We start from the raw sequence: 91,779 nt of genomic DNA on the forward strand, positions 1-91,779 counted from the left end.
CGGGACTTGGGCCAGTTGACGACCTTGCCGCCGGGTACCCAGCGGGAGCCGAGGACGAGGTCGGCGGTGCGCAGGGCGGTGAGCAGGCGGGGGAGTTCCTCGGGCTGGTGGGATCCGTCGGCGTCCATCTCGACGAGGACGTCGTAGCCGTTGTCGATGCCCCAGCGGAAGCCGGCGAGGTAGGCGGCGCCGAGGCCTTCCTTGCCCTTGCGGTGCAGGACGCGGACGTGGCCGTCCTCGGCGGCGAGCTTGTCGGCGAGATCGCCGGTGCCGTCGGGGCTGTTGTCGTCGGCGACCAGTACGTGGACCTCGGGGACCGCGGTGCGGACCCGGGAGACGATCCGCTCGATGTTCTCGGCCTCGTTGTAGGTCGGGATGATCACCAGCACCTGGCCGAGATCGGCGAAGGTGCTCTCCTCAGGGGCAGTCACGTCAGAGCCTTTCGAGGCGTCGGCGCCGGTGCGGGGCGCACGTCGGCGCGGCTGCGGACACGGGGTGCGGGTGCGGGGCGGGCACGGGAGCGGGGCCTCACCGGCGCACCAGCAGCGCCACGGTCAGCCCCGGCACGTGCCGCACCTCGGACGGGGTGTACGCCGCCCGCAGCGCCCCGGCCTGCCCGGCCGGGAGCCGCTGGTACGGATCGTCACCCGTGCCGATGCTAACGACCCACACCCGGCGCTCGTCACCCATGCAGGCCGCGGGCACCCGGCACTCCACCGGATACAGGTCGTGCGCGACGACCGGACTCTCCCGGAGGAACATCTCCCGCGGCCGTACGGCGTCCGGCAGGTAGTAGTCCAGCGCGGGCCCGACCATCATCCAGCTCAGGTCGCCGCCGGCCGCGACCAGGCCGTCCCCGGGCGCGTAGCCGGCCGCCACCAGCTCCGCGGCGCCCCGGTAGTCGGTGTCGGTGTGCGAGGCCGTCGTCCGGAGGGACCGCTGCACGTCCATCCCCAGCGCCGCCGGTGCCACCACCGCCGCCAGGGCCAGCGGCACCGCCGCGACCGCCGGCACCCGGGCCCGGCGCAGCAGCGCACCCAGCACGCCGATGCCGCCTCCCGCCAGCGCCGCACCCGCGGGCAGCGTGAAGAGCAGGTAGCGCGGCAGGAAGTACGCGGTCGAGCCGGCCCGCGACACCACCCACACCGCCACCACGGGCAGCGCGGCCATCCCCAGCAGCAGCACCGCCGGCCCGCGGAACGGCCGCCACAGCAGGGCCAGCGCCGCCAGCGCGAGGAACGCGTACAGCACCTGGTACGAGCCGAACAGCTCCTGCCAGACGAACCGCAGCTCCCGCCCGGTGGGCGCGGTCAGCCAGGACAGCTGCCGCCCCCGCTGCAGCCGGCCCAGCACCACCACCGGCAGCGTCGGCACCACCCCGGCCACCACCGCCACCGGCCACTGCCGGAGCACCCGCCGGGAGCCCGGCCTGCGGGCCGCGGCCAGTACCAGCGGCAGCTGGCCCACCAGGCAGCCGAGCGACACCAGGTGGAACGTGCCCGCCACGGCCGTGCACACCGCGTACCCCGCCCACCGCCCCACGCCGGGCCGCTCCAGCGCCCGCAGCAGGCACCAGGCGGCCGCCGCGACCGCGCACGTCACGACCGCGTACGCCCGCGCCTCCTGCGCGTACCGGGAGACCTGCGGCACGGTCGCCAGCAGCAGCCCCGCGCCGAGCCCGGCCGTGCGCGAGCCGAACATCCGCTCGGCCGTCAGCGCGGTGAAGGCGGCGGCGCCCGCCATCGCCAGGGCGGAGGGGAACCGGAGCACCCCGGGTGCGTCGCCGAACACGCCCGTCCAGCCGTGCAGGAGCAGGTAGGAGGCGCCGTTGCTGGCGTCGACGTTGCCCAGTATCCCCACCAGCCCGCCGAGGGAGCGGCCGGAGGCGCTCCAGCTCGACACCTCGTCGCGCCACAGCTCGGGAACGCCGATCCCCACCAGGCAGACGACCAGGGTGACGACAGAGGGAACCAGCCAGACCGCATATTGTCGTACGATCCGCACTTAACCACTCATAATCTGTCGAACCAGACATTCGGGTGCGGCCAGAATACCGACCCGGACCCCACCCGCGGGCCCGGACCGGCCTGACCGCCCGTCACCCCCCGACACCCGCGCTCCCTGCGCCGGGCACGATCCCCGCCCGCCGAATCCGCTAGTCTGTCTGCCGTCGGCCGATCACACCTGCCCCGGCGCAGGTGCCTCGACAGACCCCCGCCTCAGTAGCTCAGGGGATAGAGCACGGCTCTCCTAAAGCCGGTGTCGCAGGTTCGAATCCTGCCTGGGGCACAACGCCGCCCGCGGCGATGCACGTGGAAGGGCCGGCTTGCGAGGGATGAACCCCGGGAGTCGGCCCTTCGCCGTCGGCCGGGTCGGTAGGCGGTGGGCCCGGCCGTGCCGTACCCGTGCCAGAGGGCCATGGAGTCGGCGCCCTGGTCTTCCGCTGCCACCGGAGAGCGGGACCGGGCAACCGTCCGACGAGTCGACCGCGGTCGACCCGTCTCACTCCGGACGAGGTCGCCGCGCGCATGGGCGAGGTCAACGCCGTGCGCGCGCATGCTGGACGCGCTCCGCGACGAGGAAGCCCCGAGCATCCGAACCCGCGACGGCCGGCAGCGGCTCGGTGACCAGGCCGCAGGCCGACGTCATAATTCTGAACTCCTGTCGTCAAGCCTTGCCGAGACGCTGCCCCTGCGCCATGCACCGGCGAGGAGGGGGAGTTGGTTGGGGAGAGGCTGTTACGAGTTTCGCTACTTCATCAAGGCCCGCCGCCGCTCCTGTCTTCGCCCCGCGACGGCGGCGGCCGGCCGCGCCACGGGGGTGGACGGCAGGACCGCCCCGCCGAGCAGGCAATGACGGTCAGAACCATGGGGCTCTGCCCCAAAGCCCGGCCCTCCTCGGAGGGGACCTGGGGCAGGCGTATGGGTGCAGCCCCGTCGGGGTGATCGTGGTCGGGTCGCGGGCGGCCCCCTCCTCGACCGGCCACCCAAGGGCGTGCCTGGAACCTCCAGGGCCGCCAAGACCAAGCGCAAGCGTCACCCGGCGAGCCTTGGCGGCCCCTGGAGAACCCGGGTGCGGCGAAGCTGCCCGATCGAGGAGGGAACCACCCGCTCGGCCCGAGCTGTGGCCGCAAGCCGGCCAAAGCCACGCGATACGGTGCCCGCATGGCAACGCCCGAAGACCGAGTCGAGAGCCGGGAAGATCTCGCGGCATTCATCCGTGGTCTCCACTCCGAGTACCTCGAACGGGGCCCCGAGTGGGAGAACGCGACCCTCGATCGCTTTCTGGAGGCCCTTGCTGGCTGGGTCGAGGATTCGCCCGGCTGGTACCGCAACTTCAAACGCGAGATGCCCGCCGACGGCGACTGGAGCTTCTTCGCCCGCGCTCTTCAAGCGGCCACCGTCTACGAGTGAGCTGACGGCAACTTGGCCGCCGCACCAGATGAGCACCAGATCGGGCGGTCAGTCGCGGCGAGTAGCGGGGAAGGGCGAGCACACGAAGAGGGCTTGCAGCTGGTGTTCGCCCAGCTCAGGGGCTAGTTCGTGGCGGGGGGACTGCTGATTCCCAAGCTTAGGGCTCTCCTGGTCTCCTCGACCTGCATCGATCAGACTCCGCCCCCGCGTGAAGTGGTGATCACCAGCAGGGCCTTGCCCGGGCCAGCCGCGAGAGCTGATCATTTCCGGGATGAGACCCGAGGTACAGACCTTCACGGCAGATGGCCCTCTTCCCGACTGGAACTCCACCGAGGAGGAGATCGACAGGCGTTGCGAGCAGCTCCAAGCCATCTCCCGACCCGTGACGGCTGAAGAGGCAGAGGCGCTGGCCGCATGCTTCGGTCCGGACGACTGCTACGGCGTCGCGTGGACCCTGCTGCACCTCATCGAGACGAGCCCCAGGCCGATGCCAGTGATACCCCCACCTGGACCGGATGCCAGCGACTGGCACCACACCTTGTGGGGGCGGTGGGGTAACGCAGACGACGAGTAGGCCCGGGGCCGTCTCTGGGCCGCATGAAGTCGACCAGGGCCAACCAATGTTGACAACCGGCGGCGGAAAACGGGCTGGTCAGCGGGTCGGGGGAGTGTCTCCGCTGGCCAGCCCGTCGCTCGATCAGAACTTGTTCTTATGGCGAGACGAGTCGCATGGTGGGTTTATAGCCTCCTACGAGGCGAGCTCGGCCCAAGAGGAGGTCAGCCATGTATGCAGCGGTACGGCGATACGAGGGAGTGACCGATCCTGCTGAGGCGGGACGCCGAGTGAAGGAGGGCTTCCTACCACTCATCCAGAAGGTCCCCGGATTCGTGGCTTACTACTGGGTCGCCGCTGGGGATGGGGTTATGGTCTCGACCAGCGTCTTTGAAGACCAGGCTGGGGCCGTGGAGTCGATCAAAAGGGCTGCAGACTTCGTGCGTGAGAATCTCGCATCACTGCTCCCTAACCCTCCCCAGGTCACGGCCGGCGAGGTTGTCGCGTTCGGGTAGTAATGGTCGGCTGCGGGGCTGAGTGCCTGACCGCGCTACTACCTCGGTGAACAATCGAGGGCCGTTCCCCGCCTGCCCTTGCCGGTCAGCCCCTGCGCTCCCCGACGGCAGGTTGGTGCATGAGTTGCGTCGGGACGAAGAGGCCACCGCACCACGGGCTGTACCGTCGATCCACTGGTGGTTAGACCCCGGGCCCGGCTCGAACGGGTCTGGTCCCCTCCACAGCGGGCCGGAGCTGTGGGTCGCAGTCGCCTCCTGCCTGGGGCATAACGCCGCCCGCGGCGATGCACGTGGAAAGGGCCGGCTCGCGAGGGGGGAACCTCGGGGGCCGGCCCTTCGGGGTCGGGGTCAGCCGGTGTAGTAGCCGGTGATGTCGGCTATCAGGTCGACGGTGCCGTAGCGGTTGTAGAACGACACCTTGCCGTTCTTCACGGGGACGACCACGAGGTTGGGGACGACCTGGCCGGGGGTGAAGTTCAGGTTGGACGCGTTCGGCCGCTCGGTGTCTGCGGGGAAGACCGTCACGAATCCACCGGCGGTGGGCTTCACCGCGGTGACGTTGAGGACGACCGCGGTGACGCCGGTGGTCGGCAGGCCGGCCCGGCCGGCCACGGTGAGGGTCATGGTGCTGTTGTCGCCCAGGCGGGCGGCCTTGCCGCCGGCGGTGCCCGTGCCGTACCGGGTGTCCATCAGGCGGCTGGGGCCGGTGCTGGTGAACTTCCCGGTGCCGGTGGGGGCGTAGTAGCCGGTGACGTCGGCTATCAGGTCGACGGTGCCGTAGCGGTTGTAGAAGGAGACCTTGCCGTCGGATATCGGGACGATCACCTGGTTGGGGACGGTCTGCCCGGAACGGAAGTTGAGGTTCGACACCGCGGGCGGGGTGCTGCCGTAGGGGAAGGCCGTGACGAAACTGTCTGCGGTGGGGCGGGTGGCCGTCACGTTCATCACCACGCCGGTGGCGTCCGCCGGGACGTCGGCCAGGGTCAGGGTGAGAACCCCGCCCTGGCCCACCGGGGCGAGTGCGGCGCCGGTGCCGTAGCGGGTGTCGAGCAGCCGGACCGGCGTCATGGTGGTCAGGTCCGACCCGCCGGTGGGGGCGTAGTAGCCGGCGACGTCCGCGAGCAGGTCGACGCTGCCGTACCGGTTGTAGAGGTCGACCCGGCCGTTGACGACGGGCACCACGACGAGGTTGGGGACGATCTGTCCGGCGGTGAAGTTGAGGTTGGACGCGTTCGGCCGGGGCTGGCCGTCCGGGTACACGGTGACGAAGCTGTCGGTGGTCGGTGCGACCGCGGTCACGTTGAGGATCACCGCGGTGGCGCCCGCCGGGACGCCGGTGCTGCCGCCGGTGACCTGGAGGGGCAGCGTGCCGCCCTGTCCGACCTTCGCCTTGGGGGCGCCGATGGCCAGCCGGGTGTCCAGCAGGCGCTTCGGCGGGACCGGGGTGTAGCCGCCCGGTGCCGGCGTGGTCGCGGTGACGACGTCGACGTCGGTCGACTTCAGGAACGCCAGGCGGTGGTTGTACCGGATCGGGTAGTACGTGTCGCTGCCGACCACGAGGGTGCGGTCGTCCGGTGCGTCACCGTTGATGTTCTGCGCGTAGTAGTAGTCACCGGCCACCGGTTGCGGGCTGCTCGCGAGGTACGCCTGACCGGCCGGGACGGTGGCGGTGTACGGCGTCGGCTCGATGTTCGTCGTGTCGATCGCCGGGTGGGATCCGTACGCGGCGAGTTCGGGGTACGGCCGCCCGTACACGGGGATCGACGACGTGCCGGCCCGGGGCACCAGGACGGTCTGGCCGGTGCGGTTGTCGGCGGCGGCGCTCTGGCCGTTCGGGTTGTGGAACCAGCCCTTCACGCTGCCGTACCAGACGGCCGTCCAGTCGCCCTGCTGGTCGGCGACGACGTAGCTGGTGCCGGCGACCGCCTTGGCCTTCCAGCTGGCGGCCTGCGTGGTGCCGCCGCCGACGAGGGCGGCGGTGCTGCTCGGCGCGGTGCGCAGGTAGACGAAGTTCTCCGGGCGGGCGGAGGTGCCGTCCACCGGCGGCGTGTTGGTGGAGTCGAAGGCGGGGGCGATGGTGACCTTGCCGCCGACCAGGATCGGACCGCCGGTGCTGGCCCGGACGGGGGCGCCGATCAGGTCCATGTAGTGGTTCCAGTCCCAGAACGTGCCCGGATCCCAGTGCATGCCCGCGATGTCGCTCTGGCGCGGGCCCGGCACGTCGTCGTGCCCGATGATGTGCTGGCGGTCCAGCGGCACCCCGAACCGGTCGGCCAGGTAGCGGGTCAGCGAGGCGGACGACTGGTAGAGCTGCTCGGAGTACCAGGTCGCGTTGTTCGCCGGGAACGCGTAGCCCTCGTGCTCGATGCCGATGCTGTGCATGTTGACGGACTTGTTGCCGGCGTGCCAGGCGACGTTCCTGGTGTTGACCAGCTGGGTCACGTGGCCGTCCGACGACCGGACGATGTAGTGGGCGCTGGCCTGGGTCGACGCCTTCTGGAAGGTGGCGATCGAGCCGTCGAAGCCGCCCTCGGTGTCGTGGATGACGATGTAGTCGATCTTCTGGCCGTCGGACGGACGGTCCGCGATCGTGTAGTTGCCGAAGGAGGTCGGGTCCGCGGCGTTCTGCAGGACGTACGCGGCGGGCCTGAAGTCGCAGCCCAGACCGGCCGGGCACTCCACCGGGCCCGGCGTGTCCGCGGCGAGGACGCTGCCGGACGCCTGCACGCCGGTGAACGAGGCCTGCAGAGCGGTCCGGGCGCCGGCGGTGGTGCCGCGGGACGCGGCAGCCCCGCTGCCGGCCGCACCCTGTGCGGTGGTGGCCGTGGTCGTGGTCCTGGCGCCCTTGGTGGTCCTGGCGCCCTTCTTCCCCGACCCGCCCGGCCGTCCGGCGGTCGGCACCGGCGCGGCCACCGGAACGCTGGTCTGGCCGTCGGCCGAGCTCAGCCGCAGGGCGGCGGTGTCGCCCGCCGTGACGGCCGGCGCGGCGGCGAGCGTGACGAGCTGGCCGTCCGTGGTGACCCGGACGGCACCCACGTGCACGGTGCCCAGCACGCGGTCGGCGAAGTCGCTGCCTCCCTTGTCGGCCGCCGACTCGCTGAAGCGGGCCACGGCCGCGTACCAGTCGTCCGGGTCGTCCGACAGCGGCTTCCCCGCCTCCCGCTGGTACTTCACCAGCAGGGCCGCCGCGCCGCGGATGCTCTGCGCCGGGTCGGTCCTCAGCCGGGCCGCCGGCTCGTCGATCAGCTTGGCGGCCTTGTCCAGGGTGTGCAGCGCCGGGCCGTCCTCGACCTCCACCGGGGGCGCGTCGGCCCGCACCGGGGAACCGTCGCCGCGGCCGTCGGCCTCCGGGCCGGGGCCGGCGTCGATGGCCTTCGCCACGGCGGCCGGGTCGACCTGCGTCAGGCCCATCACGTTGTAGTTGCCGGTCGTGCTCGGCTCGCCGTGATGGGACTCCCACCGGCTCTGCTGGTACGACAGCGCCAGCAGGATGCTCTGCGGCACCTTGAACTCGGCCGCCGCCGACGCGAACCGGTGCTGCAGGACGTCGGGCCCCGACACCGGGTCGGGGGTGGTGTCGGCGCCGGCGAACAGCGCGAAGCCGGTGGCGGACGCGACCACCGCCGCGGTGATCGCCAGAGGAATCCGCAGACGGCGGGTGCGGCGGTGCGCGGCACCCGCGGCACCGCTCGCAGCTCTGTGTGTGGGGCTCAACGGAGTCGCGGACCTTTCGTGTCCGAACCGGCCGTGGGGGCCGGACCCATGCGGAGCCGACTGGTGGGGGGCGGGGCCGTGCGGCGGGAGCGCCTGGTTGCACAGAGGGCGACGAGAAGTTAGCACCCGATGGAGCGTCCGTCGCGCACCGGGGGGGGGTGTCGCGGGGCGCCTGACCTGCGGAGCTGCGGCGCGCAGTGCGCGTCGGCGGGTGCGCGGTGCGCGGTGCGCGGTGCGTGGTGACGGGGCGCGGGCGCGGCCGCATGCGGCGTGGCGGGCGCGGGCCGACGCGGGGGCGAACGTCCACCGCCCGGTCCACCGCCGTTGGTGCGGCGGTGGACCGGGCGGGTGGACGGACGGCGGGCGGACGGCGGACGGACTACCGGCGGTGCTTGCCGTTCCCGGGGACGGCGGGCTCCGGGTACGGGATGCGCAGCCTGCGGGCGAGGGGCGCCACGGCGTCACCGGCACCGAGCGGGCGCGCCAGCGCGAACAGCGACAGCAGGATGGCGAACGCTCCGACGGCCAGGCCCGCGACGTCGCCCGGCAGGCCGTCGCCGACCGCCGCACTCACGCGGGCGGCGGCCCAGACGGCAGCCGCCGCGCCGGGGAGGCAGGCGGCGGCGATCGCCAGGTGCAGGGCGATGACGGAGCCGCCGTTCAGGCCGCTGCGCTGCTTGCCGCGGCGCAGGCCGAGGTCCACGGTGGCGTCCGGTGCGGCGGCGGACCCCGCAGCGGCCTCCGCGCCGGTCACGGGCCTGCGCAGCCGCCGGCCGAGGGCCCAGCCGGTCAGGCCGACGCCGATCAGGCAGGCGATGCTCTGCGCACCGGCCATGCCGATGATGATCCAGCGCGGGCCCAGCAGCCAGTACGCGACGGCGGACAGCCCGGAGTTCGTCGTGGTGGAGACCACCGTCAGCCAGAACGGGGTCCGCGCGTCACCCATGGCGTAGAAGCCGCGGGCGAGGGCGTACTGCGCGCAGAAGGCCGGCAGGCCGATGGCGAAGGCGATGAGCGCCTGGGCGATCACCCAGGAGTCCGCGGAGGTGACCTTGCCGTGCCCGTAGGCGATGGCGGCGATCTGCGGGGCCAGGGCGATGAACAGCATCGTCGCGGTGACGATCATCGCCGCGGACGAGCGCAGCATGCCGGAGAGGTCGCCGCCGATCTTCGACAGGTCGCCGTTGGTCGCGGCCCGCGCCATGCCGGGCAGGAGCGCGGTCACCAGGGAGATGGTGATGACGCCCTGCGGCACCACGAACAGCTGGTAGGCGCTGGTGTACGCGAAGTTGCCGAGGCCCACCGTGAGTCCCGCGGCCTTGGCCCTGCCCTGGGCGCCGGTGGTCAGCTGGCTGATGACGGCGAACGAGATCTGGGTGACCACGACCAGCATCAGCGCCCAGGTCGCCGCCTTGATCGGCTTGGTGAGGCCCGCACCGCGCCAGTCGAAGCGCGGACGCCAGCGGAACCCGGAGGACCGCAGCGAGGGCAGCAGGCCCAGGGCCTGGACGACGATGCCGAGGGTGCTGCCGAGGCCGAGCAGCATCGTCTGGCCGGAGGTCATCTGTTCGGCGTCGTCCGCGTTGTTGCCGATGGCGATGTAGAGGCCGAACACGGCGATCGCCACGACGTTGTTCAGCACCGGGGTCCACATCATCGCGCCGAACCGGTCGCGGGAGTTGAGCACCTGGCCGAGCAGCGTGAAGACGCCGTAGAAGAAGATCTGCGGCAGACAGAAGCGGGCGAAGGCGATGGTGAGGTCGCGCTGCGCGCCGTGGAAGTGCGAGTAGAGGTCGACGATGGTCGGCGCCAGCACCCAGGCGCCGATGGTCAGGACGACCAGGATGACGCCGCACAGCGTGAGCAGGCGGTCGGTGTACGCGACGCCGCCGTCCTTGTGGGTCTGCGCGGCGTGGACCAGCTCCGGCACGAAGACCGAGGCGAGCACGCCGCCCAGCAGCATCATGTAGACGACGTTGGGCAGCGAGTTGGCCACGTTGAAGGCGTCACCGAGCGCGGCGGAGCCGAGCGCGGCAGCGATCATCGCGCTGCGGATGAAGCCGAGGGCGCGCGAGGAGAGCGTGCCGAGCGCCATGATCAGGCCGTTGCGCCCGACGGACGAGGACTGCTTGCCGGGCTCGCCGCTGCCTTCGCCCTGTCGCTGGCTCGGCAGCGTGGCCGGCCCCTGCGGGGCGCCCGAAGGCTGCGGGGCGTACAGCGGCTGCGGCGGCAGACCGGGGTGGCCCGCGTCACCCGGGCCCGACTGCGGGGGCTGGGCCGGGATCGGGCGCAGGGCCATCGTCGGCGGGTCGCCGTACGCGTACGAGTCGGGGGACTCGCCCGCGGTGTGCATGGTCATCTGACCCCCGTCGCTCGGTTCCTGGGCGGTGGTGCTGCAGGGCCTCCGCACAGGTGCACCCAGCCGGAGCAGTCTGCCAAACCGTGGCACTCCCTGGGGAGTCCGGTGTTCCGGGCGGCAGCCCTGCGTTCACGGAGGATATCGGGGGCGCGGGGGGCCCGGTGACGCGAAGGGTGATGGAATATTCCGGTATGTCCGCTTAAGTGGCTTGGGTGGGCGGTCCGTTCGGGTTGGCTGCTCCTCGTCCGATTCCCCGCCGCGACTGGGAGAACGCACGATCGTGTGACCTTTATCACTGACTGTCGGCTGTGGCGGTCGTGGACGTGGGGTCCCGCGGGGGCCCCGCCCCTCGCTCCGGAGGTCGGGCGGTGCTCGTGGCCAGGCGTGATGGCCGGGCTCGACGGGTGAGGGGTGGCGCGGGTGCGGTGGCTGCCGCGGTTGTGCGGCGTTCGCCGGAAGGAGTGGGGCCGCCCGTGCGTTGTTCCGGCGAGGGGTGTGTGCGGATGTCCCCCCGGCTGCCCCTGGCTGCCCCTGGCTACCCCTAGGCCGCCTCCCCCGGTGGCGCCGCAGCGTGTGCGGACGGTGACGGGCTGCTGACCGGGCCGGAGAAATTTCGCAGGATACTGCACGGCAGGGCGAAATCTGAGCGACTTGGGAATGTTGTCGCTTTTCTGTGCGTTGGATCGTTACGTGTGAGCCTCCAGCGGGCCCGCACATCTGTGAGCAGCGCAGGCCCGCGCGGTTGGCGCCGCCGTATCCGGCAATCAGCAAGGGAGCAAGCATGGCCACTCGTGCCGTCGTTCGCGACAGGGCCGACCGGACTCGCTCGGCCCGGCCGACCAACCTTGAGGCAGACCGCGATCTCGTCGGCATGTACCTCGACGAGATCGCCAGGACGCCACTGCTCGACGCCGCCGAGGAGGTGCAGCTCTCGCTCCGGATCGAGGCCGGCGTGTACGCGCAGCACCTGCTGGACGCGGGCCCGCTGCCCGAAGGGGTGACGGCTGCGGAGCTGAAGGCGATAGCCGAGGACGCGGAGCGGGCCAAGGACGTGTTCATCAGGTCCAACCTGCGTCTGGTGGTCGCGGTGGCCCGCCGGTACCCGCGCAGCGGGCTGCCCCTCCTCGACCTGATCCAGGAGGGCAATGCGGGCCTGGTGCGCGCGGTCGAGAAGTTCGACTACGCGAAGGGCTTCAAGTTCTCCACGTACGCGACCTGGTGGATCCGCCAGGCGATCACCCGTTCCATCGCCGACCAGTCCCGCACGATCCGGCTGCCCGTCCACCTCGTGGAGGAGCTCGGGCGGATCCGCCGGGTGCAGCGGGAGAAGTCGAAGGAACTGGGCCGTGAGGCCGCCCCCTCCGAGATCGCGGCCGAGCTCGACACCACGGAGGCGCGGATCAAGGACGTCCTGGACTGGGCCCGCGACCCGGTGAGCCTCAACATGGCGGTCGACGACGAGGGCGAGACCCAGTTCGGCGACCTGGTGGAGGACACCGGCGCGGTCTCCCCGGAGGACGCCGTCATGGTGATGCTCCGCCGTGAGGAGCTGGACGACCTCATCGGCCGGCTGGACGACCGGACGGCATCGATCATCCGCTCGCGGTACGGCATGGAGGACGGCCGGGAGCGCACGCTGACCGAGGTCGGCAAGCAGCACGGACTGACCCGTGAGCGGATCCGGCAGATCGAGAAGCACGCGCTGGCGGAGCTCAAGAAGATCGCCGACCACGCGGGCTTCGAGGCCGCCTGACCTCCGCCCGATGGGGGCCGGCCGTAGAGGCCGGCGGTAGGGGCGCCGTGCCCCTGCGGTCCGGAGCCTGCGGCCCGGTGCGCGTCGGCCGGGTGCGCGTAGGCGGGTCGGGTCGTGGGCCGGGCCGACCCTAGGCTGGGGGAGGAAGCATCGACGGAGGAGAGAGAGCCGGAGGCGGGTCGTATGGCCGAACAGAACAGCGACCGGGGTGCGGAAGAGGCGAAGCCTGCGGCGGCTGCCCTGCGGTTCGGGGATCCGCTGGACCGCCAGAGCAGTGACGACACCGACCACGGCTGGGGCGAGCGCCCCGGCGGCGAGGGGCGCGAACGCGGGCTGGACTGGTACCTCAGCCAGCGGCCCCCGCACCACGGGGGGTAGTGCTCCGCGGGGCCGCGCCGCCGGATCTGCGGGCAGCACGACCGGGCGGGGCGCCGGGGCGGAACGTCCGGGTGGAACGCCCGCAGGTCGGGGTTGCGCCTGCGGGCCGCGCCGGTGTCAGCCCTGGCGGACCAGGGCGTCGCGGATCTCGGTGAGCAGGGCGACCTCCTGGGCCTCGGCCGCCAGCGCCTCCTGCTGGGGAGTTCTGCGCTTGGCCATGTAGTGCAGCATCGGCAGCACGAAGACGAAGTAGACGACCGCCGCGGTGATGACGAACTGCAGCAGGGCGCTGAGCACCTCGCCCCAGAGGATGTAGATGCCGGACGACACCGTGCCGTCGGCGGCGAGCGTGCAGGGCCCCTTGAGGCAGGACCGGTAGGACGCGAGATCCCCCGTGCCGAACAGGCCGACGACCGGGTTGATGACGCCCTTCACGAACGCGTTGATGACATTCGTGAATGCCGCGCCGATGACGACGGCGATCGCCAGGTCGATGATGTTCCCGCGGAACAGGAATTCCTTGAAGCCTTTCATTCCGCAACAACACCACATCGCCTCGGCCGTCACGGAATGCGGCGCGCCGGGGCAGGCCGGTCGATCGGTGGGCCTGGTGTCACCGGGTGGGGGGCGCGGTGCCCGCGCAGCGCGGGGCCGGGACCGGTTCGGCGGTGACCGCGGAGGTGGCGGCCGGCGGGGGCGGGCCGGGGCGCAGGGGCCCCGCGGCGAGCGCGGTGGCGGCGGCGACCAGTCCGGCGGCGAGGACGCCGGGGCGGTGGCGTACGGCCTGCTGCAGGCGGTGCCGCCCTCCGGAGCCGCGCCGGACGGGCGGGAAGTCGGGCACCGCACGCCGGGGCGGTACGGAAAGCGGGAGCGGGGGAACGGGGCAGGTGGTCACGGTGTCCGCCTCGGTCGGTGGTGTGCGGGACCGGTCGGCCCGCGGACCCCAGAATCCGACGGAATGCCGTTCACCTGCAGCGCCCGCTGCATTCCTGTGGACAACTCGGGGGTGTGGAAAACTCTCCTCCCCCGAAAGGAGTAGTACGACGGCTCCACCGGGCCCTGCCGCGGCGTCCGGGCGCGCTAAAAGCCGGGGGCGCGCGAAAGGCCCAGCGGCACGCAGAAAAGACCGGTGGCACGCGAAAAGCCCGGCGCCGCACCGATCGGGTCGGTGGGGCCGGGCTTCGCAGGCCGTGCGTCAGCCGGCCGAGGCCGCCGACGAGGACTTCGAGCCGGTCGAGGACGACCCCGACGAGCCCGAGCCCGAGCTGGAACCGGACGAACCGGAGCCCGACGAGCCCGACGAGCCGGAGGACGCCGAACCCGCGGAGGCGGTGGAGGGCGTCGAGGACGCCGTTCCCGAGCCCACCGCGCTGCTGGAGGAGGAACGGCTGTCGGTGCGGTAGAAGCCGGAGCCCTTGAACACGACACCCACGGCCGAGAAGACCTTGCGGAGCTTTCCCTGGCATGCGGGGCACGTGGTCAGTGCCTCGTCGGTGAACTTCTGCACCGCCTCCAGGCCGTTGCCGCACTCGGTGCACTGGTACTGGTACGTGGGCACTTGTCTTCCTCCTGGCACTCTCGCCTGATGAGTGCTAACGATCGTCCATGATGCGGCATTCCGCTGGAACAGTCCAGCGATGCCGGATGTGAGATGGCTCCATCCGGGTCGGTCCCGGGTGTCAGCCTTGGGCGGCACCTGCTCCGACCAGCTGCGGAGCGGTCGCTTCGGGGGCGAACCGCGCCGCGCCGGACGCCCGTGCGACGGTGCGTCCCGGCGCCGCCGGCGGGACGAGCAGCCGGCGCAGGGTGACCAGGGCGACCAGCCCGAGTCCGGCGCCGGCGACCGGCACCAGGAAGCCCGCGGACGGGCCGCCGGTGTCGATGAGCTGTCCGGCGACGGTCGAACCGGCGGCGAGGCCGAGTCCGATGGCGCCGGTGAGCCAGGTGAAGGCCTCGGTCTTGGCGCCGTCGCCGACGAGCGTCTCGACCAGGGTGTAGCCGGTGATCAGCGTCGGTGCGATGGCGAGGCCGCAGAACAGCCCCGCGACGGTGAGCGAGGTGAGGCCGGGCATGGCCCAGAGGGTCGAGCAGCCGAGCACCAGCAGCGCGTAGCTGCCGAGCATCCGCTGCCGGGCGGAGCGCCGCCAGGCGACGAGGCCGTACAGCACCCCGGCGAGCATCGAGCCGGCGGCGAAGACGCCGTAGACGGTGCCGGCGGCGCCGGCCCGGCCGGCGGACTCCGCGAAGGCGGTGATGGAGACCTGGAGGGCGCCGAAGACCGTGCCGACGCCGAGGAACGAGCCGGCCAGCAGCCGGACGCCGGGGGAGGCGAGGGCGGACCCGCGCCGGCCGTCCGCGGTGTGCGGGTGCCGGACGGGCGCGGTGCGCCGCTGTGCGGCGAAGGCGAGGCCGCCGGCGACGGTCAGGACGGCCTCGGTGACGAGCCCGGCGGCCGGGGTGACGCCGGTCGCGAGGGCGGTGGCGAGCACCGGGCCGACCACGAAGGTGAACTCGTCGGTCACGGACTCGAAGGCGAACGCCGTGTTGAGCGTGGCGGGGGAGTCGGAGAGCCGGGCCACCCAGCGGGCCCGCACCATCGCGCCGATCTGCGGCACGGAGGCGCCGGCCGGGGCGGCGGCGGCGAAGAGCGCCCACACCGGGGCGTGGCCGAGGGCGAGCGCGATCAGGGCGCCGACCGACAGGGCGTGCACGGCGAGGCTGGGGAGCAGGACGGACGCCTGCCCGTAGCGGTCGGCGAGCCGGCCGGTCTGCGGGCCGACCAGGGCCTGGGCGACGGCCGAGACGGCGGCGACGGCGCCCGCGGTGCCGTACGAGCCGTGGGTGTCGAGGACGAGCAGCACGATGCCCAGGCTGAGCATCGCGTAGGGGAGCCGGGCGGCGAAGGCGGGGACGAGGAACGTCCGGGCGCCGGGGGTGCGGAGCAGTGTCGCGTAGCCGACGCGGGTGGGGGCCGCGGGCGCGGGCTCCCCGGACGCCGGTGCGGGCGTTCCGGGGGCACGGGTGTCGTCGACCGTTCGGCGGGCCGTCACGGTCGGTCCTTCCTGCTGCCTGGTAGCGCCCCGGGGCATGGGTGGACCCCGACGGCGCCGAGAGTCGTCCTCTCGCGCGTCGACCGGGGTTGATACCGGGTCCGGCCGGGCCCCGCAACGGTGCGGGTGACGGCGTGCGGCAGGGTGCTGCGGACCGCGGCCGCCGAGCGGTCGCGCCAACTCTGCATCAGACAGATGTTGCGGGTTGGTGGGTACGGATGACCCGTACCGTTCGATTGTACGGCAGGAGGCCGTTGCGGAGCTGGGGATGCAAGGAGCGTCACAGTCCACGTGGCGCTGCCGACCGGGGCGGCGGGCGGGGGTCAGCGTCCGCGCAGCCAGCCGGCGAGCTTGCCGCCGCGGTCGACGGCGCGCAGCCGGCGCTCGGCGGCCTCGCTGACCTCTTCGGTGGTGACCACGAGGAGCTCGTCGGAGGCCCGCAGGATGGTGGTGCGCTCGGGGACGAAGCTGCTGCCGTCGCGGACGACCAGGGTGACGGCGGCCCCCTTGGGCAGCCGCAGCTCGCCGACCTCGACGCCCGACATCCGGGAGTCGGGGGACAGCGAGACGGAGAGCAGGTGGCCGTGCAGCTTCTCCAGCGGCGCGGCCTCGATGCCGAGGTCCTGGCCCATGTCGCCCTCGCCGATCCGCAGGCCGCGGGCGACCAGCGGCAGGGTCGGGCCCTGGAGCAGGGTGAACACCACGACGAGGACGAAGACGATGTTGAAGACCTCCTGGGCGCGCGGTGCGGCGGCCACCATCGGGATGGTGGCGAGCACGATGGGCACCGCGCCGCGGAGCCCGGCCCAGCTGAGCAGGGCCTGCTCGCGCCAGGGCAGCCGGAAGGGGGTCAGCGAGACCAGGACGGAGGCCGGGCGGGCGAGGAACACCAGCACCGCGCCGCTGACCAGCGCGGGGACTATCGCGGAGCCCATGGCGGCGGGCGTCACGAGCAGGCCGAGCACGACGAACATGCCGATCTGGCCGATCCAGGCGAGGCCGTCGGCGAAGCCGCGGACGGCCGGGCCGTGCGGGAGCTTGGAGTTCCCGAGGACCAGGGCGGCCGTGTAGACGGCGAGGAAGCCGGAGCCGTGCAGCAGCGAGGCGCCCGCGTACGCGAGGACGGTCAGCGCGAGCACCGCGATGGGGTACAGGCCGGAGGAGGGCAGGGCGACGTGCTTGATGCCGTACGCGCCGAGCCGGCCGACCGCGTAGCCGACCGCGGCGCCGATGGCGAGCTCGCCGAGGATCGTGCCGAGCAGGACGTACCAGGGGTCGAGCGGGCCGGTGGTCGCGAAGGCGACGACCAGGATGACCACCGGCGCGTCGTTGAAGCCGGACTCCGCCTCCAGGAGGCCGGTGAGCCGGCGCGGCAGCGGCACCGTCCGCAGGACGGAGAAGACGGCCGCCGCGTCGGTGGAGGAGACGATCGCGCCGAGCAGCAGGGATGTCCGCCAGTCCAGCCCGACCAGCCAGTGCGCGCCGCCCGCGGTGACGAAGACGCTCACGGCGACGCCGACCGTGGCGAGCACGACGGCGGCGGGCATGACCGGCCTGATGGCCTGCCAGCTGGTCTTGAGGCCGCCCTCGGCGAGGATCACGACGAGCGCCGCGTAGCCGAGCACCTGGGTGAGCTCGGCGTTGTTGAAGACCACGCCGAGGCCGTCCTGGCCGAGCGCGACGCCGATGCCGAGGTAGATCAGCAGGCTCGGGAGCCCGGACCGGGAGGAGATGCGCACGGCGACCACCGCGACCAGAAGGATCACGGAGAATTCGAGCAGGAACGTGTTCAGGCGGTCGACGGTCACGCAGGGGCACCCCGGGGGCGGAAGCGGCTGATGAGTCGTTACTCAATCTAACATTTTGCCTGATCTTTAACAGGCCGGATCGGCCTTCCCCGGGGGTCACCCGGCCGGGGTATCGTCCCTGTGATCCAACCGTGGGCGTCCCCGGTGCACGTCCGCCACCTGAGCCGCCTTAATGTGGTGACCTGTCACGGCCGCCATCACCCCGCCAAGGACCCAGATGCCCCGCTCGAAGAAGTTCCGGCGCGCCCGTCTGATCGTGATCGTGCTGGCCGTGCTGCTGATCGCCGGGCTGGGCGGTGGCGGCTACTGGGCTGTCCACACCGTGCGTTCCTCCTTCCCCGACGTCACCGGCACCGTCCGGGTCGCCGGGATGAGCAAGCCGGTCGACGTGAAGCGCGACGCCAACGGCATCCCGCAGCTCTACGCGGACACCTCCGAGGACCTCTTCCGCGCCCAGGGCTACGTGCAGGCGCAGGACCGTTTCTGGGAGATGGACGTCCGGCGCCACATCACGGCCGGCCGCCTCTCCGAGATGTTCGGCTCCGGACAGGTCGAGACGGACGCCTTCCTGCGCACCATGGGCTGGCGCCAGGTCGCGCAGCAGGAGTACGACACCGTGCTCGCGCCCGACACCAAGAAGTACCTGCAGGCCTACACGGACGGCGTGAACGCCTGGCTGTCCGAGCACCCGGGCGGTGCGGGCGCCTCGCTGGAGTACGCGCTGCTGGGCACCGTGAACGGCGACTACGAGCCCGAGAAGTGGAACCCGGTCGACTCCGTGGCCTGGCTGAAGGCCATGGCCTGGAACCTCTCCGGCAACCTCCAGGAGGAGATCGACCGCTCCCTGCTGGCGCAGAACTTCCCGCAGGACGAGATCGACCAGCTCTACCCGGAGTACCCGTACGAGCGCAACGGCACCATCGTGAAGGGCGGCACCGTCGCGAACGGCCGGTACAAGCCCGCCGGCGACGCCGCCGGCACGGCCGCCGCCACCGCGCAGGGCCGGGCCACCACGCAGGCGCTGCTCAAGGGCATCGCCGACAACATGGCCGCGATGCCGCAGCTCCTCGGCCCGCAGGGCCAGGGCATCGGCTCGAACTCCTGGGTCGTCTCCGGCAGCCACACCACCACCGGCAAGCCCCTGCTCGCCAACGACCCGCACCTCGGCCCCGGCCTGCCGTCCGTCTGGTACCAGATGGGCCTGCACTGCCGCACCGTCGGCGCCGCCTGCGGCTACGACACCGCGGGCTTCACCTTCGCCGGGACGCCCGGTGTGGTCATCGGCCACAACCAGCACATCTCCTGGGGCTTCACCAACCTCGGCGCCGACGTCACCGACCTCTACCTGGAGAAGGTCACCGGCCCGGACACCTACCTCCGCGACGGCAAGGAGGTGAAGTTCGAGACGCGCAAGGAGGTCATCAAGGTCGCCGGCGGTCCGGACCGCACCATCACCGTCCGCACCACCGCCAACGGCCCGCTGATCTCCGACCAGTCCTCCGAGCAGCAGAACGTCGGCACGTACGCGCCCGCCGGCAACGCCGCCCCCGACCGCGCCAGCGGCTACGGCGTCGCCCTGCAGTGGACGGCCCTCACCCCGGGCACCACCATGGACGCCGTCTTCGAGCTCGACGCCGCCGCCGACTGGGAGGGCTTCCGCAAGGCCGCCGCCGACTTCGCCGTCCCCGCGCAGAACCTCATCTACGCCGACACCGAAGGCAACATCGGCTACCAGGCCCCGGGCGTCATCCCCGTCCGCGCCAAGGGCGACGGCCGCTACCCCGCCCCCGGCTGGGACTCCGCCTACGACTGGGAGCCGAAGCCGATCGCCTTCGCGGCGCTGCCCTACGCGTACAACCCGGAGGCCGGCTACATCGTCACCGCCAACCAGGCCGTGGTCGACAAGAGCTACCCCTACAGCCTCACCACCGACTGGGAGTACGGCACCCGCGCCAAGGAGATCACCGACCAGATCGAGGGCAAGCTCAAGAACGGCGGCAAGATCTCCCCGGACGACATGCAGGCCATGCAGCTCGACAACACCAGCGTCATGGCCAAGACCCTCGTCCCGCTGCTGCTCAAGGTGAAGATCAGCGACCCGTACGTCCGCGAGGCCCAGGACCTGCTCAAGGACTGGAACTACCACCAGGACGCCGACTCGGCCGCCGCCGCCTACTACAACGGCGTCTGGCGGGCCCTGCTCACCCTCGCCTTCGGCCAGAAGCTGCCCGCCTCGCTGCGCGCCGAGGGCGACTGCCTGCTCGTCCGCCAGAAGCGCGACTCCACGCTCCCCGACGACGCGCTGAACGGCACCCCGCAGGCCGTCACCGAGTGCGGCACCCGCGAGCCCTCGCAGGCGCAGCCCGACGGCGGCGACCGCTGGATGGAGGTGGTGCGCACCCAGCTCGCCACCCCGAACAGCCCGTGGTGGGACTACATCGACTCCGACCACCTGCCGCAGCACGGCCTGAACAACCTGCTCGCCCAGGCGATGAAGAGCGCCCGCCAGGACCTCACGGCCTACCTCGGCAAGTCGATCTCGACCTGGAGCTGGGGCCGCCTGCACACCCTGACGCTCAAGGAGTCGACGCTCGGCAGCGACGACTCGTCGATCGCCTCCGGCTTCGTGCACCGGCTGCTCAACCGGGGCCCGTACCGGCTCTCCGGCGGCAGCGCCGCGGTCAACGCCGCGGGCTGGACCGCCGCCGCCGGCTACCAGGTCGACTGGGTGCCCTCGATGCGCATGGTCGTCGACCTCAGCGACTTCGACGCCTCGCACTGGATCAACGTCGGCGGCGCCTCCGGCCACGCCTTCCACACCAACTACAACGACCAGACCGAGCTGTGGGCCGAGGGCCGGCTCCTGCCCTGGTCCTACTCCGCGGACGCCGTCACCAAGAACACCAGGAACACGATGACGCTCACCGCCGGCTGATCCGCACCACCGCGGACGGGGTGACCGCCGCGTCGACCGGAAGGTCGTGCGGCTCGGCGGGCACCTCGTCCAGCAGTTCCTCCTCGTACAGCAGCGTCGCCAGCAGCGGCCGCACCCCGGCCGCGGCCAGCCGGGCCAGCACCCGGTCGTAGCTGCCGCCGCCGCGGCCCAGCCGGAGCCCGCGCCGGTCGACCGCGAGGCCCGGCAGCAGGACCAGCCGCGCGTCGCAGACCGCCTCCGGACCCAGCCGCGGCCCGGTCGGCTCCAGCAGCCCCCGGCCGGCCGGCGCCAGCGCCTCCCGGCCCGCGTACGCCGCCCAGTCGAGGTCGTTGTCGGGCAGCAGCACGGGCAGCAGCACCCGCACCCCGCGCGCCGCCAGCACGTCCAGCAGCGGGCCCGTCCCCGGCTCCCCGCCGACCGACACGTACGCCGCCACCGTCCAGCCCGGCGAGGCCAGCCCGGCGGCCCGGACGGCCAGCTCCCCGGCCGCCGCCGCCCGCCGACCGGGTGACAGTGCGCGCCGACTCTCCAGCAGGCGTGACCTCAGGGCCGCCTTGTCGTTGTGCAATGGATTGGCAGTCAACGGATCCCCCTGTTCGGCACCGGTCGGTCGGTGCCCAGAGCCTGACACGCGGAAGGCACCCCATGTCCACCCCGCTCCTCGTCCAGGCGCTCGCCGCGCTGAGCGTCCCCGCCGCCGCCGGCACCGGGCTGCTCGGCCTGCGGCTGCGCCGCAGCGCCGCCCGGGCCGCCGGACGCGAGGCCGCGCTGCAGGGCGAGGTCGCCGGGCTCCGCCGGGAACGGGACGAACTGCAGCGCACCGCATCCTGCGACCCCCTCACCGGCGTGTGGAACTACCGCCACCTGCAGATCACCCTCGACAAGGAGATCGAGCGCGCCCGCCGCGCCGAGGCCGCCGACGAACGCCGCCCGCTCGCCCTGCTGATGCTGGAGATCGCCGGCTTCGAGGCCGTCGTCGCCGAACGCGGCCGCAGCCGGGCCGGGGCCGTCCTGCGCGACCTCGCCCAGCGCCTCGCCGTCGAGATCCGCCGCTCCGACACCCTCGGACGCTACGGCGGCGAGGAATTCCTCGTGCTCCTGCCCGACACCGGTGCCGAAGGCGCCGAACAGGTCGCCGAACGCCTCTGCTGGGCCGTCCGCCGGCACCGGCTGCTCGACAGCCCCGACAGCGGCCGGACGGCCTCCGGCACCTGCCCGGACACCGACGCGTCCGTCCGCGGCAACGGCCTGACCGCCGCCATCGGCATCGCCGTCCTCCCCCGCGACGGCACCCACGCCGCCCTGCTGCTCCGCGCCGCCGACCGCGCCCTCGCCGAGGCCCGCCGCGCGGGCGGCGACTGCTGGCGGGGCGCACCCGTCGACCCGGTGCCCGGCTCCTCGGCAGGGCCGTCCGCCCGGCCGGGCCGCCGCACCCCCGCCGACGCGCTCGGCGGCCTCGCCGAGCACCGGGCCGCAGGCCCTGCGGAAGGACCTGCGGAGGCGGGACGAAAGCCCGGTAGTGTGTCCGCTTGTGTCGGCGAGGCAACCCTCACCTCCGTCGGCCGCGCCCGCACCGCGGCCGCCTCGCGGGTGGCCCGGGACGGGATCTAAGCCCGGCTTCACCTCGCTCTCAGAGGGCGCCAACCCGCCTTAGTAAGGTCGACGCATGACGAAGACGCACGCCCGCACCCCCGTCACCAAGGCCGTCGTGCCCGCTGCCGGGCTGGGAACACGCTTCCTGCCCGCGACCAAGGCGACTCCCAAGGAGATGCTGCCCGTCGTCGACAAGCCGGCCATCCAGTACGTCGTGGAGGAGGCCGCCGCCGCGGGCCTGTCCGACATACTGATGGTCACCGGCCGCAACAAGCGGGCGCTGGAGGACCACTTCGACCGGGCGTACGAGCTCGAGGAGCTGCTCACCCGCAAGGGCGACCACGACCGGCTCCGCCGCGTCCAGGAGTCCGTGCAGCTCGCCAACATGCACTACGTCCGCCAGGGCGACCCCAAGGGTCTCGGCCACGCCGTCCTCGTCGCCGAACAGCACATCGCGGGCCAGCCGTTCGCCGTGCTCCTCGGCGACGACCTCATCGACCCGCGCGACCCGCTGCTCTCCCGCATGATCGAGGTCCAGCAGGAGCTCGGCGGCTCCGTCGTCGCCCTCATGGAGGTCGACCCCGCGCAGATCCACCTCTACGGCTGCGCCGCCGTCAAGCCCAACGGCCTCGGCGACGACGTCTTCCGGATCAGCGACCTCGTCGAGAAGCCCGACACCGCCGACGCCCCGTCGAACTACGCGGTGATCGGCCGCTACATCCTCGACCCCGCCGTCTTCGAGGTGCTCCGCAAGACCGAGCCGGGCCGCGGCGGCGAGATCCAGCTGACCGACGCCCTGCGCGAGCTCGCCACCCGCGGCGACGACGACGGCGGCCCCGTCCACGGCGTGCTCTTCAAGGGCCGCCGCTACGACACCGGCGACCGCGCCGACTACCTTCGCGCTATCGTCCGACTGGCGTGCGAGCGCGACGACCTCGGCCCCGAGTTCCGGAGCTGGCTCCGCACGTTCGTCACCACCGAGATGCAGAGCTGACCACCACGAAGGCGAGTGAGGCGATGACCGCGGGCCCCGTGCAGAGCAGCGACGACCCCTGCTGCGAGGACGCCGGGGCCCCGGCACCGTCCGGGGCCGCCCCGCGGCCGCCCCGCATGTGGACCGTCGACGAGCACCGCGACGACGTGCTGTCCGGCATCGTCCCGCTGCCCCCGGCCGACCTGCCCCTCCTCGACGCCCAGGGCTGCGTGCTCGCCGAGGACGCCGTCGCCGCGACCGACCTGCCGCCCTTCGACAACAGCTCGATGGACGGCTACGCCCTCCGCTCCGGCGACCTGCCGGACGACACCGCGGACGGCAGCCCCGCCGCCCTCGCCGTGGTCGGCGACATCGCCGCCGGCGCCGGCGAACTCCCCGAGGTCGGGGCCGGGCAGGCCGCCCGCATCATGACCGGCGCCCCCGTGCCGCCCGGCGCCGACGCCGTCGCACCCGTCGAGTGGACCGACGGCGGCACCGGCACCGGCCGGCCCGCCGACGCCATGACCGCCACCGCGGCCGACGAACGGGTCCTCGTCCTCCGCCCGGTCACGGCGGGCGCCCACATCCGGCGGCGCGGCAGCGACATCGCCGCCGGCACCACCGTGCTGACCGCCGGCACCGTCCTCGGTCCCGCCCAGATCGGCCTGCTCGCCGCCATCGGCCGCGGCACCGCCAGGGTCCGCCCCCGGCCGCGCGTCGCCGTGCTCTCCACCGGCAGCGAACTCGTGCAGCCCGGCGAGCCCGTCGGCCCCGGCCGGATCCCCGACTCCAACAGCTTCGCCCTCGCCGCCGCGGCCCGCGCCGCGGGCGCCGACGCGATCCGTGTCGGCGGGGTTCCCGACGACGCGGACGTGCTGCGGGCCGTCCTGGCCGAGCAGCTCGGCGCCGCCGACCTCGTCGTCACCAGCGGCGGCGTCAGCGTCGGCGCGTACGACGTCGTCAAGGAGGTGTTCGACGGCTACGGCGGCGTCGACTTCCGGCGGCTGCGGATGCAGCCCGGCAAGCCGCAGGGCTTCGGCCGGATCGGCGACGGCCCCGGCATCCCGCTGCTCGCCCTGCCCGGCAACCCGGTCAGCGCCTACATCTCCTTCGAGCTGTTCGTCCGCCCGGTCATCCGCACCATGCTCGGCGCCCCCGACGTGCACCGGCCCGTCGTCCGCGCCGTCTGCACCGAGGCCCTGCGCTCACCCGCCGGCCGCCGGCAGTTCCTGCGCGGCCGGTACGCCCCGGACGGCACCGTCACGCCCGTCGGCGGAGCCGGATCGCACCTGGTCGGCGCCCTCGCCCTGGCCGACTGCCTCATCACCGTGCCCGAGGACACCACCGCCCTGCCCGCCGGCAGCGCCGTGGACGTGGTCCTTCTCACGGACTGACCGGGCAGGCGCTGTACGGTAGCGCGGTATTCGACCCGCGCCTCTGGAGCACACCCGTGACCGAGACACCCCCCGGCGACCGCCTCACCCACGTCGACGACACCGGCGCCGCCCGCATGGTCGACGTCTCCGAGAAGGCCGCCACCGTGCGCACCGCCGTCGCCGCCGGACGGGTGCGGGTCGCCCCGCGCGTCGTCGAGCTGCTGCGCGGCGACGGCGTGCCCAAGGGCGACGCGCTCGCCGTGGCCCGGATCGCCGGGATCATGGGCGCCAAGAAGACCCCCGAGCTGATCCCGCTCTGCCACCCGATCGCGATCTCCGGCGTCAAGGTCGACCTCGCCGTCACCGACGACGCCGTGGAGATCACCGCCACCGTGCGGACCGCCGACCGCACCGGCGTCGAGATGGAGGCCCTGACGGCGGTCGCCGTCGCCGGCCTCACCGTCATCGACATGGTCAAGGCCGTCGACAAGGCCGCCGCCATCGAGGACGTCCGGGTGCTGACCAAGACCGGCGGCAAGAGCGGCGACTGGACGCGGGGCGAATGATGCGCGCACTGGCCGTCACGGTCTCCAACCGGGCCTCCGCCGGCGTCTACGCGGACAAGGGCGGCCCGCTGCTCGTCGAGGGCCTGCGGGCGATGGGCTTCGACGTCGACGGCCCCCGCGTCGTCCCGGACGGCGAGCCCGTAGAGATGGCGCTGCGCGAGGCCGTCGCCGCCGGCTACGACGTCGTCCTCACCACCGGCGGCACCGGAATCTCCCCGATGGACCTCACCCCCGAGATGACCGCCCGCGTGCTCGACCGCGAGATCCCCGGCATCCCCGAGGCCGTCCGCGCGTACGGCCGCGACAAGGTGCCCACCTCGGCGCTCTCCCGCGGCCTCGCCGGCCTCGCCGGGCACACCCTGATCGTCAACCTGCCCGGCTCCACCGGTGGTGTCCGCGACGGGCTCGCCGTGCTCGCCCCGCTGCTCCCGCACGCCGTCGACCAGCTCCGGGGCGGCGACCACCCCCGCCCCGGCGCGGCCCCCGCGTCCGGCGCCGCCACGGCCGCCGCTGCCCGGGACGCCGCTCCCGCGTCCGGCGCTCCCACGGCCGACCCCTCGTCCCGGAGCGAGCCCTGAACGCCGGCTGGCCGGTCGAGCTGACCGAGGGCGACGTCACCCTGCGTCCGATCCGGGCCCGCGACCAACGGGACTGGCAGGAGGTCAGCCGCCGGAACCGCGACTGGCTGCGCCGCTGGGAGGCCACCGTGCCCCCCGTGCCGGCCGGCCACGGCGTGGCCCGGCCGAGCTACCGGCAGATGGTCCGCTACCTGCGGGGCGAGGCCGCCGCGGGCCGGATGCTGCCCTTCGTCGTGCTGCACCGCGGCCGGCTGGTGGGCCAGCTGACCGTGGGCGGCATCACGTGGGGCTCGATGTGCTCCGCCAACGTCGGCTACTGGATCGACGAGGAGGTCGCCGGCCACGGCATCATGCCCACGGCCGTCGCCCTCTCCGTCGACCACTGCTTCTCGACGCTCGGCCTGCACCGGATCGAGGTCTGCATTCGCCCCGAGAACCGGCCGAGCCGACGGGTGGTCGAGAAACTCGGCTTCCGCGAGGAGGGAATCCGCCCGCGCTATCTCCACATCGACGGCGACTGGCGCGACCACCTGGTCTACGCACTGACCGCCGAGGAGGTGCCGGAGGGCATGATGCCGCGGTGGCGCTCCGTCAGGAGCACGGGCTCCGGCCGTAATTGAATATATGTTCGAAATAGATATCGATATGGCATCGGCGGGCGCGCCGACCGGTGCAAACACCGGCAAATTAGTCGGAGAATCAGCTTGATCACACGACACGCCGTGCCAAATTGCTGCCGGGCCCAACCGTGCCCCCGTACCGTGTGAATCGTGAGCAGTAGCGGCCTTATCTACGCGGTCATCGTGGGAGCCTGGGCCGCCTATCTGGTGCCGATGTGGCTCCGCAGGCAGGACGAGCTCAACGAGTCGCGTCCGACGGAACGCTTCAGTACCGCGATCCGCCTGCTGGCCGGCCGGTCGGCACTGGAGCGGCGGGCGTCCAAGTCCCTCGCTGACGACACGACGGACGGCGGACCCGCCGCCGACGCGGTCTCCGGCGCGCCCGGGGACACCCCGGCGCCCGGCGACGCCGCGCCGGGCGGTGCGCCCGCGCCCGGCCCGGCGGCCCCCGCCGACCCGGCGCCGGGGCAGCTCCGGAAGCCCGCGCCCGCCGCGGCGGAACACGACGCCGCAGCCCGGGACGCCGCAGCCCGGGATGCCGACGCGCCCGCGCACCCGGACGACCGCCACCAGCCCCGGCCCGCGCCCGAGCGGCCCACGCCCGAGCGGCGTGCCCGCCTGCTGGCCCGGCGCCGCCGCATGGTCACCGCCCTCTTCCTCGCCTTCGCGCTGGGGGCCGTGGTCGCGGCCGTCGCCGGCATCGCCTTCATCTGGGTGCCGACCGTCCCCGCCCTTCTCCTCACCCTCTACATCGGCCACCTGCGCCGCCTGGAGCGCCAGCGGTACGAGGTCAAGCTCGACCGCGTCCGCGCCGCCCAGGCCGCGGAGCGGCTGCGCGCCCGCGAGCGCGACCGCCGCGCCCCGGTCCCCGCCGACCCGGAGCCCGCCGCCGCCCCGCACGGCGCGGGCCCCGCCGCCGACCGCCCCGCCCGGACCCACCTCCGCCTCGCGGCGTCCGGCTCCGCCCCCGCGGAGGCCCGCGGCGAGGTTCGCGCGTCCGGTCCCGCCGCCACGGCGGCGTCCGCCCTCGCGGAGACCACCGACCACGAGGAGTGGGTCGACGGTATGCGCGAACGCGGACCCGCCGGCGCCGACTCCTGGGAGCCGGTGCCCGTCCCGCTGCCCACCTACGTCACCGCCCCGGTCGCCCCCCGGGTGACCCGCGGCCTCGACCTCGCCGGGCCCGGCGTCCGCGACTCCGGCCGGCCGGCCGAGAGCCGCCGCACCCCCCTGTTCGACCAGTACGCGGAGTCCGCCCCGCCCGCCGCCGCCGCCTCCGCCGCCGACCTGGCGAGCCGCCCCCGGGCCGCCAACGAGTGACCGCCGGCACCCGGCCCGCACCGCCCGGTGCCCCGCCCCCGGCCGGCCCGGCGGCGGGGCGCCGCGCGTCCCGACAATGGTCACGACCTGGTCCGCAGAAGTGATAGAGTTCCTTCTCGTTGGGGCTGTGGCGCAGTCCGGTAGCGCACCTCGTTCGCATCGAGGGGGTCAGGGGTTCGAATCCCCTCAGCTCCACCCAACATCAGAGGCCCTTCCGGGATTGTCCGGAAGGGCCTCTGAGCGTTCGTGCAGCAGTGAAGTGCGGCAACTGCTCCGGCTGCTCGGTCGCTTCGGCGGTGATGTGCCGGCCGGGCTTCTCCGGCGGCCACCGGTTCTCCCCGGACGGTACGTGCACAAAGGTCTCCGCGGCGGACGCGGTCGTGCAGCAGCTGACGCCGGGTCCGGCCGACCCCGAGCTTCGGCCGTCGGCGCCTCCGCGCCGCGGTCGACCGAGTCCCGCTGCGGGCCCGGCGCGGCATGTCCGCCGCGCACGGGTCACGGGCCGTCAGCGCCGGTCCACCGGCGGAGCTTCTCCGGGTTGCGGACCGCCCAGATGCGGGAGACGCGGCCGCCGGCGAGGTCGAACGCCGCCACGGTCACGGTGGTGCCGGCGTGCTGGGCGACCAGGCCGGGCCGGCCGTTGACCGTCCGCTCCAGGAGGGTCAGCCCCGGGGCCCTGTCGGCGATGTGGACCACGTACTGGGCGATCCGGACGCTGCCCTCGACCGGGCGCAGGACGGCGCCGACCAGCCCGCCGCCGTCGGCGGTCATCGTGGCGTCCGGGTCGAGGAGGCCGACGAGCGCCCTGATGTCCCTGGCCTCCCAGGCCTCCTTGAAACGCCGCACCAGAACGGCCTGCCCCACCGCCTGGGCCGCCTGGGCGGACGGGGCCGCCGGGGCCTGCGCGGCGCGAAGGCGCCGGCGGCCCGAGGACGCCAGCTGCCGGCAGGCCGTCGGCGCCCGCCCGACGATCCCGGCGATCTCGGCGAAGGGGTACCGGAAGACGTCGTGCAGGACGAACGCCACGCGTTCGGCCGGCGTCATCGACTCCAGGACGACGAGGAAGGCCATGCTCACCGACTCGTCCAGGGTGATCAGGTCGGCCGGGTCGGCCCTGCCGCCGCCCGTCGACCCGCTGATCCACTCCGCACGGTCGGGCAGCGGCTCGGGTATCCACGGGCCGACGTACCGTTCGCGCCGGACCCGGGCCGAACCGAGCACGTCCAGGCAGATGCGGCCGGCCACCGTCGTCAGCCAGGCGCCGGGCGACGCGATGGCCTCCTGCTGCTGCGGCGACATCGCGTACCACCGGGCGTAGGCCTCCTGCACGGCGTCCTCGGCCTCGGCCGGTGACCCGAGCAGCCGGTAGGCGACATCGATCAGCTGCCGCCGTTCGCCGACGACGGCGCTCGGGTGCTGTTCGTGCCGTTCGCGCGTCGGCCCGGACGGGGTGCTCATGGTGGCGTCCGCTCCCTGGTCCTTCTCGTCCGTTCCCGTTCCCGCCGCGTCGGCGGGGCACTGCACCGGACTGCGCGGCGGTGCCCCGCCTCACATGTCGAGGGCCTGCGTCGTCGGTCCAGCGAGAGAGTACCGATCCACCGCCGCAAGGCAGAAGAGGGGACACCATGACCACCCGGACGACCGCAGCACACCGCGGCCCCGGCTTCCTGCAGGTCGCGATAGCCCTGCAGACCTCGGCCGTCTTCTTCCAGGCGGTCACCGCCGGGCTGCTGCTGTCCACGTCGTACGGCGAGGTACTGCACAGCGTCGGAGCGCGCGTGATGTACGCCGCCTCGATGCTGTACGTGCTCGCAGCGGTCCTCTCGTGGCGGCCGGGCGGCGGAACGGCCCGCCCGATCCTCTACGCCTCCGGCTTCCTCGCGCTCGCCTCGGTGCAGGTGGTGCTGGGCGTCGCGCACGTACCGGCGTTCCACGTGCCCCTGGGCGTGCTGATGTTCGGCCTGAGCGTGCTGGCGCTGGGTCAGGTGCTGTCCGCCCGCCCGTCGGGGCGCTCCGGCGCCCGGCCGTAGCCCCGCGGACCGGGGAGCGGCCGCGCACGCCGCAGGGCGCCGTCCCGTGCGGGTGGCGCCCTGCGGTGCGGGCCGGTGCGGGCCGGCGTCAGGCGACGGCGGCCTCCGTCGCGGCGGTCACGGCGAAGCCGTGGTCCTGCTCGGGTGCGCCGCCGCCGATGCCGAGTGCCCCGACCAGCCGTCCGTCGCGGTGCAGCGGGATGCCGCCGGCGATGAAGAGCAGCGGCCTGTCCAGCGCGGTGGGCAGGGTGTGGAACGGGCCGCCGGGGAGGACGGCCTCGGCCAGGTCGGCGGTCGGGGTGTCGAGCTGGAGGGCGGTGTACGCCTTGCGGGTGCTCGTCTCGCCGGCGATCAGCACGGCCCGGTCGTCGCGGCGGAAGGCCAGCAGGTGGCCGCCGGCGTCCAGCACGGTGGCGGAGATGCGGACGCCCTGGGCGGCGGCGGCACGGTGGGCGGCGGCGACGAGTCGGTCGGCGTCGGCGGTGGTGAGGGTGCTCACGGGGTGGCTCCTGAACGGTGGTGCGGTCGGTCGGGTCGGTCGGGTCGGTCGGTCGGGTCGGTCGGTCCGGTGGATGCGGGCCGGCGGGCCCGGGTCGGCGGGGTGCGGCCGGGGTCAGTGGTGGCCGGGGTCAGTGGTGGACGGGGACGCGGGGCGCTGCGGAGGTCGCGGGGGCGGTGGCCGGGGTGGCGCGGCGCTCCAGGGCGGCGGAGACGACGGCGAGCGCGAGGGCGCCCGCGGCCATCGCCGCACCGACCCAGCTCGGCGCGGTGGCGCCGAAGCCGGCGGCGAGGACGGCTCCGCCGAGCCAGGCGGCGAGGGCGTTGCCGAGGTTGAAGGCGCCGATGTTGACGGCGGAGGCCAGGGTCGGGGCGTCGCCGGTCTGGTCGAGGACGCGCTTCTGCAGCGGGGGCACGGTCGCGAAGCCGAGGGCGCCGATCAGCGGGACGGTGATCGCGGCGAGCACCTTGTCGTGCGCGGTGAAGGCGAACAGGCCGAGGACGACGGCGAGCGCGCCGAGGGTGGTGAACAGCAGCGGCATCAGCCGCCGGTCCGCGTACCGGCCTCCGAGCAGGTTGCCGGCGACCATGCCGAGGCCGAACAGCACCAGCAGCCAGGTCACGGACGACTCGGCGTAGCCGGCCGCGTCGGTCATCATCGGCGCGATGTAGGTGATCGCGGCGAAGACGCCGCCGAAGCCGAGCACGGTCATCAGCATCGCCAGCACGACCTGGACGTTGCGGAAGGCGGCCAGTTCGCGCCGGATCCCGGCCCGGGCGGGGGTGCCCGTGCGGTGGTCGGCGGGGACGAGTGCGGCGATGCCGGCCAGGCCGAGCACGCCGAGGGCGGCGACGAGCACGAAGGTGACCCGCCAGCCGATCTGCTGGCCGACGAGGGTGCCGAGCGGCACGCCGACGACGTTGGCGACGGTGAGGCCGGTGAACATCATCGCGATGGCGCCCGCCTTCTTCTGCGGTGCGACGAGGTCGGCGGCGACGATCGAGCCGATGCCGAAGAAGGCGCCGTGCGCGAGCGAGGCGATGATGCGCCCGGCGAGCACGAGCTCGAAGGTGGGGGCCAGGGCGGTCACCAGGTTGCCGGCGACGAAGAGGCCCATCAGCAGCATCAGCATGCGCTTGCGGGTGAAGCGGGTGCCGAGGACGGCGAGGACGGGGGCTCCGACGACCACGCCGAGGGCGTAGCCGGTGGTGAGCAGGCCGGCGGTGGGGATGGTGATGTTGAAGTCCTGGGCCACCTGGGGCAGCAGCCCCATGATCACGAATTCGGTCGTGCCGATGCCGAAGGCGCCGATGGCGAGCGCCAGGAGTGCGAGAGGCATGGATGGGCCTTCCCGGTTGTTGCGTGGAGGTGTTACCGCCGTCGACATTAATTGCAGACGCCGATAGTTGCAAACGCCTGATATCGCGGAGCCGGACTATCCTGGGAGCACACCCCAGCGAAGGAGCAGGTGGTCATCCCATGACACGACCCGAACCGGTCCTTGCCCACGGCTGGTGCGCACTCTCCGCCCTGCACGGGCGGATCGAGGCGCACATCGAGCGGGCCCTCCAGGCCGCCCACGAGCTCAGCGTGCGCGAGTTCTCCGTGCTGGACGTGCTCAGCTCCCAGCACGACGGCGAGGGCGGCCACTACCGGATGAACCAGCTCGCCGATGCCGTCGTGCTCAGCCAGAGCGCCACCACGCGGCTGGTCACCCGGCTGGAGGACCGCGGACTGCTCTCCCGCTACCTCTGCCCGACCGACCGCCGGGGCATCTACACCGACGTCACCGCGGCCGGCCTCGACCTGCTCGACCGGGCCAGGCCCACCAACGACCACGCCCTGCGCGAGGCCCTGGACGCCGCCGGGCAGCGGCCCGAACTCGCCCCCCTCATCGCCGCGGTCCGCACCCTGGAGCCGTCCGCGCCCCCGGTGGCCGTCCCGGCGCCGGTCCCGGTCGGCTGACCGGCACCCCTGTACCGGCACCTCTGTGCCGGTGCACCTGCCTACGCGGAAGGGCCCGGCCGGGGCGACGGGTGTCGCCCCGGCCGGGCCCGGCCGGGGCGACGGGTGTCGCCCCGGCCGGGCCCTTCACGGGACCGTCCGCGAGAGGATCAGCCGCGGTACTGGTCGTACTGCCCCTGCCCCTGCGCCTGCGGGGCCGGTGCCTGCGGGGGCACCGGTGCGCCGCCCGCGGGCCGGCGGCCGCGCGGGTGCCGGGTGAGGGTGAAGCCCCACACGCCGGCCAGCGCGGCGAGCACGCCGCCCGCGATCGTCCAGAACCAGCGGCTGTTCCACCCGGAGAAGAGGTCGCTGTACCAGTGCGACTCCTCCTCGGCCGGGGCGGCGACCTTGGCGGTGCCGGGAGCCGCGGACGCCGAGGCGGACGGTGCCGCCGGCGAGGGCGCGGCGGAGGCGGCGCCCGGGGCGGCCGTGGCCCCGGCGTTCACCGGCGGCACCAGCGGCGCCTTCAGGCTGCCGCCCTCGGGCTGCGCGTCGTCGGCGCCGCCCTTCGCCGTGACGTGCAGCTGCACCTGGGCGGCGAGGCCGAGGTCCTGCTGCGGCACGTCGGCCACCGACAGCCGCACGTAGTACGTGCCGGGCAGCGGGTCGCCCGACCACGGCTCCGCCCACGAGCGGACCTGGCGCAGGGTGCAGCTCAGCGCGACCGAGGCGGCGGCCTTCGCGGCGGTGGCGTTCTGCGGGCCCGCGGTGCACGACTGCCGGCGGCGCAGGCCGTCGAACAGTTCCACCGACCAGCTCTGGGCGCCGTGCCGGTCGGCGGCGGGCGGCAGCGTCACCGTCACGTGCACGGTGTCGGTCTGCCCCTCGGCCGCGGCGAACGCCCAGTACAGGTAGTCACCCGTGGAGGCGGACACGTTCGCGGCCTGCCCGGCGGCGAGCGGGGTGGCGGTGAGGAAGGTCGTGCCGGCGCTGGTCACCGGGGCGGCGCCCGCCGACCCGGACGGCGCCGGGGACGGCGAGGCCGCGACACCCGCGGGGGCGGCCAGCAGGACCGCGCCGAGCGCGGCCGGCAGCGCGGTGATCGTACGCATCATCAGTGCACGCATCGTCAGTTCTCCCGCCAGACAGCGATCCGCCAGCGGGCGATCCAGCCGAACAGCAGACCTGCGACCAGGCCCGCCAGGGTCAGGACGAGCAGTAGGATCCAGCCGCGGCCCAGGCCCATCGCCGGGCCGTCGGGGGCCGGGGAGGCCCGGGTGACGTCCACCGTCAGCTCGACCGGCAGGCCGGGTGCCGCCTGCACGCCCGCCTCCGCCGCGAAGGAGTTGCTGACGATCAGGCAGACCACGTCGTCCGCACCCCCGGTTCCGGACGGGGACGCCGAGGCGTCGTCGCCGGTGCCGGGCGCCGACCAGCGCACGCCGGTGGAGGCGACGTCCGTACGGCCGCTGCCCGCGTCCGTACCGCGGACGAGCTCCTGGCCGGCGGTGTCGGTGGCCAGCAGCAGCACGCCGTAGTCGCGCGCCACCGCGCGGTCCGGGGTGACGCTGACGGAGGCCCGCAGCTCCTCGCCGGGCCGCACCGGCACGCGGTAGACGCGGTGCTCGGCGAACTTCTCACGGTCGCTGTAGACGCCGGGCCGCAGCAGCGGCGCCCCGGGGCACGCGTCGGTGCCGGCCACCTTGGTGGGCGCCACCCGGTAGGTCTCGCCGGCCCGGTCGACGAGCTGCTTCACCTTCTCGGTGAGCTGCTCCTTCGTCCGCACGTCGGTGTAGGTGCCGCCGGTCGCGTTGGCGATGCACAGCAGCTGCTTGCGGGTCTTGTCGTCGTGGGCCAGGCCGAGCGTGTCGACGACCAGGTTGATGCCCTGGGAGGCGAGTTCGCGGGCCACGTCGCACGGGTCCGGCGGGGCGCAGGAGTCCTCGCCGTCGGTGATCAGCACCACCCGGCGGGTGGTCGGGCCGTCGCCGAGGTCCTGGGCGGCACCGCGCAGGGCGAGGCCGATGGGCGTCCAGCCGGTGGGGCGGAGGGTGGCGACGGCCGTCTTGGCCTGCACCTTGTCCGTCCGGCCGACCGGGTAGAGCTGCTTGGTGTCCTTGCAGCCCTCCGCCTTGTCGTCGCCCTGGTAGGTCGCGCCCAGCGTGCGGATGCCGAACTCGGTCTCCGCGGGCAGGGCGTCGATCACCTCGCCGATGGACTGCTGGGCGACCGAGATCCGGCTCCGTCCCTGGATGTCGGCGGCCCGCATGGAGCCGCTGACGTCGAGGACGAGGTCGACCTTGGGGGCCTCGGTGCTGGCGGCGGCGCCGCTGGGTTCGTCGGCGTGGGCCGGGAGACCGCTGAGCAGCGCCCCGGCGGATATCGCCAGTGCTGCCAGCAGTCCCGCTGCGCGGGCCGCCGGTCGTCGTCTGATGGTCGTCACGCGCGCATCCTATGGATCATCAGTTCTGATTGCCGAATGTGCGGAGGCTGTGCGAACTAGGCTGCACGTCAGGGGAGGAGACGCGCATGCGACTGGAAGACGTGGCGCGCAGGTACGGCCGGCACCGGCCCTGGATCCTGCGCGGAGCCGATCTCGTACTGGAGCCCGGGGCCCTGGTGCGCATCGAGGGCGCCAACAGCAGCGGCAAGTCGACGCTGCTGCGCATCGCCGCCGGCATCGAACGGCCCACCACCGGACGGGCCGTCCTGCCCGCCCGGCGGGCGTACGTGCCCGAGCGGTTCCCGCCCGCGCTGCCGTTCGACGCCCGCGCCTACCTGCGGCACCTCGGCCGCATCCACGGCCTGGACCCGGCCGAGGCCGCCCGCCGCGCCGAGCACTGGCTCGACCGCTTCGGCATCGCCGACCGGGCCGGCACCCCGCTCGGCGAACTCTCCAAGGGCACCTGCCAGAAGGTCGCGGTGGCCCAGGCGCTCCTCGCCGAGGCCGACCTCCTCGTCCTCGACGAGGCCTGGACCGGCCTCGACCGGGCCGCGCGGGCGGAGCTCGACTCCGCCGCCGCCGAGCGGGCCGCCGCCGGCGGCCGGGTGCTCTTCGTCGACCACGACCCCACCCGCCTTGCCGGGCTCGCCACCGGCGCGTACACCGTGCGCGACGGCATGCTGCACGCGGCCGCCCCGGCCGCGCGACCCGCGGGCGGACCCGACGGCCGCCCGCCGGTGCGGATCGTCGCCGAGGGCCTGCCCGCCGGGGCCGGACCGATGCCGGGCCGGCCGTCGAGCACGGTGCTCGACGACGGCGCGACCCTGCTGGAGGTGCCGGCCGCCGCCTCCGACCTGCTGCTCCGCTGGCTGCTCGACCCCGGACGGGCCGTCCACGTCCGCAGCGTGACGGAGGCTCCGGCGGCCCCCGCCGACCGGCCCGCGACCGACCGCGAGGAGGCACGGTGACCGCCCTGGTCGGCTACCAGCTGGAACTGCTGCTGCGCTCCCAGCGCTGGCTGCCCCCGGTGCTCGGCTACGGCCTGCTGATGGTGCTCGGCATCTCCGGCGGCGACGAGCCGCTCGGCGGCCTCGCCTACGCCGCCGGCCTGCTGCTGCCGTTCACGGCCTGGCTGGTGCGCTGCGCCGTGACCGTGGAGCCCGCCGCCGCCCGGGCCTGCCGGGTGTCCGCGGCCGGCGCCGTGCGGGTCCACCGCGGCGCGCTGCTGACGGCCGTGCTCACCGCCGCCGTCCTGGGGCTGGCCGCCGACACGGCCGTCCTGGTGGCGGGCGGGGCCTCGAAGGAGGGGCCGGTGGTGGTGTTCGGCGCCGGGCTCGGTGCCACGGCGGTCGCCGTGCTGCTGGGTGCGGCCGTCGGGGCGCTGTCCTCCCGGCCGGTGCTGGTGAGCGGGCCGTACGGGATCCTCGCCTCGCTTGCGGGTTCGCTGCTGTTGCTGCTGGTGCCGGGGGCGCCCGCCCACGTGGTGGTGCGGGAGCTGGTCCGCGGCGCGCGGCACGGCGGGGTCGACATCGCGGCCGGTGTGCTGCTGCCGGTGGCGGTGTCGGCGGTGCTGGCCGTCGCCGCGGCCGCCGTGGCGTGCACGGTCGCCGGCCGCCGCGCGGAGTGACCGCCCGGCGGAGTGACTGCCCGGCGGAGTGACCGCCGGGCCGGGTGACTGTCGCGGGCGGGTGACTGTCGCGGGCGGCCGTCGAATATCGGACACACCGCCACCAACGGGCATAAATATGGCAAATCCTCGTTAGGCTGCGGGCACCAGCAGCGGTGCGGCACCCGTCCGCACGCCCGACGAGAAGGAAGGACTCCGCGCGTGAGCAACCTCTTCGCCATCGCCTACCCCGACGTGGCCACCGCACAGCAGGTCCGTGACACGGCGATCGGCCTGCAGAAGCAGAAGCTGATCGACCTGGAGGACATCGTCGTCGTCGAACGCCGCGCCGACGGCAAGACCAAGCTGCACCAGGCCACCAGCACCACCGGCGCCGGTGCCGCCTCCGGCGCCCTGTGGGGCGGCGTGATCGGCCTGCTGTTCTTCATGCCGTTCCTCGGTGCGGCGATCGGTGGCGCGACCGGCGCCGCCGTGGGTGCCTCGGTCGACGTCGGCGTCGACGACACCTTCATGCGGCAGGTCGGCGAGAAGCTCCAGCCCGGCTCGGCCGCCGTGTTCATGCTGGTGCGCTCCGCCACCGCGGACAAGGTCGTCCCGGCGATCGCCCGGTTCGGCGGCGAGATCCTGCAGACCTCGCTCAGCTCCGAGCAGGAGGAGCACCTCGTCGAGGCCATCCAGTCGGCCCGGACGGCGCACGCCGGAGTCTGAGTCCCCCGCGTCCGGTCCGGCCCCCCGCCCGGGCCGGACGCGCGGACACCGGCACCGCGCCCGGTCCCCCCCCGGCCCCCTCCCCCCCGGCCCGCCCCGCCCCGCCCCGCAAGGACGCCCCCCGTGGCCTCTCGCTCCACCCCGGCGGCGGCCCGCCCGCCCCGGACCCGCCGTACGGCCGAACTCCTCATGGTCGCCGGGGCGGTGCTGATCGCGGTCCTCGGCTACATCGAGGTCGGCGCCAACCTCGACGGCCGGCCGCCGTCCGACGCCGCCGAGTACGGGGCCGCCCTCGGCGTGCTCGCCCTCGCCGCGCACGTCGCGGTGCGCTGGCGGGCCCCCTACGCCGACCCGCTGCTGCTGCCCATCGCGGTGCTGCTCAACGGCCTCGGACTGGTCGTCATCTACCGGCTGGACCGGGCCACCCCCGGCAGCGAGGCGGCCCCCGCCCAACTGCTCTGGTCGGCCCTCGGGGTCGCGCTCTTCCTCCTCGTCGTCGTGCTGCTCCGCGACCACCGGGTGCTCCGCCGCTACGCGTACAGCTGCGCGCTGGTGGCGCTGGTGCTGCTGGTGCTGCCGATCTTCTTCCCGCCGGTCTACGGATCGCGGATCTGGATCACCCTCGGGCCGTTCTCCATCCAGCCCGGCGAGTTCGCCAAGATCCTGCTCGCGGTGTTCTTCGCCGCCTACCTCGCCGTGCACCGTGACGCGCTCGCCCTGACGGGCCGGCGCATCTGGCGCTTCCAGCTGCCGCGCGGGCGGGTGCTCGGACCGGTCCTGCTGATCTGGGCGGCCTTCGTCGGCGTCCTCGTCCTGGAGACCGACCTCGGCACGTCGCTGCTCTTCTTCGGACTCTTCGTGATCATGCTGTACGTGGCGACCGCCCGCAGCGGCTGGATCGCCATCGGCCTCTTCCTCGCCGCGGTGGGCGCGGTCGGCGTGGGCTGGCTCTCGCCGCACGTGCACGGCCGGGTCACCGACTGGCTCGACCCGCTCGGCTCGATCGCCGCCGGGCAGGGCGCCAACCAGATCGCGCAGTCGCTCTTCGCCTTCGCCTGGGGCGGCATGCTCGGCGCCGGCCTCGGCCTCGGCCACTCCATCCTCATCGGCTTCGCCGCCAAGTCCGACTTCATCCTCGCCACCGTCGGCGAGGAGCTCGGCCTGGTCGGCCTGACCGCCGTGCTGCTGCTCTACGCGCTGCTGATCTCCCGGGGCTTCGCGGCCGGCATCGCCCTGCGCGACCCCTTCGGACGGCTGCTGGCGATCGGGCTGGCCGCCATCGTCGGCCTGCAGGTCTTCGTGGTGGCCGGTGGCGTCCTCGCGCTGATCCCGCTCACCGGGATGACGCTGCCGTTCATCGCGCAGGGCGGCTCCTCGGTCGTCACCAACTGGATCATCGTCGCCCTGCTCGTGCGACTGAGCGACACCGCCCGCCGCCCCGGCCCGGACGCCGCGGCCCCCGTCGGGGCCCGCCCGTGAGCCGCCGCGCCGAGAACGGCGCCCCCGCCCGCCCCGGCATCTCCACCACCGGCCGCCGGGCCGGCACGTTCTGCCTGCTGCTCATCGTCGCCCTCGCCGCCCAGGCGACCCGGGTGCAGATCTTCCGGGCGGACTCGCTCGACCACAACAAGGCCAACCAGCGCCTCACCATCCAGCGCTACGACCAGCCGCGGGGCAACATCCTCGTCGCCGGCGCGCCGGTCACCGGCTCCGCCCCCACCGGCGGCCGCTACGACTACGAGCGCACCTACACCGACGGCCCGCGGTGGGCCGCCGTCACCGGCTACTCCTCGCAGACGTACGGCAACACCCAGCTGGAGGGCATCTACGACGACCTGCTCTCCGGCACCGACGACCGGCTCTCCGGCTGGGCCGTGTGGGACGCCGTCGCCCGGCGGCAGAACCCCGGCGGCGACGTGTACACCACCCTCGACCCGGACGCCCAGCAGGCCGCCCTGCGCGGCCTCGGCGGCCAGCAGGGCGCCGTCGTCGCCGTCGAACCCGCCACCGGCCGCATCCTCGCGCTGGCCAGCACCCCCTCGTACGACCCCGGCTCCTTCGCCGGCACCTCCGCCGCCGACCGGGAGGCGTGGACGAAGCTGAGGGCCGACACCGACCAGCCGATGCTCAACCGGGCACTGCGCCAGATCTACCCGCCCGGCTCCACCTTCAAGGTCGTCACCGCCGCGGCCGCCCTCGCGAAGGGCGTCGTCCGCGACATCCACGCCCCCACCGACGCGCCCTACCCGTACGTCATGCCGGGCACCACCACCGAGCTCGTCAACGACACCCGGGCCTGCGACCACCCCGGCCTCAGCCTCGACGAGGCGATGGTCAACTCCTGCAACAGCGTCCTCGGCTACCTCGGGGTCCAGGTCGGGCTCGACGGCATGGCCGCCACCGCTGCCGGCTTCGGCTTCAACGACGCCACCCTGGACACCCCCGTCCGGGCCGCGCGGTCCAACTTCGACACCCGCATGAACGCCTCCCAGGTGGCCCTCTCCTCGATCGGCCAGTACGACACCGCGGCGACCCCGCTCGTCATGGCGATGGTCGCCGCGGGCATCGCCAACAACGGCGCCGTCATGCGTCCACAGCTTGTGGACAAGCTCACCCGCAGCGACGGCACGGTCGTCCAGACGATGCACCCGGCGCTGTACAAGCAGGCCGTCACCGCCTCCGTCGCCGACAAGGTGCGGCAGCTGATGGTCGACGTCGTCGAGGAGGGCACCGGCCGCAACGCCCGGATCGCCGGCGCCACCGTCGGCGGCAAGACCGGCACCGCCCAGCACGGCGCCGGCAACAGCGACACCCCGTACGCCTGGTTCGTCTCCTGGGCCCGCCCCGCGGGCTCCACCGCCGTGCCACCGGTCGCCGTGGCCGTGGTGGTCGCCGACAGCGAGGCCACCGACGTGACCGGCGGCGCCGTCGCCGCACCGATCGCCCGGGCGGTCATGGAGGCCGTCCTGCACCGCGGCTGAGCCGCGGCCGGCGGGTGTGACAGGACGCACCCGTTCTTCCGCCGGGGCACCGGGACACCGGACCGCACAGCCCATACCCTCTCTGCCATGGTGAGCCCGCCGACCCGCAGACTGCACGACCGGCTCCGCCGCGCCGTGCCCGGCACCGGTGCACGCGTGCCGCGGCCGCGGGCGGAGGTGCGGCCGTCCCGCCGCCGGGTCGGCCGCCGGTGGGTGCACCTGCTCGGCTGCACCGTCGCGGCGGGCTGGGCGGCGGCCTTCCCGCTCGTCTCCGACCTGCCCAACCAGGTGTTCTGGGGCACCCTCGCCGCACCCGCCTACGGGCTCGCCGGGCTGCTGTGCCTCGTGCTGCCGCAGCGGATCGGGCCGCGTGCGGCGGCCGCGGTCGCGGTGGCCGGCGCGGTGCTGCTGCCGCTCGTCCTGCTGGCCGTGCACGGACGGCACCAGTCCGAAGTGATGGTCGTCGAACGCTCCGCCCGGCTGCTCCTGCACTCCGGCAACCCGTACCTCGCCGCGCCCGTACGGGCCGCCGACTACAACCCCTACCTGCCCGCGATGACGCTCTTCGGACTGCCCCGGGCCGTCCTCGGCAGCGCCGGGCCGGTCTGCGAACTGCTGGGCGACGCCCGGGTGTGGTTCGCCCTGGCCTTCCTCGGCTGCATGCTCGGCACCTGGCGGCTGCTGCGCGCCCCCGGCGACCGGGCCCCGCTGCTGCCGCTCGCCGTGCTCACCGCCTCGCCGCTGATCGCGCTGGCCCTCGCCGTCGGCGGCGTCGACCTGCCGCTGATCGGCGTCTGCTGCCTGGCCATGGCCCTGGCCGGGCGCGGCCGGCCCGGTGCGGCCGGCCTGGTGCTGGCCCTCGCCTGCACCCTGAAATGGACGGCCTGGCCGGCGCTGCCGGTCGCCGCCCTGCTGATCTGGCGGCTCCACGGACGCCGTCAGGCCGCCCGCGCGTCGGGCATCGCACTGCTCGGCGGGCTCGCGGTGGTGCTGCCGTTCGCGATCGCCCACGGGCGGGAGATGCGGGAGCAGGTGGTGCGGTTCCCGCTGGGCCTCGCCCGGGTGCAGACACCGGCCGGCAGTCCGCTGCCGGGCCGCGTCCTGGCGGAGCTCGGCCCGGCCGGGCACACGATCTCGCTCACCCTGCTGTGCATCGGCGGCCTCGCCGTCGGGCTCTGGCTGCTGGCCTACCCGCCGACCTCGGCGATCGCCGCCTGCGACCTGCTCGCCGCCGGGCTGACCATAGCCTTCGTGCTGGCGCCGGCCGGACGCTTCGGCTACCTGGCGCTGCCCGTGGTGCTGGTGATCTGGCCGCGGCTGGCCTGCCGCGTCCTGACGTGGCGCCGGCCGGCGCCCGCGGTGCTGCCGCCGCTGACCGGGTTCGTCCAGGTCTGACCGCCGCGGGAGCCGCCGGGCGGCACGGCCTCCCCGCGCGGGGTTGATCCGACCCCGGCCTCCGGCGCGCCCGCCCCGGTGCGCGACGATGATCCAGAACACTCGGAGCGGGCCGGACGGAGCCCGCGCAGGCCGGCGCAGGCCCGGCAGGGGGAGCGATGGGCATGACGACGGCGGAGCAGCACGGCCCGGCACGACCCGCCCGCAGGCGGTTCCTGGGCCTCGCGGCCGGTGCGGCGGCGGCCGGCGCGGCCACCGGGGGCCTGACGGCCTGTGCGCCGGGCGGCACCGGCTCGGCCGACGGTGCACCGTCCGCGTCCGCGTCCGGGCAGGCGCGGCCCGCACCGTCGGCCACCCGGGCCGAGAACGAGCTGCCCGGTGACGCGGACTGGGCCGTCACCCGGCCCGGCCCCGCCGAGGCGATCGAGGGCTTCGCCGACCGGGTGAGCGTGCTCCCCGGCGAGAGCTTCGGCCTGCACGTCTCGACCACCGCCCCGGCGTTCCGCATCCGCGCCTACCGGATGGGCTGGTACGGCGGCGCCCGGGCGCGGCTCGTCTGGCAGTCCGAACCGCTGCCCGGCACCCGCCGGCCCGGACCGACGGTCGACCCGGGCACCCGCACGGTGCGCACCGGCTGGCCGCGGACCGCGACCGTGCAGACCCGCGGCTGGCCGGAGGGCTGCTACCTGCTGCGACTGGACGCCGAGGACGGCTCCGGCCAGCGGTTCGTGCCGATCACCGTGCGCTCGCGGAGCACCGCGGGCCGGTCGGTGGTGGTCAACGCCGTCGCCACCTGGCAGGCCTACAACGAGTGGGGCGGGTACAACCTCTACAACGGGCCGAGCGGCGGCCTGGCGAGCCGTTCGCTGCAGGTCACCTTCGACCGGCCGTACCGCTACGACGACGGCGCCGGGCTCTTCCTCGTGTACGAGGCGCCGCTGATCGCGCTCGCCGAGCGGCTCGGCCTGCCGCTGGCGTACGCCACCAACGTCGACCTCGCGCGTGATCCGCAGCTGCTGGGCGGGGCCGCCGCGGTGCTCTCGCTCGGCCACGACGAGTACTGGTCGCAGGAGCAGCGCCGGCACGTCGAGGCGGCGCGGGACGCGGGCACCAACCTGGCGGTGCTGGGTGCGAACTGCTGCTTCCGCCGGGTCCGCTTCGAGCCCTCCGAGCTGGGCGAGGACCGCACGGTGGTCTGCTACAAGGCGGCGTGGAAGGACGATCCGGGCCGCGGCCCGGGCAGGCCCGCCACCAACGACTTCCGCGACGCACCCGATGCCGACCCGGAGAGCTCGCTGCTCGGCGTGATCTACGACGGCTACCCGGTGGACGCCCCGTACGTGGTCACCTCGCCCGGGCACTGGCTTTTCGAGGGCACCGGGGTGAAGGCCGGTGACGCCTTTCCGCACCTGGTCGGTGTCGAGTACGACCGGGTGAACACCGGCTTCCCGACGCCGCGGCCGATCGAGATCGTCGCGCACTCGCCGGTGGTCTGCGACGGTCGCCGGTCGTTCGCCGACACGGCCTACTACTCGGCGCCCGGCGGCGCCGGGGTGTTCGCGAGCGGCACCATGCGCTGGGTGGAGGCACTGGACGCGAACGGCCCCGGCGGCACCCGGGCCGACCACGGCATGGACGCACGCGCGGGCGACCTGGTGCGCCGGGTGACGGAGAACGTGCTGCGGCTGTTCGCCGCGGGACCGGCGGGGCGGGCCCGCCCCGCCGTGGACAACGTCGACGCCGTCCACGGCCGGGGCTGAGCGGGCGTCACCGCACCGCGGCCTGCCGGGCTGTCAGTTGTTGCCGATCCGCAGCAGTTTGGCTGCCGCGGGCCCGGCGGCCGCGGCGCCGTGGCCACCGCCCTCGATCTCCGCGGCGACCGCGAGGTCGCCGCGGAACGCGGTGAACCAGGCGTTGGTGTCCTTGCCGTCGATCTCGGCCGTGCCGGTCTTGGCGTAGACGTTGGGGATGCCCGCCATGGCGTCGTGGGCCGTGCCGCCGGTGACGACGCCGCGCATCAGCTTGCGCAGGTCGTTCAGCACCGAGGAGCTGAGGGCGCGGGGGGCGTGGGCGACGCCGTCCGTCATGCCGGGCACCAGGACGGGCTGGTGGAAGGTGCCGTTCTGCACGGTCGCCGAGACGGAGGCCATCGCCAGCGAGTTGGTGCGGATCGCGCCCTGGCCGATGAACTCGGGCAGGGCCGCGGCCATCGAGTTCGGCACCGGGATGCTGGTGTCGAACGTGGACAGGCCGGTGTGCCAGACGAGGCCGAGCCCGAAGGCGTCCTTGGCCAGCTTGGGCAGGGTGCCGGGCTTGAGGTGCTCCGCCCCGGCGTTGATGAAGGCGGTGTTGCAGGAGTGCGCGAAGTCCTCCAGGAGGGTGTAGTCCGGGAACGCGCCGTCGAAGTCGTTCTTGACCTTCTGGCCGCCGGCCGTCGTCTCGGCCGGACAGGCCATCGTGGAGCCGGGGGTGACGCCGGCCTCCAGCAGGGCCGCCGCGGTGATCACCTTCATGGTGGAGCCGGGGGCGGTGCCGCCGCCGAAGGCCCGGTTCATGCCGACCGCCGGAGCGTTGGCGAAGGCCAGGACGTTGCCGGTGCTGGGCTCGATCGCGACCACCGAACCGCTCAGGGTGCCGCCCTTGGACTGCTCCCTCATGGCGTCCTCGGCGGCCTGCTGCAGCTTCGCGTCGATGGTCAGTCTCAGCGGTTTGGCCGGCTTGGGCTCGGTGATGGTGAAGAGCTTCTCCGGGGTGCCCTGGCCGCTGTCGTTGGTGATCACCACGCCGGTGCCGGCGTCGCCGGGATCGGTCGGGCCGGTGTTCTTGATCTGCGACAGCAGCGGGGCCAGCGACGGGAAGCCCGTCAGCGGCTTGCCGTTGCGGTCGCCGAGCTGGCTCGGCGGCGCCACGATCGGCTTGACGGTGATCGAGTGGCCCGCGGTCAGCTTCGGGTGGATCACCCCGGACGTCCAGCGCACCGCCGCCTTGCCGTCGCTCATCTTCACCATGCCGAGCGCGCCCTGGTACGCCCACGGGGCGGCCGTGCCCTCGAACTCGACCTTGGCGGAGAAGGTGAGGGGCACCTCGTACACCGACGAGGCCGGGGCGGCCGATCCGTCCGTGCCGTCGGTGGCGGTCGCGGCCGGGCTCGGCGCGGCACCGGCCGGGCCGCCGGGGGTGAGGGTGAGCGCGCTCGGGTGCACCTTGGTCCGGAAGGCCGTGAGGGTGGCGATCGCGGTCTCCGGCTTGTCGGTCGCGGCGCCGGCCGCCTCCAGGTCGCCCTTGGCCCAGGCGTCCAGGAACGTCTTCGCGGCCTCGGCGGCCTGCTGGGCGGTCGGGGCCTCGTCGACGACCGTCCGCGGGCCCTTCGGCTTGGCGTCCGAGCCGCCGGTCAGCGAGGTGGCGATGTTGTACACACCGAATCCCGCGACCGCCAGCATGGCCGCGGAGACCACGCCGATGCCGATTTTGGCGCCTTTGTTCATGTTGCTTCCCCCCACAGTGTCCTGGTCCGCCGGCCGATTCCGTCGTCCGACCGGGACACGGTAGAACACGGGAGGTCCGTGCACCTACGACATGCCCGACCCGTGGAACATCCGGCCCGACAGGCCGCGGCGGGATCCGGCCGGTGAGACGCATCCCGGCCCGCCGCGCGGCCCCGGGATCGTCCCCCCGTATAGAGGGGGCGGACGGGAGGAAAGTTCCGTACCTCCGGCCGATTCCTTCCACGGCCTTCCACTGTCCACGGCCTGTGCGCCCCGCCGGTGTCCGGTCCGAGCCCGGTCCGCGTCCGCTCCGAGCCGGTCCGCGCCTGGCGGAACGCCCGAACGCCCGAACGCCCGAACGCCCCGGACCGCTCGTGGTCCCGGGCGTTCGCGGTCCGCCGCGCCCCCGGCGGTGTCCACGGGGGGCCGCGCCGGGAGCAGGACGGCTAGATCCAGCTGGTGAACCACATCCGGGCACGCCAGTCGTCCATCGGGATCGTCTGCCCCGTGTAGAGGGGGAAGAAGTAGAGGAAGTTCCACACGACCGCGAAGACGAGCATGCCCGCCGCCGCGGCACCGATCAGCCGCCGGTCCCGGGAGGCCCCGGCCGGGCCGATCATCGCGCCGATCATCATCGTCACCGCGAGCACCAGGAACGGCACGAACGCGACCGCGTAGAAGAGGAAGATCGTGCGCTGCTGGTAGCCGAACCACGGCAGGTAGCCGGCGGCGACGCCGCACAGCAGCGCGCCCGCCCGCCAGTCGCGCCGCAGGGCCCAGCGGTAGAGGCAGTACGCCAGCGCCACGATGCCGGCCCACCACAGGATCGGCGTGCCGATGCCCAGCACCTCGCGGGCGCACTCGTTGGTGCGGCAGCCGGCCTGGCCGAACTTCGGCGACTCGTAGAAGAACGACACCGGCCGCCCGACCAGCAGCCAGCTCCACGGGTTCGACTGGTAGGTGTGCGGGCTGGTGAGGTTGACGTGGAACTCGTACATGGTGGCGTGGTAGTGCCACAGGGAGCGCAGCGCGTCCGGCACCCAGGTCATGCCGAACTGCGGCAGCGGCACGCCCAGCACGTGGTCCGGCGAGAGCCCGGCGCGGTGCAGCGCCCAGTCGCGGCCGTAGCCGCCCTTGCCGGGCACGGAGCTGCTGAGGAACCAGCCCGTCCACGAGACGAGGTAGACGCCGACGGTGGTGACCGTCAGCACCACGGTCGCGAGCAGGGCGTCCCACAGGCCCCACAGCCACCAGTGGCGGTTGCCGGCGGCCTTCCGGGCCGAGGCGTCCCACACCGCGGTGAGCACGGCGAACGCCAGCACCGCGTACAGGCCGCTCCACTTCGTGGCGGTCATCAGGCCCAGCGAGACGGCGGCGGCCAGGCGGTACGGACGCCATCCCAGGTACAGCCAGTCGCCGCCCGGGTGCGTCTCCAGGCGGCGCGCGACGATGCCGCGCGTGCGGTCCCGGTCGAGCAGCAGGAAGCCGAACGCCGCGAGGAACCAGAACATCACCACCAGGTCGAGCAGCGCCGCCCGGCTCATCACGAAGTGCAGGCCGTCGACGGCCAGCAGCAGCCCCGCCACGCAGCCCAGCAGCGTCGAGCGGAACAGCCGGCGGCCGATCCGCGCGATCATCAGGATGGACAGCGTGCCGAGCACCGCGGTCATGAACCGCCAGCCGACCGGGTTCATCCCGTACAGCTGCTCGCCCAGGCCGATCAGCCACTTGCCGACCGGCGGGTGCACGACGTACGCCGGGTCGATCCGGTACGGCACCGTCGGGTGCGCGCCCGTGATCAGGTTGTTGGCGTCGTCCGCCCAGCTGGTCTCGTAGCCGCCCTTCCAGAGCGAGTACGCGTCCTTCGCGTAGTACGTCTCGTCGAAGATCAGCGCCCTGGGGTTGCCCAGGTGCCAGAACCGGAGCAGGCCGCCGAAGGCCGCGATCACCAGCGGCCCGATCCAGCCCGACCACCGGCACAGCCACGACCAGAGGCCGTCGGGCAGCCGCACGCCCAGGTACAGCAGCACCGGTGAGGGCGGCACCCGGTCCGGGGTCACCCCCGGTCCGTCCGGCATCGGCGGCACCAGCCGCTGCGCCGTCGGGACGGGCTCCGCCGTCCGCACGCCGTACGCGTCCAGCCGCCGCTGCCAGAAGGAGCGCGGAGGCTCCGCCCCGCTCCCGCGCGGCACGGGCAGGCCCGCGTGCTCCGGCACGTCGCCGGGCGCCGCTCCGGGCGCGTTCAGCAGTGCCAGGCCGCCCTGCTCGGGGTGGTCCGCGCCCGTAGGCGTCTCGGGTGCCGTGTCGCCGCTCACGCGCCACATCGTAGGGGCGGACCCCCGGCAGCAGGAGGCCCCCTCCGAACCTGTCCGGTTCGTCACGCTTCTCCTTCCCCGTCCCGCCCGCCGCCGCCGTCCTGGGAGGATGGTGCCGTGACAGGCGTACTCGTACTTGCAGGCACTCCCATCGGCGACGTCTCCGACGCCCCGCCCCGGCTGCTCACCGAGCTGGCGGGGGCGGACGTCATCGCGGCGGAGGACACCCGCCGGCTGCGCCGGCTCACCCAGGCGCTGGGCGTCGCGCCGACCGGGCGGGTCGTCTCCTACTTCGAGGGCAACGAGGTCGCCCGCACCCCGGAGCTGGTGGAGGCGCTCACCGGCGGCGCCCGGGTGCTGCTCGTCACCGACGCCGGCATGCCCTCGGTCTCCGACCCCGGCTACCGCCTGGTCGACGCGGCCGTGGCCGCCGGGATCAGGGTGACCGCCGTGCCCGGCCCGTCGGCCGTGCTCACCGCGCTCGCCCTCTCCGGCCTGCCGGTCGACCGCTTCACCTTCGAGGGCTTCCTGCCCCGCAAGGCCGGCGACCGCGCCCGCCAGCTCGCCCAGGTCGCCGCCGAGCCGCGCACCATGGTCTTCTTCGAGGCGCCGCACCGCATCGCCGAGACCCTCGCCGCGATGGCGGACGCCTTCGGCGCGGACCGCCCGGGTGCGGTCTGCCGCGAGCTCACGAAGACGTACGAGGAGGTGCGCCGGGGGCCGCTCGGCGAGCTCGCCGCCTGGGCGGCGGACGGCGTGAGGGGCGAGATCACCGTGGTGGTCGCCGGGGCCCCGCCGGCGCCGCCGGAGGAGGTCGGCCCGGCCGAGCTGGCCCGCCGGGTCGCCGTCCGCGAGGAGGCGGGGGAGAGCCGCAAGGAGGCGATCGCCGCGGTCGCGGCCGCTCTCGGGCTGCCCAAGCGCGACGTCTTCGACGCGGTCGTCGCGGCGAAGAAGGGCAGCTGAGCAGGCGCGCCCGCCGGGGGAGCCGCGCGTACCGTGGAGGGAAGCACCCGTCGGGTGCCCGCAGCGGCGCCGGCTTCGTACAGGTCTCACCAATGCACGTCCAAGACTTGACAAGTCAGGTGGGAAACCGGCTCCCGCGGGCATCTCCCGGGTGAAGACCCGAGCCGGGCGACCGCCCGGCGGGCACCTGGGAGACGGCTATGAGCGAGACGATCGGTAGCCCTCTGACGGGCAACGCGCCCAGCGGCCTCGGACTGACCAACCGGCCGGCCGGCACCGTCGAGACCGTCCGGGAGGCCTACTCCTTCGCGTGCCTCAGCTGCGGCTACGGCTGGGAGCAGGCGTACGACATCGAGCACCGCGTGGACCGCGAGGGGCGGATCGTCTTCGAGTACAAGGCGAACGGCGTCCGCGTGCCCTCCCCGCTGCGCGAGCCGACCTGCCCGGGCTGCGGCGGGCACAAGGTGCGCATCATGCGGGAGGGCCGGGTCGCGACGGCCGAGCACTCCCTGCACCACGCCCCCGGCTACCCGTTCCACGCCGAACCCGAGGACCCCGCGCCGGCCGCCGGGCCGAAGGACGGCACGGCGGAGCAGCCGCCCGTGCCGGCCGGGCAGCGGCGCCGCTGGTTCGGCTTCTTCAGCCACCGCGCCGACTGACCGCGGCCCGGCAGGTCCGCCGCGGAGGGGCCGCCCCACCGGTCACCGGTCGAGGGTGGTTCCTCCGCGCGACTAGGATTCCGTGGCATGGCGGCCACTGAAGACCACAGCACCACCGGGGCCCGGCCCCCGGCGTACTACGTCACGACCCCGATCTACTACGTGAACGATCGTCCGCACCTGGGCCACGCGTACACCACGGTCGCGGGCGACGTCCTCACCCGCTGGCACCGCCAGCGCGGCGAGAACGTCTGGTACCTCACGGGGACGGACGAGCACGGCCAGAAGATCCTGCGCACCGCCGACGCCCACGGCGTCTCCCCGCAGGAGTGGTGCGACAAGCTGGTCGAGGAGGCGTGGAAGCCGCTCTGGCAGCACCTGGACATCGCCAACGACGACTTCATCCGCACCACCCAGCAGCGGCACACCGACCGCGTGCAGGAGTTCGTCCAGGACCTGCACGACAAGGGCGAGATCTACAAGGGCGGCTACTCCGGCCCGTACTGCGTCGGCTGCGAGGAGTACAAGCTGCCCGGCGAGCTCCTCCCCGGCGCCACCGAGGACGAGAAGCTCTGCCCGATCCACAAGAAGCCGGTCGAGTGGCTGGAGGAGGAGAACTACTTCTTCCGCCTCTCCGCGTACGGCCCGAAGCTGCTGGAGTTCTACGCGGCCAACCCCGGCTTCATCGCGCCCGCCACGGCGCGCAACGAGGTGCTGCGCTTCGTCGAGCAGGGCCTGCAGGACCTCTCGATCTCCCGCTCCACCTTCAACTGGGGCGTCCCGCTGCCGTGGGACGAGAAGCACGTGCTCTACGTGTGGGTGGACGCCCTGCAGAACTACATCACCGCCGCCGGCTACGGCGCCGACCCCGAGCGCTTCGCCGAGCTGTGGCCGGCGTCCGTGCACCTCGTCGGCAAGGACATCCTGCGCTTCCACGCGGTGATCTGGCCCGCGATGCTGATGGCCGCGGGCCTGCCGCTGCCCAAGCGGGTCGTCGCCAACGGCTGGCTGATGGTCGGCGGCGAGAAGATGTCGAAGTCCAACCTGACCGGCATCGCCCCGCAGGACCTCACCTCGCACTTCGGCGTGGACGCCTACCGGTACTACTTCCTGCGGGCGATCCCGTTCGGCACCGACGGCTCGTTCTCCTGGGAGGACTTCACCGCCCGGTACACCTCCGAGCTCGCCAACGACTTCGGCAACCTCGCCTCCCGCGTGGCCGCGATGGTCGGCAAGTACCACGAGGGCGTGCTGCCGGCCGCCACCGCCGCGGGCGACGCCGAGCAGGCCGTCGCCGACGGCCTGACGAAGGCCGCCGGCCTGGCCGACCTGAAGATCGGGGAGGAGCTGGACTTCGCCGCCGGCATCGCCGCGATCTTCGAGTTCGTCAAGCTGGTCAACGGCTACCTCACCGAGCAGGAGCCGTGGAAGGTCGCCAAGGACACCTCCGAGGAGGGCCGGGCCCGCCTCGCGACCGTCCTGTACACCGCCGCCGAGGCGCTGCGGGCGACCGCCGTGCTGCTCAACCCGCTGATGCCGGGCACCGCGCAGAAGCTGTGGGACTCGCTCGGCGCGGAGGAGCCGCTCGGCGCCCTGGCCGCGCAGACCATCGGCACCGTCGCCGACTGGGGCCGGCTGCCCGCCGGGGTGATCGTCACCAAGGGCGACATCCTGTTCCCCCGCCTGGAAGAGAAGCCCGCCTCCTGATGGCCAAGAAGGACGACGACCGGTCGACCCCGCCGCCGCTGCCGGAACCCCTGGCCGTGGCGGTGGCCGACTCGCACACCCACCTGGACATGCAGGACGGCACCCCCGCCGAGGGCCTCGCCCGGGCCGCCTCGGTCGGGGTGACCACCGTCGTCCAGGTCGGCTGCGACGTGCGCGGTTCACGCTGGGCGGCCGACCTCGCCGCCGAGTTCGACGCCGTGCACGCGGCCGTCGCCCTCCACCCCAACGAGGCGCCGCGGATCTTCCTCGGCGACCCCGACGGCTGGTCCGGGCAGCACCGGGCCCCCGGGGGCGCCGCCGCGCTCGACGCCGCCCTCGCCGAGATCGACGCGCTCGCCGCCCTGCCGCAGGTCAAGGCGGTCGGCGAGACCGGCCTCGACTACTTCCGCACCGGCCCCGAGGGCGTGGACATCCAGAAGGAGTCCTTCCGCCGCCACATCGCGATCGCCAAGCGGCACGGCAAGGCCCTCGTCATCCACGACCGGGACGCCCACGACGACGTCATCGCCCTGCTCCTGGAGGAGGGCGCCCCCGAGCGCACCGTCTTCCACTGCTACTCCGGCGACGCGGCGATGGCGAAGGTCTGCGCCGAGCACGGCTGGTACCTCTCCTTTGCCGGGCCGGTCACCTACAAGGCCAACCACGCCCTGCGCGAGGCCCTGGCCGTCACCCCGCTCGACCGCGTGCTGATCGAGACGGACGCGCCGTTCCTCACCCCGCACCCGTTCCGCGGCCGCCCCAACGCGCCGTACCTCGTGCCCGTGACGCTGCGGGCGATGGCCGCCCACCGCGGCATCGGCGAGGACGAACTCGCCACCGCGATCGCCGCGAACACGGCCAGGGCGTTCGCGTACTGATCCGTCACCCGTTCGAATGAAGGCCGGATTCCGGCGGAACGCCCCCGCCCTCCTGCGACTCCTTCACGCTGACCGGCATGAGTTCAGTACGAGCGCAGCGAGGGAGACGGCGATGACCGCCGAACCGATCGACCGGAAGAATCCGCAGGCGGGCGAACTCCCGGCCCCCGCGCGCCCGTATCCTTGCGGGGTGAGCAGCACCGACCCCGCACCCGCAGCCGACCACCACCTGCTCGGCGCCGCCGACATCCGCGAACTGGCGGCCGCCTTCGGCGTGAAGCCGACCAAGCAGCGCGGGCAGAACTTCGTCATCGACGGCAACACCGTACGGCGGATCGTCCGTGCGGGCGGGGTGACCGCCGAGGACAGCGTGGTCGAGGTCGGGCCGGGCCTCGGCTCGCTCACCCTGGCCCTGCTGGAGGTGGCCGCCCACGTCACCGCGGTCGAGATCGACCCGCTGCTCGCCCGGCACCTGCCCACCACCGTCGCCTCCCGCATGCCGGACAAGGCCGGGCACTTCGACCTCGTGCTGAGCGACGCCATGGAGGTCACCGAGCTGCCCGGCCCGGCGCCGACCGCGCTGGTCGCCAACCTGCCCTACAACGTCGCCGTCCCGGTGCTGCTGCACATGCTCGCGACCTTCCCGACGATCGAGCGCACCCTGGTCATGGTGCAGAGCGAGGTCGCCGACCGGCTCGCCGCCAAGCCCGGCAACAAGGTCTACGGCGTGCCGTCGGTGAAGGCCAACTGGTACGCCGACGTGAAGCGCGCCGGGGCGATCGGCCGCAGCGTCTTCTGGCCCGCGCCGAACGTCGACTCCGGCCTGGTCTCGCTGGTGCGCCACGACCCGCCGAGGACGACCGCCACCCGCACCGAGGTGTTCGCCGTCGTCGACGCCGCCTTCGCCCAGCGCCGCAAGACCCTGCGCGCCGCGCTGGCCGGCTGGGCCGGTTCGCCCGCCGGCGCCGAGCAGGCGCTGGCCGCCGCCGGTATCGACCACAAGCTGCGCGGCGAGATGCTGACGGTCGAGCAGTTCGCCGCGATCGCCGAGCACAAGCCGAAGGCCCAGTGATGATCACCGTTCGCGTGCCCGCCAAGGTCAACGTCCAGCTGGGGGTCGGCGGCCTGCGGGCCGACGGCTTCCACGACCTGGCCAACGTGTTCTTCGCCGTCGGCCTCGCCGACGAGGTCACCGCCACCCCGGGCGACGGCGTCACCCTGACCTGCACCGGCCCCGACGCGGTGTCCGTGCCGCTCGACGGCAGCAACCTCGCCGCCCGTGCCGCCCGGCTGCTCGCCGAGCACCACGGCCTCGCCGACCCCGGCGTGCACCTGCACATCGCCAAGGCCATCCCGGTCGCCGGCGGCATGGCCGGCGGCAGCGCGGACGGCGCCGCCGCCCTCGTCGCCTGCGACGCGCTGTGGGGCCTCGACACGCCGTTCGAGGTGTTGCTGGAGCTGGCCGCCGAACTCGGCTCGGACGTGCCGTTCGCGCTGCTCGGCGGGGTCGCCCTGGGCCGCGGCCGTGGGGAGATCCTGGAGGCCCTCCCGGTCTCCGGCACCTTCCACTGGGTGTTCGCGGTGGCCGACGGCGGCCTCTCCACCCCCGCCGTGTTCCGTGAGTGCGACCGCCTCCGCGAGGAGGACGGCACCGGCTCCTCGCTCGCCGACGTACCCACCCCGGACCCGGACCCGGCGCTGCTCGCCGCCCTGGCGACCGGCGACCCGGTCGCCCTCGCCGCCGCCCTCGCCAACGACCTGCAGGCCGCCGCGGTCTCGCTGCGCCCCTCGCTCGCCGACACCCTGCACGCGGGCACCGAGGCTGGCGCCCTGGCGGCCCTGGTCTCCGGTTCCGGGCCGACCTGCGCCTTCCTCGCCAAGGACGCCGACGCCGCCCGGGCGATCGCCGTCGCGCTGACGGCCTCCGGCACCTGCCGCACCGCCCACGCGACGTACGGGCCGGTGCCCGGCGCGACGATCGGCACCCCCACGCCCTGAACGGTTCGGCCTCCGGCACCGGCCCGGCCGGCCCGGATCCTGGCACGGATCTCGGCCCGGACCGGGCAGTGCGACGCCCCCCGAACGGGCGCCCGCACGGCCACGTACGCGCTGCCCCCGGGCCGCCGAGCACCCGCACCCCGTCCGGCTGCTCCTCCGGCCGTCGCACGGCGCTGCACCTCGACGCCGGACCGGCACCGCTCCGCCGCCCACTAGGCTGGGAGGCCGGAGACCCGTCCCGACCCCCTCCCAGGAGCGCAGCTGCAGTGGCCGTCAACCTCGCCACCATCGAGTCCGTCACCAAGGTGTACGGCACCCGTGCCCTGATGGACGGAGTCAGCCTGGGCGTCAGCGAGGGGGACCGGATCGGTGTCGTCGGACGCAACGGCGACGGCAAGACCACGCTGATCCGCATGCTCGCCAAGCTGGAGGAACCGGACAGCGGCCGGATCACCCACTCCGGCGGCCTGCAGATGGCCGTCCTCACCCAGCACGACTCGCTGGATCCCAAGGCGACCATCCGCCAGGAGGTCATCGCCGGCCGCGCCGACCACGAGTGGCTGGGCGACGCCCGTATCCGCGACATCATCGAGGGCCTCTTCGGCGGCCTCGACCTGCCGGGCTTCGCCGAGGGCCTCGACACCGTGATCGGCCCGCTCTCCGGCGGCGAGCGCCGCCGGATCGCGCTCGCCCAGCTGCTGCTCGGCGAGCCCGACCTGGTCGTGCTGGACGAGCCCACCAACCACCTCGACGTCGAGGGCATCGCCTGGCTCGCCCGGCACCTGCAGAACCGCCGCTCCGCGCTCGTCTGCGTCACCCACGACCGGTGGTTCCTCGACCAGGTCTGCACCCGCATGTGGGACGTGCAGCGCGGCGAGGTGCGCGAGTACGAGGGCGGCTACTCCGACTACGTCTTCGCGCGCGCCGAGCGCAGCCGCATCGAGGCCACCGAGGAGCAGAAGCGGCAGAACCTGGCCCGCAAGGAGCTCGCCTGGCTGCGCCGCGGCGCCCCCGCCCGCACCTCCAAGCCGCGCTACCGCATCGAGGCCGCCAACGCCCTGATCGCGGACGTGCCGGAGCCGCGCGACAAGAGCGAGCTGATGAAGTTCGCCAACGCCCGCCTCGGCCGGACGGTCTTCGAGCTGGAGGGCGTGAGCATCAAGGCCGGCCCGAAGCACCTCCTCGACCACGTCACCTGGCAGCTCGGCCCCGGCGACCGGATCGGCCTGCTCGGCGTCAACGGCGCCGGCAAGACCTCCCTGCTGCGCGCCATGCAGGCGGCGTTCGCGACCGAGGGCGACGTGCAGCCCTCCGGCGGCGTGATCAAGGTCGGCAAGACCGTGCGCCTGGCGTACCTCTCGCAGGAGATCGCCGAACTCGACCCGCAGGTGCGGGTGCTGCAGGCCGTCGAGCAGATCCGCGGCCGGGTCGACCTCGGCAAGGGCCGGGAGATGAGCGCCGGCCAGCTGTGCGAGCAGTTCGGCTTCACCAAGGACAAGCAGTGGACGCCGGTCGGCGACCTCTCCGGCGGCGAGCGCCGCCGCCTGCAGCTGCTGCGCCTGCTGATGGACGAGCCGAACGTGCTCTTCCTCGACGAGCCCACCAACGACCTCGACATCGAGACCCTCAACCAGCTGGAGGACCTCCTCGACGGCTGGCCCGGATCGATGATCGTGATCAGCCACGACCGCTTCTTCATCGAGCGCACCACCGACACCGTCTTCGCCCTGCTCGGCGACCGCCGGCTGCGGATGCTGCCGAACGGCGTCGACGAGTACCTGGAGCGCCGGGCGCGGATGGCCGAGTCGGGCTCCCCCGCTCCCGCCGCCGCAGCGCCGTCCGAGGCCGCGAAGGCCGCCGGCGACACCCGGCTCCAGAAGAAGGAGATGCAGAAGATCGAGCGGCAGATCTCCAAGCTGGACCAGCAGGAGGCGAAGCTGCACGCCCAGCTCGCCGAGCACGCCGCCGACTTCTCCAAGGTCGCCGACCTGGACGCGCAGCTGCGCAAGGTCCGCGACGAGAAGGAGGAGCTGGAGATGAGCTGGCTGGAGCTGGCCGAGCAGGTCTGACGGGCGTCCGTCCGGCCGGCACTGTCGGTGCCGGCCGGTAGCTTCCCGTCCATGAACGCAGACGACACCCGTCGCGCCGCGGCCCGCCCCACCGCCAGGTGGCGGCGGTTCGCCGCCCGGCACCCGGAGTACGCGGAGCTGTACCCGCCGGCGATGCTGGCCGCGACCGACGACGCGATGACCGCCTACGAGGCCGAGCTGGCGCCCGGCGCGTCCGACGAACTGCTCTGGGCGGCCGTCGAGCACCTCGTGCAGGCGCTGAACGCGATAGACGACGTGCACGGGCTGTTCGAGACCGCCGAGCGCGAGGACCTGTGCGAGTACGCGGACGCCGCGCTGGGCACCGTCGGCGTCGACGTGGAGGCCCTGACGGCCCGCCAGGGCCTGGGCCGCGCCGAACTGACCGACCGCTGGCGCGACTGGTAGGGCTGCCCGCGGTGCGGCAGGTCAGTCGCGGCGGCGGAAACGGCGGACGGTCTGCCAGCCGGACGCGACCACCATCACCCCGCCGATCACCGCCCAGGCGATCGACCCGCCGTGCCGGTGCCGGCCCAGCGCGAGGTCGAGCAGCAGCAGGCTGAAGGCGAGACACAGGCCGGCGGAGATCTTGTCGAACAGGCCGTTCTCGTCGAACACGTCTCTCACGTGCGCCCTTTCGAAGCCGGAAGCCGCCACCATACCGCCGCCGTGGATGCGGCGCACCACCCCGGCGGGCGTACGCCGGTGCACTCCGGGCCCGTCGTGTCCCTGCGGTCCTTGCAGGTCAACGACTTGTCAGGGTGACGGCATGACACATGACACAGCGTCACCGGCGGGTCGTGGCGCCCTGCGCCGGGTGGCCGCCTCGGCGATGCTCGGCACCGCCGTCGAGTTCTACGACTTCTTCCTCTACGGGGCCGCCGCGGCGCTGGTCTTCGGCCGGGTGTTCTTCCCCGGGCTCGGCCCGGCCGGCGCCCTGCTGGCCGCGCTCTCCGTGCACGCGGTGGCGTTCGTCGCCCGGCCGCTCGGCGCGGTGCTCTTCGGGCACTTCGGCGACCGCCTCGGCCGCCGGACCACCCTCGTGGCGTCGCTGCTGCTGATGGGCTTCTCGACGGCCGCCGTGGGCCTGCTGCCGGCGTACGGGCAGTGGGGGGCGTGGGCTCCCGTGCTGCTCACGGTGCTGCGGTTCTGCCAGGGCCTGGGGCTGGGCGGCGAGTGGGGCGGGGCGGCCCTGCTGATCGCCGAGCACGCACCGGCCCGGCAGCGCGGCCGTTGGGGCGCCTACCTGCAACTCGGCCCCTGCGCGGGCTTCTTCCTGGCGACGGCGGCGTTCCTGGTGCTGGGCGAGGTGCTCGACGAGGCCGCGTTCCTGGACTGGGGCTGGCGCGTGCCGTTCCTGGCCTCGCTGGTACTGGTGGCGATCGCGCTGTTCGTCCGGCTGCGCGTCGCCGAGACGCCGCTCTTCCGGGCCCAGCCCGGCCACGCCCGGATGCCGGTGGCCGAGGTGCTGCGCGGCCACGGCCGGCCGGTGCTGCTCGGCGCCGGCGCCGTCATGTCGGGGTACGCGCTGTTCTACCTGACGACGACGTACGCGCTGGCGCACGCCACCGCCGACCTCGGGGTGCCGCGCCGCCTCGTGCTGGGCCTGCTGCTGGCCGGGGCCGTGGTCAAGGGCGGCACGGTGGTGCTGAGCGCCCGCGCCGCCGACCGGTACGGGCGGCGGCGGGTGCTGCTCGTGGCGACCCTGCTCGCCGCGGGATGGGCCGGGGTGCTCTTCCCGCTGCTGGAGACGGCCCGCACCGGGCCGGTCGCGCTGGCGCTGATCGGGGCGATGGCCCTGCTCGGCGGCATGCTCGGGCCGGTCGCCGCGTACCTGCCGGAGCTCTTCCCGACCCGGGTGCGGTACACCGGGGCGGCGCTGACCTACAACCTGGCGGGCGTGGTCGGCGGGGCGACCGCGCCGCTGGTGGCCGTCCGGCTGACCGAGGCGTACGGCACGGCGGTGCCGGTCGGCTGGTACCTGGCGGGGCTGGGTGCGGTCTCGCTGCTCTGCCTGTTCGGCCTGCCGGAGACCCGCGGGACGGACCTGGACGCGGTGCGCCGCCGTTCCCCCGCGCGGGACGGGGGAACGACGGCGGTGCGCTGAGCGCCGGGCCTCAGGCGGCCAGGGCCGCCAGGGCGGCCCGGCCGGCGAGGGTGATCTCGGCCTGCCGGGCGACCCGCTCGCCGAGGTGCTCGGCGGTGAGGACGTCGGCCTGGTGGACGCCTTCCGGCCCCTGGTCGGTGTGGGTCTGGGCGCCCGCGCCGAGGAACAGGCCGAGGCGGTTGAGGTCGTTCTCGGAGGCGGTGGAGGAGTTCCAGCCCGGGTGCAGGCCGAGGCTGATCCACTGCATGCCGTGCTGCGCGGCGAGCACGGTGAAGAACTGCAGGGTGTGCAGCTTGTCGCCGCTCTTGGAGCCGGAGTTGGTGAAGCCGGCCGCGAGCTTGTCCTTCCAGGCCTGGCTGAACCAGCGCTTGGAGGTCTCCTCGGCGAACGTGTGGAAGGCGCCGGAGGCGGTGCCCATGTAGGTGGGCGACCCGAACACGATCGCGTCGGCGGCGTCGAGCTGCGCCCACTGCTCCTCGGTGATCGTGTCGACGGCGATCTGCACCGTGTCGGCCCCGGCGGAGGCCGCGCCGCGGGCCACGGCCTCGGCCAGGACGGCGGTGTGGCCGTAGCCGGAGTGGTAGGCGACGGCGACGGTGGGACGGGCGGCGGTCGTCATGGCGGGTTGGCTCCTCGGGGTGTGCGGTTCGGCGCCGGCCGGTCGGACGGCGCGACCGGGGCTGTCGGTCTCCAACATAGACCAAGTCTCCAATGGTTACCAACTCCCGATCGGAGACCGTTCGAGTTAGGCTGGGGCCATGCCCACCCAGCAGACCGCCCCGTCCGACGGGCTCCCGCCCGTCCCGGCCGGCCAGGAGTTCGACATCTTCGCCGCGGTCTGTCCCAGCCGGGACGTCTTCGCGGAGCTCGCCGACAAGTGGTCGCTGCTCCTCGTCCTGAGCCTCCACCAGCGCGGTGAGCAGCGCTTCTCCGAGCTGCAGCGGTCGGTCGGCGGCGTCAGCCGCAAGATGCTCACCCAGTCGCTGCGATCGCTCGAACGCGACGGCCTCGTGCTGCGCACCGTGCACCCGCAGACCCCGCCGCGGGTCGTCTACGGGCTGCTGCCGCTCGGCCGCACCCTCGCCGAGCGGATCGCGCCGCTCGGTGACTGGGTCGAGTCGCACGCCTGCTCGGTCGTCGAGGCGCGCGAGCGGTTCGACCGGGCGCACTGCGGCGACGGGGTGCCTGCGCCCTGAGGCGACCCGCGCCCCGGTCGGGCATGAGGGCGTGCGGGCATGCGGGCGTGCGGACATGCGGGCGTGCGGACACGCGGGCGGGGCTGCGGCGGAACTCGGGCCCGGATGGATTTCACGTTCCGGCCGACGGCCGTGTAATGTCTTCCTCGTTCGAAGGGAAGACCGAGAACAAGCCCCTATAGCTCAGTCGGTAGAGCGTCTCCATGGTAAGGAGAAGGTCTGCGGTTCGATTCCGCATGGGGGCTCCACAGTGAGCACGAAGGCCCTCGCCGTACGGCGGGGGCCTTCGGCGTTCCCGGACCCGCTGCCATCGGGCCCGCCGCCACCACCGAACCCTGCTGTGCGGACGGCTGCTGCGCGGACGGCTGCCGGTCGGCGGCGGATCGGCGACGGGTCGGCAGCCTGGCGGACCGGGCGCCGATGCGCTGTGATGGTGCGTCAACCGCCGCGCCGGACACGGCCGACCGGGACTGGAGGGCGCCGTGGGCGTTCGGCTCGTGATCGTCGACGACCACCGGCTGCTGGCCGAGGCGCTGGCCACCGCCCTGCAGCTGCGCGGCCACCGGGTGCTCGCCGTGGGCGCGCCCGCCACCGCCGTCGGCGCCCTGGTCGGCGCGCGGCGCCCCGAGGTGTGCCTGCTGGGGATCTCCGCGGGCGGCGGGGACGCGGTGTTCGGGGAGCTGCGCCGACTGCGGGCCGAACGCCCCGAGGTGGCCGTCGTGGTGCTCGGCCCGGTCGGCCAGCCGGGCCGGGTGGCGGCGGCGTTCGCCGCCGGTGCGGCCGGCTACGTGCGGAGCGACGAGCGGATCGAGGTCGTCGAGCGGGCCGTCGCCCGGGTGCGGGCGGGGGAGGCGGCGGTGGCGGTCGAGGTGCTGCAGGGCGCGTTCGAGGCGCTGCTGCGCCCGCTGCCCGAGCCGGACGGCGACGCCGTGCGGCTGCTGCGCCTGCTGACCCGGCGCGAGGTGCAGGTGCTGGGCCGGATCGCGGAGGGCGAGGACACCGCCGCGATCGCGGCCGGTCTGGGCATCGCCTCCAGCACGGCCCGGACCCACGTGCAGCGGGTGCTGGTGAAGCTGGGGGCCCGGTCGCGGCTGGAGGCCGCGGCGGTGGCGGCCCGGACCGGCCTGCTGGACGGCGTCTCGGGGTCCGTCTGAGCGTTCCCGTGCGGCCGGTGGGTGCTCCCACGTGGCCGTCCGAGTGTTCTCGCGCGGCCGGTGAGTGCTCCCGCACGGCCGTCCGAGTGCTCCCGCACGGCCGGCGGGTGTTCTCGCACGACCAGGATGTTGACTTCTGGTAGTAGATGTTTGAAAATGTTGAAGAACAAGGAGATCGGAGCACACCGCCGTGAAGACCACGACCAAGCTCGCGGACGGCCGCGAGCTCATCTACTTCGACGCGGACGACTCCGCCCTCCGGGACTCCGCCGACCTGCGTCCGCTGGAGCCCACCGCGAGCCTGTCCGAGATCCGGCAGGACCCGGCGACCGGCGACTGGGTGACCGTCGCCGCCCACCGCCAGGGCCGCATCTACCACCCGCCGGCGGACGAGTGCCCGCTCTGCCCCTCGCGGGAGGGCAGGCTCAGCGAGATCCCCGCCCCCGACTACGAGGTGGCGGTGTTCGAGAACCGCTTCCCCTCCCTGGCCACCGACGCGGCCGCCCACGTCACCGGCCTCGACCACCCGGTCGCCGTGTCCGGCCCGGGCACCGGCCGCTGCGAGGTCGTCTGCTTCACCTCCGACCACGGCTCCTCCTTCGCCGACCTGGACGAGGCGCAGGCCCGCCTCGTCCTCGACGCCTGGACGGACCGCACCGCCGCCCTCTCCGCCCTCCCCGGGGTGCAGCAGGTCTACTGCTTCGAGAACCGCGGCGCCGAGATCGGGGTCACCCTGGCCCACCCGCACGGCCAGATCTACGCCTTCCCCTTCACCACCCCGCGCACCCGGCGGATGGCCGAGGCCGCCGCCGGGCACCGCGCCCGCACCGGCCGCAACCTCTTCGAGGACCTGCTCGCCGCCGAGCGCGCCGACCCCGTCCGGGTGGTGCTGGCGGGCGAGCACTGGACGGCGTTCGTCCCGTTCGCCGCCCGCTGGCCGTACGAGGTGCACCTCTACCCCAACCGCCGGGTCGCCGACCTCACCGCGCTCACCGAGGCCGAACGCGCCGAGTTCCCCCGCGTCTACCTGGAACTCCTCCGCCGCTTCGACCGGCTCTTCATCGAGCCCGGGCACAATGAGCAGGCCGCACCGACGCCGTACATCTCCGCCTGGCACCAGGCTCCCGCCCCCGGAGGGGAGGAGCTGGCGCTGCACCTGGAGCTGTTCACGATCCGACGTACGGTGGGCAAGCTCAAGTTCCTGGCCGGAGTGGAATCCGGCATGGACGCGTTCGTCAACGATGTGTCGCCCGAGGCGGCGGCGCAGCGCCTGCGGGAGGTCGCATCATGAGTAAGTACCTGGTCACGGGTGGAGCCGGCTACGTCGGCAGTGTGGTCACCGCCCACCTGCTGGAGGCGGGCCACCAGGTCACCGTGCTCGACGACCTGTCGACCGGCTTCGCCGAAGGCGTGCCCGCGGGCGCCGAGTTCGTCCGCGGCCGCATCCAGGACGCCGGCGACGTGCTCGACCCGTCCTTCGACGGCGTGCTGCACTTCGCCGCCTCCTCGCAGGTCGGCGAGTCCGTCGCGGACCCGGAGAAGTACTGGCGCAACAACGTGGCGGGCTCGCTTGAGCTCGTCTCCGCGATGCGCAAGGCCGGCGTGCGCACGCTCGTCTTCTCCTCCACCGCCGCCGTCTACGGCGAGCCGGAGTCCGTGCCGATCGCGGAGACCGCGCGCACCGCGCCCACCAACACGTACGGCGCCAGCAAGCTCGCCGTCGACCACCTGATCACCAGCGAGGCCGTCGCGCACGGCCTGGCGGCCGTCTCGCTGCGCTACTTCAACGTCGCCGGCGCGTACGGCGCGTACGGCGAGCGCCACGAGCCCGAGTCGCACCTGATCCCGCTGGTCTTCCAGGCGGCGCTCGGGCAGCGCCCGCACATCTCGGTGTTCGGCGACGACTACCCCACCCCGGACGGCACCTGCATCCGCGACTACATCCACGTCGCGGACCTCGCCGACGCGCACCTGCTGGCGCTCGGCGCGGCCAAGGCCGGCGAGCACCTCATCTGCAACCTCGGCAACGGCAGCGGATTCTCCGTCCGTGAGGTCATCGAGTCCGTCAAGCGCGTGACGGGCCGCGAGATCCCCGTCGTCACCGCCGAACGCCGCCCCGGCGACCCGGCCTCCCTGGTCGCCTCCGCTGCCCGCGCCCACGAGGTGCTCGGCTGGCGCCCCCGCCGCCCCGAGCTCGACGACATCGTCGCCGACGCCTGGGCCTTCACCCTGGAGAAGCGAGCCTGATGACGAGTACCCAGTCCGTCCACGACGGCGCCGCCACCGAAGGCATCTGGGCGGCGCCCGGCCGGGTCAACCTGATCGGCGAACACACCGACTACAACGACGGGTTCGTGCTGCCCGTCGCCCTGCCGCACAGCGCCCGGGCCACCGTCCGGCTCCGCCCGGACGGCGTGCTGCGGCTGTACAGCGAGCAGGGCGACGGCGAGGCCGTCGAACTCGTGGTCGCCGACCTCGCCCCCGGCTCGGTGGACGGCTGGGCCAAGTACCCGGCCGCGGTGGTCTGGACGCTGCGCGCGGCCGGGTACGACGTCGGCGGTGCCGACGTGCACATCGACAGCGACGTGCCGACCGGCGCCGGCCTCTCCTCCTCGGCCGCCCTGGAGTGCGCGGTCGCCGTGGCCTACAACGACCTCCACGGGCTCGGCCTGACCGGCCCCGAGCTCGCCCGGCTCGCGCAGCGCGCCGAGAACGAGTTCGTCGGCGTGCCCTGCGGCGTGATGGACCAGATGGCGTCCGCCTGCTGCACCGAGGGCGGCGCGCTCTTCCTCGACACCCGCGACTTCTCCCAGCGGCACGTGCCGCTCGACCTCGCCGGCGCCGGCCTGCGGCTGCTCGTGATCGACACCCGGGTCAAGCACGACCTCGCCGACGGCGCGTACGCCGAGCTGCGGGCCGGCTGCGAGCGGGCCGCGGCCCTGCTCGGCCTCGCCGCCCTGCGCGACCTCCCGGCCGCCGGGCTGGACGCGGCCCTCGACCGCCTGCCCGCCGAACTCCGGCCGCTCGTACGGCACGTGGTGACCGAGGACGAGCGCGTCCTGGAGGCCGTCGCCCGGCTCGACGCCGGCGACCTCGCCGGCCTCGGCCCGATCCTGACGGCGGGTCACGCCTCGCTCCGCGACGACTACCGGGTCTCCTGCCCGGAGACCGACCTCGCGGTGGAGGCGGCCGTCGCGGCCGGCGCGCTGGGCGCCCGGATGACCGGTGGCGGCTTCGGCGGCTCCGTCGTCGCGCTGGTCGCCGACACCGCCCTGGACGCGGTCGCCGAGGCCGTCACCGCGGCGTTCACCGCGGCCGGCTACGCCGCGCCGCGCACCTTCACCGCGGTGCCCGCCGCAGGAGCCCGCCGGATCTCCTGAGACCGTCCGCGAAGGACCCGCCCGGCGGCGTGCCGGGCGGGTCCTTCGTGCATGCGGCGCGGAGGTCAAATCGCCGAGCCATGAAGAAACTTCACCAATCCCCCACCCCTCCGGCGCACACCCCCGTACCCTGAGTCCGGTACCGGAGGGGGTCGGCGCCGGACAGGGGGGACGGACGATGGGGCGTATTCGCGTCCTGGTGGTCGACGACCACCGCATCTTCGCCGAGGCGCTGGCCACGGCTCTCGCCGCCGAGCCCGAGATCGAGGTCGGAGCGGCCGGCAGCGCCGTCGCCGCCGAGCGGGCGCTGGAGCGCGCCGCCGCCGAAGGCCGCCCCTACGACGTCGCCCTGATCGACGCGGACCTCTCCCCGGCGGCCGGCCGGCCCGGGCAGCGCCCCCGCACCGCCCCGCCGACCGCGGCCCTGCCGGCCGTAGCCCTGCCTGCCGCCGTCCTGCCGCCGCCCCGCCGCGAGGCCCCGCCCGGCCGCCCGCAGAACCACCTCCACGCCCAGGCCCAGGCCCAGGCCCAGAACCACGCCCAGGCCCACGGCCTGGCCGTCGCCGTCCCCGGTGACGGCATCGCCCTGCTCGCCCGCGTCCTGCGCAGCCACCCGGCGCTGCGCGCGGTGGTGCTCGCCGGCTCCGACGACCCGCGCCGTGCGGTGCGCGCGCTGCAGGCCGGTGCCGTCGGCTGGGTGGCGAAGGAGAGCTCACTGGCCCGGCTGCTGACCGTGGTGCGGGGTGTGCTGCGCGACGAGACCCACCTGTCGCCCGCCCTGCTCACCGGGGTCGTCCGGGAGCTGACCAGCGCCCGGCGCGACCGCACGGAGAGCGAGCGGCTGGTCGGCACCCTCACCCCGCGGGAGGAGGAGGTGCTGCGCTGCATGGTCGCCGGCCTCGGCCGGCAGGCGGTCGCCGAGCGGCTCTACCTCTCGCCGCACACCGTGCGCACCCACATGCAGAACGTCCTCGGCAAGCTCGGGGTGCACTCCACGCTCGCCGCGGTCGCGGTGGCCCGCCGGGCGGGGATCACGCCGTCCGAGCCGCTGCCCCAGCCCGTGCCGTCGACCGCCGTGCCGACCGTCGCCTCAAGTGCAGGCCCGGGCGCCGGCTGACCGCGCCGTCCACGCCCCGCGCCGGGCTGGGGGAGCAGCCCGACGCCACACCCAGGTACCGACTCCGTCAGTCAGGGAGACCGGAGGACCGATGTCGCCCCACACCACTGCCGCACGCCGAAACGTTCCGCTCGCACCGATCCCGGAGCAGTCCGACGGGCCGCCGGGGATGCGCACCCTCGTGATCGGCGCGGGTGCCGCCGGGTCGTCACTCGTCCGCGACCTGCTCCGCACCCCGGAGTTCGGGCTCGCGCCGGTCGGCGTCCTCGACGACGACCCGGCGAAGGCCGGGCTCGCCGTCGACGGCGTACCGGTGCTCGGCCCGCTCGCCGATCTGACCGGGCTCGCCGTCACCCACCGTGCCCAGGTGGTGGTGCTGGCCATCCCGGGCCTGCCGCACCAGCAGGTCAGGGCGCTGGCCACCTCGGCCGCCGCGGCCGGGGTGGCGGTGCGCTACCTGCCGTCGTTCCTGTCGGCGCTGCGCCGGGAGGTGGTCGGCTCCGACATGCGCAGCCTGGACGTCAACAAGCTGATCGGCCGTCACGAGGTGCACGTGGTCTCGTCCGACGTCCGCGCGGTGATCGAGGGCCGGCGGGTGCTGGTGACGGGCGCCGGCGGCTCGATCGGCAGCGAGCTCTGCCGCCAGGTGAACGCCTTCGGTCCGTCCGGGCTCTACATGCTCGACCACGACGAGTCGAACCTGCACCGGCTCCAGCTCGACATCTGGGGCGAGGCGCTGCTGACGGACGAGTCACTGGTGATCGCCGACATCCGGGACCGTCCGCGGATCCAGCAGATCTTCCGCGACCTGCGGCCCGAGGTGGTGTTCCACGCGGCGGCGCACAAGCACCTGCCGCTGCTGGAGCGGCATCCGAGCGAGGCGGTGAAGTCGAACGTCCTGGGTACGGACAACCTCGTGGAGGCGGCCCTCGCCACCGGCGTCGAGCGCTTCGTGCTGATCTCCACCGACAAGGCGGCCGACCCGACGTCCGTGCTCGGCGCGAGCAAGCGGCTGGCCGAGCTGATCGTGCAGGCCAACGCCCGGGACGCGCGCAACCTCGGCACGGGGGTCTTCTCCGCCGTCCGCTTCGGCAACGTGCTGGGTTCGCGGGGCTCGCTGCTGTCGGTGCTGGCCGAGCAACTGCGGAGCGGCGGCCCGGTGACGATCACGCACCCGGACGTGACCCGGTTCTTCATGACGATCGAGGAGGCCGTCGGCCTGGTGCTGGAGGCCGGCCGGATGGCCGAGGGCGGCGAGGTGTTCGTGCTCGACATGGGCGAGCCGGTGCGGATCGTCGACCTGGTGCACAACTTCGCCCGGCAGGTGCAGCTCGGTGCGGAGGAGGTGGAGATCCGCTACACCGGTCTGCGGGCGGGGGAGAAGCTCAACGAGGCGCTGTTCTCGGAGGGCGAGGTGCGGCTGCCCACCGCGCACGGCCGGATCTTCGCGACCCTGGCGGGCGACGACGCGGGCCCGGAGGACCTGGCGGGCGGGCTGACCGGCCTGTACGCGGCGGCGGCCGGAAACTCCGACGACGAGGTGCGGCGGCGGCTGGCCGGGCTGCTGCCGGGCTACCGGACGCCGGAGGCCCTGCCGGTGCCGGCCCTCGGCGCGCCGTACCCGGACGGTTTCTGAGCGACGGGTGGTGCCCGGCCGCCGTGCGGCCGGGCCGCGGACCCTGCGGGGGAGGGCCGGGGGTCAGCCGGCCTGGTCGAAGGGGGCGACCAGCTGCCGCAGCAGGGCGGCGAGTTCGGCGCGCTGACCGGCGCCGAGCCGGGCGAGCAGCTCGCGCTCGTGGGCGAGCAGTCCGGCGAGCGCCTGGTCGGCCTTGTCGCGGCCGTCGTCGGTGAGGCGGACGAGGACGCCGCGCCGGTCGTCCGGGTCGGGCAGGCGCCTGACGAGGCCCTTGCCGGTGAGCCGGTCGATGCGGTTGGTCATGGTGCCGGAGGTGACGAGCGTCTGGGTGAGCAGCTGGCCGGGGGAGAGCTGGTAGGGGTCGCCGGCCCGCCGGAGGGCGGTCAGCACGTCGAACTCCCAGGGCTCCAGGCCGTGCTCGGCGAAGGCGGTGCGACGGGCGCGGTCGAGGTGGCGGGCGAGTCGGCTGACCCGGCTGAGCACCTCGAGCGGTTCCACGTCGAGGTCGGGGCGCTCGCGGCGCCATGCTGCGACCAGCCGGTCGACCTCGTCCTCCATGTCGATCAGTGTATCGGGGGTTGTGTCGATGTGAAGTCTCTTGACATCGAGAATTATCAAGCGCAGTCTCTCGATGGGATATCTTGATGTCGAGATACATGGGAGAGGGCCGTGCCCGCCACCGCATGGGATCCGCAGCAGTACCTCCGCTACGCCGACGAACGCACCCGCCCGCTGCACGAACTCGTCGCCCGCATGCCCGCGCTCCCCGCCGCGCCGGTCGTCCTCGACATCGGCTGCGGACCCGGCAACTCCACCGCCGTCCTGCGCGACCGCTGGCCCGACGCCCACCTGACCGGCGTCGACAGCTCCGCCGCGATGCTGGCCACCGCCCGCACCACCGGCGAGCCGAGCGCCGCCTACCTGCTCGCCGACGCCCGCACCTGGGATCCGGCCCCCGCCGCCCCCGACGCGATCGTCTCCAACGCCACCCTCCAGTGGCTGCCCGGACACCTCGCCCTGCTGCCCCGCTGGGCCGCCGCGCTCCGGCCCGGCGGCGTCCTCGCCCTCCAGGTGCCCGGCAACTTCGACGCCCCCAGCCACACCCTGCTCGCCGACCTGCGCCGCAGCCCCCGCTGGCGCGACGTGCTCGGCGAGGACGCCGTCCGGGCCGGCTCCCACGCACCCGCCGACTACCTGCACACCCTGCTCGGGGCGGACTGCACCGCCGACGTCTGGGAGACCACCCACCTCACCCTCCTCGACGGCGAGGACCCGGTGCTGGAGTGGGTCCGCGGCACCGCCCTGCGCCCCGTCCTCGCCCTGCTGCCCGACCCCGCGGAGCGGGCCGCCTTCCTGGCCGAGTACGGGGCGCTGCTGCGCGAGGCGTACCCCGCGGGGCCGCACGGCACCCTCTTCCCGTTCCGGCGGATCTTCGCCGTCGCCCGGCGCCGCTGAGCACCCGCCCGGCCCCGCCGGTCACCCGCGCCGCGCCGGTCACCCGCCCGGCCGGTCAGCCCGCCGCCGGGAACCGCTCCGGGTAGAGGATGCGCGCCAGCTCCACGAAGAGCGGGGTCGCGGCGTCGTCCTCCAGGTCGCACTTGGTGATCTCGACCACGATCGTCGCCCCGGTCTCCGGCAGGCGGAACATCGCCGAGTTGTAGCCCAGGATCGCCCCGTTGTGCCCGAGGAACCCCGCGAAATCGAGGATCCCCAGCCCGTACGACACCTGGCCGCCGTCCGCCACCGGCACGGTCTCCAGCTGCGCGGCGTGGGTCCGCGGGCTCAGCAGGGTGCCCTCGGAGAGCGCCCGTGCCCAGGTGCGGAGGTCGCCGAGGTCGGAGATCATCGCGCCCGCGGCGCCGGCGTAGCCGGGGTTCGCCCGGGTGACGTCGCGCAGGGCGCCGCCGGGGCCGCCGGTGTCGTAGCCGTGCGCGAACGGCCGCCGGATCGACGGGTCCGACGGGTACTCCGTGCTGCGCAGGCCCAGCGGCTGCACCACCTCCCGGCGGATCACGTCGCCGACCGGCCGCCCGGTCGCCCTCTCCAGGACGATGCCGAGCAGCACGTAGTTCGTGTCGGAGTAGTGGAAGCCCGCGCCCGGGGCGAAGTACGGCGGGTGGGCCCGGGCGACGGCCAGTGCGTCGCCCGGCGAGAACGGCCCGAACGGGTGGGCGTGGTAGCGGGCGAGGAAGGCCGGGTCCTCGGTGTAGCTGTAGACGCCCGCGGTCATGTTCAGCAACTGGCGGACGGTGATCCGGTCGCCGTCCGGCCAGTCCAGGTAGCGGCTCAGCGGGTCGTCCAGGCCGATCAGGTGCCGGTCGACCAGCCGGAGCACGGCCGTCGCGGTGTACGTCTTCGTGATGCTCGCGATGCGGACGCGGTCCGCCGCCTGCAGCGGACGCCCGGTCGACAGGTCGGCCACCCCGGGCGTGTACGTGAAGGAGCCCCGGCCCGGTGCCCAGACGCCGACCGTGACGCCCGGGGCGCCGGTCGCCGCCTTCGTCCGGTCCACGGCGTCCCGCAGCGCCCGTTCCACGGCCGCCGGGAACCGCCCCTGTGCGGGGCCCGCGTGCGCCGCCGGGCGCGTCCCGGCCGCCTGCCCCGCCTGCCCCGCCGCTCCTGCCGCCGGGGCGGCGAGCACCCCCGCCGCGAGCAGGCCGCAGCCCACCGCGATGCCGACCGGCTTCCGCCACACCACCACTGCCGTACCTCCACCGTCGCCGACCTTCCGGCCAGCCAAGCAGCAGAGGTGCGCCCGGCCGCGGCGCCGCAGCGCGGCGGTGCCGCGGATTCCACCCGATGGCGGTCGGCCGTCCGTACGGGCGGGTCAGCGGTGGAAGTGGTGGTGCCCCGGCATCGCCGGGTGGCGGCCGAGCAGCACCACGCCGGTGACCACGGCGAGCAGTCCCAGCACCTGGCCTGCCAGTGCGGCCGGCGTCGTCCGCAGCTCGTCGCCGAGGAATCCCACCGCGCAGGCGATCCCGGCGATCGGCTGGGCGGCGGTCAGGGCGGGCAGCGACATCCGCAGCGGCGCCGCCTCGAAGGCGGACTGCACGAGCAGCAGCCCGACCACCCCGATCGCCAGCACCGCGTACGGCTGCCAGCTGTGCAGCACCTCGCCGATGCCGCCCGCGTCGAGGCGTTCGGAGGTCATCCGGGTCAGGGCGTCCTGCAGGCCGTAGAGCAGACCGGCGGCGAGGGCCAGCAGGGTGGCCTCCTCGAAGAGCGGCATCCGTTTGGCGAGGACGACCAGCAGCAGCGCGAGGCCGCTGACGATCCCCACCACCAGCCAGAAGCGCAGCGGTCCCGCGTCGGGGCCGCCGGCCCCCGGCCGCCCGGCCACGATGAAGGCCGTCACCCCGAGGGCGATCAGCACCACCCCGCCCCAGCCGGAGCGGCCGAGCCGGGTGCCGGTCATCACGCGGGCCAGGGCCATGGCGAAGACCAGGTTGGTGGCGAGCAGCGGCTCGACCAGGGCGACCTCGCCCTGGCTCAGGGCGAGGGCACTGAGCACCTGGCCGGCGACCATGAAGCCCACGCCGAGGAGCCAGTCCGGCATCCGGGCGAGGTCGAGCAGCAGCTTCCAGTGCAGCAGGTCACTGCGCGGGGCCCGCTGGGCCGCGTGCTGCTGCAGCACGAAGCCGAGGCCGAGGAAGCAGGCGGCGCCCACCGCCAGAACGAAGACCGCCACGGGACCACCTCGGTGCTGTCACCCCTGTCGTTCCCCCACCAGCTTCGGATGCCGCTCCAGGCCTTCCAGCCCGTGCCAGGCGAGGTTCACCAGATGGGCGGCGACCTCGGCCTTCTGCGGTTTGCGCACTTCCAGCCACCACTGGCCGGTGAGCGCGACCATGCCGACCAGCATCTGCGAGTACATCGGGGCCAGCCGCGCGTCGAACCCGCGCGACTTGAACTCCAGGCCCAGGATGTCCTCGACCTGGGTGGCGATGTCGCTGATGAGGGAGGCGAAGGTGCCGGTGGACTGCGCCACCGGGGAGTCACGGACGAGGATCTTGAAGCCGTCCGTGGAGGTGTCGATGTAGTCCATCAGCGCGAAGGCGGCCTGCTCCAGCAGCTCGCGGGAGTGCCCGCCGGTGAGCGCCCCGGTCACCATGTCGAGGAGGAGCTGCATCTCGCGGTCGACGACGACCGCGTAGAGCCCCTCCTTGCCGCCGAAGTGCTCGTAGACCACCGGCTTGGAGACGCCCGCGCGCTCGGCGATCTCCTCGACGGAGGTGCCGTCGTAGCCGCGTTCCGCGAAGACCGACCGGCCGATCTCCAGCAGCTGCTCGCGGCGCTGCTTGCCGGTCATCCTGACCCGGCCGCCGCTGCGGGTGCCGCGTGCGGCCGGGGTGGATCGGGTACGGGCCACCGGGCCGCCGCCTTCCCCGCTCGGTGCGTGCTGCCGGCCGTCCGCGGTGTCCGCGTTGCTCCCGTTCACTCCTACATCATGCGGCAGCGGGCGGGTCATACGGCGCGGCGGGCGTCGATCCGCTCGGCCTGCGGCCAGCGGACGTCGCTCGCCCAGCCCGCCTGCTCGAACCAGCGGATCAGCCGGGCCGAGGAGTCGACCTGTCCGCGCAGCACGCCGTGGCGGGCGCTGGTCGGGTCGGCGTGGTGGAGGTTGTGCCAGGACTCGCCGCACGAGAGGACGGCCAGCCACCAGACGTTCCCGGAGCGGTCGCGCGACTTGAAGGGGCGGTCGCCGATCGCGTGGCAGATGGAGTTGATCGACCAGGTCACGTGGTGCAGCAGCGCCACGCGGACGAGCGAGCCCCAGAAGAAGGCGGTCAGCGCGCCGGTCCACGACATCGAGACCAGGCCGCCGACCAGCGGCGGGATCAGCATCGAGACGGTCGTCCAGAGCCAGAACAGCCGCGAGATGCGCCGTATGGCCGGATCGGCGATCAGGTCGGGCGCGTACTTGTGCTGGGGGGTCTGCTCCTCGTCGAAGAGCCAGCCCATGTGCGCCCACCAGAGGCCCTTCATCAGCGCGGGCACGCTCTCGCCGTACCGCCACGGCGAGTGCGGGTCGCCCTCCTTGTCGCTGAACCGGTGGTGCTTGCGGTGGTCGGCGACCCAGCGGACCAGCGGTCCCTCGATGGCCAGGCTCCCGGCGATCGCGAGGGTCAGCCGCAGGGCCCGGTTGGCCTTGAAGGAACCGTGCGTGAAGTAGCGGTGGAAGCCGATGGTGATCCCGTGGCAGGCCACGAAGTACATGACGACGGCGATCGTGAGGTCGACCCACCCGAGGCCCCAGCCCCAGGCGACCGGGGCGGCCGCCACGAGGGCGAGGAACGGGAGGCCGATGAAGACCCCGAGCGTGATGCGTTCGGCGGCCCCCTGCTTCTCGCCGCCGCGGGTGGCGGATACCTCGGCGGGGGGTTTCTCCGCCGTCACGGTGGGTGCTGCACCGGCCTGCATGGTCATAGGGGTGTCCTCGGTGGCAGGAGCGTTACCTACGTTTCCGTAACTTACGGCATCGTAGGTACTGGGGCATCCGATGGGAAGACGTGTCGTCCGGAGCGGGGGCCGGAGGGTGGTGGATGCGGAGCGGCACAGCCCGTACTCTTAGCCCAGCGTTGCCCCGCCGGCGGCCCGTCGGCGCGTCACCCGTGCACAGCATCCGTCCCGGATCGTCTAAGGGCAGGACAGCTGGTTTTGGTCCAGCTTATGGGGGTTCGAATCCTCCTCCGGGAGCTCAGCGCACAGCCCCGACCCGCTCGGCAGGCGCGCCCGACCCTCCCTCAGAACAACCGAGGAGCCTCCCGCGTGAGTGCCAACAAGACCGCTGCCGTCGTCGTGCTCGCCGCCGGCGGGGGCACCCGGATGAAGTCCAACCGGCTGCCGAAGGTCCTGCACGAGATCTGCGGCCGCTCCCTCGTCGGCCATGCCGTCGCCGCCGCGCAGGAGTTGACCCCCGAGCACCTCGTCGTCGTGGTCGGCCACCTGCGCGAGCTCGTCACCGGCCACCTGGAGTCCCGCTGCCCGGGCGTGCGCACCGCCGTCCAGGAGCAGCAGAACGGCACCGGCCACGCCGTGCGCACCGCCCTGGAGGCGCTCGCCGCCGACGGCGTCGTCCTGGACGGCACCGTGCTCGTCACCACCGGCGACGCGCCGCTGCTGACCGGCGCCACCCTGCGCGCCCTCGCCGACGCCCACACCGGGCAGGGCAACGGCGTCACCGTGCTGACCGCGGTCGTGCCGGACGCCGACGGCTACGGCCGCATCCTGCGCGACGGCGAGGGCGCGGTCGCCGCCATCGTCGAGCACAAGGACGCCACCGACGAGCAGCGCGCCGTCTCCGAGATCAACTCCGGCGTGTTCGCCTTCGACGCGAAGCTGCTCGCCGAGGCGCTCTCCCGGCTCACCACCGACAACGTCCAGGGCGAGGAGTACCTCACCGACACCCTGGAGATCCTGCGCACCGCCGGCCACCGGGTCGGCGCCGTCGTCGCGGCCGACCACCGCGACATCGTCGGCATCAACGACCGCGTGCAGCTCGCCCAGGCCCGCCGGATGCTCAACGACCGGCTGCTGGAGCGCGCGATGCGCGCCGGCGTCACCGTGGTCGACCCGGCCACCACGTGGTTCGACGTGCAGGTCACCTACGAGCCCGACGCGGTCGTGCTGCCCGGCACCCAGCTGCAGGGCGCGACGCACCTCGGCGAGGGCTGCGAGGTCGGCCCGAACACCACCGTCACCGACAGCCTGATCGGCGCCGGCGCCACTGTGAGCAACGCCACGGTCGTCGACGCGGAGGTCGGCGAGCTCGCCTCGGTCGGCCCGTACGCGTACCTGCGGCCGGGCGCCCGGCTCGCCCGCAAGGCGAAGGCCGGCACCTACGTCGAGATCAAGAACTCGGAGCTCGGCGAGGGCGCCAAGGTGCCGCACCTGTCGTACATCGGCGACGCCACGATCGGCGAGGGCAGCAACGTCGGCGCGGCCTCCGTGACGGTCAACTACGACGGTGTGGACAAGCACCGCACGGTCATCGGGGCGCACTGCCGCACCGGCTCGGACAACATGTTCATCGCTCCTGTCACCGTCGGTGACGGCGCCTACACCGCCGCCGGCTCCGTGATCTACCAGAACGTGCCGGCCGGGTCGCTCGGCGTCGCCCGCGCGCAGCAGCGCAACGTCGCCGGATGGGTGGCCCGCAGGCGCCCCGGAACGGCCTCCGCCGCTGCTGCCGCGGCTGCGGACGAGGCCGCCGCCTCCGCCCCCGACGAGGGCTGAGCCGGCCGCGGGGGGTCCTGGCATCCGGTCCCGGGGCGGACGCTTCCCGGCGGTGCGCGTAACCTGGAGTACATACGTGCGCCACTGGGCTAACCGTCCGCGTCCAGGCGTACCCCAAATCCCCCGCTGACCGACGGCCCGGGCCCTGCCCGGGTGCGCCGCAGCGGGTTCATGCGGTCAAAACGCGAGGAGACGGTGCAGTGAGCGGGATCACGACGTCGGGAGAGAAGAAGCTGCGGCTCTTCTCCGGCCGTGCCCACACCGAGCTGGCGGAGGAGGTGGCCCTGGAACTCGGCACCGAACTCGTCCCCACCAAGGCCCTGGACTTCGCCAACGGCGAGATCTACGTCCGCTTCCTGGATTCCGCGCGAGGCGCGGACTGCTTCGTGATCCAGAGCCACACGGCTCCGATCAATCAGTGGATCATGGAACAGCTCATCATGATCGACGCGCTGAAGCGGGCCTCGGCCCGCAGCATCACGGCCATCCTGCCGTTCTACGGCTACGCCCGGCAGGACAAGAAGCACCTCGGCCGCGAGCCCATCTCGGCCCGCCTGGTCGCGGACCTCCTGCGCACCGCCGGCGCCGACCGCCTGATGGCCGTCGACCTGCACACGGCGCAGATCCAGGGCTTCTTCGACGGCCCGGTCGACCACCTCTTCGCGCTGCCGATGCTCGCCGACTACGTCGGCGACAAGGTCGACCGCGCGAAGCTGACCATCGTCTCGCCGGACGCCGGCCGGGTGAAGGTCGCCGACCAGTGGTGCGACCGGCTGGACGCCCCGCTGGCGATCATCCACAAGCGCCGCGACATGACCCGGGCCAACACCATCCTCTCCGCGGAGGTCGTCGGCGACGTCAAGGACCGGGTCTGCGTCCTGGTCGACGACATGATCGACACCGCCGGCACGATCTGCGCCGCCGCCGACGCGCTCTTCGACAACGGTGCCGCCGACGTCATCGTCGCCGCCACCCACGGCGTGCTCTCCGGCCCGGCCTCGGACCGCCTGAAGAACTCCCGCGTCAGCGAGTTCGTCTTCACCAACACGCTGCCCACCCCGGCCCAGCTCCAGCTGGACAAGGTGACGACCCTCTCGATCGCCCCCTCGATCGCCGCCGCGATCCGCGAGGTGTTCGAGGACGGTTCCGTGACCAGCCTCTTCGAGGGCGTGCACTGACGCCCCGTACGGCCCGGTCGGCCCCCGTGCGCGCCGCGCGCGGGGGCCGATTTCACGGTTGACGCGCCAGCGGTTAGACTCGTGGGACGCCCGGCGAGGGATGCCGTGTGCCCCACCGGGTGCCGCAACCGTGATCGACGCGCTGCTTCGAGTAGTCGTCTGCCGCCGAGCGACCCCAAGGTATTTGAGGGTGTGGCCCGGCGGTTTTGTCGTTCCTGCACCCGCGCCAGTCTTTATCTCAACGAGGAGTGCAGTCGTGTCCGAGATCCGCCTTGCCGCCGAAGCCCGTACCGAGTTCGGCAAGGGTGCCGCCCGTCGCGCGCGCCGCGCCGGCCTGGTCCCCGGTGTCGTCTACGGCCACGGCCTCGCCCCGGTCCACCTGAACCTGCCCGGCCACGACCTGATGATGGCGCTCAAGACCCCGAACGCGCTGCTGGTCGTCCCGATCGAGGGCAAGGACGAGTACGTCCTGCCGAAGGCCGTCCAGCGCGAGGCCATCCGACGCTCCATCGAGCACGTCGACCTCCTCCTCGTGAAGCGCGGCGAGAAGGTCACCGTCGAGATCCCCGTGCACGCCGAGGGCGAGCTCGCCGCCGGCGGCAACCTGCTGGAGCACGTCCTGAACGCGCTCCCGATCGAGGCCGAGGCCACCCACCTCCCCGAGTCCGTCACCGTCTCCGTCGAGGGCCTGGAGGCCGGCGCCTCCGTCCTCGCCAAGGACATCGAGCTCCCCAAGGGCACCACGCTGGCCGTCGACGGCGAGACCGTCGTCCTGCAGGTCATCGGCGCCCAGGCCGCCGAGGTCACCGAGGACGAGGCCGCCGAGGCCACCGAGGCCTGAGCCTCCCCTTCCTGAACCGCTGCCCCGACCGTTCCGTCCGGACCGGCCGGGGCAGCGGCATGTCCGGGATGATGGTGTCGTGAGTGAGGAGCGGTTTCGATGAGTGACGACACGTACGACGGGCCCTGGCTGATCGTCGGCCTCGGCAACCCCGGGGACGGCTACGCCCGCAACCGGCACAACATCGGCTTCATGGTCGCCGACCTGCTCGCCGAGCGGATCGGCGCGCGCTTCAAGGCCCACAAGAGCCGCGCGCAGGTCGCGGAGGGCCGGCTCGGGGGCCGCCGCGTCGTGCTGGCCAAGCCGATGACCTTCATGAACCTCTCCGGCGGTCCCACCACCGGCCTGCGGGACTTCTACAAGGTGCCCAACGCGGCCGTCGTCGCCGTGCACGACGAGCTCGACCTCGACTACGCCGCCCTGCGGCTCAAGTGCGGCGGCGGCGACAACGGCCACAACGGCCTCAAGTCCCTCACCAGGTCGCTCGGCCCCGACTACCACCGGGTGCGCTGCGGCATCGGCCGCCCGCCCGGCCGCATGGAGGTCGCCGACTTCGTCCTCAAGGACTTCTCGGCCGCCGAGCGCAAGGACCTCGACTGGTTCGTCGACCGCTCCGCCGACGCCGTCGAGGCGCTCGTCACCGAAGGGCTGGAGCGCGCCCAGAGCACCTACAACTCCTGACCGGAGCCGGGCGCCGCCCCCTCCCCGCGACGGATGTGTTACGTACACAACGGTCGTGCAACGCTTGGCCGCCGGGAGCTGATTAAGGGTCAGGCGCCCGGTGCCCATCGGATACGGTCAGTCCCGTACGAAGGGTTGCGGGGTTCGATCTGGGGGTATGACGGGTGGCTCGGTCCTACAGGGTGGCGCGCATGGTCGGCGGTGCGGCGGTCTGCCTGGCCGCGACCGGCGCGGGAGCTTCCGCAGCGGCGGCCGCCGACGCGACGGCGGGCCCGGTGACGTCGCCCGAGCCCGCCGCGGCGCAGCTCGTGCCGCCGGTGCCCGGCGCGGTCGGCGGATCGGCCGGCCTCTACGCGGTGGCCGGCGGCCTGGTCGTCGTCGCCGGCGGTGCGGCGACCTGGCTGCGGCGGCGCCGCGGCGACGGCGCCGAGGTGCACTGACGCCCCGTCGGCACCCGTCGGCCGGCACTCGGTGGCCGTGCGACGACGAGAAGGGCGGGCCCGCCGTGCGCGGGCCCGCCCTCCGTCGTACCGGGGCCGGGGTCAGCCGGTGTTGCGCAGACCGGCGGCGATGCCGTTGACGGTCAGCAGCAGCGCGCGGGCCCGCAGCGGGTCCTCGCTGAGGCCCTGGGCGGCCTCCTCGCGCTGACGGCGCAGCAGCGCCACCTGCAGGTAGGAGATCGGGTCGAGGTAGGCGTCGCGCACGGTGAACGTCTGCTTCAGCACCGGGTTGTGCTCCAGCAGTTCGCTCTCGCCGGTCAGCCGCAGCACCTCGCGCAGGGTGAGCTCGTGCTCGGCGGTGATCTGGTCGAAGACGTGCCGCAGGTCGCCGGGCACGAGCTGCTCGACGTAGTGGCGGGCGATCCGCAGGTCGGTCTTGGCCAGCGTCATGGCGACGTTGGACAGGAAGTTGCGGAAGAAGTGCCACTGGCCGTGCATCTCGTCCAGCACGTCGCCCAGGCCGGCCTCGCGGGCGGCGGCGAGGCCGGAGCCGACGCCGTACCAGCCGGGGACGATCTGCCGGGACTGCGTCCAGCCGAACACCCAGGGGATGGCGCGCAGGCCGTCCAGGCCCGCACCGGAGTCCGGGCGGCGCGACGGGCGGGAGCCCAGGTGCAGCGAGGCGAGCTGGTCGACCGGGGTGGCCGCGAAGAAGTACTTCGGCAGGTCCTCCTGCTCGACCAGCGCGCGGTACGAGGTGTGCGCGGCCTCGGAGACCTGGTCCATCGCGGCGTCCCAGCGGGCCAGCTCCTCGGGGGCCTGCCGCGGCGCGGTGTGCAGGGCCGACGCGGCGAGCGTCGCGGAGATGGTGAGTTCGAGGTTCTCGCGGGCCAGCGACGGCAGCAGGTACTTGTCGGAGATCACCTCGCCCTGCTCGGTCACCTTGATCTCGCCCTCCAGCGTGCCCCAGGGCTGCGCGAGGATCGCCTCGTGCGAGGGGCCGCCGCCGCGGCCGACGGTGCCGCCGCGGCCGTGGAAGAGCCGCAGCCGGATGCCGTACCGGTGCGCGACGTCGCGCAGGCGGCGCTGGGCGCGGTGGATCTCCCACTGCGAGGTGGTGATGCCGCCGAACTTCGAGGAGTCGGAGTAGCCGAGCATGACCTCCTGGACGTCGCCGCGCAGCGACACCAGCAGGCGGTAGGAGGGGTCGGACAGCATCTCGTCGAGGATGCGGTCCGCCTCCTGGAGCTCGTCCGTGGTCTCCAGCAGCGGCACGATGCCGATCTTGGCGATGCCGCCGTGCAGATCGATCAGGCCGGCCTCGCGGGCGAGCACGGCGGCGGCGAACACGTCGTCGGCGCCCTGGCACATCGAGATGATGTACGACTCGACGATCTCGTCGCCGAACCGCTCGAAGCCCTCGCGGATGGTGTGGAAGACGCCGAGCGTCTTCGCGCCGGCCGCGTCGAGCGGGGCCGGGACGGGCGCGAGCGGACGGCGCGAGCGGAGCTCCTTGGCGAGCAGCCGCTGGCGGTACTCGCGCGGCATGTCCGCGTAGCGCCAGGCCTCCTCGCCGAGCCGGTCGAAGAGCTGGCCGAGCGCGTGGTGGTGGGCCTCGGCGTGCTCGCGGACGTCCATGGTGGCCAGCTGCAGGCCGAACGCCTCGATGGTGCGGATCGCGCGGGCCAGCCGGCCGTCGGCGATCAGCTGGCCGCGGTGGCTGCGCAGCGAGTCCTGGATCAGGCGCAGGTCGGCGACCAGCTCGCGGGTGCCGACGTAGTCGCGGCCGTCGACGTGCGGGGTGCCGGTGGAGAGCCGCTCGCGGGTGTTCTCCAGCTTGAGGCGGATGCAGGTGGCCTTGAGCCGGTACGGCTCCTCGGCGTTCATCCGCTTGTAGCGGGGGCTCAGCTCCGGGAGCGCCGCCAGGTCGTCGTCGAGCGAGGCGAGCAGCTCGTCGGACGCACCGGCCAGCCGGACGGACGTGGAGAGCGCGTTGCGCAGGTCGTCGACGGTGGCGAGGGCGTCCTTGATGCCGTACTCGTGCTGCAGGTTGAGGACGTCCCAGGTGACCTGCGGGGTGACGTTCGGGTTGCCGTCGCGGTCGCCGCCGATCCAGTTGCCGAAGGTCAGCGGGCGCACGCCCTCGGGCAGCGAGAGGCCGACCCGGGCGAGCTCCTCGTGGAGCTCCTCCAGCACCTCCGGGACGGCCTCGCGGTAGAGCTCGTCCAGGTAGTAGACGGCGTTGCGGGCCTCGTCGGTGGGCTCGGGGCGGGCGATGCGCAGCTCGTCGGTCTGCCAGAGCAGGTCGATGACCTCGGCGAGACGGCGGTCGGCCTGGCGGCGCGCCGAGTTGTGGCGGCCGGGGTCGGCGGAGGCGAGCCCCGACGCGGCGTGCTCGCGGTGGATGCGCTCCAGCAGCTCGCCGACGCGGCGCAGCTTGTTGAGGACGCTGCGGCGGGCGGCCTCGGTGGGGTGCGCGGTGAAGACCGGGCGGACCGCCAGGTTGGCCAGGGTGTCCTGGAGGTGCTTCGGGTCGGCGTCCGCCAGCTGGTCGGCGGTCTGCGCGAGCAGCGAGCCCTCGCGGGCCCGGCGGGTCGCGAACTCCCGGCCGCGGTGCACCTGCTCGGTGACGTTGGCGAGGTGGAAGTAGGTGGAGAAGGCGCGGACGAGCTTGGCGGCGGTGGCCAGGTCGATGCCGCCGAGGAGTTCGGCGGTGGCCTCGCCGTCGGTGCGGCTGAGCAGCCTGACCTGCTCGACCAGACCGAGCAGCTCGGGGCCCTCCTGCCGGACCAGCGTCTCGCCGAGGAGATCGCCCAGGCGGCGGATGTCCGCGCGCAGGGCGGCGTTGTCGGCCTCGGCGTCGGGGCCTGCGGTCGCGGACGGGTTGTCCGCCGAGGCGGGGACCGGAGCGGTCACAGCTTTCTCCCTGTGGTGGTGGGGGTTCGGCAACGGCTCTCATCACCTTTGTCGTGGCGATGTGTGCGGACCGCGCTGTCCGCCGCACAGCGTGGGGGAAGTCTCCCTCGCTCCGCTCGGGAAACAGCATAGGTGGCACCCCGTGCCGCGTCCGAGAGGTGGCCGGATGCCGGACAGCGCCGTGGCGGGCGGCCCCGCAGGCGGGGCGGGCCGGCGGGGCCGGCGGGCGGGCTCGCACGGCTGCCGGGAAACTCGCCGGTGCCGCCCGCCGGGCCGCCGTACGCTGTCCTCCATGAGCAAGTCGCCTGAGGGGGGCGGGCCGGGCGGCGCCGGCCCGTGGTGGTGGCGGCGCCGCCGCAGCGCGCTGCTGGACGTGGGCCTGGCCGTGCTCGCCGCTCTGGAGTGCGCCGTCGGCGCCTACGCGATGGTGGAGGGCCGGCTGCACCTGGGCGGGCCGCTCGCCCTGGCCGCCTCGCTGCTCGGCGCGCTGGCCGGGGCGACGCTGGTGGTGCGGCGGCGCTGGCCGGCCGTGCCGGTGGTGGTCGCGCTGGTGTTCGTGCCCGGGCTGTTCGGCGTGGTGCTGCTCGTGGTGTCGCTCTACACGCTCGCCGCGACGTGGGAGTGGCCGTCGCGGCGGCGCCGGGTGGTCGCGCTGTCGTCGCTGGCGCTGGCGGAGTCGTTCGGCATGGTGCTGGTGACCATGCTCGCGCCGTCCCCCGCGCCCTCCGAGGAGCTGCCGCCGACCTGGGTGTTCGTGGTGCTCGCCGCACTGGTCGCGGTCGGCCTGACGGTGCCGCCCGTCGTCACCGGGCTGTACGTGGGTGCCCGGCGGCGCCTCGTCGAGTCGCTGAAGGACCGCGCGCACGGCCTGGAGGCCGAGCTCGGCCTCCTCGCCGAGCAGGCCAGCGAGCGGGCCCGGCGGGCCCGGCTGGAGGAGCGCACCCGGATCGCCCGCGAGATGCACGACGTCGTCGCCCACCGGGTCAGCCTCATGGTGGTGCACGCCGGGGCGCTGGAGCGGGTCGTCGCGAAGGACCCGGAGAAGGCGCAGGCCAGCGCCCGCCTGATGGGCGAGGTCGGCCGGCAGGCGCTGGACGAGCTGCGCGAGATCCTCGGCGTGCTGCGGATGTCCGAACCGCCCGCCCCGGCCGACGCCGCGGGCCTCGCCGAGCTGGCGGGCCTCGTCGAGCAGTCCCGTGCCGCCGGCATGGCGGTGTCGCTGACGGTCAGCGGCGAGCGGCGCCGCTACCGGGAGGAGGCCGAGCAGACCGCGTACCGCGTCGTCCAGGAGGGCCTGACCAACGCCCACAAGCACGCGGGCGGGGCCCAGGTGTCGGTGCTGCTGGCGTTCGTGCCCAACGGCGTGCGCCTCGCCGTCGTCAACACCTGCCCGGGGGAGTGCGAGCCGGTCGCCCTGCCCGGTGGCGGCAACGGGCTGGTCGGCATGCGCGAACGGGTCGTGGCGCTCGGCGGCAGCTTCGAGGCCGGGCCGGAGCCGGGCGGCGGCTTCCGCGTGGAGGCCGTCCTGCCCTCACGCCTCGCCGCGCCCGACCTTCCGCTCGGGTAGCAGCAGCGGGCCCGCCGGCGGCTGCACCAGCGGTGCGGTCAGCCGGCGGGCGGCGGGCAGCGCGAGCACCACCGCGAGCGTCAGCGCGCACGCGCCGAGCACCGGCAGCGCCGTGTACGCGTGCTGCAGCACCCGGAGGTGGTAGATCCCGGACGCCTGCACGGCCTTCAGCGGCAGCCCGTGCAGCAGGTAGACGTAGAGCGAGGCCGCGCCGAGCGCCGTCCACCGGGTGCGGCGGTCGGGCAGCAGCGCCGTGAAGGCGGCCGCCGCGGCCAGCGAGAGCAGGCCGAGCGCGGCCCGCACGGCCAGCCACACCGGGTACGGCACGTGCAGCTGCGCGGCGCTGTCCGTGTACTCGACCCAGCCGGGGTTCAGCAGCTTCGGCGCCACCAGCCACAGGACCGCGAACACCGACGCCAGCACCGCCGGCGCCCACCGCCGCGCCGCCGGGTGCCGCAGCGCGCGGAGGTGGTGCGGGCGCAGCACCAGCCCGAGCACGAACCACGGCAGGAACGCCAGGGTGCGGCTCAGCGCCAGCTCCGCGGGCAGCTCCTGCACGGCGCCCGACCCGGCCGCGACCAGCACGGCCACGGCCAGCGGGTGCCGCAGCGCCGTCCACACGGGCACGGTCAGCCGCCAGACGAACAGCGACAGGAGGAACCACGTCAGCCAGCGCGGCTCCAGCAGCGAGAACGCCGCCGGGCGCCGCTCCAGCACCATGCCGACCACGTTGTAGAGCACCTGGAAGACCAGGTACGGCAGGGCGACCTGCGCCACCAGGCGGCGGCCGTCGACCACGGGCCGGCCCGGGCGGGGCTGCGCGAACCAGCCGCACAGCGTCACGAAGACCGGCATCGCGAACGCCGCGACGGTGAGCACCGCGGCGGCGATCGTGCGGTCCGCGCCGACCAGCGGCATCCAGGTGTGGGCGCAGACGACCAGGGCCACCGCGGCGAACTTGGCGTTGTCGAAGAGCGGGCGCCGCTCGCGGCCCTCCGGCGCGGTGGCGGGGGTCTGCTCCGGGGCGGCGGCCGGCCCGGCGGCGGGGGCTTCGGCGGCAGCGGTCCCGGCGGGTGCGGTCTCGGCGGGGGCGGCCCCGGCGGCCTGGGCCGCGGGGGCGGTCGGGGCGGCGCTCATCGCCATTCCTCCCTGCACTCTCCTCGGAACGTCCACACAGTGTGGCGGTGGACGCCCCGCGGCGGGAGGGGTTCGGCCGAACCCGCCCGAACGCGGGCGGAGCCGGTCCGGGAACCCGGGCGGGGCCGGTCCGGCGGGCTGCCGGCCCGGCCCGGACGGCCTCAGACGCCCGCGTGCAGCCGCTCCGGGGCGAGCCCCAGCACGAGCGTGGCCAGCGCCTGGTCGATGGTCGCGCCGAGGTACCACTCGCCGGTGTGGTCCAGGCTGAACACCCGCCCGGTCTCGTCGATGGCGAGCAGGGCCTGCCCGTACCGCTCCTCGCCGAGCGGCGCGACACGGGTGTCGAGCGCCCGGCCGAGGTCGGCCAGGGTGCGCGGCTGGTGCAGGCCGCAGCGCGGGTCCAGCAGGAACGGCGTGCGCGCCAGTGCCCGGCCCGCCCCGGTCAGGTCGAAGGCGAGGCCGCCGAACTCCGCCCACGCCTCGACGGCGGCCGGGAAGACGGTGTGCGCGGGGCCGGAGGGCCCGCCGTGCAGGGCGAGCGTGTCCGCCCAGGCCTCGGCCTGGCGGATCTCCCAGCGGCCGGGATGCCAGCCGGCCTGCTTGAGGGCGGCTGCCACGTCGGCGGGGAAACGCGGCTGTGTGCGGACAGCGGTCGGGTTCAGGGTCTGCTCCGTGGTCGGGGGACAGGGACGGCGGGCGGTCAGCGGGTGGTGGGCCCGACGGCGACGCTCGCGACGTTCAGGTGGTCCAGCAGGGGTGCGCAGGAGCGGCACGGCGGCGCGTGCGTGCCGTGCGCCGGGTCGCCCTCCTCGCGAATGCGGACGGTGGTCAGCCGGGCCCCCTTCAGGGCCTTCCGGGCCTCGTTCAGGCCGAGCGGCTTGCGGGCGGCCCGCTTGGAACGGGCCGCGTCCACCGTGGTGAGGAACTGCGACAGCAGCACGGCCTCCGGGCAGCGGCCCAGGAACCGCTCCCGGTGCTCGACCGGCAGGCCGACGAGGAAATCGCCCACCAGCGGGTGCAGCAGCGGTGCCAGGTCGGTCTTGTCGCCGGCGAGCGTGTGCACCTCGCCGTTCTTCAGCGACAGTGCCGCGGCGACGGCCGGCAGCACGCTGTCGCGGAGGTGCAGCAGGTGCGGCACCACCCGGTCGGGCGCCGGACGGTCCGCTGGGCCGGTCTCCTGACCGGTCGACGGGCTCGCTGCCATACGACTCCTCCGGGTGCGAAGCCCCGCCGGTCCCCGGCCGACGGGCGGTGTGCTGACGGGCGGTGACGTCCGGCCCGCTGACATTGTGGGGTTCAAGACTGTCAAACCCCTCGCAGCGCCACGGACCCGGGGTGTACGGAGCGTTGCGAAGCCCCCGCGGGCGCGCCGCGGGTTTGGGAATTCGGCCCCGGGGGCGCACGGCGGCCGGTACCGTTCCGACAGCGGAGCCACCTGGGCACACCGCAGGTGCGCCGCCGGTCGCAGGGCCGGCCGGGGCGGCTGCGCCGGGGTGCCCGGTCGGACGCGGGGTGCCCGGAGCAGTGACGCTCCGGCACCGGACAAGGGGGGTCTTGTCGATGTCGACGCAGCACGGGCCGACGCCCGAGGCGCACGAGGCGCCGGGCGAGCACGTCCCCACGCCGGGCGCGGCCCACCCGGACGCCGTGCGCCGGATCGGCCTCGCCGTGGTCGGCGCCGGCTACTGGGGCCCCAACCTCGTCCGCAACGCCCAGCAGACCCCGGCCCTGCGCCTGCACTGGCTGTGCGACCTCGACGAGGAACGCTCCCGGCGGGTGCTCGGCGAGTACAGCACCGTGCGCTCCACCACCTCCTTCGACGAGGTGCTCGCCGACGACCGCGTCGAGGCCGTGGCGATCGCCACCCCCGCCGCCGCGCACTACCGGCTGGTCCGCGCCGCGCTGGAGGCCGGCAAGCACGTCCTGGTGGAGAAGCCGATCACCACCACCGCGGCCGACGCCGCCGACCTGTGCGACCTCGCCGACCGGCGCGGCCTCGTCCTCATGTGCGACCACACCTTCTGCTACACGCCGGTCGTCCGCCGCATCCGCGAACTCGTGCACGGCGGCGGGATCGGCGACATCCAGTTCTTCGACTCGGTGCGCATCAACCTCGGACTCGTCCAGCCCGACGTCGACGTGCTGTGGGACCTCGCCCCGCACGACCTCTCCATCCTCGACTTCGTGCTGCCGCCCGGCGTCGAGCCCGTCGGCGTCTCCGCGCAGGCCGCCGACCCGATCGGCGCCGGGCGCGCCTGCGTCGCCTACCTCACGGTCCGCCTCAGCAACGGCGCCCTCGCCCACTGCCACGTCAACTGGCTCTCGCCGACGAAGGTGCGCACCACCCTCATCGGCGGTTCGCGGCGCACCCTCGTCTGGGACGACCTCAACCCGCAGGCCCGGCTCACCGTGCACGACCGCGGCGTCGACCTCACCCCGCCCGACGAGCTCACCGACGCCATCCGCCACCGCGCGCTCATCTCCTACCGGGTCGGCGACATGGTCGCCCCCGCGCTCGTCGAGCAGGAGGCGCTGCGCAACGTGATGGCGGAGTTCGCCGCGGCCGTCACCGAGGGCCGCGCCCCGCTCACCGACGGCCGCTCCGGCCTGCGCGTGCTGCAACTGCTGCACGCGGCCTCCCGCAGCCTCGAACTCGGCGGTGCCACCGTGCCCGTCGGGGCCGACGCCGATGTCCCGACGATCACCGCTCAGGAGAGGGCCGCCGCCCGATGAACGCCGTCCCCGTCGCAGGATCCCGCTGCCTGGTCACCGGCGGCGCCGGCACCATCGGCTCCACCGTCGTCGACCAGCTGGTCGAGGCCGGCGCCCGCGAGGTCGTCGTGCTCGACAACTTCGTCCGCGGGCGCGCCGCCAACCTCGCCCGCGCGCAGGAGATCGCCGCCCCCGGGCAGCTGCGCGTCGTCGACGGCGACATCCGCGACCGCGCCCTGCTGCGCGAACTCCTCGGCGACGACACCGACCTGCTCTTCCACCTCGCCGCGATCCGGATCACCCAGTGCGCCGCCGAACCGCGCCTCGCCCTGGAGATCATGGTCGACGGCACGTTCGATGTCATCGAGGCCGCCGCCGAGCGCGGCGTCCGCAAGCTGATCGCGTCCTCCACCGCCTCCGTCTACGGGCTCGCCGACACCTTCCCGACCCCGGAGACCCAGCACCCGTACAACAACGACACCTTCTACGGCGCCGCGAAGGCGTTCAACGAGGGCATGCTGCGCAGCTTCCACGCCATGACCGGCCTCGACTACGTCGCGCTGCGCTACTTCAACGTGTACGGGCCCCGGATGGACGTCCACGGCCGGTACACCGAGGTCTTCATCCGCTGGATGGAGCGGATCAACGCCGGACAGCCCCCGCTGATCTTCGGCGACGGCGCGCAGACCATGGACTTCGTCTACACCGAGGACATCGCCCGCGCCAACCTGCTGGCCGCCGCCGCCCCCGTCACCGACCGCGTCTACAACATCGCCTCCGCCGCCGAGGTGTCGCTGCGCGGCCTCGCCGACGCCCTCCTCGCCGCCATGGACCGCACCGACCTCGACGTCGAGCACGGCCCCGCCCGTGACACCGCCGGCGGCGTCGTCCGGCGCCTCGCCGACATCTCCGCCGCCGAGCGCGACCTCGGCTGGAAGCCCGAACTCGGCCTGGAGGACGGGCTGCGCCGGCTCGTCACCTGGTGGCGCGAGCAGTGAACGCGGTCGCGCGCGAGCAGTCAGCAGCGACCGTGCGAGCAGTGACCGTGTGAGCAGTCACCCGCGCGAGCAGTGACCCGCGCGGGCGGCCCGCCCCCGTCCGGGCGGCGGCCGCGCGCAGCAACCGACCCGCACCCGTACGGAGACCGCCTGTGTCCACCATCCCCGTGATGATCCCCTGGCTCGGCGAGGAGGAGGCCGAGGCCGCCGCCGAGGCCGTCCGCTCCGGCTGGGTCGCCCAGGGGCCGCGCGTGGCCGCCTTCGAGCAGGCCTTCGCCGACCACCTCGGCGTGCCGCACGCCGTCGCCGTCTCCTCCTGCACCACCGCCCTGCACCTGGCGATGATCGGGGCCGGCGTCGGGCCCGGCGACGAGGTCGTCGTGCCCTCGCTCTCCTTCATCGCCACCGCCAACGCCGTCACGTACGTCGGCGCCACCCCGGTCTTCGCGGACGTCGACGCGGCCACCGGCAACCTCACCGCCGACACCGTCGCCGAGGTCCTCACCGGCCGGACGAAGGCCGTGATCGCCGTCGACCAGGGCGGCGTGCCCGTCGACCTCGACGCGATCCGCGCCGTCGCCGGACCGCACGGCGCCACCGTCGTCGAGGACGCGGCCTGCGCCGCCGGTTCCACCCACCGGGGTCGCCCCGCCGGGGCCGCCGCCGAGATCGCCGCCTACTCCTTCCACCCGCGCAAGCTCCTCACCACCGGCGAGGGCGGCATGGTCACCTGCCACGACGCGGCCCTCGCCGCCCGGCTGCGGCGGCTGCGCGAGCACGGCATGAGCGTCTCCGCCGCCGACCGCCACACCGCCGCGGGCGGGGCGAGCGTCGTCGAGACGTACGACGAGATCGGCTTCAACCACCGGATGACCGACATCCAGGCCGCCGTCGGGCTCGTGCAGCTCGGCAAGCTGCCCGCGATGGTCGCCCGGCGCCGCGCCCTCGCCGCCCGCTACCGCAGCCTGCTCGGCCCGCTCGCCGCCGGCCTGGTCGCCGACCCGGCGCACGGCACCGGCAACTTCCAGGCCTGCTGGCTGCTGCTGCCCGACGGCGCCCCCGACCGCACCGAGGTGCTGGCCCGGCTGGCCGCCTCCGGCGTCTCCGCCCGGCGCGGCATCATGGCCGCCCACCTGGAGACCCCGTACAAGGGCAGCGCCCGGGTGCCGCTGCCCGCCACCGAGCTGATCACCCACCGCTCGCTGATCCTGCCGCTCTTCCACACCCTCACCGAGGAGCAGCAGGACACCGTCGTCGCCGCGGTGCGGGCGGCCGTCGGGTGACGTCGATCAGGCACCTCGGGCACGCCGGCTTCGCGGTCGGGCACGCCGGCCTGCGCCTCCTGATCGACCCCTGGTTCCACCCGGCGTTCCTGGACGCCTGGTTCCCCTACCCGGACAACGCCGACCTGCTGCCGGAGGTCGTCGCGGGCCGCTGGGACTACCTGTACGTCTCGCACACCCACGAGGACCACTTCGACGAGCGGCTGCTGAACCGGCTCTCCCGCGACACCACCGTGCTGGTGCCGCGGTTCCGCTCGGGCGCCCTGGCCCGCCGCCTCACCGCGCTCGGCTTCACCCGGCAGGTGCGGCTCGGCCACCGGCAGACCCACCCGCTCGGCCCCGGCGCGACCGCCACCATGCTGCTCGACACCAGCCACAAGGAGGACAGCGGCCTCCTGCTCGACCTCGGAGGCTTCCGCTTCCTCGACCTCAACGACTGCAGCCCGCCGCTCTCCGACCTGCCGACCGGCGTCGACCTGCTGGCGGCCCAGTACTCCGGTGCCATGTGGTACCCGAACGCCTACGACTACCCGCCCGAGGTGATGGCGGAGAAGACCGCCGCCGTGCGGGCCGACCTGATGGACAGCCTCGCCCGCAAGGTGCACCTCACCGGCGCCCGCACCTACCTGCCGTCCGCCGGACCGGCCTGCTTCCTCGACCCGGAACTCGACCGCTTCAACGACCGGGAGCGGACGATCTTCCCGCACTGGGAGGACGTCGCCGCGGACTTCGCCGTCGCCTGCCCCGGCACCGCCGTCGTCCGCACCGCACCCGGCGACACCGTCGACGCCCTCCCCCGGCCCGGCGACCGGGAACCGCCCCCGGCCCCGCCCGGCCGCTGGCTCACCGACCCGGCCGGCTACCTCGCCGACTACCGGGAACGCCGCCGCGACGCGTGGCAGGCCTTCCACCGCGACGAGCCCCAACCGCCCACCGCCGACGAGGTGCACGCGCACTTCGACCGCCTCCAGCGCCTCAACCGGCCGCTCCTCGCCGGCTACCGCACCGGACTGGTCCTGGAGGCCGGCGGCGCCGCCTGGCGGACGGCCCTCGGCGACCTCGCCGCGCAGGTCGCGCTGGAGGACGACCCGGTCGACCCCGCGTACACGCTGCGGGTGCCGCCGCGCGTCCTGCGGGCCGTCCTCGACGGCCGGGCCGGCTGGGAGGAGGCGCTGCTGTCGATGCGGATCGGCCTGCACCGCGACCCGGACGTCTTCGACCTGACCCTCCTCTCGCTGCTCCGCTACGGACACCAGCCCGCGCAGACCCGCCGGCTGGTCCGGGAACGGGCCGGCACCGGCGAGACCGTCGAACGCGACGGCCTGCGGCTGCAGCGCTGGTGCCCGCACGCCGGCGAGGACCTCGCGCACGCGCTGATCGCCGACGGCATCGTCGAGTGCCCCCGGCACCACTGGCGCTGGTCCGCCGAGACCGGTGCCTGCGTGTCCGGCGGCAGCCTGCCGCTGCGCGTCGAAGCCCTGCCCGCCGGGCCCGCCCCGGCCGGATCCGTACCGAACCCGTCCACCGAGCTTGAGGGGCGCCTCCCATGACCGACATCCCGCTCGTCGACCTGCACGCCGCCCACGCCGAGGTCGCCGAGGAGGTGCGCGAGGGCTTCGACCGGGTGCTGGCGAGCGGCGCGTACGTCAAGGGCCCGGACGTCGCCGCGTTCGAGGCGGAGTACGCCGCGTTCTCCGGCGTGCGGCACACCGTCGGCACCGCCAACGGCACCGACGCCCTCGAACTCGCCCTGCGCGCCCTCGGCCTGCCGCCCGGCGCCGGTGCCGTGCTGCCCGCGAACACCTTCGTCGCCACCGCCGAGGCCGTGGTGCGGGCCGGCCTGCGGCCCGTCCTCGTCGACGCCGACCCCGAGCACCTGCTGATCGACCCGGCCGCGGTGGAGGCCGTCCTGCCGGACGCCGCCGTGCTGCTGCCCGTGCACCTCAACGGCCAGCTCGCCCCCATGGCGCCGCTGCTGGAGATCGCCGGTCACCGCCCGGTCGTCGAGGACGCCGCACAGTCGCAGGGCGCCCGGCAGGACGGCCGCAGCTCCGGCCTGTGGGGCCGGATCGCCGCCACCAGCTTCTACCCCGGCAAGAACCTCGGGGCGTACGGCGACGCCGGCGCCGTCACCACCGACGACGACGGCCTGGCCGCCGCCGTCCGGCTGATCGGCGACCACGGCTCCGGCCGCAAGTACGTCCACGAGCGCTTCGGCTTCAACTCCCGCATGGACACCCTGCAGGGCGTGGTGCTGCGGGCCAAGCTGCGCCGGCTGCCCGCCTGGAACGAGGCCCGCCGCGCCGCCGCCGCCCGGTACGACGCGCTGCTCGCCGACGTGGACGGCGTCACCCCGCCCCGCACGCTGCCCGGCAACGTGCACGTCTGGCACCTGTACGCGGTGCGGGTGGGGCGCGGCCGCGACGCCGTCCTCGCGGAGCTGCAGGCCGCCGGGATCGGCGCGGGCGTGCACTACCCGGTGCCCGTCCACCTGCAGCCCGCGTTCCGCGGTCTCGGCCACGGCGCGGGCGCCTTCCCGGTGACCGAGCGGGCGGCCGCGGAGATCCTCACCCTCCCGCTGTTCCCGCAGATCACCGAGGACCAGCAGACCCGGGTCGTCGAGGTGCTCGCCAAGGCGGTCGCCGCGCAGCGCTGAGCCCGCGCCGCCGCCCGCCCCGACGTGCGCGGGCCGGCCGCAGGGAGCCCGGGGACGGCCCGGCCGGCGGCTCCGGCGGTCCCCGGCGCCGCCCGTTCCGGGGCTGCGGGCCGTCCGTCCGCAGCCCGGAGGTCGCCCCTCGCTCGGGGGGCCGGTGCTTCCCCTACGCTGGTCCCCAGCAATCGCCTCTGGACGATGTTCCAGCAGCCTGTGGGGGAGCCCTGATGACGACAGGTCGGCCCGGCACCGCCGCCGTGCCCAACTCGGCGTACGCGGGCCAGGTGGTGCACTTCCCGGACCCGGTCCGGGCCGAGCGGCACCCCGCCGGCGTCCGCGTGGACGAGTACGGCTTCCCGGACTTCGGCGCGTACGCGGCCGCGGCCGCCGAGGTCGCCGACCCGCCCGAGGGCTTCGGCGTCGACGAACTCCGCCTCACCGACTACGTCTCGGCCAACGCCGCGCTGTTCACCCAGGGCCACGGGCTCTGGGCCGACCTGGCCACCGCCGTCGCCACCCCGCCCGGCTGGACGTGGCACCACGCGGTCGGCCGCGCCGCCCCCGGATGGCGCCGCATGGAGCTGGTGCCCGTCGAGGTGAAGGCGCTGCTGCGCCACCACGGCGGCCTCGCCCGCTCCTCCGCCGACCACGGCCGCCGCGGCACCCGTCCGCTGCAGGAGCACCGCCCGGTGCACTTCCCGCTCGCGCTGGACGGCAGCGACCCGATCGCGGTCACCGAGGACCTCGTGCAGCGCGCCGAGCAGCGCCTCGGCCACCCGCTGCCGGGCGCCTACCGCAGCTTCCTCAAGCTCGCGGGCGGCCGCGGTCCGGCGGGCGTCGCCCTCGACACCGAGTACGGCATGCTGCTCGACCAGCCGTTCCTGACGCTGAGCGAGGAGTACGGCGTGCACGACCTCGTGTACGCCAACAAGTGCCTGCGCGACCACCTCACCAAGGACTACCTGGGCATCGCGTACGTGCAGGGCGGCCTGCTCGTCCTGAAGGTGCGCGGCGACCGGACGGGCTCGGTGTGGTTCTGCCCGTACGACGACGCCCGCGACAGCAACGGCGCCGAGCCGCCGGAGGAACGGGTGGAGCGGCTGCTCCTGCCCTGCGGGGAGAGCTTCGACGCGTTCCTGCTCCGGCTGGCGGGCAGTCCGTCCGAGCTGGAGACGGTCGCGGAGCTGATGGTGGACGGCGGGTTCGCCCGGGCCGTCCCGGTGAACTGAGCAACGGAAGGGTGAGCCGGGCGTGGTGACGTACGCGCAGGCGCAGGAGACCGCCGAGGACTGGATCAACGCCGGTGTGCCGCGTGCGAAGCAGCGCGAGGTGCGGGTGCGGGAGTTCGACCTCGGCTACGTCTGCTGGGCCGTGGAGAGGGCCGGGGACGACCCGTCCGAGGCGAGCGAGGTGCGGCTGGTGATCGCCCGTGACAGCGGGGCGAGCACCCTCTGGCCGCCGATGCCGGTCAACGAGGTGGTCCGGCAGTTCGAGGAGACGTACGGCGGACGCACCGAGCCCAACCCGGCCGGTGCGGCCCGGCCGGTGCCCGGCGCGGCCGAGGCCACGTCGTTCCTCCTCAGCCCGCCGCAGTGGCTGCAGGAGGCGGGCGCGGCCGCGATCGCCGCCGAGGCCGCCCGGCTGGGCGCACCCGAGCCCCCGCCGGTGCCCCCGCCCGCACCGGCTCCGGTTCCGGCGCCCGCGGCCGTGCCGGGCCCCGCCCTGCAGACCATGCCGCCGGTCTCCGACCGGCCGGCCGGCGACGCCCCGACCATGCTGGCGCCGCCCCCCGGCGGCTTCGCCGGCGGCCCGCCCGCCGTCCCGCCCGGGCCCGGCTCGGAGGGGCTCACGGTGCCGATGCCGGCCACCGCCCGCCCGGCCGCCGTACCGCAGGCCCCGCTGCCCGAGGGCGCCACCATGCCGCTGCCCGAGGGCTTCCTCGACGAGTACGCGGCCGGCCTGCCCCCGGCCGTGCCCCCCGGCCCGCCCGCCGTACCGCCCGCCGGGCCGCCGCCCGCGCTCGACCACGCGCCGACCGTGCTGGCCGCCCCCGACAGCCTGCCCCCGCGGCCGGGCGCCCCGGCCCCCGCCGGCCCGGCGCTCGACCACGCGCCGACCATGCTCGCCACCGACGGCCCGCCCGGGCTGCTCGGCCTGCCCGGTGCGCCCGGCCCGGCCGGACCGGGGGTGCAGCTCGGCCGCTCCGGCCCGTCCGCGCCGCCGCCGCCCCCGCCGGGCGAGCTCCGCGGCGGCACGTCCGGCCCCGGCGGGGGCCCCGGCGGGGGCCCCGGCGGCCGTGCCGCGCACTCCACGCCGCCCCC

78 protein-coding genes, 4 tRNA genes and 1 pseudogene are annotated in these 91,779 nt (G+C 74.2%); 55 read left to right on the forward strand and 28 right to left on the reverse strand.

What is annotated here, in order from left to right; all coding sequences use genetic code 11:
- Both SNE206_RS27235 and SNE206_RS27240 read right to left on the reverse strand, forming a co-directional pair.
- A partial coding sequence (locus tag SNE206_RS27235; RefSeq protein ID WP_407916146.1) for a glycosyltransferase occupies window positions 1-431 on the reverse strand: 431 nt, incomplete at its 3' end.
- A gap of 97 nt (window positions 432-528) precedes the next feature.
- Entirely contained in the window at window positions 529-2,004 is a 1,476-nt protein-coding gene (locus SNE206_RS27240; RefSeq protein WP_407916147.1) for a glycosyltransferase family 39 protein, read from the reverse strand.
- A 212-nt stretch (window positions 2,005-2,216) separates the two neighbouring features.
- On the opposite strand from SNE206_RS27240, the gene SNE206_RS27245 reads away from it, so the two are divergent.
- The 3 genes from SNE206_RS27245 (at window position 2,217) to SNE206_RS27255 (ending at window position 4,481) form a co-directional block, all read left to right on the forward strand.
- Window positions 2,217-2,289 (forward strand) — tRNA-Arg (locus SNE206_RS27245).
- A gap of 875 nt (window positions 2,290-3,164) precedes the next feature.
- On the forward strand, window positions 3,165-3,413 hold the full coding sequence (locus SNE206_RS27250; protein ID WP_407916148.1) for a hypothetical protein: 249 nt from the start codon (window positions 3,165-3,167) through the stop codon (window positions 3,411-3,413).
- Between the two features lie 783 nt (window positions 3,414-4,196).
- Window positions 4,197-4,481 carry a hypothetical protein gene (locus SNE206_RS27255; protein ID WP_407916149.1) on the forward strand — a complete coding sequence of 95 codons (285 nt, stop codon included), beginning with the start codon at window positions 4,197-4,199 and terminating at the stop codon, window positions 4,479-4,481.
- A 348-nt stretch (window positions 4,482-4,829) separates the two neighbouring features.
- On the opposite strand, the gene SNE206_RS27260 is transcribed toward SNE206_RS27255, so the two are convergent.
- The gene (locus tag SNE206_RS27260) at window positions 4,830-8,195 is read right to left on the reverse strand and encodes an N-acetylmuramoyl-L-alanine amidase (protein WP_407916150.1); all 3,366 of its coding nucleotides are present in this window, start codon (window positions 8,193-8,195) and stop codon (window positions 4,830-4,832) included.
- 379 nt (window positions 8,196-8,574) lie between these two features.
- A complete protein-coding gene (gene murJ / locus SNE206_RS27265; RefSeq protein WP_407916151.1) occupies window positions 8,575-10,554 on the reverse strand; it encodes a murein biosynthesis integral membrane protein MurJ in 1,980 nt (659 codons plus the stop codon).
- A gap of 781 nt (window positions 10,555-11,335) precedes the next feature.
- Between murJ and SNE206_RS27270 the strand changes: the two genes are divergently transcribed.
- Together SNE206_RS27270 and SNE206_RS27275 are read left to right on the forward strand one after the other, a co-directional pair.
- Complete coding sequence (locus SNE206_RS27270; RefSeq protein ID WP_407916152.1) at window positions 11,336-12,307, forward strand: sigma-70 family RNA polymerase sigma factor; 972 nt, start codon at window positions 11,336-11,338, stop codon at window positions 12,305-12,307.
- Window positions 12,308-12,490: 183 nt separating this feature from the next.
- Window positions 12,491-12,685, forward strand: a complete 195-nt coding sequence (locus SNE206_RS27275; RefSeq protein ID WP_407916153.1) for a hypothetical protein — start codon at window positions 12,491-12,493, stop codon at window positions 12,683-12,685.
- A gap of 117 nt (window positions 12,686-12,802) precedes the next feature.
- Here the strand turns inward: SNE206_RS27275 and mscL are convergent, their stop codons facing one another.
- From mscL to SNE206_RS27300, 5 genes are all read right to left on the reverse strand, one after another.
- Window positions 12,803-13,219: a large conductance mechanosensitive channel protein MscL gene (gene mscL, locus SNE206_RS27280; protein WP_407916154.1), complete on the reverse strand. Its 417-nt coding sequence runs from the start codon at window positions 13,217-13,219 to the stop codon at window positions 12,803-12,805.
- Between the two features lie 79 nt (window positions 13,220-13,298).
- On the reverse strand, window positions 13,299-13,580 hold the full coding sequence (locus tag SNE206_RS27285) for a hypothetical protein (RefSeq protein WP_407916155.1): 282 nt from the start codon (window positions 13,578-13,580) through the stop codon (window positions 13,299-13,301).
- Window positions 13,581-13,880: 300 nt separating this feature from the next.
- Window positions 13,881-14,243, reverse strand: a complete 363-nt coding sequence (locus SNE206_RS27290; RefSeq protein WP_407916156.1) for an FmdB family zinc ribbon protein — start codon at window positions 14,241-14,243, stop codon at window positions 13,881-13,883.
- A 121-nt stretch (window positions 14,244-14,364) separates the two neighbouring features.
- The gene (locus SNE206_RS27295) at window positions 14,365-15,735 is read right to left on the reverse strand and encodes an MFS transporter (RefSeq protein ID WP_407916157.1); all 1,371 of its coding nucleotides are present in this window, start codon (window positions 15,733-15,735) and stop codon (window positions 14,365-14,367) included.
- 323 nt (window positions 15,736-16,058) lie between these two features.
- A complete protein-coding gene (locus tag SNE206_RS27300; protein ID WP_407916158.1) occupies window positions 16,059-17,543 on the reverse strand; it encodes a potassium/proton antiporter in 1,485 nt (494 codons plus the stop codon).
- A 217-nt stretch (window positions 17,544-17,760) separates the two neighbouring features.
- Between SNE206_RS27300 and SNE206_RS27305 the strand changes: the two genes are divergently transcribed.
- The gene (locus SNE206_RS27305) at window positions 17,761-20,478 is read left to right on the forward strand and encodes a penicillin acylase family protein (protein WP_407916159.1); all 2,718 of its coding nucleotides are present in this window, start codon (window positions 17,761-17,763) and stop codon (window positions 20,476-20,478) included.
- Here SNE206_RS27305 and SNE206_RS27310 read toward each other — a convergent pair.
- Complete coding sequence (locus tag SNE206_RS27310; RefSeq protein ID WP_407916160.1) at window positions 20,465-21,061, reverse strand: 5-formyltetrahydrofolate cyclo-ligase; 597 nt, start codon at window positions 21,059-21,061, stop codon at window positions 20,465-20,467. The two genes, SNE206_RS27305 and SNE206_RS27310, sit on opposite strands and share 14 nt — an antisense overlap.
- A 62-nt stretch (window positions 21,062-21,123) precedes the next feature.
- Between SNE206_RS27310 and SNE206_RS27315 the strand changes: the two genes are divergently transcribed.
- The 8 genes from SNE206_RS27315 to SNE206_RS27350 all read left to right on the forward strand — a co-directional run bounded on the left by SNE206_RS27315 (window position 21,124) and on the right by SNE206_RS27350 (window position 27,699).
- Complete coding sequence (locus SNE206_RS27315) at window positions 21,124-22,089, forward strand: GGDEF domain-containing protein (protein WP_407916161.1); 966 nt, start codon at window positions 21,124-21,126, stop codon at window positions 22,087-22,089.
- Between the two features lie 55 nt (window positions 22,090-22,144).
- Window positions 22,145-23,065 (forward strand): UTP--glucose-1-phosphate uridylyltransferase GalU, encoded by a 921-nt coding sequence (gene galU / locus SNE206_RS27320; protein WP_407916162.1) that lies wholly within the window; start codon window positions 22,145-22,147, stop codon window positions 23,063-23,065.
- 116 nt (window positions 23,066-23,181) lie between these two features.
- Window positions 23,182-24,438, forward strand: a complete 1,257-nt coding sequence (gene glp, locus SNE206_RS27325) for a gephyrin-like molybdotransferase Glp (protein ID WP_407916215.1) — start codon at window positions 23,182-23,184, stop codon at window positions 24,436-24,438.
- 56 nt (window positions 24,439-24,494) lie between these two features.
- Window positions 24,495-24,986 (forward strand): cyclic pyranopterin monophosphate synthase MoaC, encoded by a 492-nt coding sequence (gene moaC, locus SNE206_RS27330; RefSeq protein ID WP_407916163.1) that lies wholly within the window; start codon window positions 24,495-24,497, stop codon window positions 24,984-24,986.
- Window positions 24,986-25,564 (forward strand): molybdenum cofactor biosynthesis protein B, encoded by a 579-nt coding sequence (locus SNE206_RS27335; RefSeq protein WP_407916216.1) that lies wholly within the window; start codon window positions 24,986-24,988, stop codon window positions 25,562-25,564. The genes moaC and SNE206_RS27335 overlap by 1 nt, the downstream gene beginning before the upstream one ends.
- Complete coding sequence (locus tag SNE206_RS27340; protein ID WP_407916217.1) at window positions 25,561-26,184, forward strand: GNAT family N-acetyltransferase; 624 nt, start codon at window positions 25,561-25,563, stop codon at window positions 26,182-26,184. The genes SNE206_RS27335 and SNE206_RS27340 overlap by 4 nt, the downstream gene beginning before the upstream one ends.
- Window positions 26,185-26,334: 150 nt before the next feature.
- Window positions 26,335-27,504, forward strand: a complete 1,170-nt coding sequence (gene glpR, locus SNE206_RS27345) for a gephyrin-like molybdotransferase receptor GlpR (protein ID WP_407916164.1) — start codon at window positions 26,335-26,337, stop codon at window positions 27,502-27,504.
- A 121-nt stretch (window positions 27,505-27,625) separates the two neighbouring features.
- A tRNA-Ala gene (locus SNE206_RS27350) sits at window positions 27,626-27,699 on the forward strand.
- A 300-nt stretch (window positions 27,700-27,999) separates the two neighbouring features.
- Here the strand turns inward: SNE206_RS27350 and sigJ are convergent.
- Complete coding sequence (sigJ, locus tag SNE206_RS27355) at window positions 28,000-28,962, reverse strand: RNA polymerase sigma factor SigJ (RefSeq protein WP_407916165.1); 963 nt, start codon at window positions 28,960-28,962, stop codon at window positions 28,000-28,002.
- 167 nt (window positions 28,963-29,129) lie between these two features.
- On the opposite strand from sigJ, the gene SNE206_RS27360 reads away from it, so the two are divergent.
- Window positions 29,130-29,534 carry a hypothetical protein gene (locus tag SNE206_RS27360; RefSeq protein ID WP_407916166.1) on the forward strand — a complete coding sequence of 135 codons (405 nt, stop codon included), beginning with the start codon at window positions 29,130-29,132 and terminating at the stop codon, window positions 29,532-29,534.
- 88 nt (window positions 29,535-29,622) lie between these two features.
- Here the strand turns inward: SNE206_RS27360 and SNE206_RS27365 are convergent, their stop codons facing one another.
- Together SNE206_RS27365 and SNE206_RS27370 are read right to left on the reverse strand one after the other, a co-directional pair.
- Window positions 29,623-30,033, reverse strand: coding sequence for a heme-binding protein (locus SNE206_RS27365; RefSeq protein ID WP_405011903.1), 411 nt, complete (start codon window positions 30,031-30,033; stop codon window positions 29,623-29,625).
- Between the two features lie 130 nt (window positions 30,034-30,163).
- On the reverse strand, window positions 30,164-31,372 hold the full coding sequence (locus SNE206_RS27370; protein ID WP_407916167.1) for an MFS transporter: 1,209 nt from the start codon (window positions 31,370-31,372) through the stop codon (window positions 30,164-30,166).
- Between the two features lie 140 nt (window positions 31,373-31,512).
- Here SNE206_RS27370 and SNE206_RS27375 point away from each other — a divergent pair, with 140 nt between their 5' ends.
- Window positions 31,513-31,998 (forward strand): MarR family winged helix-turn-helix transcriptional regulator, encoded by a 486-nt coding sequence (locus SNE206_RS27375; protein ID WP_407916168.1) that lies wholly within the window; start codon window positions 31,513-31,515, stop codon window positions 31,996-31,998.
- 149 nt (window positions 31,999-32,147) lie between these two features.
- Here SNE206_RS27375 and SNE206_RS27380 read toward each other — a convergent pair whose 3' ends face one another.
- Together SNE206_RS27380 and SNE206_RS27385 are read right to left on the reverse strand one after the other, a co-directional pair.
- On the reverse strand, window positions 32,148-33,092 hold the full coding sequence (locus SNE206_RS27380; RefSeq protein WP_407916169.1) for a peptidase: 945 nt from the start codon (window positions 33,090-33,092) through the stop codon (window positions 32,148-32,150).
- Between the two features lie 14 nt (window positions 33,093-33,106).
- A complete protein-coding gene (locus SNE206_RS27385) occupies window positions 33,107-34,420 on the reverse strand; it encodes a VWA domain-containing protein (protein WP_407916170.1) in 1,314 nt (437 codons plus the stop codon).
- A gap of 86 nt (window positions 34,421-34,506) precedes the next feature.
- Here SNE206_RS27385 and SNE206_RS27390 point away from each other — a divergent pair, with 86 nt between their 5' ends.
- The 7 genes from SNE206_RS27390 to SNE206_RS27420 all read left to right on the forward strand — a co-directional run bounded on the left by SNE206_RS27390 (window position 34,507) and on the right by SNE206_RS27420 (window position 42,891).
- Complete coding sequence (locus SNE206_RS27390; protein ID WP_407916171.1) at window positions 34,507-35,388, forward strand: ATP-binding cassette domain-containing protein; 882 nt, start codon at window positions 34,507-34,509, stop codon at window positions 35,386-35,388.
- A complete protein-coding gene (locus SNE206_RS27395) occupies window positions 35,385-36,047 on the forward strand; it encodes an ABC transporter (RefSeq protein WP_407916172.1) in 663 nt (220 codons plus the stop codon). The genes SNE206_RS27390 and SNE206_RS27395 overlap by 4 nt, the downstream gene beginning before the upstream one ends.
- A 201-nt stretch (window positions 36,048-36,248) precedes the next feature.
- The gene (locus tag SNE206_RS27400; RefSeq protein WP_407916173.1) at window positions 36,249-36,755 is read left to right on the forward strand and encodes a DUF1269 domain-containing protein; all 507 of its coding nucleotides are present in this window, start codon (window positions 36,249-36,251) and stop codon (window positions 36,753-36,755) included.
- Between the two features lie 189 nt (window positions 36,756-36,944).
- Complete coding sequence (locus SNE206_RS27405) at window positions 36,945-38,234, forward strand: FtsW/RodA/SpoVE family cell cycle protein (RefSeq protein WP_407916218.1); 1,290 nt, start codon at window positions 36,945-36,947, stop codon at window positions 38,232-38,234.
- Entirely contained in the window at window positions 38,231-39,736 is a 1,506-nt protein-coding gene (locus SNE206_RS27410; protein WP_407916174.1) for a penicillin-binding transpeptidase domain-containing protein, read from the forward strand. The genes SNE206_RS27405 and SNE206_RS27410 overlap by 4 nt, the downstream gene beginning before the upstream one ends.
- 87 nt (window positions 39,737-39,823) lie before the next feature.
- Window positions 39,824-41,131 carry a glycosyltransferase 87 family protein gene (locus SNE206_RS27415; RefSeq protein ID WP_407916175.1) on the forward strand — a complete coding sequence of 436 codons (1,308 nt, stop codon included), beginning with the start codon at window positions 39,824-39,826 and terminating at the stop codon, window positions 41,129-41,131.
- Between the two features lie 164 nt (window positions 41,132-41,295).
- The gene (locus SNE206_RS27420) at window positions 41,296-42,891 is read left to right on the forward strand and encodes a N,N-dimethylformamidase beta subunit family domain-containing protein (RefSeq protein WP_407916176.1); all 1,596 of its coding nucleotides are present in this window, start codon (window positions 41,296-41,298) and stop codon (window positions 42,889-42,891) included.
- A gap of 33 nt (window positions 42,892-42,924) precedes the next feature.
- On the opposite strand, the gene SNE206_RS27425 is transcribed toward SNE206_RS27420, so the two are convergent.
- Both SNE206_RS27425 and SNE206_RS27430 read right to left on the reverse strand, forming a co-directional pair.
- Window positions 42,925-44,616 carry a penicillin-binding transpeptidase domain-containing protein gene (locus tag SNE206_RS27425; protein ID WP_407916177.1) on the reverse strand — a complete coding sequence of 564 codons (1,692 nt, stop codon included), beginning with the start codon at window positions 44,614-44,616 and terminating at the stop codon, window positions 42,925-42,927.
- Window positions 44,617-45,062: 446 nt separating this feature from the next.
- A complete protein-coding gene (locus SNE206_RS27430; protein WP_407916219.1) occupies window positions 45,063-46,832 on the reverse strand; it encodes a dolichyl-phosphate-mannose--protein mannosyltransferase in 1,770 nt (589 codons plus the stop codon).
- Window positions 46,833-47,048: 216 nt separating this feature from the next.
- On the opposite strand from SNE206_RS27430, the gene rsmI reads away from it, so the two are divergent.
- From rsmI to SNE206_RS27470, 8 genes are all read left to right on the forward strand, one after another.
- On the forward strand, window positions 47,049-47,894 hold the full coding sequence (gene rsmI, locus SNE206_RS27435) for a 16S rRNA (cytidine(1402)-2'-O)-methyltransferase (protein ID WP_407916178.1): 846 nt from the start codon (window positions 47,049-47,051) through the stop codon (window positions 47,892-47,894).
- A gap of 200 nt (window positions 47,895-48,094) precedes the next feature.
- Window positions 48,095-48,553 carry a hypothetical protein gene (locus SNE206_RS27440; protein ID WP_407916179.1) on the forward strand — a complete coding sequence of 153 codons (459 nt, stop codon included), beginning with the start codon at window positions 48,095-48,097 and terminating at the stop codon, window positions 48,551-48,553.
- An 87-nt stretch (window positions 48,554-48,640) separates the two neighbouring features.
- Window positions 48,641-50,260, forward strand: coding sequence for a methionine--tRNA ligase (metG, locus tag SNE206_RS27445; RefSeq protein WP_407916180.1), 1,620 nt, complete (start codon window positions 48,641-48,643; stop codon window positions 50,258-50,260).
- Complete coding sequence (locus SNE206_RS27450) at window positions 50,260-51,138, forward strand: TatD family hydrolase (RefSeq protein WP_407916181.1); 879 nt, start codon at window positions 50,260-50,262, stop codon at window positions 51,136-51,138. The genes metG and SNE206_RS27450 overlap by 1 nt, the downstream gene beginning before the upstream one ends.
- A 190-nt stretch (window positions 51,139-51,328) precedes the next feature.
- A complete protein-coding gene (gene rsmA, locus SNE206_RS27455) occupies window positions 51,329-52,210 on the forward strand; it encodes a 16S rRNA (adenine(1518)-N(6)/adenine(1519)-N(6))-dimethyltransferase RsmA (protein ID WP_407916182.1) in 882 nt (293 codons plus the stop codon).
- Window positions 52,210-53,136 (forward strand): 4-(cytidine 5'-diphospho)-2-C-methyl-D-erythritol kinase, encoded by a 927-nt coding sequence (locus SNE206_RS27460; protein WP_407916183.1) that lies wholly within the window; start codon window positions 52,210-52,212, stop codon window positions 53,134-53,136. The genes rsmA and SNE206_RS27460 overlap by 1 nt, the downstream gene beginning before the upstream one ends.
- A gap of 266 nt (window positions 53,137-53,402) precedes the next feature.
- Window positions 53,403-55,205, forward strand: a complete 1,803-nt coding sequence (locus SNE206_RS27465) for an ABC-F family ATP-binding cassette domain-containing protein (protein WP_407916184.1) — start codon at window positions 53,403-53,405, stop codon at window positions 55,203-55,205.
- Window positions 55,206-55,256: 51 nt separating this feature from the next.
- On the forward strand, window positions 55,257-55,631 hold the full coding sequence (locus SNE206_RS27470; protein ID WP_407916185.1) for a hypothetical protein: 375 nt from the start codon (window positions 55,257-55,259) through the stop codon (window positions 55,629-55,631).
- A gap of 21 nt (window positions 55,632-55,652) precedes the next feature.
- Here the strand turns inward: SNE206_RS27470 and SNE206_RS27475 are convergent, their stop codons facing one another.
- Window positions 55,653-55,850, reverse strand: a complete 198-nt coding sequence (locus SNE206_RS27475; protein ID WP_407916186.1) for a hypothetical protein — start codon at window positions 55,848-55,850, stop codon at window positions 55,653-55,655.
- Between the two features lie 142 nt (window positions 55,851-55,992).
- On the opposite strand from SNE206_RS27475, the gene SNE206_RS27480 reads away from it, so the two are divergent.
- Window positions 55,993-57,330, forward strand: coding sequence for an MFS transporter (locus SNE206_RS27480; protein ID WP_407916187.1), 1,338 nt, complete (start codon window positions 55,993-55,995; stop codon window positions 57,328-57,330).
- A 10-nt stretch (window positions 57,331-57,340) separates the two neighbouring features.
- Here the strand turns inward: SNE206_RS27480 and SNE206_RS27485 are convergent, their stop codons facing one another.
- The gene (locus SNE206_RS27485; protein WP_407916188.1) at window positions 57,341-57,949 is read right to left on the reverse strand and encodes a flavodoxin family protein; all 609 of its coding nucleotides are present in this window, start codon (window positions 57,947-57,949) and stop codon (window positions 57,341-57,343) included.
- A gap of 139 nt (window positions 57,950-58,088) precedes the next feature.
- On the opposite strand from SNE206_RS27485, the gene SNE206_RS27490 reads away from it, so the two are divergent.
- The 8 genes from SNE206_RS27490 to SNE206_RS27525 all read left to right on the forward strand — a co-directional run bounded on the left by SNE206_RS27490 (window position 58,089) and on the right by SNE206_RS27525 (window position 65,813).
- A complete protein-coding gene (locus SNE206_RS27490; protein WP_407916189.1) occupies window positions 58,089-58,526 on the forward strand; it encodes a winged helix-turn-helix transcriptional regulator in 438 nt (145 codons plus the stop codon).
- 172 nt (window positions 58,527-58,698) lie between these two features.
- A tRNA-Thr gene (locus SNE206_RS27495) sits at window positions 58,699-58,774 on the forward strand.
- Window positions 58,775-59,008: 234 nt separating this feature from the next.
- Window positions 59,009-59,680: a LuxR C-terminal-related transcriptional regulator gene (locus SNE206_RS27500; RefSeq protein ID WP_407916190.1), complete on the forward strand. Its 672-nt coding sequence runs from the start codon at window positions 59,009-59,011 to the stop codon at window positions 59,678-59,680.
- A 190-nt stretch (window positions 59,681-59,870) separates the two neighbouring features.
- Window positions 59,871-60,971, forward strand: a complete 1,101-nt coding sequence (galT, locus tag SNE206_RS27505) for a galactose-1-phosphate uridylyltransferase (RefSeq protein WP_407916191.1) — start codon at window positions 59,871-59,873, stop codon at window positions 60,969-60,971.
- The gene (galE, locus tag SNE206_RS27510; protein ID WP_407916192.1) at window positions 60,968-61,927 is read left to right on the forward strand and encodes a UDP-glucose 4-epimerase GalE; all 960 of its coding nucleotides are present in this window, start codon (window positions 60,968-60,970) and stop codon (window positions 61,925-61,927) included. Before galT ends, galE begins: the two co-directional genes overlap by 4 nt.
- Window positions 61,927-63,060, forward strand: coding sequence for a galactokinase (gene galK / locus SNE206_RS27515; RefSeq protein ID WP_407916193.1), 1,134 nt, complete (start codon window positions 61,927-61,929; stop codon window positions 63,058-63,060). The genes galE and galK overlap by 1 nt, the downstream gene beginning before the upstream one ends.
- 178 nt (window positions 63,061-63,238) lie before the next feature.
- On the forward strand, window positions 63,239-64,177 hold the full coding sequence (locus SNE206_RS27520) for a LuxR C-terminal-related transcriptional regulator (RefSeq protein ID WP_407916194.1): 939 nt from the start codon (window positions 63,239-63,241) through the stop codon (window positions 64,175-64,177).
- 169 nt (window positions 64,178-64,346) lie between these two features.
- Window positions 64,347-65,813: a polysaccharide biosynthesis protein gene (locus tag SNE206_RS27525; protein WP_407916195.1), complete on the forward strand. Its 1,467-nt coding sequence runs from the start codon at window positions 64,347-64,349 to the stop codon at window positions 65,811-65,813.
- A gap of 63 nt (window positions 65,814-65,876) precedes the next feature.
- Here SNE206_RS27525 and SNE206_RS27530 read toward each other — a convergent pair whose 3' ends face one another.
- Entirely contained in the window at window positions 65,877-66,371 is a 495-nt protein-coding gene (locus SNE206_RS27530; RefSeq protein WP_407916196.1) for a MarR family winged helix-turn-helix transcriptional regulator, read from the reverse strand.
- Window positions 66,372-66,482: 111 nt separating this feature from the next.
- Here SNE206_RS27530 and SNE206_RS27535 point away from each other — a divergent pair, with 111 nt between their 5' ends.
- On the forward strand, window positions 66,483-67,268 hold the full coding sequence (locus SNE206_RS27535) for a methyltransferase domain-containing protein (protein WP_407916197.1): 786 nt from the start codon (window positions 66,483-66,485) through the stop codon (window positions 67,266-67,268).
- A 55-nt stretch (window positions 67,269-67,323) separates the two neighbouring features.
- Here SNE206_RS27535 and SNE206_RS27540 read toward each other — a convergent pair whose 3' ends face one another.
- The 4 genes from SNE206_RS27540 to SNE206_RS27555 all read right to left on the reverse strand — a co-directional run bounded on the left by SNE206_RS27540 (window position 67,324) and on the right by SNE206_RS27555 (window position 71,243).
- Complete coding sequence (locus SNE206_RS27540; protein ID WP_407916198.1) at window positions 67,324-68,514, reverse strand: serine hydrolase domain-containing protein; 1,191 nt, start codon at window positions 68,512-68,514, stop codon at window positions 67,324-67,326.
- Window positions 68,515-68,640: 126 nt separating this feature from the next.
- A complete protein-coding gene (locus tag SNE206_RS27545) occupies window positions 68,641-69,504 on the reverse strand; it encodes a DMT family transporter (RefSeq protein WP_407916199.1) in 864 nt (287 codons plus the stop codon).
- A gap of 18 nt (window positions 69,505-69,522) precedes the next feature.
- Entirely contained in the window at window positions 69,523-70,125 is a 603-nt protein-coding gene (locus SNE206_RS27550) for a TetR family transcriptional regulator (RefSeq protein ID WP_407916220.1), read from the reverse strand.
- A gap of 155 nt (window positions 70,126-70,280) precedes the next feature.
- Complete coding sequence (locus SNE206_RS27555) at window positions 70,281-71,243, reverse strand: acyl-CoA desaturase (RefSeq protein WP_407916200.1); 963 nt, start codon at window positions 71,241-71,243, stop codon at window positions 70,281-70,283.
- 199 nt (window positions 71,244-71,442) lie between these two features.
- Here SNE206_RS27555 and SNE206_RS27560 point away from each other — a divergent pair.
- From SNE206_RS27560 to SNE206_RS27585, 6 genes are all read left to right on the forward strand, one after another.
- Window positions 71,443-71,513 (forward strand) — tRNA-Gln (locus SNE206_RS27560).
- 72 nt (window positions 71,514-71,585) lie between these two features.
- Window positions 71,586-73,052, forward strand: coding sequence for a bifunctional UDP-N-acetylglucosamine diphosphorylase/glucosamine-1-phosphate N-acetyltransferase GlmU (glmU, locus tag SNE206_RS27565; RefSeq protein WP_407916201.1), 1,467 nt, complete (start codon window positions 71,586-71,588; stop codon window positions 73,050-73,052).
- 200 nt (window positions 73,053-73,252) lie between these two features.
- A complete protein-coding gene (locus SNE206_RS27570) occupies window positions 73,253-74,230 on the forward strand; it encodes a ribose-phosphate diphosphokinase (protein ID WP_407916202.1) in 978 nt (325 codons plus the stop codon).
- A gap of 256 nt (window positions 74,231-74,486) precedes the next feature.
- On the forward strand, window positions 74,487-75,071 hold the full coding sequence (locus SNE206_RS27575) for a 50S ribosomal protein L25/general stress protein Ctc (RefSeq protein WP_407916203.1): 585 nt from the start codon (window positions 74,487-74,489) through the stop codon (window positions 75,069-75,071).
- Window positions 75,072-75,170: 99 nt separating this feature from the next.
- Window positions 75,171-75,752 (forward strand): aminoacyl-tRNA hydrolase, encoded by a 582-nt coding sequence (gene pth / locus SNE206_RS27580; RefSeq protein WP_407916204.1) that lies wholly within the window; start codon window positions 75,171-75,173, stop codon window positions 75,750-75,752.
- A 191-nt stretch (window positions 75,753-75,943) separates the two neighbouring features.
- Window positions 75,944-76,192, forward strand: coding sequence for a hypothetical protein (locus SNE206_RS27585; RefSeq protein WP_407916205.1), 249 nt, complete (start codon window positions 75,944-75,946; stop codon window positions 76,190-76,192).
- Window positions 76,193-76,294: 102 nt separating this feature from the next.
- Here the strand turns inward: SNE206_RS27585 and ppc are convergent, their stop codons facing one another.
- Complete coding sequence (ppc, locus tag SNE206_RS27590; RefSeq protein ID WP_407916221.1) at window positions 76,295-79,030, reverse strand: phosphoenolpyruvate carboxylase; 2,736 nt, start codon at window positions 79,028-79,030, stop codon at window positions 76,295-76,297.
- A gap of 370 nt (window positions 79,031-79,400) precedes the next feature.
- Between ppc and SNE206_RS27595 the strand changes: the two genes are divergently transcribed.
- Window positions 79,401-80,675 (forward strand): sensor histidine kinase, encoded by a 1,275-nt coding sequence (locus SNE206_RS27595; RefSeq protein ID WP_407916206.1) that lies wholly within the window; start codon window positions 79,401-79,403, stop codon window positions 80,673-80,675.
- On the opposite strand, the gene SNE206_RS27600 is transcribed toward SNE206_RS27595, so the two are convergent.
- The 3 genes from SNE206_RS27600 to SNE206_RS27610 form a co-directional block, all read right to left on the reverse strand.
- Entirely contained in the window at window positions 80,640-81,812 is a 1,173-nt protein-coding gene (locus SNE206_RS27600) for an acyltransferase family protein (protein ID WP_407916207.1), read from the reverse strand. The genes SNE206_RS27595 and SNE206_RS27600 overlap by 36 nt on opposite strands.
- A gap of 161 nt (window positions 81,813-81,973) precedes the next feature.
- Entirely contained in the window at window positions 81,974-82,474 is a 501-nt protein-coding gene (locus SNE206_RS27605; RefSeq protein ID WP_407916222.1) for an SUKH-3 domain-containing protein, read from the reverse strand.
- A 38-nt stretch (window positions 82,475-82,512) separates the two neighbouring features.
- The gene (locus tag SNE206_RS27610; RefSeq protein ID WP_407916208.1) at window positions 82,513-83,016 is read right to left on the reverse strand and encodes a YwqJ-related putative deaminase; all 504 of its coding nucleotides are present in this window, start codon (window positions 83,014-83,016) and stop codon (window positions 82,513-82,515) included.
- Between the two features lie 356 nt (window positions 83,017-83,372).
- On the opposite strand from SNE206_RS27610, the gene SNE206_RS27615 reads away from it, so the two are divergent.
- From SNE206_RS27615 to SNE206_RS27645, 7 genes and pseudogenes are all read left to right on the forward strand, one after another.
- The gene (locus tag SNE206_RS27615) at window positions 83,373-84,545 is read left to right on the forward strand and encodes a Gfo/Idh/MocA family protein (RefSeq protein WP_407916209.1); all 1,173 of its coding nucleotides are present in this window, start codon (window positions 83,373-83,375) and stop codon (window positions 84,543-84,545) included.
- Window positions 84,542-85,522 (forward strand): NAD-dependent epimerase/dehydratase family protein, encoded by a 981-nt coding sequence (locus tag SNE206_RS27620; RefSeq protein ID WP_407916210.1) that lies wholly within the window; start codon window positions 84,542-84,544, stop codon window positions 85,520-85,522. The genes SNE206_RS27615 and SNE206_RS27620 overlap by 4 nt, the downstream gene beginning before the upstream one ends.
- Before the next feature lie 152 nt (window positions 85,523-85,674).
- On the forward strand, window positions 85,675-86,805 hold the full coding sequence (locus SNE206_RS27625) for a DegT/DnrJ/EryC1/StrS family aminotransferase (protein ID WP_407916211.1): 1,131 nt from the start codon (window positions 85,675-85,677) through the stop codon (window positions 86,803-86,805).
- Window positions 86,802-88,355, forward strand: a complete 1,554-nt coding sequence (locus tag SNE206_RS27630) for a Rieske 2Fe-2S domain-containing protein (RefSeq protein WP_407916212.1) — start codon at window positions 86,802-86,804, stop codon at window positions 88,353-88,355. Before SNE206_RS27625 ends, SNE206_RS27630 begins: the two co-directional genes overlap by 4 nt.
- Entirely contained in the window at window positions 88,352-89,461 is a 1,110-nt protein-coding gene (locus tag SNE206_RS27635; protein WP_407916213.1) for a DegT/DnrJ/EryC1/StrS family aminotransferase, read from the forward strand. The genes SNE206_RS27630 and SNE206_RS27635 overlap by 4 nt, the downstream gene beginning before the upstream one ends.
- Window positions 89,462-89,685: 224 nt before the next feature.
- On the forward strand, window positions 89,686-90,687 hold the full coding sequence (locus SNE206_RS27640) for an SMI1/KNR4 family protein (protein WP_407916214.1): 1,002 nt from the start codon (window positions 89,686-89,688) through the stop codon (window positions 90,685-90,687).
- A 22-nt stretch (window positions 90,688-90,709) separates the two neighbouring features.
- Window positions 90,710-91,779: pseudogene (locus tag SNE206_RS27645) on the forward strand (hypothetical protein); the annotation flags it as partial.

The organism is Kitasatospora sp. NE20-6 (assembly GCF_045862635.1).

Coding starts and splice junctions, on each gene's coding strand:
- SNE206_RS27250 (WP_407916148.1), top strand. CDS start 3,165: ATGGCAACGCCCGAAGACCGAGTCGAGAGCCGGGAAGATCTCGCGGCA.
- SNE206_RS27255 (WP_407916149.1), top strand. CDS start 4,197: ATGTATGCAGCGGTACGGCGATACGAGGGAGTGACCGATCCTGCTGAG.
- murJ (WP_407916151.1), bottom strand. CDS start 10,554: ATGACCATGCACACCGCGGGCGAGTCCCCCGACTCGTACGCGTACGGC.
- SNE206_RS27270 (WP_407916152.1), top strand. CDS start 11,336: ATGGCCACTCGTGCCGTCGTTCGCGACAGGGCCGACCGGACTCGCTCG.
- SNE206_RS27275 (WP_407916153.1), top strand. CDS start 12,491: ATGGCCGAACAGAACAGCGACCGGGGTGCGGAAGAGGCGAAGCCTGCG.
- mscL (WP_407916154.1), bottom strand. CDS start 13,219: ATGAAAGGCTTCAAGGAATTCCTGTTCCGCGGGAACATCATCGACCTG.
- SNE206_RS27305 (WP_407916159.1), top strand. CDS start 17,761: ATGCCCCGCTCGAAGAAGTTCCGGCGCGCCCGTCTGATCGTGATCGTG.
- SNE206_RS27315 (WP_407916161.1), top strand. CDS start 21,124: ATGTCCACCCCGCTCCTCGTCCAGGCGCTCGCCGCGCTGAGCGTCCCC.
- galU (WP_407916162.1), top strand. CDS start 22,145: ATGACGAAGACGCACGCCCGCACCCCCGTCACCAAGGCCGTCGTGCCC.
- glp (WP_407916215.1), top strand. CDS start 23,182: ATGTGGACCGTCGACGAGCACCGCGACGACGTGCTGTCCGGCATCGTC.
- SNE206_RS27335 (WP_407916216.1), top strand. CDS start 24,986: ATGCGCGCACTGGCCGTCACGGTCTCCAACCGGGCCTCCGCCGGCGTC.
- sigJ (WP_407916165.1), bottom strand. CDS start 28,962: ATGAGCACCCCGTCCGGGCCGACGCGCGAACGGCACGAACAGCACCCG.
- SNE206_RS27360 (WP_407916166.1), top strand. CDS start 29,130: ATGACCACCCGGACGACCGCAGCACACCGCGGCCCCGGCTTCCTGCAG.
- SNE206_RS27370 (WP_407916167.1), bottom strand. CDS start 31,372: ATGCCTCTCGCACTCCTGGCGCTCGCCATCGGCGCCTTCGGCATCGGC.
- SNE206_RS27375 (WP_407916168.1), top strand. CDS start 31,513: ATGACACGACCCGAACCGGTCCTTGCCCACGGCTGGTGCGCACTCTCC.
- SNE206_RS27380 (WP_407916169.1), bottom strand. CDS start 33,092: ATGATGCGTACGATCACCGCGCTGCCGGCCGCGCTCGGCGCGGTCCTG.
- SNE206_RS27390 (WP_407916171.1), top strand. CDS start 34,507: ATGCGACTGGAAGACGTGGCGCGCAGGTACGGCCGGCACCGGCCCTGG.
- SNE206_RS27405 (WP_407916218.1), top strand. CDS start 36,945: ATGGTCGCCGGGGCGGTGCTGATCGCGGTCCTCGGCTACATCGAGGTC.
- SNE206_RS27415 (WP_407916175.1), top strand. CDS start 39,824: ATGGTGAGCCCGCCGACCCGCAGACTGCACGACCGGCTCCGCCGCGCC.
- SNE206_RS27420 (WP_407916176.1), top strand. CDS start 41,296: ATGACGACGGCGGAGCAGCACGGCCCGGCACGACCCGCCCGCAGGCGG.
- SNE206_RS27425 (WP_407916177.1), bottom strand. CDS start 44,616: ATGAACAAAGGCGCCAAAATCGGCATCGGCGTGGTCTCCGCGGCCATG.
- SNE206_RS27440 (WP_407916179.1), top strand. CDS start 48,095: ATGAGCGAGACGATCGGTAGCCCTCTGACGGGCAACGCGCCCAGCGGC.
- metG (WP_407916180.1), top strand. CDS start 48,641: ATGGCGGCCACTGAAGACCACAGCACCACCGGGGCCCGGCCCCCGGCG.
- SNE206_RS27450 (WP_407916181.1), top strand. CDS start 50,260: ATGGCCAAGAAGGACGACGACCGGTCGACCCCGCCGCCGCTGCCGGAA.
- SNE206_RS27460 (WP_407916183.1), top strand. CDS start 52,210: ATGATCACCGTTCGCGTGCCCGCCAAGGTCAACGTCCAGCTGGGGGTC.
- SNE206_RS27470 (WP_407916185.1), top strand. CDS start 55,257: ATGAACGCAGACGACACCCGTCGCGCCGCGGCCCGCCCCACCGCCAGG.
- SNE206_RS27480 (WP_407916187.1), top strand. CDS start 55,993: ATGACACATGACACAGCGTCACCGGCGGGTCGTGGCGCCCTGCGCCGG.
- SNE206_RS27485 (WP_407916188.1), bottom strand. CDS start 57,949: ATGACGACCGCCGCCCGTCCCACCGTCGCCGTCGCCTACCACTCCGGC.
- SNE206_RS27490 (WP_407916189.1), top strand. CDS start 58,089: ATGCCCACCCAGCAGACCGCCCCGTCCGACGGGCTCCCGCCCGTCCCG.
- galE (WP_407916192.1), top strand. CDS start 60,968: ATGAGTAAGTACCTGGTCACGGGTGGAGCCGGCTACGTCGGCAGTGTG.
- galK (WP_407916193.1), top strand. CDS start 61,927: ATGACGAGTACCCAGTCCGTCCACGACGGCGCCGCCACCGAAGGCATC.
- SNE206_RS27520 (WP_407916194.1), top strand. CDS start 63,239: ATGGGGCGTATTCGCGTCCTGGTGGTCGACGACCACCGCATCTTCGCC.
- SNE206_RS27525 (WP_407916195.1), top strand. CDS start 64,347: ATGCGCACCCTCGTGATCGGCGCGGGTGCCGCCGGGTCGTCACTCGTC.
- SNE206_RS27530 (WP_407916196.1), bottom strand. CDS start 66,371: ATGGAGGACGAGGTCGACCGGCTGGTCGCAGCATGGCGCCGCGAGCGC.
- SNE206_RS27550 (WP_407916220.1), bottom strand. CDS start 70,125: ATGACCGGCAAGCAGCGCCGCGAGCAGCTGCTGGAGATCGGCCGGTCG.
- SNE206_RS27555 (WP_407916200.1), bottom strand. CDS start 71,243: ATGACCATGCAGGCCGGTGCAGCACCCACCGTGACGGCGGAGAAACCC.
- pth (WP_407916204.1), top strand. CDS start 75,171: ATGAGTGACGACACGTACGACGGGCCCTGGCTGATCGTCGGCCTCGGC.
- SNE206_RS27585 (WP_407916205.1), top strand. CDS start 75,944: ATGGTCGGCGGTGCGGCGGTCTGCCTGGCCGCGACCGGCGCGGGAGCT.
- SNE206_RS27595 (WP_407916206.1), top strand. CDS start 79,401: ATGAGCAAGTCGCCTGAGGGGGGCGGGCCGGGCGGCGCCGGCCCGTGG.
- SNE206_RS27600 (WP_407916207.1), bottom strand. CDS start 81,812: ATGAGCGCCGCCCCGACCGCCCCCGCGGCCCAGGCCGCCGGGGCCGCC.
- SNE206_RS27610 (WP_407916208.1), bottom strand. CDS start 83,016: ATGGCAGCGAGCCCGTCGACCGGTCAGGAGACCGGCCCAGCGGACCGT.
- SNE206_RS27615 (WP_407916209.1), top strand. CDS start 83,373: ATGTCGACGCAGCACGGGCCGACGCCCGAGGCGCACGAGGCGCCGGGC.
- SNE206_RS27620 (WP_407916210.1), top strand. CDS start 84,542: ATGAACGCCGTCCCCGTCGCAGGATCCCGCTGCCTGGTCACCGGCGGC.
- SNE206_RS27635 (WP_407916213.1), top strand. CDS start 88,352: ATGACCGACATCCCGCTCGTCGACCTGCACGCCGCCCACGCCGAGGTC.
- SNE206_RS27640 (WP_407916214.1), top strand. CDS start 89,686: ATGACGACAGGTCGGCCCGGCACCGCCGCCGTGCCCAACTCGGCGTAC.